This is a genomic window from Ruminococcus sp. AF17-12, from assembly GCF_003479245.1.
GTDB lineage: Bacteria > Bacillota > Clostridia > Lachnospirales > Lachnospiraceae > Blautia_A > Blautia_A fusiformis.
Map to the genome: position 1 here is coordinate 57672 of NZ_QUGY01000003.1, position 81264 is coordinate 138935.

69 protein-coding genes, 7 tRNA genes and 2 riboswitches (1 of these 78 cut by a window edge) are annotated in these 81264 nt (G+C 46.8%); of the genes, 9 read left to right on the forward strand and 67 right to left on the reverse strand.

Features of this window, described 5'->3' with window-relative positions:
• The 42 genes from DWW77_RS03935 to argC all read right to left on the reverse strand — a co-directional run.
• Positions 1 to 328: the 5' end (the start) of a C40 family peptidase gene (locus tag DWW77_RS03935; protein WP_118608081.1), read on the reverse strand. The gene continues 1133 nt to the left of window position 1, outside the view; the window shows 328 of its 1461 coding nt (coding positions 1-328); it begins with the start codon at positions 326 to 328; its stop codon lies off the left edge, out of view.
• Between the two features lie 283 nt (positions 329 to 611).
• Complete coding sequence (locus DWW77_RS03940; RefSeq protein WP_118608082.1) at positions 612 to 2102, reverse strand: N-acetylmuramoyl-L-alanine amidase family protein; 1491 nt, start codon at positions 2100 to 2102, stop codon at positions 612 to 614.
• A gap of 284 nt (positions 2103 to 2386) precedes the next feature.
• The gene (locus DWW77_RS03945; protein WP_015525965.1) at positions 2387 to 3373 is read right to left on the reverse strand and encodes a diaminopimelate dehydrogenase; all 987 of its coding nucleotides are present in this window, start codon (positions 3371 to 3373) and stop codon (positions 2387 to 2389) included.
• Positions 3374 to 3567: 194 nt separating this feature from the next.
• Positions 3568 to 4215: a J domain-containing protein gene (locus tag DWW77_RS03950; RefSeq protein ID WP_021651556.1), complete on the reverse strand. Its 648-nt coding sequence runs from the start codon at positions 4213 to 4215 to the stop codon at positions 3568 to 3570.
• Positions 4209 to 5057, reverse strand: coding sequence for a DUF5685 family protein (locus DWW77_RS03955; RefSeq protein WP_118608083.1), 849 nt, complete (start codon positions 5055 to 5057; stop codon positions 4209 to 4211). The genes DWW77_RS03950 and DWW77_RS03955 overlap by 7 nt, the downstream gene beginning before the upstream one ends.
• A 1-nt stretch (position 5058) precedes the next feature.
• Positions 5059 to 5472, reverse strand: coding sequence for a hypothetical protein (locus tag DWW77_RS03960; RefSeq protein WP_118608084.1), 414 nt, complete (start codon positions 5470 to 5472; stop codon positions 5059 to 5061).
• 72 nt (positions 5473 to 5544) lie between these two features.
• Entirely contained in the window at positions 5545 to 6747 is a 1203-nt protein-coding gene (locus DWW77_RS03965) for a class I SAM-dependent rRNA methyltransferase (protein WP_015525970.1), read from the reverse strand.
• Between the two features lie 231 nt (positions 6748 to 6978).
• A complete protein-coding gene (locus DWW77_RS03970) occupies positions 6979 to 8640 on the reverse strand; it encodes a DUF1002 domain-containing protein (protein WP_118608085.1) in 1662 nt (553 codons plus the stop codon).
• A 245-nt stretch (positions 8641 to 8885) separates the two neighbouring features.
• Positions 8886 to 9989 carry an ABC transporter ATP-binding protein gene (locus tag DWW77_RS03975; RefSeq protein ID WP_059086806.1) on the reverse strand — a complete coding sequence of 368 codons (1104 nt, stop codon included), beginning with the start codon at positions 9987 to 9989 and terminating at the stop codon, positions 8886 to 8888.
• A gap of 3 nt (positions 9990 to 9992) precedes the next feature.
• On the reverse strand, positions 9993 to 11012 hold the full coding sequence (locus DWW77_RS03980) for a FecCD family ABC transporter permease (RefSeq protein WP_118608086.1): 1020 nt from the start codon (positions 11010 to 11012) through the stop codon (positions 9993 to 9995).
• Positions 11013 to 11109: 97 nt separating this feature from the next.
• Positions 11110 to 12255: an ABC transporter substrate-binding protein gene (locus DWW77_RS03985; RefSeq protein WP_118608087.1), complete on the reverse strand. Its 1146-nt coding sequence runs from the start codon at positions 12253 to 12255 to the stop codon at positions 11110 to 11112.
• Complete coding sequence (locus tag DWW77_RS03990) at positions 12252 to 13151, reverse strand: hypothetical protein (RefSeq protein ID WP_118608088.1); 900 nt, start codon at positions 13149 to 13151, stop codon at positions 12252 to 12254. The genes DWW77_RS03985 and DWW77_RS03990 overlap by 4 nt, the downstream gene beginning before the upstream one ends.
• Before the next feature lie 121 nt (positions 13152 to 13272).
• Positions 13273 to 14565, reverse strand: coding sequence for a sirohydrochlorin cobaltochelatase (locus DWW77_RS03995; protein ID WP_118608089.1), 1293 nt, complete (start codon positions 14563 to 14565; stop codon positions 13273 to 13275).
• Positions 14566 to 14727: 162 nt separating this feature from the next.
• Positions 14728 to 14902, reverse strand: a riboswitch (cobalamin riboswitch).
• Positions 14903 to 15221: 319 nt separating this feature from the next.
• On the reverse strand, positions 15222 to 16601 hold the full coding sequence (locus DWW77_RS04000; protein WP_022426410.1) for an NAD(P)/FAD-dependent oxidoreductase: 1380 nt from the start codon (positions 16599 to 16601) through the stop codon (positions 15222 to 15224).
• Positions 16602 to 16690: 89 nt separating this feature from the next.
• Positions 16691 to 18970 (reverse strand): DNA internalization-related competence protein ComEC/Rec2, encoded by a 2280-nt coding sequence (locus DWW77_RS04005; RefSeq protein ID WP_118608090.1) that lies wholly within the window; start codon positions 18968 to 18970, stop codon positions 16691 to 16693.
• Positions 18971 to 19014: 44 nt separating this feature from the next.
• On the reverse strand, positions 19015 to 19962 hold the full coding sequence (locus tag DWW77_RS04010; RefSeq protein ID WP_021651566.1) for a GerMN domain-containing protein: 948 nt from the start codon (positions 19960 to 19962) through the stop codon (positions 19015 to 19017).
• 10 nt (positions 19963 to 19972) lie between these two features.
• Positions 19973 to 21403: a sensor histidine kinase gene (locus tag DWW77_RS04015; protein ID WP_118608091.1), complete on the reverse strand. Its 1431-nt coding sequence runs from the start codon at positions 21401 to 21403 to the stop codon at positions 19973 to 19975.
• A gap of 3 nt (positions 21404 to 21406) precedes the next feature.
• Positions 21407 to 22096 carry a response regulator transcription factor gene (locus DWW77_RS04020; RefSeq protein ID WP_015525979.1) on the reverse strand — a complete coding sequence of 230 codons (690 nt, stop codon included), beginning with the start codon at positions 22094 to 22096 and terminating at the stop codon, positions 21407 to 21409.
• Between the two features lie 10 nt (positions 22097 to 22106).
• Positions 22107 to 22934: a ComEA family DNA-binding protein gene (locus tag DWW77_RS04025; RefSeq protein WP_118608092.1), complete on the reverse strand. Its 828-nt coding sequence runs from the start codon at positions 22932 to 22934 to the stop codon at positions 22107 to 22109.
• A 110-nt stretch (positions 22935 to 23044) separates the two neighbouring features.
• Positions 23045 to 23476 carry a DMT family transporter gene (locus DWW77_RS04030; RefSeq protein WP_118608093.1) on the reverse strand — a complete coding sequence of 144 codons (432 nt, stop codon included), beginning with the start codon at positions 23474 to 23476 and terminating at the stop codon, positions 23045 to 23047.
• 180 nt (positions 23477 to 23656) lie between these two features.
• A complete protein-coding gene (locus DWW77_RS04035) occupies positions 23657 to 24973 on the reverse strand; it encodes a nitrogenase component 1 (RefSeq protein ID WP_118608168.1) in 1317 nt (438 codons plus the stop codon).
• A complete protein-coding gene (locus DWW77_RS04040) occupies positions 24970 to 26313 on the reverse strand; it encodes a nitrogenase component 1 (RefSeq protein WP_118608094.1) in 1344 nt (447 codons plus the stop codon). The genes DWW77_RS04035 and DWW77_RS04040 overlap by 4 nt, the downstream gene beginning before the upstream one ends.
• Positions 26307 to 27074 carry a nucleotide-binding protein gene (locus DWW77_RS04045; protein ID WP_022426403.1) on the reverse strand — a complete coding sequence of 256 codons (768 nt, stop codon included), beginning with the start codon at positions 27072 to 27074 and terminating at the stop codon, positions 26307 to 26309. Before DWW77_RS04045 ends, DWW77_RS04040 begins: the two co-directional genes overlap by 7 nt.
• Entirely contained in the window at positions 27071 to 27340 is a 270-nt protein-coding gene (locus tag DWW77_RS04050) for a TM1266 family iron-only hydrogenase system putative regulator (protein WP_021651574.1), read from the reverse strand. Before DWW77_RS04050 ends, DWW77_RS04045 begins: the two co-directional genes overlap by 4 nt.
• 27 nt (positions 27341 to 27367) lie before the next feature.
• Entirely contained in the window at positions 27368 to 28375 is a 1008-nt protein-coding gene (hypE, locus tag DWW77_RS04055; RefSeq protein ID WP_021651575.1) for a hydrogenase expression/formation protein HypE, read from the reverse strand.
• A gap of 130 nt (positions 28376 to 28505) precedes the next feature.
• Positions 28506 to 29549, reverse strand: a complete 1044-nt coding sequence (gene hypD, locus DWW77_RS04060; RefSeq protein ID WP_021651577.1) for a hydrogenase formation protein HypD — start codon at positions 29547 to 29549, stop codon at positions 28506 to 28508.
• Positions 29549 to 29758, reverse strand: a complete 210-nt coding sequence (locus DWW77_RS04065; protein ID WP_022426401.1) for a HypC/HybG/HupF family hydrogenase formation chaperone — start codon at positions 29756 to 29758, stop codon at positions 29549 to 29551. The genes hypD and DWW77_RS04065 overlap by 1 nt, the downstream gene beginning before the upstream one ends.
• Before the next feature lie 90 nt (positions 29759 to 29848).
• The gene (gene hypF, locus DWW77_RS04070; protein ID WP_118608169.1) at positions 29849 to 32221 is read right to left on the reverse strand and encodes a carbamoyltransferase HypF; all 2373 of its coding nucleotides are present in this window, start codon (positions 32219 to 32221) and stop codon (positions 29849 to 29851) included.
• Between the two features lie 78 nt (positions 32222 to 32299).
• Complete coding sequence (locus tag DWW77_RS04075) at positions 32300 to 33337, reverse strand: nitrogenase component 1 (protein WP_118608095.1); 1038 nt, start codon at positions 33335 to 33337, stop codon at positions 32300 to 32302.
• On the reverse strand, positions 33334 to 34638 hold the full coding sequence (locus DWW77_RS04080) for a nitrogenase component 1 (protein WP_118608096.1): 1305 nt from the start codon (positions 34636 to 34638) through the stop codon (positions 33334 to 33336). The genes DWW77_RS04075 and DWW77_RS04080 overlap by 4 nt, the downstream gene beginning before the upstream one ends.
• Positions 34635 to 35408 carry a nucleotide-binding protein gene (locus tag DWW77_RS04085; protein ID WP_118608097.1) on the reverse strand — a complete coding sequence of 258 codons (774 nt, stop codon included), beginning with the start codon at positions 35406 to 35408 and terminating at the stop codon, positions 34635 to 34637. The genes DWW77_RS04080 and DWW77_RS04085 overlap by 4 nt, the downstream gene beginning before the upstream one ends.
• A 470-nt stretch (positions 35409 to 35878) precedes the next feature.
• Complete coding sequence (locus DWW77_RS04090) at positions 35879 to 36235, reverse strand: heavy-metal-associated domain-containing protein (RefSeq protein WP_021651583.1); 357 nt, start codon at positions 36233 to 36235, stop codon at positions 35879 to 35881.
• A gap of 18 nt (positions 36236 to 36253) precedes the next feature.
• Positions 36254 to 36451, reverse strand: a complete 198-nt coding sequence (locus tag DWW77_RS04095) for a FeoB-associated Cys-rich membrane protein (RefSeq protein WP_118608098.1) — start codon at positions 36449 to 36451, stop codon at positions 36254 to 36256.
• Positions 36452 to 36673: 222 nt separating this feature from the next.
• Positions 36674 to 38857 carry a ferrous iron transport protein B gene (gene feoB, locus DWW77_RS04100; protein WP_118608099.1) on the reverse strand — a complete coding sequence of 728 codons (2184 nt, stop codon included), beginning with the start codon at positions 38855 to 38857 and terminating at the stop codon, positions 36674 to 36676.
• A 58-nt stretch (positions 38858 to 38915) separates the two neighbouring features.
• Entirely contained in the window at positions 38916 to 39134 is a 219-nt protein-coding gene (locus DWW77_RS04105) for a FeoA family protein (RefSeq protein ID WP_015525998.1), read from the reverse strand.
• Between the two features lie 103 nt (positions 39135 to 39237).
• Positions 39238 to 39450, reverse strand: coding sequence for a FeoA family protein (locus tag DWW77_RS04110; protein WP_015525999.1), 213 nt, complete (start codon positions 39448 to 39450; stop codon positions 39238 to 39240).
• A 300-nt stretch (positions 39451 to 39750) separates the two neighbouring features.
• Entirely contained in the window at positions 39751 to 40755 is a 1005-nt protein-coding gene (locus DWW77_RS04115; RefSeq protein ID WP_022426396.1) for a cytidylate kinase-like family protein, read from the reverse strand.
• A 15-nt stretch (positions 40756 to 40770) separates the two neighbouring features.
• The gene (locus DWW77_RS04120) at positions 40771 to 42210 is read right to left on the reverse strand and encodes a sodium:proton antiporter (RefSeq protein WP_118608100.1); all 1440 of its coding nucleotides are present in this window, start codon (positions 42208 to 42210) and stop codon (positions 40771 to 40773) included.
• A gap of 300 nt (positions 42211 to 42510) precedes the next feature.
• Entirely contained in the window at positions 42511 to 43701 is a 1191-nt protein-coding gene (locus tag DWW77_RS04125) for an aspartate aminotransferase family protein (RefSeq protein WP_114002194.1), read from the reverse strand.
• On the reverse strand, positions 43688 to 44584 hold the full coding sequence (argB, locus tag DWW77_RS04130; RefSeq protein ID WP_022426393.1) for an acetylglutamate kinase: 897 nt from the start codon (positions 44582 to 44584) through the stop codon (positions 43688 to 43690). The genes DWW77_RS04125 and argB overlap by 14 nt, the downstream gene beginning before the upstream one ends.
• Before the next feature lie 621 nt (positions 44585 to 45205).
• On the reverse strand, positions 45206 to 46429 hold the full coding sequence (argJ, locus tag DWW77_RS04135; RefSeq protein ID WP_021650304.1) for a bifunctional glutamate N-acetyltransferase/amino-acid acetyltransferase ArgJ: 1224 nt from the start codon (positions 46427 to 46429) through the stop codon (positions 45206 to 45208).
• 101 nt (positions 46430 to 46530) lie between these two features.
• The gene (gene argC / locus DWW77_RS04140; RefSeq protein ID WP_015526006.1) at positions 46531 to 47571 is read right to left on the reverse strand and encodes an N-acetyl-gamma-glutamyl-phosphate reductase; all 1041 of its coding nucleotides are present in this window, start codon (positions 47569 to 47571) and stop codon (positions 46531 to 46533) included.
• 529 nt (positions 47572 to 48100) lie between these two features.
• Here argC and DWW77_RS04145 point away from each other — a divergent pair.
• Complete coding sequence (locus tag DWW77_RS04145) at positions 48101 to 49333, forward strand: argininosuccinate synthase (RefSeq protein WP_015526007.1); 1233 nt, start codon at positions 48101 to 48103, stop codon at positions 49331 to 49333.
• Between the two features lie 124 nt (positions 49334 to 49457).
• Positions 49458 to 50417 carry a DMT family transporter gene (locus DWW77_RS04150; protein ID WP_173761128.1) on the forward strand — a complete coding sequence of 320 codons (960 nt, stop codon included), beginning with the start codon at positions 49458 to 49460 and terminating at the stop codon, positions 50415 to 50417.
• A 54-nt stretch (positions 50418 to 50471) separates the two neighbouring features.
• Here the strand turns inward: DWW77_RS04150 and DWW77_RS04155 are convergent, their stop codons facing one another.
• Complete coding sequence (locus DWW77_RS04155) at positions 50472 to 50861, reverse strand: metal-dependent transcriptional regulator (protein WP_015526009.1); 390 nt, start codon at positions 50859 to 50861, stop codon at positions 50472 to 50474.
• Positions 50862 to 51123: 262 nt separating this feature from the next.
• Between DWW77_RS04155 and DWW77_RS04160 the strand changes: the two genes are divergently transcribed.
• From DWW77_RS04160 to DWW77_RS04170, 3 genes are all read left to right on the forward strand, one after another.
• Positions 51124 to 52875: an ABC transporter ATP-binding protein gene (locus DWW77_RS04160; RefSeq protein WP_118608101.1), complete on the forward strand. Its 1752-nt coding sequence runs from the start codon at positions 51124 to 51126 to the stop codon at positions 52873 to 52875.
• Between the two features lie 11 nt (positions 52876 to 52886).
• Positions 52887 to 54773: an ABC transporter ATP-binding protein gene (locus DWW77_RS04165; RefSeq protein WP_118608171.1), complete on the forward strand. Its 1887-nt coding sequence runs from the start codon at positions 52887 to 52889 to the stop codon at positions 54771 to 54773.
• Positions 54774 to 54920: 147 nt separating this feature from the next.
• Entirely contained in the window at positions 54921 to 55967 is a 1047-nt protein-coding gene (locus DWW77_RS04170; RefSeq protein WP_118608102.1) for a transglutaminase domain-containing protein, read from the forward strand.
• 131 nt (positions 55968 to 56098) lie between these two features.
• Here the strand turns inward: DWW77_RS04170 and DWW77_RS04175 are convergent.
• The 7 genes from DWW77_RS04175 to DWW77_RS04205 form a co-directional block, all read right to left on the reverse strand.
• Positions 56099 to 56178: transfer RNA gene (locus DWW77_RS04175), tRNA-Leu, on the reverse strand.
• Positions 56179 to 56245: 67 nt separating this feature from the next.
• Positions 56246 to 56318: transfer RNA gene (locus DWW77_RS04180), tRNA-Lys, on the reverse strand.
• A gap of 10 nt (positions 56319 to 56328) precedes the next feature.
• Positions 56329 to 56400, reverse strand: a tRNA-Gln gene (locus DWW77_RS04185).
• 10 nt (positions 56401 to 56410) lie between these two features.
• Positions 56411 to 56484: transfer RNA gene (locus DWW77_RS04190), tRNA-His, on the reverse strand.
• A 5-nt stretch (positions 56485 to 56489) separates the two neighbouring features.
• A tRNA-Arg gene (locus DWW77_RS04195) sits at positions 56490 to 56563 on the reverse strand.
• An 18-nt stretch (positions 56564 to 56581) separates the two neighbouring features.
• Positions 56582 to 56652, reverse strand: a tRNA-Gly gene (locus tag DWW77_RS04200).
• Positions 56653 to 56679: 27 nt separating this feature from the next.
• Positions 56680 to 56754: transfer RNA gene (locus DWW77_RS04205), tRNA-Pro, on the reverse strand.
• 262 nt (positions 56755 to 57016) lie between these two features.
• On the opposite strand from DWW77_RS04205, the gene DWW77_RS04210 reads away from it, so the two are divergent.
• On the forward strand, positions 57017 to 57790 hold the full coding sequence (locus DWW77_RS04210; RefSeq protein ID WP_022426526.1) for a hypothetical protein: 774 nt from the start codon (positions 57017 to 57019) through the stop codon (positions 57788 to 57790).
• Between the two features lie 68 nt (positions 57791 to 57858).
• Here the strand turns inward: DWW77_RS04210 and DWW77_RS04215 are convergent, their stop codons facing one another.
• The 11 genes from DWW77_RS04215 to pckA form a co-directional block, all read right to left on the reverse strand.
• On the reverse strand, positions 57859 to 60402 hold the full coding sequence (locus DWW77_RS04215) for a histidine kinase N-terminal 7TM domain-containing diguanylate cyclase/phosphohydrolase (protein ID WP_118608103.1): 2544 nt from the start codon (positions 60400 to 60402) through the stop codon (positions 57859 to 57861).
• Between the two features lie 2 nt (positions 60403 to 60404).
• Positions 60405 to 62036 carry a GH3 family acyl-acid amido synthetase gene (locus tag DWW77_RS04220; protein WP_114002198.1) on the reverse strand — a complete coding sequence of 544 codons (1632 nt, stop codon included), beginning with the start codon at positions 62034 to 62036 and terminating at the stop codon, positions 60405 to 60407.
• Complete coding sequence (locus tag DWW77_RS04225) at positions 62033 to 62614, reverse strand: hypothetical protein (protein WP_118608104.1); 582 nt, start codon at positions 62612 to 62614, stop codon at positions 62033 to 62035. The genes DWW77_RS04220 and DWW77_RS04225 overlap by 4 nt, the downstream gene beginning before the upstream one ends.
• Positions 62615 to 62852: 238 nt before the next feature.
• Complete coding sequence (locus DWW77_RS04230; RefSeq protein ID WP_021650292.1) at positions 62853 to 63332, reverse strand: metallophosphoesterase family protein; 480 nt, start codon at positions 63330 to 63332, stop codon at positions 62853 to 62855.
• Complete coding sequence (locus DWW77_RS04235; RefSeq protein ID WP_118608105.1) at positions 63329 to 63913, reverse strand: XTP/dITP diphosphatase; 585 nt, start codon at positions 63911 to 63913, stop codon at positions 63329 to 63331. The genes DWW77_RS04230 and DWW77_RS04235 overlap by 4 nt, the downstream gene beginning before the upstream one ends.
• Positions 63910 to 65067 (reverse strand): THUMP domain-containing class I SAM-dependent RNA methyltransferase, encoded by a 1158-nt coding sequence (locus DWW77_RS04240; RefSeq protein WP_021650290.1) that lies wholly within the window; start codon positions 65065 to 65067, stop codon positions 63910 to 63912. The genes DWW77_RS04235 and DWW77_RS04240 overlap by 4 nt, the downstream gene beginning before the upstream one ends.
• Positions 65064 to 65606 (reverse strand): phosphodiesterase, encoded by a 543-nt coding sequence (gene yfcE / locus DWW77_RS04245; protein WP_022426532.1) that lies wholly within the window; start codon positions 65604 to 65606, stop codon positions 65064 to 65066. Before yfcE ends, DWW77_RS04240 begins: the two co-directional genes overlap by 4 nt.
• Positions 65607 to 65732: 126 nt before the next feature.
• Entirely contained in the window at positions 65733 to 66065 is a 333-nt protein-coding gene (locus DWW77_RS04250; protein ID WP_022426533.1) for a rhodanese-like domain-containing protein, read from the reverse strand.
• A gap of 112 nt (positions 66066 to 66177) precedes the next feature.
• Positions 66178 to 66381 (reverse strand): hypothetical protein, encoded by a 204-nt coding sequence (locus DWW77_RS04255; protein ID WP_022426534.1) that lies wholly within the window; start codon positions 66379 to 66381, stop codon positions 66178 to 66180.
• A 304-nt stretch (positions 66382 to 66685) separates the two neighbouring features.
• The gene (locus DWW77_RS04260; RefSeq protein WP_059086782.1) at positions 66686 to 67615 is read right to left on the reverse strand and encodes a cation diffusion facilitator family transporter; all 930 of its coding nucleotides are present in this window, start codon (positions 67613 to 67615) and stop codon (positions 66686 to 66688) included.
• A 200-nt stretch (positions 67616 to 67815) separates the two neighbouring features.
• Positions 67816 to 67996, reverse strand: a riboswitch (NiCo riboswitch).
• A gap of 296 nt (positions 67997 to 68292) precedes the next feature.
• Positions 68293 to 69897 (reverse strand): phosphoenolpyruvate carboxykinase (ATP), encoded by a 1605-nt coding sequence (gene pckA, locus DWW77_RS04265; protein ID WP_015526024.1) that lies wholly within the window; start codon positions 69895 to 69897, stop codon positions 68293 to 68295.
• Positions 69898 to 70218: 321 nt separating this feature from the next.
• Here pckA and DWW77_RS04270 point away from each other — a divergent pair, with 321 nt between their 5' ends.
• The gene (locus DWW77_RS04270) at positions 70219 to 71547 is read left to right on the forward strand and encodes a threonine/serine exporter family protein (protein ID WP_059086780.1); all 1329 of its coding nucleotides are present in this window, start codon (positions 70219 to 70221) and stop codon (positions 71545 to 71547) included.
• A 95-nt stretch (positions 71548 to 71642) separates the two neighbouring features.
• Here the strand turns inward: DWW77_RS04270 and DWW77_RS04275 are convergent, their stop codons facing one another.
• Complete coding sequence (locus DWW77_RS04275; protein WP_173739789.1) at positions 71643 to 72398, reverse strand: DUF4866 domain-containing protein; 756 nt, start codon at positions 72396 to 72398, stop codon at positions 71643 to 71645.
• A 15-nt stretch (positions 72399 to 72413) separates the two neighbouring features.
• A complete protein-coding gene (locus DWW77_RS04280; RefSeq protein ID WP_330605164.1) occupies positions 72414 to 73103 on the reverse strand; it encodes a YoaK family protein in 690 nt (229 codons plus the stop codon).
• Between the two features lie 124 nt (positions 73104 to 73227).
• Here DWW77_RS04280 and DWW77_RS04285 point away from each other — a divergent pair, with 124 nt between their 5' ends.
• The gene (locus tag DWW77_RS04285) at positions 73228 to 74106 is read left to right on the forward strand and encodes a LysR family transcriptional regulator (protein ID WP_092070206.1); all 879 of its coding nucleotides are present in this window, start codon (positions 73228 to 73230) and stop codon (positions 74104 to 74106) included.
• A gap of 28 nt (positions 74107 to 74134) precedes the next feature.
• Here the strand turns inward: DWW77_RS04285 and DWW77_RS04290 are convergent, their stop codons facing one another.
• Together DWW77_RS04290 and DWW77_RS04295 are read right to left on the reverse strand one after the other, a co-directional pair.
• Positions 74135 to 75040 (reverse strand): PRD domain-containing protein, encoded by a 906-nt coding sequence (locus DWW77_RS04290; protein ID WP_502696222.1) that lies wholly within the window; start codon positions 75038 to 75040, stop codon positions 74135 to 74137.
• A gap of 161 nt (positions 75041 to 75201) precedes the next feature.
• On the reverse strand, positions 75202 to 77454 hold the full coding sequence (locus DWW77_RS04295) for a PTS sugar transporter subunit IIABC (RefSeq protein WP_118608106.1): 2253 nt from the start codon (positions 77452 to 77454) through the stop codon (positions 75202 to 75204).
• 437 nt (positions 77455 to 77891) lie between these two features.
• On the opposite strand from DWW77_RS04295, the gene DWW77_RS04300 reads away from it, so the two are divergent.
• Positions 77892 to 79613 carry an ABC transporter ATP-binding protein gene (locus tag DWW77_RS04300; protein ID WP_118608107.1) on the forward strand — a complete coding sequence of 574 codons (1722 nt, stop codon included), beginning with the start codon at positions 77892 to 77894 and terminating at the stop codon, positions 79611 to 79613.
• Between the two features lie 148 nt (positions 79614 to 79761).
• Here DWW77_RS04300 and DWW77_RS17930 read toward each other — a convergent pair whose 3' ends face one another.
• Positions 79762 to 80205, reverse strand: coding sequence for a hypothetical protein (locus DWW77_RS17930; RefSeq protein ID WP_021650455.1), 444 nt, complete (start codon positions 80203 to 80205; stop codon positions 79762 to 79764).
• Positions 80192 to 80983, reverse strand: coding sequence for a ParA family protein (locus DWW77_RS04310; protein ID WP_015526030.1), 792 nt, complete (start codon positions 80981 to 80983; stop codon positions 80192 to 80194). The genes DWW77_RS17930 and DWW77_RS04310 overlap by 14 nt, the downstream gene beginning before the upstream one ends.
• Positions 80984 to 81264: the final 281 nt, after the last annotated feature.

Here is an 81264-nt window from a genome sequence, read left to right on the forward strand (position 1 = left end):
ACTGTTTCTGCTTGGCATTTTTGGCCTTCTCAAGGTTGGTCTGTGTAGATGCAATGTCGGCTTCCTTATTGGAGATATCTCCCTCCAGTGTCTGGATCGAAACCATCACGTTTACAAGATTGGCATCAAGAGTTGAAATCTCGCCTTCAATCTGTGACTTCTGTGAGGAAAGCTCATCCAATCTGGAATAAGTCGCATTCAGCTGTTCGTTGGTCGCATCCATCTCCTGCTGAAGTGCTGCCTCATCTTCTCTTGTTGCGCTTACGCTGACTACCTGTGCTCCGCTGATGATGAGCGCCAGTGTCAGACATAATATCCTTTTCTTCATGACTGTTCACCCTCGCAATCTGATTCTAATTTAATACAGCGGATCTGACCATCCGCTTCGTTGGTTTTCTTTGTAATACTTTTGCAATATCTTGTTTCAATCTTTTTATATATTAACACAGTGTTATTTGGATTGCAAGGATTTTCTATTAATTAGTTTAAAACTTTGTAACATTTATTAATGATTTTGACATTAAAAAAGGAGAACCCGGGTTATCTCAGGTTCTCCTCTCACGTTTCTTATTGCTATTTGTTACATACAAATTTCTTTCAGCACATCCTGATCAGAACAGATCTGCAAGGATCTGATTGGCTGTCTTGTTCAGATATCCGTTGGGATCGGAAAGAGTGCTTCTGTTCCATCTGAAGTATGCACCGTTTCGGATATAGTTACCACTGGATTCATGATAGTCATATTTGCTGGCTCCAGGATACCTAGACATATAAGTTTCTGCCAGCTTGATCGCCTGGCTTCCGTAAGTTCCGCTTGGTGTCGGTGTTCCGGAAATCTGTACGCCGGCATTCGGTGTACAGTGGAGGATCACAACACTCTTATCGGAACACTGTCCGAGAACGATCCAAGTATGTCCGCTGTTGTATCCGATATCTCCCGGATAAAGCTTCCAGTTTGAGCTTGCCAGCTGAGACTGGGAAACAACGGTACCCATTCCCTTGCCGGAATACAAAGATCCAAGATTTCCGGAAACATCCGTGTACATAGGTCCACCGGATCTGCTCTGCATGATCTGATATACAGACCATCCTACAAAGCCGGAGCAGTCAAGGCCCTTCTGTTCTGTAGCTTCACTGAGATCCATATAATATCTGTAATTATAGGAGCTGGAATTGCTGTCATACCACTGTTTCCATTTTGGACTGATGCCCTTTCTGGTCGCATCCGACCAGTTGTGGCCGCCGCCCCATACGTAAAGAGTCTTTCCTACCGGAAGCAGTGCATTAGCAAGGAAATTCTTGATGGTCCTGGAGCTTGTAGCTGTAGTAGTGCTTGGGTTGGTATCCAGGACACCATTACTGCCAAATGTATACTTCTTGCCATCGATCGTCTTCGTTCCCGTAGCCATGACACCGGTTGACGGATCGAAATAATATTTATATCCTTTTTTGGAATTTGTGACCCAACCGGTAGCCATCACGCCGCTCTTGCTGTAAAAATAATAGGTATTGCTGCCGATCTTCTTGAAGCCCTTATACATAGCTCCCGTGTTTGGATCAAAATAACGCTTCTGTTGTTTCCTATTCGTTGCCCAGCCCTTTGCCATAAAGCATTTGCTGGTAAAATATCTGGTCACATTCTGCTTGTCTGTAAGGAATACGCTTCTTGCAGCAGCGCCACTGCCGCTGTAGAAATAATATTTCTTATTACTGATCGTGGCCCATTTCGTTGTCATATATCCGCTGGTAGGCTTAAAATAGCGGGTATTGTTCTTGCTGTCTGTAAGCCAGCCTGTTGCCATATAGCCCTTGACACCGTTGACATTATAAAAATATCGTTTACCCTTGGAATCCTTAGCCCAGCCCTTCATCTGTACGCCTGTGGATTTATTAAAAAAATATTTCTTCCCGTTCAGTGTAAGCCAGCCTTTTACCTTCTGGCCATTCTGATAATAATAGGACTTTCCTTTTTCTGTTTTAAAGCCGTTTTTGGTCGCAGCCTGTACATCTGTTGCCGTTGTATGTACAGTTGCTCCAGCTGCAAAGAACATCAGAACAAAAAAAAGTCCCCAGAGTTTCCATTTTCTGCTTAATTTTCGCATACATACCTTCCTTTGATAGATAGATCATTGATATTTACTATTTCTTAAGTCCGGCTGATCGTAAACATTACAATTTTGTTACAATTTTACGTCCATATTATATAACATTCTTTACGGTCCGTCAACTCTTTCCTTTTCTTTCAGAAAAAACATCATCCAGGTATTACCAATGTTGATTTTATGCAGAAAAAAGCCCCGAAACATCAGAAATATTCGCTGATGCTCCGGGGATATGATCCTTTATGCAGTTTTGCTCCTGTCTGTTACAGATCTGTTAGAGATACTTACAGAAATTTTTTGCGAAGCTCTGCTCCGTCAAGGGCACTTAAATATGCAGGTGCAACATCAAATACGGTCTTGCAGCCCTTCTGTCCTTCCTGGTTCATGCGATATGCAGCTCTTGCATAGGCAACGATCACAGAAGATGTGAACTCAGGATTGGAATCCAGCTTCAGGCTGTACTCGATCACATGGCTGTTCTCATTGTTCCAGCCTGTCTTTCCGCTGCGGATCACAAAACCGCCGTGCGGGATACCGCTGTGGTCACGGTCCAGCTCTTCCTGGGAAATGAAATGTACCGTTGTATCATACTCGTCAAAGTAGTTCGGCATGGTCTTGATTTCTTCCTCGATGCGTGCAAGATCAGCACCTTCCTCAGCAACTACAAAGCACTCTCTTGTATGTTTCTGGCGTGTGGTAAGCTCCGGATTTTCTCCGTTTCTTACTGCCTCAAGTGCAGCTTCTACCGGAATGGTGTACTGCTTTGCATCCTTTACGCCTTTGATGCGGCGGACTGCATCAGAATGTCCCTGGCTGACACCCTTGCCCCAGAATGTGTAGTCGTTTCCATTTGTAAGGATCGCATTTGCATACATACGGTTCAGAGAAAACATTCCTGGATCCCAGCCTACGGAAATGATTCCTACATGTCCACTCTCTGCTGCTGCCTTGTCAACATTTGCAAAATGCTCCGGGATTTTCTTATGTGTATCAAAGCTGTCCACAACATTGAAATATTTTACATACTCCGGTGTCTGAACAGGAAGATCTGTAGCACTTCCTCCACAGATGATCAGGACATCGATCTCATCCTTCAGCTTCTCCGCATCTTTTACAGAATAAACCTTTGCGGTCTCTGTAAGGATCTTTACAGTCTCTGGATCACGTCTGGTAAATACTGCAACCAGCTCTGTATCCGGATTATGCTTGATGGCGCACTCCACGCCGCGTCCCAGGTTTCCGTAACCTAAAATACCAATTCTTATACTCATAACGATTTCCTCCTCTTTTTCTCTGCAGTGCAGCATTTCCCGGACAGCATTGTGAATCTCTGTCAGAAAAAGCCTTCTGCGATCTATATCGCAAAACGGATCTGCAGGATCCGCCTTACAAACATATGGATATGCTGCCTTATGATATCCCCGATCTCAGTTTCAGGACATCGATGACAGACCTTTTTCCTGCATCAGCAGCAGAAAAAGCCGCCCGGCCAGCACATGAAACAGGCCATGGTCCTGCAGCAGGCATCACACATATCTCCTCCTGCAGTCGGCATTCCCCCAAAGGGATCCTGCCGCTGCTGATACCAGCCGCCACCGCCTTCCATTCTCTGGAGTAGCATACGGTACTGCATATTATCCGGTTCCTGACGGACTGCTTCACGGATCTGATCCAGAGCTGTTACATTATTTCCCATTCCCATATTTGCCATAGCAGCCAGGTAATACCATTCCCCATTTTTCTGACCAAGAGAATCCAGTACATTCATAGCTTCCTGAAAATGACCGCTCTGCACATAATTGGCGGCCGCCCTTCTGCGCATACTTTCCTCATCCTGATAGGCACTGGAACCGGCATTTCCGTAATTTCCAAAACCACCGTAATTTCCGTAACCGCCATAACCATTCTGGGAACTGCTTCCGTACTCACGCTCTTTCATGATCTGCTCGTAAGCCTGCTGCACTTCTTTGAATTTTTCTTCGGCCTGATCCTTATTCGGATTATTGATATTGGCATCCGGATGATACTTTCGGCTCAGCTTCCGGTATGCCTTTTTTATTTCATCATCAGATGCGTTTCTGGGAACTCCCAGCACGCTGTATGGATCTAACATTTTTTCTCTTTCTCCCGTTCTTCCCTGCGCTTCTGTCCGATCGCCGCAAAGCGGCACCAGACGCCGGAATATAAAATATTTCGAAGGATATCTCCGTATCGGAGGATCGGCAGCTTTTCAAATTCTCTGCAGCATTCTGCAAGCATCATCATAAGAAGCCGACGTACCTCTTCCTCGAACCCTTCTATCTTATATTTTTCAAGGAAAGGATTGTAATTTCCGTTTTCTGCATCTTTTTCCACATCGTCATAAGCATCCAGGATGTAGATAAATTTTCCGAGATAAAATCCCAGACGGCGCAGGGACGATTCCCAGACATCCTTACGGAAGGCCAGAATCTCTTCCATAATACGTCCGGAACACCCGGCTACACGGTCCACATCGGTTTCCCCCTGTTTTTCCAAGGAAGAAAGCTCCTCCAGCGCGTTTCGGATTCTTTGGATCTTCGCCGGATAAGCGGACATATGCATATTTCCGCAATTCTTCAGAATTCCTGCATATGCATAGCGCAGTGGTTTGTGTTCATCCTGCCAGTCATCCATACATTTGTAATAGGTAAGGATCACATTCATATCCGCACAGTACTCAGTTACTGTATTTTTACGTACCGGCTGGGGCTTCAGCGGATGGACCACACACCTGGAGGTTCCCTTCTTCGTTGGCGGCTCATAAAGGCCGCTTAAAAGAAGGACCACAAATGTCATATCATAAGTCAGTGAGATCTGTCCCGGTATCCCGTATCTCTCCCGAAGTTCTCTGCAAAGGCCGCAGTAAAAAGAACGGTACACATCAAAATCCTTGAATTTTATTTCCGGTTTATTAACGGTCACATATCCGAACATGTCAGCTCCTTTTTACGAATTTTGTATGGCATTTCGGACATTCGATCTCGATCTTGCCCTTTCCCTTTGGAATACGTATCTTCTGTCCGCAGCCCGGACAGCTGTAGATGTGATGGGTCTTTCTCTGCTTCATCAGATCCTTTTCTTTATTAAAGCGAAAACGGAACTTTGACGTCATCTGAAGGAATTTCTGATTTTCGGCATAACGCTGCTGGATATTTCTGGAAAAAATACGTATATATGCATATACGATTGCTGCGACCCCGAGAATGTCAAGAGTGCTGCCGGCAGTTCTGCTGAATATATTGGCAAACATTGCCAGAATGATCAGAACCAGTGCAGTTCCCATGGTAAACCTGGAAAGATCATCCACTCCATAACGTCCCTGCATAAATTTATTGAATTTGTCTCTCATATGATCTGCATCTCCTTTTCACTGCCATACGGCACTGCCAAAAAATTTCCGTAAAAAATCCGGAGGCAGTTCCTAACGGTCATTGCATACCTGGAAAATGTAGAATTTCAGATAATAGGATTCGTCAGCTGACCAGAGGATCGGATGATCCGGTGCCTGTGTACGGTACTCTACCTGGCGCAGTCTCTTATGGACATTCTTCGCTGCCTGACCGATGGTCTGTGTAAACAGCTCATATGTCATAAAATGAGAGCAGGAACAGGTTGCCAGAAATCCGCCGTCCTTTACAAGACGCATTGCACGGAGATTGATCTCACGGTATCCCTTGATGGCATTTTTTACAGAGCTTCTGGATTTCGTAAATGCCGGAGGATCCAGTACCACAACATCAAATTTCTCTCCCTTCTCCTCAAGCTCGGGAAGAAGCTCAAAAACATCCTCACAGAGAAATTTCACTGTTCCGTCCAGGCCGTTCAGACTGGCGTTTCGTCTTGCCTGCAGAACTGCAGTTTCCGACGCATCCACACCAAGAACACTCTGTGCCCCTGCAATTCCCGCATTCAGGGCAAAAGAGCCGGTATGTGTAAAGCAGTCCAGAACCTTCGCCCCCTTGCAGAGCTTCTGGATAGCAAGACGGTTATATTTCTGATCCAGGAAAAATCCGGTCTTCTGCCCGTCCCTGATATCTACTTCATATTTCACACCGTTCTCTTCAATCTGAACAAGTGTCGGAAATTCTTCTCCGATAAATCCCTTGGTAAGTTCCATTCCTTCCTGGCGGCGTACCTTTGCATCACTTCGCTCATAGACTCCACGGATCCGGATCCCATCCTCAGCAAGAACTTCCTTCAGTGCATCTATGATCGTTTCTTTAAGACGGTCGATTCCCAGTGCAAGAGACTGTACAACAAGCACATCTGAAAACTTATCCACAACAAGACCCGGAAGAAAGTCTGCTTCTCCGAAGATCACACGGCAGCTTCCGGTATCTACTACCTTCTTACGATACTCCCATGCGTCGCGGACACGTTGTTTCAAAAATTCCGGACTGATCTCTGTACGCTCATCTCTGGTAAGCATACGGACTGTGATCTTGGAATTGGTGTTGATAAATCCTCTTCCCATCGGATATCCGTCAAAGTCCCGGACCAGAACGATATCTCCGTTCACAAAACTTCCCATGATGCTTGCGATCTCATTGTCATATACCCAGAGGCCTCCTGATTTCAGGAATCTGCCTTCGCCTTTTTTTAATGTTACTACTGCCAGGCTCATAAATTCTACCTTTTCCCTTTCTCGTTTCCCTGTCACGGTTTGCGATGTATGAGTCCACAAAACCGATTTACGGTCAATTTTATCACAGAAAAATCCATTTTTCCAGTGCTTACACAAATCCTTGTCGTAAATCACAAAATTTTCATGATATCTTTCCGGCACGACAAAAAATACCGCAGCAGAGGTTGTTTTCTCTGCTGCGGCGTATTCATCTCTTTTTCTGCTGATCTTTTATTCTGCTGCGGATTCCTCAGAAGCGTCCGTATTCTCGCCGTAAAGACCTGCCAGATATTTCATGGTTTCTTTATAAAGTGTCTGCTTATCTTCCTGGGGAACATCTGCAAGAATAGTAGCTGTCACGTCTGTGGCATCTGTGTCCTCCTGGGAACTGTCAATACCGAACAGCTTCTTCAGCTTCTGATCCATCATATTCAGCTCTGTACTCTGATATTTCTCTGTACCATCTGCCTCATAGGATTCTGTACCATCCTTCAGGATATCATAATAATCCTTCTCAACAGTTTCTGCCACACTCTTCGCTGTCTGCTCATCCAGTGTTACCGTTGCCACTGCCTCTGTATCCTCCGTTGCAGCGAGAAGGGAATCTGCATCTCCCTCATACTCGCCTTTTACAAAGAGGACAAATTTGTCATAATTGTTCTTTGCTTCTTCGCTGAGCACAGAAGTATCGTTTTCTGCACTGTCTGCCTGGTCACTTTCTGAAGATTCTGTATCTTCTGTTGCCTCCGGGATTCCTGTCTCATCGGATGCAGCCTCGTCAGATGCACTATCCTCTGTGCTGTTCTCGTCAGAAGCACTTTCGTCTGTACTGCTCTCATCAGAGGTACTTTCGTCTGTGCTGCTTTCGTCCGAGCTTTCCTCATTGCTATAGGTTCCGTCGTCGGTAGCATCCGGGATTCCGGTCTCATTGCTTGTATCCTGAGAATCTGCTCCTGTTTCTTCCTCAAGACCCGGATCCTCTGTGGAGCTCTGGATCACATCGTCACCAAGAATGCTGTCATTTACATTGTTGACGATATCATCAGAAGAATCTGCATCCACATCTACGGTTTCATCACTGCTCTCGCCATCCAGCGTATCATCAGAGGAAGAGGTCTGGCCTGTGGTATTGGCATCTACCTGCTCCAGTGTTTCCTTCACATCATCATAATTGTAATCCTGCTGTGAGATCTGCTTCAGAAGAGACACGATCCTGTCAATATCGTCCTGGCTTACGGAAATATTGTTCTGCTCAGCCACATTGATAACAATATTCTGGATCTCATCTGCATTCTGTACTCCGTTCTGGATCACATCCATCTTGGACTGGTTTACAACTGTTGTCGCCTCATTTTTACCAACCTTATCTGCAAGCTCACCAGTGGTTACGATCTCCTGGTTGGCAAGCTTCGTCTTGGTCTCATCCAGCTTCTCTCCGCTGGCCTTCTCATATGCCATCTGGATACCGGTAAGTGCACCTGTTCCGGATACTTCCATCGGGCAGGCAGCAACTACTTCACAGTTCTTCACACCGGATGTGGAAAGTGTCGTTGCGATCATATTACCTGTCACCCAGTTCAGATTTGCTGTGCGGACCTTGATCCCGCCGGACTGTGTAGGCTTCACATAGGCACAGCTCAAAGTTCTGGAACCGATCTGGGACTGTGGTGCGATATTATCCAGGTGTTTATGCTCATCCTCATTTGTAATGGTCATCACCTGCACCTGATCGGAACTTACATTAAAATATTTCATCATTGTCTGCTTCTGAGCATCCGTAAGATCTGCTCCAAGTGTTACTACCTTCGATGCATCTGCAAATACGGGATTTACACTTCCTGCCACAAGGCATGCACTGCAGAGCAGAGCTGCGATCATGTTTCTTTTTTTCATTGATCTTCCCTCCATATATTTTTTCGGATCGATTGTATCTGCTTAACTTTTGCGGTGTAAAGCGGACATTCCTCTTCGTTACTTACATCTCCACGAATGCGAGCGCTTCACGATCTGTCGTTCTTGTCATATTATAACACAGCTGCTGAAATATTTGTAATTTATATTATATAAAAAACGCTGCCGGAAATTATATCACTCATTTCTGACAGCGTTTTATTGCTTTTCTCATTTTCCCAGAGAACTTATCTGATCTGGTTTAATTTTCCGGTTTCTTTTGCTTTTTTCAACAATTCCCGGTTTTTTTCATTCATGATACCAAAATCCTTCAGCGGACAGTACACTTTTTCACATTTTCCCATGAACTCCAGTGCTTCTTCAAAGGCAGACTCCGAAATGCATTCAAAAGGCTTCTCCGTGATCACTTTTGCAGCCAGTTCTTTTGCCACCTGATAATCTGCATCATTGGTATGGAGAACTCCGGTCACAAAAGGAATCCCCTGTCGCTGCAGCTTCCGATATACCGGAATCCCACTTCCATTTCCTCCGATCACAAACACCTCCGGTTTTCCGGCCGGAGGTTCCATTTCCACGCAGCCGAATTCTGCATTATAGCTTCCACGGGTGATGCCATAAAGCTTCCGAATATAATCGGAAGTAAAGATTTCCTCCGGTGCACCATATTTCTCAATGTGATCTCCATGAACACAGATCACCTGGTCAGAAATCTTCTGGGCAAGATCCAGCTCATGAAGGGACATGATCACCGTCATCTGTTTTTCCAATACCATCTTCTTCAAAATGGCAAGAAGCTCCAGCTTATGCCGGATATCCAGGAAGGAGGTCGGTTCATCCAGGATAATGATCTCCGGTTCCTGGCAGATGGCGCGTGCCAGAAGGATACGCTGTCTCTGTCCGTCACTGATGGCTGTAAAATCCCGATCCTTCAGATCCCAGGCGTGAACCATCTCCATGGCACTTTTAACTTTTTCCTTGTCCTCTGCGGAAAGGATCCCGAGAGTTCCGGTATAGGGATATCGTCCGGTGGATACCACATCCTCACAGGTCATAAGCTCCGGTCGCATGCGTTCGGTAAGTACTACAGCCAGTTTTTTTGACACTTCCCTGTTGGTCATCCGGCTCATCTGTTCCTGTTCCAGATATACCGTTCCGCTGATCAGGGAAAGCTGTCTTGTGATACTCTTCAAAATAGTAGATTTTCCGGCACCGTTGGGACCGATCAGTGTCAGGATCTCTCCTTTATTCAGCTGAATATTGATCTCTTTGATCAGCGGTTTTCCATCATAGCCTACGGTCAGCTGATCTGTATAAAAAAAATATGATTTCATCGTTTATATCCTCTGCTGTCTGTGAATCATGATATAGATAACTACCGGTGCTCCGAAAACTGCTGTCACAGAACTGATGCTCAGCTCCGTCGGTGCAAATACAGTTCTTGCGATCAGATCACAGAACAGGCAGAACACTGCACCGCCCAGAAAACAGGCCGGGATCACAAGCAGCGGTTTGGCAGTCTTCAGGAGACTTTTTGCAATATGAGGCACAGCGATCCCCACGAAGGAGATCGGCCCTGCAAAAGCGGTCACACAGGCAGAAAGAATACTGGAAAGCAGGATCAGAAGTATCCGGAAAGCCTTGATATTAACTCCCATATTCTGCGCGTAAGTCTCCCCCAGCTGATAGGCGCTGATCGGTTTTGACATAAAAAATACGATCACCATAGTAAGAAGTACCACAACAGCCATAGTCTGCACATTTCCCCAGGTCATACCGGAAAAGCTTCCCAATGACCAATTGTGAAGATTAACTATGTTGGAATCATCTGCAAAGGTCACCACAAAGTCTGTGATGGCCGAACAGATATAGCCGATCATAACACCACTGATGACCAGCATGGACATATTGTGGACTTTTTTTGCCACAAGGAGCACAAAGCCCATGGAAATCATTGAGCCTGCAAAAGCAGCCAGGATCATGGCACCGGAACCGATGGACACCGATCTGCTTAAAAAAAAGATCATCAGAAGCGCCACGATCAGCTTGGCACCGGAAGAGATTCCCAGTACAAAGGGTCCCGCGATAGGATTGTTAAAAAAGGTCTGCAGCAAAAATCCGGAAACAGAAAGTGCTCCACCAAGGATGATCACTGCCAGTATCCTGGGAAGACGGATCTCCCAGACGATATTATAAGAAGTTTCATCTCCCTGATGCCGGAATATGATATTCAGGATCTCCTTCACAGAGAGGTGGATACTTCCGGAATTTACATTCCATATAAATAAAAAGATCAAAAGTACCGCAAGGATCACAAAAGAGATCCCGTATCGGACTGCGCGTTTTCTGTCATTCATTTTTTCTGGTACACTCCTCTTCTGTTTTGTTATCCTGTCCTTTCGTTTCCTGCTCACAGGTGGAAACCGGCAAAGGAGTTAAAACGAACACTGGAATTTATTTCAGTTTATGCATATAGGTCAGATCATCCAGAGAATCATCATCTGTAGTCAGCATGGTGTGGATATCCTCGATCATGGTTCCAAGTCCGGTAGTTTCCTGGAAGAGATTTTTGCCTGTGCACCAGACATTTCCGTTCTTCACTGCCTTGAAATCTGCAAGAAGCTTACTTTTGGAAAGAAGCTCATCAATGGTCTTAAGTTCCCCGTCGATCGTACTGTTATAGATGATATAGTCTGCATCCTTCGCCTTGGCATAAAACTCTTCCATCTGCATATTCATGGTGGAAAGAGCATTGTCATTTACTCCCGTATCCTCCGGAACATAATTTCCTCCTGCGAGAGAGATCATTTCTGAAACATAGTCGCCGCTTTTTCTTATATTTACCGCACCTACGGAGTTGATATAAAAGAACGCTACGGTCTTGTCTGTTTTATCTGCTGTGAGAACCTTATCCAGCTTGTCCGTCTGCTCTTTGAAAACCTTTTCTGCTACATCTTCTTTTCCCAGAAGAACTGCGTAAAGCTTCATCCACTCGGTCCTTCCAAGAGGATGACTCTCATAGCTGGAACGCTCTACCATTACAGGGATCCCGAACTGCTCCAGCTTCTCCTGTACCTCCGGATTGTGATGGATCATGGTGGATTCAATGGCAAGGTCACAGCCCTCGTTCAGGATCAGTTCGTAATCCGGAGCATTGTACTTGCCGGCATAGATCATCTTTTTCTGTTCCATGGCGTCCTTTGCTTCCTGGATATACCATCCGTCTTCCTTGGTTCCGGAAAGCTTGATGCTGTCAATCCCGTCGATAGCGCGGAAAAGATCCATGGCCGAGGTTGCTACCAGATAGATATTGTTTATGGGCTGCTGCAGAACCGCAATGTCAGGATCCAGCCCCTCCGGTGCTTTCTTGCCTTCGGGAACTACAAGAAACTGTCCTTCCTGATCAATGGTGAGCAGCGCATAGCCATCGTTGTAGTAATCCACATTAAATTCCTTTGCGTAGGAAAGCTCCATACTGTGGTCAAAGGTAAGGCCTGGAATATCCGCAGGCTTATGTTCTGTCTCTGCTGCCTGCACTGCAAAAGCACATCCCAGGATCAGGGTCAGCGTCAGAAATATGTATGAAATTATTTTTTTCATTTTTCTTCCTTTTTCATGCTTGAAGAATCAAAATTCAGGGTATACTCAATCTCGTGAGGAGTACTCATGGCTACAGTATCTGCAGTCACTTCCATTTCTGCGTCAAAGACTGTGACCGGGATCTCAAATGTGGAGTTTCCGTCTTTGTTCACCGGCTCATATTTTTCGCCGTCCACGATCATGTAATCATAATTCGGACTGCTCCAGATGATGGTTGCCGTAGCTTCTTTGTCCTTGATCTCTACTTTAGCTGGAGATTCTACAGATGCTCTTCCTGTTCCGCCTGTAAGGGTTACATCCGTCTCATAGGTTCCGTCCTCCAGCTTCAGCTCTTCCGGTTTTTTCCCTTCGGATTTTTTGTCGTCAGAGGTTTTTACAGGATTCTTTACGCTGACTTTATGGTCGTACCATTTGCCTTTTTCTCCCAGGATCGCCACGTTAAATTCCTCACCAATGGCCGGTACCGGGATATCAAATCCGTAAACCTCCTCTGTATAACCATCGCTGTACTTCACTGTATCTGTGGTCGGCTCAATGATCTCTGCTCCGTCCTTCTGGGCATCCTCGGCAGTTCCCGCAAACAGGTTAACGATCTTCTTGGAAACCAGACTTACGTGGATGGTCATTTTACCATCTTTGACCGTGAGCTCTCCTTTTTTGTCATTGGCCTCATTTACATGAAACATGCTACTGTCTGTCTCAAACTCTGCTGTATAAACGCCATCTTCCAGGGTATCTGCTTTGGCTGCATCTGTATCCTTTTCTTCGGAAGCTTCTGCTTCCTCACCGGACTCTGTTTTTGTTTCATCTGTTTTTGCCATCGCAGGCACAGAGCCCAGCACCAGGACTGATGCACTTGCCATTGCAAGAATTAAGTTTACATAGCGTTTTTTCATGATAATCTTCTCCCTTCCATAGATACAGCAATCTGCCCGGAAAACAGTCTTCCTGATCTTTCCGGGCAGTTACATTGATTTCTTATAGGTATCTGAACTCACTCAGATATTTTTATATTTATTATTCTGCGGACTCCTCAGCAGAATCAGCCTCTGTATCTGCTGCTGCATCAGAATCTGCGGACTCCTCAGTGCTTCCCAGAGAATCGATGGCTGCCTTTGTATGCTCTACATAAAGCTTCTCAACTGCTTCGATTCTTCCAAGACCCTCGATCTGGCAGTCAACCTTATCGAAGTTTCCGGATGCTACAAACTGGCTCTTCCAGGAATCCTCATCATCACCGGCCATATCGTTATTTGCATGGTCTCCGGCAACAACCATCAGCGGACGAAGAACAACGTTCTTGTATCCTGCTTCTTTTACTTTCTCGATAACCTTGTCGCAGGCTGTATCTTCCGGCTTACCCTCTACAGTACCGATGAATGCGTTCTTCAATCCAAGATTTTCCATCTGTGTCTGCATCTGATCGTATGTAATATTAGCTGTATGGGATGTTCCATGTCCCATGAATACGAATGCTGTGCCAGCCTCAGCTGCTGCATCCATGCTGTCAAATCCGGCCTCTTTGCAAGCCGTATCTGTGATCGCCTGAGCAACGGCTTTCTTGTCATCATTGATCACAGTTGCATCGTCTCCAACCTCACCGAGCATTGGCTCTGCGATAGCTACAGACTCGAATTTATCTTTATAGCCATTGATCGCTTCTGTCATCTCATCGTACTCAGCACCATGCATCAGATGGGTAGGCTGTACAACCAGATTCTTAACACCATTCTCTACTGCACGGTCAAGAGCCTGCTGCATGTTATCGATCACTTCATCATCTCTTGCCTCTACATGGTTGATGATGATCTGTGCTGTAAATGCTCTTCTTACAGACCAGTCCGGATAAGCTTCTGCAAGAGCATCCTCGATTCCCTTGACATCCTCTGCACGGCTGTCATTGAAGGAAGTACCAAAGCTTACAACAAGAAGTTCATTCTCACCGATCTCATCCTGGTTACGCGGATCGTCCTTGGAAGCATCTCCTGTGTCACGTCCGAAATAATCCGGATCTGCATTCTCACCCTCTACCAGTTCTTTCTGAGCATCTGTCAGAGCATCCCATGCTTCTTTGGCTGCCTTGCAGTCCTCATCTGTTGTGTCGTTTCTTTCCTGTACATAGATCTTGTCGATCAGAGCTGCTACATTATCTGCTGCTTCCTGATCTGCATCAGAAGCCTCTGTGGTATCAGCTGCCTCAGCGTTCTCTTCTGTAGCAGAATCCTCTGCTGCCATTGCTGTTGTAGCCGCACCCATAGAGCATGTCATGGAAACTGCGAGCATCAGAGCTAACATTGTTTTTCTTTTCATTTCTCATTGTCCTCTTTTCATGTATTTCCAGAATACTGATATGTACAAAAAAGCAGCAGCTCTCTGCGGCCGCCTGCTCACACATGATTCTCTGCGCAATACAAATACATAAAAAGAAGTTCTGTATTGTTATGGAGAATACCGATTCGTAAACCGCGAATCCCTGGATCTCACAATAAGGCAGTTCTCCTGACTTGGTTCCACGCTGCTTTCCCTTCCCGGTCTCCCAGTGGTTATAAAAGCAGCTCCCCTTTCACAGTGACGGTATCGTTCCGGATTCTCACCGGATTCTCTTTTGCACATCCGACTGGATGCAACCTTATCATTATAACATTTGCACATATTTTCTTTTACCTGGTTATCTAACTTTTACCACAAACTCATAAATTTGTCAAGATTGATGTCAGACGATTCACGGTTTTCTGTGATCTTCACTCACAAAAAATATCTCGCGAATTATTACCAGTGAACAGTAACCGGTTTTCTCCCTGTATCTGTCAGTTATTATCAGAATACTTTCTCCAATATTCATGCACATCCTGCATAAAAAACAGCCCCTTTCTGTCATCACCCTGATATCAGAAAAGGACTGTCTTACATCAGATATTCGCAATCCGCTTTGCTACTTGCTCATAACAGATAAACTGCTCTGCAGTTTATCTGTTAAAATACTCCTGCTCCAGGTATCTGGCTACGTAGATTCCGCTGGCAGATGCATGGGAAAGAGAGTGTGTCACGCCGCTGCAGTCTCCGATAACAAAGAGACCCTTGTGGCAGGTTTCCAGATTTTCGTCGATCTCGACCTCCATGTTGTAGAATTTAACCTCAACGCCATAAAGCAAAGTATCATCATCTGCGGTTCCCGGTGCGATCTTATCCAGAGCATAGATCATCTCGATGATGCCATCCAGGATACGTTTCGGCATAACAAGACTTAAATCTCCCGGTGTCGCAGAAAGTGTAGGTGTTACGAAACTTTCCTCAATACGGGCTTTTGTGCTTCGTCTTCCGCGGATCAGATCTCCAAACCGCTGTACCATAACACCACCGCCAAGCATATTGGAAAGTCTTGCAATGCTCTCACCGTATCCGTTGCTGTCATGGAACGGCTCTGAGAAATGCTTGGATACCAGAAGGGCAAAGTTTGTATTGTTGGTATGCTTTGCCGGATCTTCGTAGCTGTGACCGTTTACTGTGATGATACCGTTGGTATTTTCATTCACGACAACACCTCGCGGGTTCATGCAGAAGGTACGGACCATATCCTCAAACTTCTCAGTTCTGTAAACGATCTTGCTCTCATAAAGCTCATCTGTCAGACGGCTGAAAACCTCTGCCGGAAGCTCCACACGGACTCCGATGTCCACACGGTTGGAAAGAGTCGGGATCTTAAGCTCTGTACATACCGTCTCCATCCATTTACTTCCGCTTCGTCCTGCGGAGATGATACAGTAAGTTCCCTCGTAACGCTCATCTCCTACAAAAACTGCATAACCGTCTTCAGTTTTTTCTACTTTATCAACAGATGCGTCAAAATAGAAGTCCACATGGTCTTTCATTTTTTCATAGAGGTTCTGAAGCACCACATAGTTGATATCTGTTCCCAGATGACGGACTGATGCATCCAAAAGATGCAGGCCGTTCTGAAGGCAGAGCTTACGGATCTCGCTGTTTGTGGTAGAATAAAGCCTGGTTCCTTCACCACCATGCATCAGGTTCAGTTTATCTACATATTCCATCAGCTCTGTGGCTGTATCCTTGCCGATATGCTGGTACAGAGTTCCGCCAAACTGATTGGTGATATTATATTTTCCGTCGGAGAAAGCGCCTGCACCGCCAAATCCCTTCATGATCGCACAGGTTTTGCAGTGGATACAGGATTTTACTTTCTTTCCGTCGATGGGACATTTTCTTTTTTCCAGAGGATGACCGGCTTCAAAAACCGCGATCTTTTTCTCCGGATCATTATTCATCAGTTCATAGGCCGCAAAGATTCCACCGGGACCTGCTCCTACGATCAGTACATCATATTTCATAAATAAAAACTCCTTATCTTGTATTGCACATTTTCAGTATTTTGTTTTTGCACAAACCCTGTCTATTCTACAACAAGTGTGTTCAAAAGTCACCTGTTTTTTCGGAACCTTCCGATCTTAAGCTTCTTTCCATCTGTTTCCACGGTAATAGCACCGTTTTTCATGGTGTATTCCACCTGACTTCCGGCCGCTTTAAGCCGCTCTACGGTTTCCGGTGACGGATGTCCGTAGGTGTTGGTGGAAGAACAGGAAATGATCGCCACTTCCGGCTTTATTTTCTCAAGAAATGCTTCTGTGGTAGAATAACGGGAACCGTGATGTCCCACCTTCAGACAGTCAACATCCTCAAGCCCCCCGGCTGCCAGAAGCTTTTTCTCCGTATCTGCACCGATATCTCCGGTAAAAAGCATCTGAAAATCTCCAAAAGACAGCTCCATCACCATAGCTTCCTCATTCACATCTTTTCCTGTGGCATTTTTCTCCGGCCACAGAACAGAAAAAGATACTTTGCCGCAAGGCAATTCATCCCCTTTTCCTGCTGTCACGACCTTAACTCCGGCTGTTTTTGCTGCCTCTGCAAGCTCCCTCCATGCATCTGGTCTTTCCGCCCAGGCAGGCAGGATCAGATATCCGGCCCGGATGGTTGTAAGACCTTTTCCCATATATTCCAGAAGCTCCTTCACACCGTTGATATGATCCTGATCTGTATGGGAAATAAAAATCCCATCCAGCCAGGAAATCCCCTGACTTTTCAATGCCGGCAAAAGGCAGTATCTTCCAAGATCCGACTGGCTACTGCTTCCTCCGTCGATCAGAAAATGGTGATCCTCCGGGGTCTCCACAAGAATACCGTCCCCCTGTCCTACATCCAGGCAGATCACCTTCAGACTTCCTGCTGGATGATATCCCAGTATCAGGATTCCGACTGCCAGAAAAATACCGGCTGTTATCCGGATAGCATATAGCTTCCGGCAACCTGCTTCCGCCCGCTCCTCTGCTAGCTCCGTTTCCTCACAGACTGCTTTTTTCTTCCGGAGCTGTTCTTTTATATACTGCCCCATAAACAGAACTGTGATCAAAAAGCCATAATATACCAGGATCTGCCATATTTCCGGCTCTCCTCCGATCCAGGTACTCCATCCTGACCTTCCTGCCAGACTGCAGAGATGTTCATAAAAAAGCAGCAGTACCCTTGCCGGCAGGAGCACCAGTTTTGCCGCAGGAATACTGAGAATTCCCAGCAGCAGCGCCGCCATTCCTCCAGTCAGCACTACCCCCACACTTGGAAGCACCAACAGATTCAGGATAAATCCGGCAATAGAGACTTCTCCGAAAAACTTCAGCATCACCGGCAGAGTCACAAGCTGAAGAGCTATAGGACTTATCAGTGCCTTTGTCCATTTTTTCTCCGCTCCTGCAAGAGCACAGATCTTTTCCGCAGCGAGCCCCATTCCCAAAACACAGCCAAAGGACAGAAGAAATCCGCTGTCCAGGAGATAGGCCGGAGATTCCACAAGGATCATCATGGCAGTTACGGAAAGAGCACTCATCATATCATAGATCCGTCCGGTGATCCTGGCTCCCATGGCGATCAGAAACATAGTTACTGCACGCATGGTGGAAACACTCCCTCCGGTCATGATCCCATACTGCAGCATCACTCCCAGAGAAAAAATCCCGGCAGGCCAGATTCCCAGTCCCATCTTCTTTAGAAGGTTGTAAAGCCCCATTCCCAGAATACTGATATGAAGTCCGCTGATGGCAAGGATATGTATGATTCCGGCCAGCTGATAGCGCATCTGTGTTTCCGGATCCAGTTCCTGTTTGTCTCCAAGCGTCATGGCACAAAAAACAGGCGCATCTTTTCCTGCAGCTTCCTTCAGGATCTGTCTGCAGCTTTCTTTTATCTCCAAAAGGAGCTGCCTGTAGCCGGAATACACTGCTGTTTTCTTTTGGAGCACAGCGTTCTTCATAAAATAATAAATATGACGACAGGCATAAAAGTGTTGGCTGTCAAAGCCCCCCGGATTCGCAGGACCTTCCACTCTTTTCAACGTTCCCTTGACCAGGATCCGCATTCCCGGTTTCAGATTTTCTTCTTTTTTGAGAAATATTCTTACATTTTCAATTGGAAATTTTTTTGACTGATGGATAAGATATGTTTTTTTCAGATAAACAGACTGGGAAAATTCTGTGTTTTCATACTGTTCCACCTCCCCGCAGATTATGGAACCAGGGTGCGCTTCGATCTGCTCCTGCACATTTAACGGAAGGGGATTCCCCCTGATCAGAGGAATCCCCATAAGCTCCAGTGCGCCAAGACTCAGCACCATAAGAAAACACAAAAGACACATCGGCCTTTTCGCCATAAATGTTCTCCCGTTTTCTGATATTTTGAAATGTTTTATTTTTTCTATTCTTTTTTAGCCTTTGTGTGTGCCAGCAGGCTGTCGTTCCATTCATAGAACTTATAAAGCTGCATATTCTGGCCAAAGGTCACTTCCTTGTTTCCTTCGATGGAAATCTCAACTTTGTCCACATCCGTTGCCGCGATCAGCGTATTTACCACCGAATACACGGCAATCTGTTCCGAAACATCCAGCGCATAATCCTGAAATACGGAATTATAATCCACATAGCAGATTCCGTTTGCTCTCGTCAGGGAAAGTACCTCTGAATTCTCCGGTATTGTAGGATAATGTCCTTTTTCCAGCGGACCTCTTGCAAGCTGCTCCAGAACCACCGTAGCCTTCGGAAGATTTCGTCTGTAGCGGACACTTCTCTGTTCCGCTACCAGTTTATCTCCGTTTTTATTTGTGAAATACAAAGTAAAGGTGTCATAGCTGTACACATCCCCATCGGACCCGGAAAACTCCACAAAGGTGTCGTTGTTCATGGCTCCCACTTCTTCCCCCCTGGTATCTGTCAGCGGCTTTTTACCCACATAGATCTCCACAGAATCTACTCCTGGAACCTGTAAAAAGATCTTCACTATACCTGCCCGCACCAGAAGTTCCCTGGTACGTGACATTTTATCATAGGCCTCATTGAATTCTACGTTCAGGACTCCATCCTGTATGGAATAAGAAGAAATCTTTACCCCATCCGGAAAAAGTGAGATTCCGTCTTCCCGGGTCTCACGGTTATTCAGACTCTCGGAAAAATTGCGCAGCATCACTTCTGTTGTTTCCTTCTCCGGAGTATATTTTTCTTCTTTCAGTCTCGTTTCATCGCTATTGATATAATAAAATCTATACTGCTGTTCTTCGTTTTTATTTCTTCCCGACAAACCTATGAAAGCAACCAGACCAAAAAGGATGCAGGCAGCGGCCACACAGATGATCAAAATCGTTTTTTTCATGCTGTACCTCCTAGGACGGGATATAGGACAGCGGGATCTTCACGGTAAATGTGGTTCCCTCGCCCTCTTTGCTGGATACCTTGATGATCCCATGATGCATGGCTATAGAACTTCTTGTAATAGCAAGTCCAAGACCGGTTCCGCCGATCTCTCTGGAATGGGATTTATCCACACGATAAAAACGCTCAAAGATCCGTTCAATGGAATCTTCCGGTATTCCCAGGCCGGAATCTGCAACCGTCACATAGAAATCCTTATGATCCGCATCCAGTGTTACGCGGACCCATCCCTCATCTACATTGTATTTGATACCATTTTCAACCAGGTTACTGATGGCAAGGGTAAATTTCACCTCATCCACATCTGCGGTTACCGGTCGGAAGGAATCCAGGATCAGGTCGATCTTTCTCTGATCTGCAATGGGACGGAGACGCTTCAGGATATTCTCCAGCAGCTCATTGATATTCATATTACGGATATTCATATCTGCTGCTTTTTTGTCCATTTTTACTAGGGAGAGCAGATCGGTGATGATCTTGTTCTCTCTGTCAATCTCTTCTGTGATATCAGAAAGAAATTCCTGATACAGTTCCTCCGGAACCCCCTGCTGTCCTACCAGCGAATCCGCCAGAACCTTCATTGAAGTCATAGGTGTCTTCAGCTCATGAGACACATTGGATACAAACTCCTGTCTGGATTCATCCAACGTCTTCATTCTGGAAAGCATCTTGTTAAATGCATCTGTGATCAAAGCTGTCTCTGTATAATCCGGTACCGAGATCTCCTCATTCTGATATCCGTCTGTAAGGTCCTCGATTGCTTTCGTTACCCTGGCAAATGGCTTCACCAGGATCGTGGAAAGAATATACCCCAGAAAAATGGCCAGCACTACAATGATACCGATGATCAGAATCCCTTTCTGCTCCAGTTCATGGATGGTTGCTGTCACCTCACTGGAAGATGCCATGATCATCATGGCACCCTGCACCTGTTTTACATCCGGACTTTTTACCGGAACTGCCAGGATCAGCTTCTGGCTGTCAGAGTCATATTGGTAGGCATCTTCTCCTTTAAAACAGTTCAATACTTTCTGGGAAACCAGAGTCCTGCCCTCATCCACGCCATAGGTATCCTTGATGATCCTGAAATCCCTGTCTACAATGAGAATCCTGCCACCATAGCTGTTGGACAGTAATTCCAGCTTGCTGTTCACCGTCTGAGAGCTGGTGTCATTCAGATAATTCTCCTTGATCAGCAGGTCGCACATGATGTCACAGATGTTCTCCATGCTCTGCACACGGTTGGCAATGGCACGATCTTCATAGTTGGCAATGACCATTTCCGTTACGATGACACTCGGTACGATTCCCAGTATGATCAGGATGATCAGAATACGAAAGCGGAGACTTTTGAAAAATTTGCCGTTCTTTTTGAACTTCACAGGTTATGCCTGGAAATAGTAGCCCACACCCCATTTGGTGTGTACATATTTCGGCTCACTGGGATTGGCCTCGATCTTTTCTCTCAGGCGGCGGATATGTACATCTACGGTACGGACATCTCCCGGATATTCATAGCCCCATACGATATTCAGAAGATTTTCTCTGCTGTATACCTTGTTCGGATTGAATACCAGCAGTTCCAGCACATCAAATTCCTTGGCTGTGAGGTTAATCTCTTTTCCGGAGATAAATACGCGGCGTCCTTCGCAGTCCAGCTTCAGTTCTCCGACTTCCACAGTCTTGGCCTTCTCCTGCTTGTCCTGTTTGCTGCCTGCACGGCGGATGATCGCCTTGATGCGGGCTTTGACTTCCAGGATATTGAAAGGCTTGGTGACATAATCATCAGCTCCGTATTCCAGACCCAGGATCTTATCCATATCTTCTCCTTTTGCTGTAAGCATGATGATCGGAACATTGGAAAATTCACGGATCTGCTGGCATACCTCAAGACCGTCCATTTTTGGAAGCATCAGGTCAAGAAGAATGATATCGTACTCTCCTGCTTTTGCTTTTTCCAGTGCTTCCTCTCCGTCATAGGCACAGTCCACTTCCATTCCGTCCTGCTCCAGACTGAAGCGAAGTCCCTTGACAATCAGTTTCTCATCATCTACTACCAATACTTTCCTGCTCATTTAGCGCTCCTTACTTTATTGCTATTTTATCCTTTATCTTCTCATAGGTTCCTTCTTTGATGCCTGGTACATTCATGATATCCTCTGCTGAAGTAAAGGGACCGTTCTCTTCCCTGTAAGCGATGATCGCCAGGGCCTTGGACTCCCCTACACCTGTGAGAGTAGTAAGCTGGGATACATCAGCGGTGTTCAGATTGATCTTCTGCTCTGTGGAAGATGCAGTCTCAGCTTCACCGGAATCCTCTCCGGCGGATTTCTGTCTGCTCGCCGTTTCGGTACTGTTTTCTGCTGTGACTTCCGATCCATCCTGGGTAGCTGCGATCCGCTGGCTGTCCACCTCCGCCTGGGTAGGCACATAAACCTGCTGTCCATCGGAAAGTCCCTTAGCACGGTTGAGATAGCTTGCCGCAGCTTCCGGAAGATATCCTCCGGCCTGCTCGATAGCCTGAAAAACACGGCTGCCATATGGAAGCTCATAGACTCCCGGGCTGGTCACTGCTCCACATATATCTACATAAATGGTCTGAGGGGTGTCTGAGATCTCCGGCAGCTGTTTTTCAACCTCCGGAGCCGGTTCCTCCGCAGACTCATTCTGTTTCTTCTGTGATATATCTGCCGCAGCCCCTGCGGATGCCTTCCCGGATACTTCACTTTCCGTATCCTTCGGTTCTTCCTGCTCTGCATCCATTCCGGATGCTTCCGTACTTTCTTCCTGCACCAGTTCTTTCTCCAGTAATTCTGTTCCGTCATCCTTACAGCCTGTCAGCCCTGCCAGGATCTGTAACAAAAATATGGAAAAAACAAACCGAACACTTCTGATATGTGATCTTATTTTCATAGGTAGGCGGTTCACTCCTTTCCGCCGATGTGGCGGCAGGTGCCCCGTTACTCATGCAAAACCATACCTTATTTTAACGAAGTATTACAAATATTACAATACTTTTATTTCTATTTCCATTTGAAAATAACCACACCTGCAATACAGATCAGCATTCCCAACAGCTTTCTCCACTGAAAATCTGCTCTTTCCACACCGAAAATCCCCAACAATTCTATAAGATAAGCCACCGTAAGCTGAGAAATGACAATAAGCATAACCGCCCGCGCAGGCCCCAGACTTCCCATACTCCGGATCACTGTGATAGTGATAAATGCACCGATCACTCCTCCGAGTAAATTATATTTAGCCTCTACCTGCCACAGCATGCCGATACTTTCTCTGCCTGTAAAAAACCATGCTGCCACACAGACCAGAAATGCAGAAAACTGTACCCAGCCGGTTGAAACCCACAGACTGGTCTGTTTTGTTACATTTGTGTTAAATACCCCTTGAATACTCATCAGTGCACCTGAGATCAGTGCTGACAAAAATCCCCACATAAAAATCCCTCCATATATACTCCATTTCCGGTATTACTGCCGGAAAAAGGCGCTGCATATTTCTGCAACGCCTTTACGGTTTCTTATAATTTAGTTTATGTGATTTTCCTGCAATTATACACACTGCTGCCCTGTTTTCTCATCCGCATAATATTTATATACATGATCACGAAACGCTCTTTATTCCGAAAAATATTTTCTGAGATATATCCTTCCGGAAAACGCAATATGCGGCATCTCATAAAAAATGGCTGTTTTCGGACAGATCGGACGATAGAGTGGGTCTGCCACAACGATCCTGGCTGTTTTCAGCTTTTCTTCCATGGCTTCCTCGCCACAGATGGCTTCATCTCCCTTGCGCAAAAGTCCCTCTGTGATCTCCAGCGGACAGAGCAGCTGAACCTTTTTTCCGTATTTCTGCTCTATGACTGCTGCCAAGGATCCCATGGTAACCGGTTCTCCGATGATGGTAATGTCCGGTACGGAAAAAAATACCTCATCTTTGTCGGGCATTTCCCTGCTTTCTCCTGAATGGTCAGATACTGCTGACAGACTGTTCCTTCCCTGAAAATAGATTACCTGCTCCGGAGTTACTTTCCACAGTTCCTCCTGTTTCCCTAAGATCTGCCCTCCGCTTTCCTCTGCGTAGTCATCCTTCTTATTTACCCACTCTCCACAGGATCTATCCGCGATCCGCTCAAGTGCATCTGAAATCTGCCCCTCATAGCCTTCCACAGGAGTCCCCACGAGAAATGGCGTACCGAATTTTTCTTTCAGCACATTGGCTGCCGGAATTCCCACAGAGGATACCACAAGGTTTACCGCTGCTTCACCGGCACGGGACAAAGCTTCCAGCGTATCCCCCATAGCCCAGGTGGAAAGTATCTCCCAGCCATAGTTTTTCAGACGTTTTTTCATGGCATCTACTGCAGACTGCGGGCCAAGATCAAGGGGTGTTGCTCCAAGAAGATTTAATTTTCTGCTTCTCTTCTCTGTAGATCTTTCCGCAGATCCCGTCGGTACTTCTGAACACCTTCCTGTTTTCTCTGCTGCTCCTGTGAAATGTCCTGCGATTTCCGCCAGTGCCAGCCCTGCTCCGTATACATAGTCGTGCATGCCGCTGGTCGGAACCGAAAATACCGGAATTTCGGTCCTTGCTGTAAGTGCACGGGCCAGTCCCTGAAAATCTGTTCCATTCATAAAGGGGATCGGTGAACTTGCAAGTGCAATAAATTTCGGTTTCAGCTCCTTTGCCGCCTCTTCGATATCTTGAAGAAATTTCTCATCATTTCCCATAATGGCATCGATATCCGTAAGACCTGAGATAAAGATCAGACTGTCCTGGTCGTACCACCGGATCTCATCATGGGTATTATAGGTAGAATTACAGCCGGAGGGATCATGCATCACTGTCATTCCTCCAAGCTCATACAACGCAGAGCAGACACCAGACACGTCTGCCGTGTAGATTGGTATGATCCGATATGCCTGTCTCATATGCAGCTTTCGCACCCCCATCCCTTTCGAACGATCAGATCCTCCGGAGCTTTTTCCTCATTAAATGCCTCCAGCATCAGCTGTGCAGTACGTCTGATCCCGTCAAAGCCCCAAAGCCCGCCACCCTGTACCATATTGACAAAATTCCGGCTTCCGGTAAACCAGGCTGCTTTTTGTCCGACGGCAAGGATTTTTCCGGAATGCTGCCGTGGCCGCACTCTCATCTCCGGACGGACAGTCGAAATCAACATGAGTTCCGGGTAATTCTCCTTCAGCCAGAAAAATACTTCTTTTTCTTCCGGGCTGATACTGTCCAGAAAAACGGACTGTACCTGAAATCCATGCGTAAGGAGAAGCTTTGCAAGTCCCAGAGGTCTTGGATGAAAAAGATAATCCACAGCTACGGGAGTGTCACCGATGATCTGGTGTGCATGGAAAAGAGCTTCCTCGCATTTTCGGATCTCCGTTTCGATATCCAGGCCATTTTTACCGCAGCTATGCTGATCCAGCAGCTCCAGCAAATGCTTTTCCTGCGTCTCTATCTCCTCATAGTCAAAGCTTCCGGGCAGGTATAAAAACGGCCTTCCAAGTCTCTCCGCCTGCTGCTGTACTCCGAATTTTCCTGCCGGATAACAGTTAAGGATCAGGCTTCCCTCTCCCAGGCTCTGATAATCCTCCCAGGTCTTACAGGCCGGTGCTTCCCGGAGACGGATTCCGTTCTTTTTCAGGATCCGGCAGATATCTGCACTCTCATCCAACACAAAATCACTGCCCAGGACTGTGACACATTCCGGATCAGCTTTCCTCTCCGGTACTGCATCATACATGGCACGGCGCAGCTTCTGATCCGGAGTCGGACCTGTTTTCTGCATGACAGGATCCATAAAGCATCGCATAAAAAAGATCTCCGGAAATCTTTCTTCCAGTTCTCCGTAGATGCGGTCCAGATCACTTCCCAGAAAATGATGAAGACACACGGTAAAAAGCAATACTGCCTTTGGCTTCTCATCCAGCCGGTTCAGAATGTCCGTCACGCCTTCAATGGTCACATCCTCCAGATTTCCGCCCAGAAGATCCTTTTCCTCCACGATCACAAAGGAAAAACGGTCTGCCGCATTCATCTCTGCGGCAGTCAGCACAACGCCACGCATGCAGTTATCCGCACAGACGTAGATCTGCCTTGCTTCCGGAACCAGCATTCCCGTATGTACGATATTCCAGTTTCCATGGACCGGTGAATTAAATTCCAGCCCCGGCTGAAAGGGAACCGGAAAAGAGGCTTCCTTTATAAATATTTCTGTTTTTCCCGAAAGCTCTCTGTTACCAACTCTTTTTAACATGAGCCTTCCTCCCTGCATGCACTCAGGATCTGCTCGGCCAGTGTCCGGTACTCCTCTGCCATCTCACAATCCGGATAAGCTTCCAGAAGAGTTTTTCCTCGATTCTCTGCTTCCAGGACCAGTTCACTTCTGGAAAGCGTTCCCACTACCCGCGTATGAAAATCCTCTGCCAGCTCCCGGACTTTTTCTTCCTCTCCCGGCACGTTCCGCCGGTTCAGGATCACGCCGCCAAGAGATGCATATCCTCTGTTTCTGAAATTATCCACTGCCATGGCAATATTTGCCCCTGCATGGATGGCCATGTTTTCTCCGGAGGTGATGATAAATACCTTATCTGCATACCCCTTTCGCATGGGCATGGAAAATCCACCGCAGACAACATCTCCCAGTACGTCATAAAAAACAATGTCCGGTTTATAGGTCTCATAGGCTCCGTTTTCCTTAAGCTTCTCGAGAGCAGTAATGATACCTCTTCCCGCACATCCAAGCCCCGGTGCAGGACCGCCGGCTTCCACACAGACTACACCCCCATATCCGATCTGCACCATATCCGTAAGCTTCAGCTCCTGGCGTTTTTCGTTATACAGCTCCAGCACAGTGGGAACCTTTTTTCCATGCCTGAGAAGGATCGTGGAATCTGCCTTGGGATCACAGCCGATCTGCATCACTTTCATTCCCTTTTCCGCAAGGGCAGCTGCCACATTGGAAACCGTAGTAGATTTTCCGATGCCGCCCTTTCCGTATACCGCAACTTTTATCATTTTCTGTCCTCCGCTTTTGTAATCACATTGGAATATGCCGTTTTGGCGGAAACTCCACTGAGGTGGCCGATCTTTCCGGATAAGGAGCTGATCACATCCTGTGGTGCGTCAATGGCAATACTGATGATATTGATGCCTTTTTCCCGGTAAGGGATCCCCATTCTCCCGATAATATATTTTCCCGCTTCATGAAGAAAACGGTTGATATCATCGATCACGTCATTGTTTTCCACAATGATCGAGATCAATGCCACTCTTGTCTCCATAAGATCTGACTCTCCTTTCCGATATTATCAGCAGATCCTCGGCAGAAGCTCTCCTCCCGGCTGCGGAAGAAGTGCCTGCGTTCCGATCTCCGTAGTCATGACAACCTTTCCTGGCTGGTCTTCCGTAACTTCACCGATAATGGCTGCGTCCCTGGAATAAGGACATTTACGCAGTGCTTCCACGATCCTTCCTGCCTCTTCCTTTGGCGCCATGATCACCATTCGTCCCTCACAGGCCAGATAAAGCGGCTCCAGGCCAAGCATGCCGCAGACACCCTTTACCTCCGGAGCTACCGGAACAGCTGCTGCATCCAGGCGGATCCCTACGTTACTCTGTCCTGCGATCTCGTAAAGAACCGTTCCGACACCACCTCTTGTGGCATCACGGATCACATGAATGTTATGGGTGGCATCCAGTACATCTTTTACAGCTCCCCACAGCGGTGCGCAGTCACTTGTCACATCTGCGTCAATGCCGAAATCCTCTCTTGCCAGAAGGATGGTGCATCCATGTCTTCCCACATCACCGGTTACAATAATGGCATCTCCCGGTTTTGCCAGCTCACCGCCTACCTGAACGCCCTCCTGGATTTCACCCATTCCGGTTGTTGTGATAAACACACCGTCAACCTGACCTTTTCCTGCCACCTTAGTATCTCCGGAAACAATACGCACTCCGGCTTCTTTTGCTGTTTTTTCCATGGCTGCGGCGATCTCCTCCAGCTTCTCCATGGGAAAACCCTCCTCAATGACAAAAGCGCAGGTAAGATACATCGGTTTTGCTCCCATACAGGCAAGGTCATTAACGGTTCCGCAGATGGAAAGCTTACCGATATTTCCCCCCGGAAAAAATGCTGGAGAAACAATAAATCCATCGGTGGATACTGCCATTTTTCCTGCAGGCGGAACCAGCACGGCCGCATCATCGGCTGTGAGATCCGGGTTTGCAAAATGCGCTTTGAATACTTCATCGATCAGTTCTGAGGTCTGACGGCCTCCGGCACCGTGTGCCATGGTCACTGTTTTATTTTCCATAATATTATCTTCTTTCTATGCTGGGTCAAAGGAATTTCATATCGGTTTCATCCTGTCAGATCTTCCGGATACGATCCTTCGTTTGTACTATATGTAATGTATCATGTTTCGCAGTCCATTAAAGCGGACATCAGTTTCCATACATAAAATATGCGGAACATGCTCCTTCATTGGATACCATACAGGCACCTACCGGATGCTGCGGGGTACAGACCTTTCCGAATACCTTACAATCTGATGGCCTGCATTTTCCCTGAAGCACATCCCCACAGCGACAGGCCGGATTTGGCCTGCCCTGGATCGGCGGCACTGCATATTTTTTTCTGGCATCAAAGGCTTCCCACTCCCTCCGGAGCACCAGCCCGGACCCCGGGATTACACCCAGACCGCGCCATTCAGAATCGCAGGGCTCCATCAGTTCATCGATCAGCTTCTGTGCCTCCGGGCTTCCCTCACTTTTTACCACACGGGGATAGCAATTCACAAAGAACGGTTTTCCTTCCTGAAAACGTACCAGTGCAACAGCCAGTGCCGTAAGCAGCTCCTTCGCTGTAAAGCCTGCCACCACACCACTGATGCCTTCCTCTGCCAGATGCTCGCAGAGCGCAGTTCCTGTGATCGCATTGACATGTCCAGGATAAAGGAACACATCCGCACTGCCCTTTAATGCCTGATAAGCCTGGGGCATGGTCTTGTTTGCCACAAGGAGCGAATAATTGGAAAGTCCGTCCTCTCCGGCCTTTTTCACGGAAAGACAGCCGGCAGGCGTGGTGGTCTCAAAGCCAACGGAAAGAAATACCACCTGCTCTTTTGGATGCTCTTTCGCATATTTTTCTGCATCTGCCGGTGAATAGACGATCCGTATCCTGGCCCCTTCTGCCCTGGCATCTGCAAGGCTTTTCTTTGTTCCCGGTACGCGGACAAGATCACCGAATGTGCAGATCGTCACCTGTTTTTCCAGAGCAAGATAAACGGCCTCGTCAATAAACCCTACCGGTGTTACACAGACCGGACATCCCGGTCCTGAGATCAGCTCCACCTGCGGCGGCAGAAGCTTGCGGATTCCCAGACGGAAGATCTCGTGGGTATGTGTTCCGCAGACCTCCATGATCCGCACCGGCGGTCCCTGATATCCTTCTATAATCTCTCTTGCTGTTTTTTTCCTCTCTTCCATCACAGCAGTTCCTCCATCAGCTGGTCTGTCTCTTCCTCGTCATCATCGGTGATCTTTGCAATGGCAACACCTGCATGCACCATCACATAATCCCCCGGCTCCAGGTCTCCCAGGAGCTGGGCGGAAACCTCTCTCTTTGCGCCGCCTGCATCCACCACTGCTGTTCCGTCACTGATCTTTACTACTTTTGCTGATAATCCTACACACATATCTGTGCCTCCCATCCTGCATTTCTGCTGTATGCTCCATGCGTTATCATAAAACATTTTTAATCCGTATCTGCATGATCTCGTCTATATTTATCTGTGCCGCTGCACATAAGCCATCCCATACACCGCCTGTCCCAGTGCGATCCCTCCGTCATTCGGCGGGATCAGGCTGTGCTTCAGAACTTTAAACCCCATTTCCGTAAGGCCGTCATCTACCAGCTCCAGAAGCAGCCGGTTCTGAAAGACACCGCCACTTAATGCCACTTTCCGGATTCCGGTCTGCCGCTCTGCTTCCTCACAGGCTGCAAGGATCTCATCTGCCAGTGCCCGGTGAAATCCATAAGCCAGCTTCCCGGGATCCTCTCCTGCAAGCCTTGCCCGGACCAGATATGCAACGATCTCACCTGTATTTAAAATAAATTTTCGTTCATCTTCAGACGCTTCTGAGATGCCTATGCTTTCCGGAATGTCTTCCTTTTCTGACATCCGTATCTTCAGATTTTCTTCCGGATTTTTCTTCTGCATCTCCCGTTGCTTTCTCCAGGCCTCCGCCGCAAATTCCAGTGCTGTGGACGCTTCTCCCTCAAAGGTGGACGCTCTCCGGATCCCCAGGATCGCACTGACTCCGTCAAAAAGTCTTCCTGCACTGGTGGAAGTCACGGCATTGATCTTCCGCTGTGCCATAGTCACCAGTACCTTTGCTTCCTGATCTGTACAAAGTCCCAATTTACGGACAGTATCCAGGGTTTTTTCCAGATTTCCCGTATTCTGCCAGATCAGGGAAACGGCGATCCGCCAGCCTTCTTTTGCGGAAATATCTCCGCCAACCTGGACAAAGGGTTCTATACTTCCAAGCCTTGTAAATCCCTGACAGTCTGCAACCAGGAGCTCTCCGCCCCAGATGGTTCCATCGGTTCCATATCCTGTTCCGTCAAAGGAAACCCCTATCACCTTTTCTTCGCAGTCATTTTCTGCCATGCAGGATAAAATGTGTGCATAATGATGCTGCACCCTCAGAACCGGAAGCCCTAGCTCCTCTGCCACCACTGTGGAATTATATTTAGGGTGAAGATCACAGACCACTACCTCCGGCTGCACCTCCAGAAGTGTTTCCAGCCGCCCGATCGTTTCCTTCAGGGCTTTTACCGTTCGAAGATCCTCCAGATCTCCCACATAAGGGGAAGGATAAAAACGGTTATCCACACCAATGCAGAAGGTGTTCTTAAGTTCTCCACCTGCTGCGATCACCTGGCCCTTCCAGGGTGTGGAGACCATAAACGGCAGCGGCGCATACCCGCGGGAACGGCGGATCATATAGGGTTCACCCTTATAGAAATCCATCACCGAATCGTCGGCCCGGATACGTATCTTCCTGTTGTGGGAAAGAATGCAGTCACAGAGATGGGAAAGCTCCTCTGCCGCCTCCTCATCATCTCTGCAGATCGGCGCCCCAGAAGTATTTCCGCTGGTCATTACCAGAAGCCCGGGCATCCGGATCCCATCATCGTAATGAAAAAGAAGCAGCTGAACCGGTGCATAGGGAAGCATGACACCCACCTTGGGATTCCCGGGTGCAATGCTCTCACAAAGCCCCGTTTCTCCCGGCAGCTTATCCAACAGCAGGATCGGCTTCTGATGACCGGTAAGGATCTTCTCCTGTTCCTCGCTGACCTTACAGATCTTCTTCACAGCTTCCATATCCTGTGCCATCACTGCAAAAGGCTTCACCGGACGCCGTTTCCGCTGCCGTAGCCGCTGTACAGCCTCCTCACTGGTAGCATCACAGCAAAGGTGAAAACCACCAATCCCTTTGATGGCCACGATCCCGCCGGAAGCAATGATCTTCCTTGTATAAGTGATAGCCTCCCGTCCCCGTTCCTCTCTTCCCGCCAGGTATACCTCAGGGCCGCAGTCATTACAGCACACCGGCTGGGCATCATAACGTCTGGTATCCGGATTATGGTACTCATCCGCACAGGAGGGACACATGGGAAATTCCTTCATACTGGTCCGTTCACGGTCATAAGGAAGCGAATCCAGGATCGTCAGTCTCGGACCGCAGCAGGTACAGTTGATAAAGGGATGCAGATACCGCCTGTTTTCCAGATCAAACATCTCCGCCTTACATTCATCGCAGATCGCGATATCCGGGGAGACAAAGATCTCCCCCTTTGTCTTCTCACTTTCGATGATATCAAACTGTGTAAATTTCTCCGGCTCCTCCACCGGTTCTTCAAGAAGCTTCAGGATAGCGGCACGCTTCGGTGGCTTATTCCCGATATCTGCGATAAAGGCATCCACATCCTGCTGCTTACCCTGAGCAAAAATCTCCACATAGGGTCCTTTATTGGACACACTGCCACGGATTCCTCTTGCCATAGCATGACGACTCACCGTAGGGCGAAATCCCACTCCCTGTACGATCCCGTAAACACGGATCATTTTCGTAATTTCCCGCTCCATATGTTTCTCCATTCCCTGCAGCTGTTTCCACTGATCCAGCTGCAGCATGCATGTAACTTTATGTCCTGCCCTTATGGTCTACCTGCATTTTCCGGATACTGCAAAATGCACTGTATCCACAAACACTCCTGAAAAAGCCTTTGTCATCCGCTTCATACATGGATCTGCAAAGATCACGTCATATCCGCCCTTCTCTGCCAGTTCCATGTAATCTTCCTCATCCCTTAATGACACATCGCCCTCCTCCAGGAGATCTTTTTCCATGGAAAACCAGCTTGCCACGGTGATCTCTCCGTCCGCACCACGTTTCCGTAGCTCCTCTCTTATGGAACCGGCCATCACCTGCTGCTGCACGATGAGAATCTTTTTTCCTGTATAATCCATATCAGGAATCAGCTCTTCCGCCAGAGGATATCCCATCTCATAAGGTGTTCCGAAGGTTTTCTCCAGATATCTGGCACATTCCAGTGCCGCAGGAGAAACCACGATATTTTTTTCCGCAGAGGAGGCTTTTTTTACCTCATCAAGCCCGTCTCCCATTCCGTAGCAGACTGCTCTCTGTCCTCTGACACGGAATTTTTCACGGATCTTGTCTGCTGCTTTCAGGTCACTGACATCCTGAGGTGTCATTCCGAGAACTCCTGCCCTACCAGCCTCCACAGGCATCTTTTCCCGGGCAAAGGCTTTAAAAAGCTCCAGATAAGCCTTCCGCTCTCCCGCATCATAAAGCTCCATTCCGTTGGTATTTACTGCAAGCACCGGAAGATCTGTTTTCTTCTCGCACATCCGCCGCAGTGCCTGATGATCCGTTCCGATCACAGCAGGTACCGGTGTTCCGACAATGGTTGCAAAGCCTGCCTCCACCTTTTCTGCTGCATCCACAAGCTTGGCAACCAGGCGGTCATCCCGTCCCAGGATGGCATCCATATCCCGAAGTCCTGCACTGAATACCGCACTTTTCTGTTCAAACCATCTCGGTTCATCAAAGCCGCAGACATTTCCCGCACATCCTCCTGCATCACAGATTACGATGATACCGCCAAGCTCATACAGCACTGACACAGCTCCGGACTGATCCGGTGCAAAGGGTGTCAGATATTTCCGAAGTCCTCTCATACCTTTTCTCCCTTCTGCAAAACTTTCTCTGTCAGTGTTTCAAACAGCCTGCGTACCCCCGCATAGCCATAGGGCTGCCGGTCCTGATTCCACACGGCATTTGGCTGATCCCGGTGATAATATCCTGCATCCTTTCCTATGGTAAGGTTCACTCCGCTCCCGGACGGATCGTAATACAGCATGGTGGGTTCCATATTGGAAAAAAACTTTGTATCCGGACTCAATTCCGCAAGATGCCGTATGTATACAAAATTCTCGGCTGTGATAGTTCCGTAGATCTCCGGCACCCGGAAACCATACCGCACCAGGGCAAGGGCCAGCTCAAAGGAATCTCCGTTCATGCACTCCCCTACTGCAAAGGACGCATCCGGACAGACCTCCCGGAATCGCTCCACAGCCTCTTCTGCTGCTTTTTTATACACTTCCTGATCAAAAGAGACTCCAAGGACCTGTCCCAAGGCACGATACTGATTTTCGATCTTATCTGTCTGGTAGAGCCTCCGAAGCTCAATAAAAGGAATCTTCAGCCGGTCATGAAAATCCTCCGCTGCAAACCTTGCTTCCGGATGAAGCACCAGATTAAAATTGGCCTGTGACATGGTCTGATATTCTTCATAATCCTTACATCTTGAGATTTCATGGATGGTCTTTACGCCTGCCTGCTGCAGCAGCTCATACATCTCGCAGTCATCAACCAGCGGCGAAAAAAATCCCAGAAGATTGACCACATTTCCCTTTTTTTTCTGTGGCTCAAGGAGGGAGTATAAGGACTGGCGCACATGGACCATAGGCGGCTTTCTGCCCTCACGTGTCAGTGCGTACATGTAACAGGGTCGCACCGGAATATCCACCTTTTCCTCTGCCTTCCGGCAGACACGTTCCATATCCGTTCCCAGAAGTGCATCCACACAGGTGATACAGATCATCACCACAGACGGCTTCTTCTCACAGCAGTCGCAGATCTCTTTTACCGCTTTCGGGATCTTTTTCAGGTGACGGCCTGTAACAATATCCGTCTCGTCCATCATCAGATAAAAAAATCGATCATTGTACTCCGGCATGGAGCTGATAAGAGAAGTATTTCTTCCGCAGCATCCCGGTGCCACGATCAGCATAATGGAATCCGGCACTGCAAGCCCGGCTCTTTTTACGCCAAAGCCCTCCGCTCCCGGAGAGTTAAATGCCAGAGTTGCCGGAGAGCTATAGATCAGATGCTTCCCGGAGATCATCTGCGGAGGGATCGTTTCCAGCCCGCCCCGGGCCAGCTCTTCTGCAGTTGCAAAATATGCTTCCTTTTTCATATATCCTCCTTCTCCGTTTCTTCACTTTCCAATAGCTTCCTGGCCAGTGCAAAAAATTTCTCACTGATCTCAGAATTTTCATCTCCCTCGATCACCGTTTTGCCCTGATCCTCCCATCGGATGATCTCGTCACTTCTCGGGATCTCACCCACGACCGGGATATTACTTTTTTCTGCAAAAGCATTTACTTTTTCTGTTTCATTCTCCACATTCCTGTGATTCAGCACGATCCCGAAGATTCTCGCATAGCTTCGATCCTCAAAATTCCGCACAGCACTGGAAATATTATTGGCTGCATAGAGTGCCATTTTCTCTCCGGATGTGACAATGAGTACTTTTTCCGCATAGCCCTCCCGAATCGGTGCCGCAAAACCGCCGCATACTACATCTCCAAGAACATCGTAAAGCACTACATCCGGCTTCCAGGTCTCAAAAAGCTTCAGATCCTCCAGAAGCTGAAAGGTTGCGATGATACCTCTGCCTGCACAGCCAAGTCCCGGCGTGGGGCCGCCGGTCTCAATGCAGAGGACTCCACCAAAACCCTCCTTTGAAATATCCTCCAGCTTTTCCGGCTCCTCATCCTCTTCCCGCATATAATTCATTACCGGCCGCAGAGGTTCTCCCCCAAGAAGATTGATGGTGGAATCCGCCTTGGGATCACAACCGATCTGGATCACTCTTTTCCCCATGGCTGCAAAAGCCGCCGCCAAGTTGGACGTCACTGTAGACTTTCCGATACCGCCCTTTCCGTATACTGCTACCTTCAGCATAAAATCCTCCCTAATTCATTCTGTCCGCTCCCGCAGATATTTTTCATAAAAAAAGCTCTTTCACGCACAAGGTGAAAGAGTCCCGTATTCCGCTCACAAAACAAAGTCAAGCGGATATTCGCGATCCGCATTTGCTGCTTGTTCATAACCGAATAACTGCTTCGCAGCTGATTCGGTTAAGCTGTGCCGGATGAACAACGATTCCTGCTCGGATATTCCTTGCCGTCAAAGTCTGTTTCCTGCTGTATTTTGTTTTAATGCCTCATCCGGATAGAAAGAAAATATTTCGTTCCGTCTGAATTTTTCTATTTTTATTATACAATGGTGTACATTAGTGAGTCAATTGCAACTCTGACTTTTTATACAAAAAAAGACCCCAAGGCGAAATATTTTTAAGCATTTCGCCGAGAAGTCTTTTCTCTGATCTGCCGGCTCAGAAGCCGCGGCAAAGTTATTCTTATGATAAAGCTTTACTGGATAGAAACTACGTGATATCCTCTGTCTTCCACTACCTTCTTAAGCTCTTCGTTGGAGATCTCTCTGTCGTAGGAAACCACTGCCTCACCTTTTTTCAGGCTTACTTTTGCTGCCGCACCGTCAATGCGGTTGATCGCTCTTGTGACGCTGGCCACACAGTTCTCACAGTGCATGCCTGTGATCTTCATGGTTTTCTCACCCAGCTTGGTTCCATCCAGCTTCTTCTTCGGGATCTCCGGCTTGCTGCCGCCTCCGCAGCAGGCGCCTTCGCCCTTCAGATGTTTATATGCGCCTTTTCCGGCAAACAGCATAATGATGATAACAACGATGACAACAATTGCATTTGCCATGATTTCTTTTCCTCCTGGTTACTTATGCATTCCACTGCAGCCGGAGCAGCCGGAACAATGACCGGAGCAGCTGCCGCCACAGCCACCTGTACGTGTGTTACCGGCACAGCCGACACAGCTGAGCCCCTGTTTCTTTCTTGAATAGAGATAACTGACCACAAATACGCCATATGCGATCACCAGTGCCAGTACAATAATATCCGCTATCATACTCATATCTGTCACCCTTTCTTTCGCTGTACAGCCTGAGAATTGCTGTCAGCCTCTGATGAATACTTTTGTAAAAAAACTTCCATATTTCTTCAAGCTTATTATAGCACAGAAGACCAGGTATTTACATCCCCGGTCTCCTGCATTTCTTATCATTTCAGCTGTTCTTACAGCATCATTTCAAAGCTATCATATGTACCGGATCGTTACTGTATGACCGGTTTTCAATTACTCTGCTGCCTGTACAGATCTCTTTGTAACATCGTTCTGGTTCTTGTACGGATCTGGTCTGAACAGAAGGAAGAGCAGGATCGCTGCAAGGATCAGTGCTACGATCGTTCCAATTCCGAAGGAACCGGCACCTGTGACAACAAGACCGATCTGGTATACACAAAGTGTTACAACATAAGCAAAAATGTTCTGGAAGAGAATTGCAAACCAGAACCATTTTCTGGACTGCATCTCATGTGCCATTGTAGAAATAGCTGCAAGACACGGAGAGTCAAGCAGGTTGAACAGCAGGAAAGAAAATGCTGCTACTGCTGTCGGGAACCATGCTTTGATCGCTGCACCAACGATCATGGTATCCTCTGCATCATCACCAGCTACGTTTGCAAGAACACCCATTGTACTAACGATGGACTCTTTTGCGGAGAATCCGGAGATGGATGCCGCAACCGGCTGCCATTTACCGAATCCAAGAGGAGCAAAGATCGGAGCAAGGATACCACCAAGGATAGCCATGATACTGTCGTTGCTGTCCTCAACAAATCCGATTCCGCTTCCTGTATTTCCGATACTGGAAAGGATCCACATGATAACGGTTGCAAGGAAAAGAATGGTACCGGCTTTGATGATGAAGCCTTTCAGTCTCTCCCAAACATGAAGCAGAACTGTCTTTACAGACGGAATGTGATACTGCGGAAGCTCCATTACGAACGGAGCAGGTTTACCGGAGAACGGTTTTGTTTTCTTCAGGATGATCGCAGATACAAGAACTGCTACAACACCGATGAAGTACATCAGTGGTGTGATGAAACCAGCAGCTACGTAGTCACCGGTTGCATAAGCGGTCATGATACCACCCATAAGGGCGATAACCGGAAGCTTGGCACCACATGGGATAAATGTCGCTGTCATGATCGTCAGACGACGGTCATTATCTGCCTCGATCGTTTTGGAAGCCATGATTCCAGGGATTCCACAGCCGGAGGAGATAAGAAGCGGGATAAAGCTCTTTCCGGAAAGTCCGAAATGACGGAATACACGGTCCATGACGAACGCGATACGAACCATGTAACCGCAATCCTCAAGGATGGAAAGGAACAGGAACAGGATCGCCATCTGCGGAACGAATCCAAGCACTGCACCAAGACCACCGATGATACCATCTGATACAAGGCTCACCAGCCAGTCAGCAACACCGGCATTGCCGAGTCCATCCGACACAACACTCTGGATGGTTCCCACAAAGCTGTCGTTTGTCCAGTCTGTTACCATGGTACCAACTGTTGTTACCGATACATAATAAACGATGAACATGGTAAGGATAAAGATCGGAAGACCGAGAACACGGTTTGTTACGATACGGTCGATCTTATCGGAAACTGTCATCTTATTTCCGCTTCTCTTAACGTTTGCAGAAACAACCTTCTGGATGTACTGATATCTTCCATCCGTTACGATACTCTCTGTATCATCATCCTCTGCCTTCTCAAGGCCAGAAGCAATCTCCTCGATCCTGGACTGTGCAGAAGCCGGAAGGTTCAGACCTTCTTTTACCTTGCTGTCTCTCTCAAGAAGCTTTACTGCATACCATCTCTTGTTCTCCTCAGCGATGTTTGCAGGAACAAATCCCTCGATCTCATTTACAGCTTTTTCTACTGCTTTCGGAAATTCCATCTGCTTAGATGGTACTCTGTGCTGGTTCGCACATTTGATTGCCTCATCAACAACCTCTTTAAGGCCTGTTCCTTTAAGAGCAGAGGTCTCAACGATCGGGCATCCAAGCGCGGAGCTTAAGCCTTTTACATTGATATGAATGTTGTTCTTTTTCAGAAGATCCACCATATTAAGAGCGATAACAACCGGGATACCGATTTCAAGAAGCTGGGTTGCAAGATACAGGTTTCTCTCGATGTTTGTTGCATCCACAAGATCGATGATCACATCCGGTTTCTCTTTCAGAAGGTAATCACGGCTGACAACCTCCTCAAGTGTATACGGGGAAAGTGAATAGATACCCGGAAGGTCTGTTACCGTTACATCCTTCTGGTTTTTCAGCTTGCCCTCTTTTTTCTCTACAGTAACACCTGGCCAGTTACCAACGTACTGGTTTGCGCCTGTAAGAGCATTGAACATTGTAGTCTTACCACAGTTCGGGTTTCCGGCAAGAGCTATTGTTACAGACATTTTGTATCCTCCTTTTTTCAGGTCAGAGCCTGACGCTCTGTCATTTTTCGAAGCGTATTTACTTTACTTCCACACATGCTGCGTCATGCTTACGCAGGGAAAGCTCATAACCTCTGATGGTGATCTCAACCGGATCTCCAAGAGGAGCTACCTTTCGGATATAAACCTCGCTGCCTTTTGTGATTCCCATATCCATGATACGACGCTTGTAAGCCGGGTCGCCGGTGATCTTGGAAACAACTACTGTAGAACCTACTGCTGCATCACGTAAAGTCATTTCTCTTTTCCTCCCTGTTCATATTCCAATTCCTAATCTATCCTCAACTGCGCCTTCCGCAGTTTGGGGCAAATCCACTACCGGTCACTGCCGCACAGTCCGGTCACACCATAATGTGTCTGGCCATTTCCTTATTGACTGCTACTCTGGAATCCTTGACATTTACGATCAGATTGCCGTCAAACTGAGAAATAACTGTCACTTCCGCATTCTCAACAAAACCAAGGCCTGCAAGAAATCTTCTTGTATCCTCCGCTCCGGAAATACGCTTGATCGTGCCAGTATCACCTGACTGTAAAAATAAAATCGGCTGCATGGAATCCCTCCGTTTCTTTCTATTAATTAACTCAGTCTAATTAGTCAGCCCTAACTCATAGGTTAGTTTATACTAAGTTTTTTCGAATGTCAATCCCCTAAATGAAAAAAGTTAATCAAGATTAAGTTTTTATAAACAACATATAAAAAAGTTCCTGCATTCTGAGGTATTTCTGTCTGGCAGAAGGTTACCTCAGAATGCAGGAACTCTGTTCTGATTCTTTTTCTGTTTGCAGCCTGTTAAGCTAAAAACCCCTTCCGGAACTTTTTCTTTCTTCCGTGCTGCTCATATTTTTATCTCTTAGTGGATCTGATCATTCAAAAGCTTCAGGATCAGATTCTCCGTTTCATTGATTCCGTAGCTTGCACTGTTGATACAAAGATCGTAGTTATCCGGCTTGCCCCACTGAGCTCCGCCGTAAAAATTGTAATACCGTCTGTGCTGGCTGTCCATCTTCTTCAGGAAACGGACTGCCTGCTTCATATTCATCTTCCGTACATCCATAACATGCTGCACACGGATAGCAAAAGGAGCTGTGATAAACAGACTGATATGCGGAATGTGGTTGTTCTTGAGGATCGCATCCGCACACCTTCCCATAATGATGCAGTCCTCTTTTGAGGCCAGATCGCAGATCAGGTCACTCATGTTAAAGAATACCGCATCCTGTTTCGGAAGACCATGGTAACGGTTGAATTCCCGGAACCAGCCCTTGGGATCAAATTTATGCTTCTTCTCATATTTATTGAAATCCGCAAAATATTCCGCATCGTTGACCGCGCCCTTTTCCGCCTCAAGGCGCCTTAATACCTGATCAAAGATCTCCACATCATAATAGTTGATCCGAAGCTTGTCTGCCAGTCCGAAACCGATATCATTACCGGCACTTCCCTGTGTACGGCTGATGCAGATGACCAGATGGTCATTCTCAGAGATTTTTTCCCTGCGCTTGATCATATGATTCAGCGCCACACGTTCCTTATCCATGATATCCGTAGCAACAAAAGTCTCCGGCAGCGTCAGGATCTCCTGAAAGATCTCATCATATTTCTTCATGAGACGGCTTTTTTCTTCTTTATCCTTGATGGTCCTGGCCATGTTGCTGATCAGTGCCATCTCGCTTCGAAGAAGATGTCCGTCCGGTTTGGTATACATCAGAGCACTTAAGTTCCGGATAGTGCCTTCTCTGTCACCGGTGAAGGTACGTCCAAGGGAAGATCCTACGCTTTCATAAACCTCGCCATCCAGTTCATAAAGTCTGGTGGCAAGCTCTCTGCATTTCTCTCGAATGTTATTATCCTGCATATTGATCCTCCTCCCTTATAAAAAGAATACCAGCATATCGATGATGAACACCGGTACCAGGAAACAAATGGACCATGCCATGTATCCGAAGAAGGACGGCATGTTGATACCATTTTCGTCAGAAAGTGTCTTGACCATAAAGTTCGGAGCATTGCCGATATATGTATTGGCGCCCATAAATACAGCACCGCAGGAAATCGCAGAAAGAAGCTTTACAGGAACCGTTCCCAGCGTTGTTGCGATTCCGTTTGTAAATCCGAGAGTTCCCGCTGTTGTCAGAAATACCAGATAGGTCGGTGTATTATCCAGGAAGCTGGACAAAGCTCCGGTCGCCCAGAACATCTGGTACGGCTCGGTGATACCAAGATTCGGTCCTACTGCTTTCAGAAGCATCAGGGCCGGCTGCATGGTGATAAAAATACCGATGAAAAGTACTGCAACCTCCTTGATCGCACCCCAGGTAAAATGGTTCCGCACACGGATCCTTTTATCTGTTGTTTTAAAGGACAGAAATGCAGCTGCCAGGATCAGGACGATCTCAATGATCGACGGGAGGCTTAAAGTAACCTCACCAAAAATATGAAGGCCCTTTACATTTCCGGCCGCATCCTGAAATGCAGGCATACCGGGAAGCATTCCGCTTAAGATAACACCCACAACGATCATCACAAGGAAGATGATATTATGAAGACCCTCGATCTTAAACTCGGTACCCGGTTTGCTGATATCCGGTTTACGTCCCTCTGAGATATCCTTCTTGTAAGAGCGCATATCCAGATGATAGAACACAAACAGAAGGATTACCATATTAAAGATCAGTACCGGAAAAAGATGAAGGCTCCAGAAAAACGGAACTCCTCGCATGAAGCCCATCAGAAGCGGCGGATCACCGATCGGTGTCAGGCAGCCACCCATGTTGGATACCATAAAGATGAAAAAGATCATGATATGACCCTTTCTCTTTCTCCAGGAATTCATTTTGATCACCGGACGGACCATCAGCATGCTGGCTCCGGTAGTTCCGATACAGCTGGAAAGCAGGGTTCCCAGTGCAAGAAGTCCTACATTTACTCTTGGCGAACCCGCAAAATCACCCTCAACTGTAATGTTACCGGATACACAGAACAGTCCGAATAACAGGATGATAAATGTAAGATAGTCATTGATCACGCACTCAAGTACTGTTTCCGCAGTTTTTCCGGCACCGTAAACAACTGCAAACGGAATGATCATAAGAACGATCCAGAATGCAACCACAACGGGCTGATGTGACTCCCACCACTCACCCTTTACCAGCGGCATCACTGCAACACACAGAAGAAGGCCCGCAAAAGGAATACAAAGCCACACCGGCACACCAGATCCTGTCCCACCGTTTCCGGCTGCCCATACACCCACAGGACATGCCAGAAATACTGTCAGAAAAGTACACATGACGGTTAATAATTTTTTCAAAATTCTCACCCCTCACATAAATTTTTTTACCAGTGAAATTATAACATATGGCGTTCTAAAATCAACTGTGTAGATGTGCAATTTATACTCGAACCCTCTCTCTTTTTTGTGCATTTTGTCGGTGTGTCATGGCATTTTTTGTTTGTTTTCAAACACACGACCAGATTTTCGGATACTGTTTTCTATATCTGTTATATAATTTATATACATTTTCTCTCTGACAAAAAAGCAGCCGTATTCTCCATCGGCACACTAACCTTTCCGGAAAATACTGCTGCTTTTGTATCTGTTATTTTTTTATTATTCCATACACTCGTCAAGAATCTCTGCCATCTTGTCGATATCCTCTTTTGTGATCACAAGAGGAGGAACAAGGCGGAGAACATCACTTCCTGCTGAGATCACCAGAAGACCCTTTGCAAGAGCTTTTTTCACCACGTCTCCTACCGGACGTCCCTTGATCACGATACCCTGCATGAAGCCTTTGCCTCTTCTTGTTTCCGCACAGTCATGCTTTGCAACCAGTTCGTCCAGCTTCTCCTCAAAATACGGAGTAAGTCCCTGCACATGGGAAAGGATCTGATCTTTTTCAAAAATGTCAAATACCTTGCTGACTGCTGCACATACGAAGGGATTTCCACCGTAAGTGGTTCCGTGGTCGCCTGGCTTCAGGGAAGCTGCAGCTGCTTTTTTGTTCAGCACAAAAGCACCTACCGGAACTCCACAGCCAAGTGCTTTGGCACAGGTCATGATATCCGGCTGTACTCCATATGCCTGCCATGCAAAATAATGTCCGGTGCGTCCCATACCGCACTGGATCTCGTCCAGGATCAGGATGATATCCTTCTCATCACAAAGCTTACGTAAGCCTTCCAGGAACTCTTTTGTAGCCGGATAAATACCTCCTTCTCCCTGTACGGTCTCGGTGATGATGGCACAGGTCTTATCTGTGATCTGAGCCTTTACACTCTCAAGATCATTGAAATCTGCAAATTTCACCCCACCCATCAGAGGCTCAAAGGGTTCTCTGTAATGTGCATTGCCTGTCACGGAAAGAGCGCCGATGCTGCGGCCGTGGAAGGAATGGTTCATGGCAATGATCTCATGGTCTGCATGGCCATCTCTTTCGTAGGCATATTTCTTGGCAGCCTTCAGAGCACCCTCAATGGCCTCTGTACCACTGTTTGTGAAGAAGGCCTTTTCCATATGGCTTGCCTGTACAAGTTTGGCACCCGCCTCAATGATCGGCTCATTGTAGTACAGGTTGGAAATATGCATCAGCTTGTCGATCTGGGATTTCAGTGCTTCGTCATAGCCCGGATAATGATAGCCCAGGGCATTTACTGCGATACCTGCCGCAAAATCCAGATATTCCTTTCCTTCGGAATCATAGAGGTAACAACCATCGCCTTTTTCAAAAACTACCGGAAAACGGTTATATGTATGAAGAATACTGGCTTCAGATTCTTCCATCTGTTCATTCATGCTCATTGTAATATTTCTCCCCATCATCTTTTAAAATTGCAGTACCAATACCTTTGTTTGTAAAGATCTCAAGCAGTAAGCTGTGCGGGATCCTTCCATCCAGGATATGAACTCTGTTTACACCATGCTCGATAGCGTCGATACAGTTTTTCAGCTTCGGGATCATACCGCCGCCCACAGTACCATCTGAGATCAGATTCTCAGCCTCATCTACACGAAGCTCGGAGATCAGAGTGGAGGGATCATCTGCATCCCTGTAAACGCCCTCAATGTCGGACAAGAAGGCAAGCTTCTCTGCCTCAACTGCCTCTGCAATGGCACAGGCTGCATCATCCGCATTGATATTGTAGGAATCAAAATTTTCGTCAAAGCCGATCGGGAATACGATTGGAAGGAAATCTCTTTCCAGAAGATCATGAAGGATCTTCGGATTAACCTTTGTAACTTCACCTACGTAGCCGATGTCTTCGCCTTTGGAAAGCTTCTTTTTGCACTGGAGAAGACCGCCGTCCTTACCGCTGACACCTACAGCCTGTACGCCGAGAGATTCTACCAGAGTAACAAGCTCCTTGTTTACTTTTGCAAGAACCATCTCTGCGATCTCCATAGTGTCTTTGTCCGTTACACGGAGACCGTTTACAAAATGCGGCTCCATGCCGACTTTACCGACCCAGCGACTGATTTCCTTGCCGCCGCCGTGAACAATGATCGGTTTGAAACCGACTAATTTCAGAAGGACTGCGTCCTTGATGACGTTACGCTTTAATTCTTCATCAAGCATGGCGCTTCCGCCGTATTTGATGACTACGATCTTGCGGTTGAACCGCTGGATGTATGGCAGGGCTTCTATGAGAACCTCTGCTTTGTCAAGATATTTCTGATTTACCATGTGGGTGTCTCCTTTTTTTGAAAAATGATATGGATTGAAAAAGGTTTTGTTGTTGTATGTTGGAGGGATTTCTTTTTTATTATAATTTTGTCTCAGCTGACAGCTGTGGGATTTGCGAGGAGGGGAGGCACTCGGAGTTCCGAAGGCCGTTTCCCCTCCTCGCGCTCCTCCCCTCCGGCCACGGGGAACGGGCTGTTGCCCGCGTTGCGGGCAAAGCGCCTGCTGCGGACAGGCTGCTGTAGGCAGCCGCTTTCGACGCGCTTTCGCCGAAGGCGAACAGCTCGTCAGTATGCCTTCGGCGACTGACGTTTAACACGACATAACTTCCGGGCTCCCGCTCTGAGGTTCCTCACGTTCGTCACTCAGTTTTCATCGACTGAAGTTCAACACGCCTCAACTTCCGGGCTCCCGCACTGCGGGTTCTCACGTTCGTCACTCAGTCTTCGTCGACTGAAGTTCTACATGCCACAGCCAAGCGTGCCCAACGGAGGGGGTTCTTAGGGGGAGCGTGCGGGCTTCGCAACTTTGAGCTCGCTCCCCCTAAGGGTTTTCTCAGCTTACAAACTGAAACAAAACTACAACTAAAATCCACCATAAAAACCATTCTACAAAGCTCTTACATCAAGAACGATAATCCGCATTGATCTTTATGTAATCATAGGTGAGGTCGCATCCCCACGCAGTTGCGGATGCATCTCCCATCTTCATATCCGCGATGGCTGTCACTGCCTCTTCTGAGAGGATCTTAGTTGCTTCCTCTTCGCTGTAGCCTGTAGAAACTCCATTTTCAATGATCTTGATCTTTCCTGCTTTGCTCTCAAAGTAGAGATCTACCTTTTCCGGATCGAACTGGACGCCGGAGTAGCCGAGGGCACAGAGGATTCTTCCCCAGTTTGCGTCGTGGCCGTAGATGGCTGCCTTTGTTAAGGAAGAGGTTACTACGGATTTACTTAAGGTTACGGCTTCTGCCTTGGTGGCTGCGCCGATGACCTTGACCTCGAAGAGTGCAGTTGCGCCTTCTCCGTCACCTGCGATCTTTTTGGCAAGGGTTGTGTTTACGTAGTTAAGAGCTTTTTTGAACTCTTCATAATCTGCGTTTTTCTCTGTGATCTTCGGATTGCCGGCCTGGCCGTTTGCAAGGAGGAGGACGGTATCGTTTGTGGAGGTATCTCCGTCAACGGATACCATGTTGTAGGTGTCCTTGATATCCTCGCTGAGTGCTTCCTGAAGAAGCTCCTTGGAGATATCCACATCACTGGTGATAAATCCAAGCATTGTGCACATGTTGGGGTGGATCATTCCGGAGCCCTTGCACATACCGCCTACCGTTACGGTTTTTCCACCGATCTCGATTTCTACCGCTGCCTCTTTCTTCTCGGTATCTGTTGTCATGATGGCTTTTGCTGCCTCAAGGCCTGCCTCGCGGCTTCCCTCAAGCTTCGGTGCCATAGCTTTTACTCCGTTTGCGATACGGTCGATCGGAAGCTGCATTCCAATGACACCGGTGGATGCTACCAGTACGCTGTCTTCCGGGATCCCAAGGCTTTCGGATGCTGCCTTGGCGGTTTCCCTGCAATAGCCGAATCCTTCCTCACCGGTACATGCGTTGGCGATTCCGCTGTTGCAGATCACAGCTCTTGCACCCGGGTGATTGTATACAATGTCCTGATCCCATCTTACAGGAGCTGCTTTTACCACATTGGTCGTGAAGGTTCCTGCAGCCACACAGGGAACCTCACTGAATACCATGGCCATATCGGTACGGCCTTTATATTTGATCTCTGCTGCAGTTGACGCTGCCTTAAAACCTTTTGCGGCTGTAACGCCGCCGTCGATAATCTTCATATTATATATCTCCTCTCAATGGTGATGCCAGATCGAATATCGCAGTTCATTCGTTTAAAGTCCTTCGGCATCCCCCATATTTTATTTGTGATCTGCCTGTTTTACGGGCACATCGGGATCTGTTTCAGTCCTTCGTTCTCGTCAAATCCAAACATCAGGTTCATGTTCTGAACAGCCTGTCCTGCTGCACCCTTTACCAGGTTGTCGATAGCGCCCATCATGATGACTCTCTTTGTTCTCGGATCGATCTTGAAGTTCACGTCCACAAAATTGCTGCCTTCTACATTTCTTGTCTGCGGGCATACATCCTTGTTCAGGACACGTACAAAGAACTCGTCTTTATAATATTTGTCATAGGCTGCTTTTACTTCCTCGTAGGTAACATCCTTGGTCAGGGAGGCATATGCTGTTACCAGGATTCCACGGTTCATCGGAACAAGATGCGGGGTAAAGTTGATCATCACTTCCTGTCCGCATGCATATCCAAGCTGATCCTCGATCTCCGGTGTATGTCTGTGTGTGGCAACACCGTAAGCTTTGATGCTCTCGTTTACCTCACAGTAGAGATTCGGAACCTTGGCTCCTCTTCCTGCTCCGGAGGTTCCGGACTTGGCATCAATGATAATGGTATTCGGATCAATGAGGCCTTCCTTTAACAGCGGATAAATAGACAGTGTGGAGCATGTCGGATAGCATCCCGGGTTGGCGATCAGCCTTGCATTCTTAATATCCTCACGGTTGATCTCGCAGAGGCCATAAACAGCTTCCTCGATAAACTGCGGAGCCTTATGCTCGATCCCGTACCACTTCTCATATTTTTTCACATCTTTAATACGGAAATCTGCGCTTAAGTCGATCACCTTACATTTGGAAAGGATTTCTTCATTAATAAGGGATGCACAAAGGCCCTGTGGTGTTGCGGTAAAGATCACATCCACCTCATCTGCAAGTGCAGCCATGTTGTCATCCATACATTTGGCATCCACCAGCCTGAAAAAATTCTGATAAATATCTGCATACTGCTGATCTATGTAGCTTCGGGAGCCGAACCATTTGATTTCAACGTCCTTGTGTCCAAGAAGAAGTCTTACGATCTCATTTCCTGCGTATCCTGTCGCACCGATAATTCCTGCTTTAATCATCTTTCACATTCCTCCTCTGCCGTTTTTTCTACGGCTTAATACACCCTGCAGAAGCGCTTGCTATTCTTATTTATGCCTCTTTTTTATGTCTTCTGATATCTGAATCTTCTGCACAGGTCAGACGGACATCTTAAACCTGTCTGTACTGCCAGCTCATATGTCCATCTTATCAATGGATAGATTATACATCTTCTCTGCATATTATGCAATAGTCATTTTCTTTGATTTTTCACGGTCTTTTCTGTTTTTCCTGTATTTTATTATAATATCGCCTACTTTTAGATGTATTTTTATGCAAAATTTTTTTCATATTTTTCAAATTATCTCTTGCATATTTATAAAATCTGGTGTATATTAAGCCATGTCGACAGGACAGCCGAAAATTTTGTTTTGTTGTACATGAATATTTATTCACTCTGGTAAAGTTATAAAACAGCATAATTTTTTTCCAGATAACGTAAAAAAATTCACCGTCCCGGAAATGTCCGGAGCGATACAAAATCAAAAAAATCCCAGGAGGACATATATTATGAAAGAAAAAGTTGTTTTAGCGTATTCCGGTGGTCTTGATACCACAGCCCTGATCCCGTGGCTGAAAGAAACCTTTGATTATGACGTTGTCTGCTGCTGTGTAAACTGCGGACAGGGAAACGAGCTGGACGGTCTTGAAGAGAGAGCAAAAATGTCCGGTGCTTCCAAATTATATATCGAGGATATCGTCGATGAGTTCTGCGATGACTTCATCATGCCGTGTGTAGAGGCTGGTGCTGTATACGAGCATTCCTATCTTCTCGGAACTTCCATGGCTCGTCCGGTCATTGCCAAGAAGCTGGTTGAGATCGCACGTAAAGAGGGTGCCGTTGCTATCTGCCACGGTGCTACCGGTAAAGGAAATGACCAGATCCGTTTCGAACTTGGCATCAAGGCTCTCGCTCCGGACATCAAGATCATTGCTCCATGGCGTATGACAGATCTGTGGACCATGCAGTCCCGTGAAGATGAGATTGAGTTCTGTAAGGCTCATGGCATCACTCTTCCATTTGATGCAAGCCACAGCTACAGCCGTGACAGAAACCTCTGGCACATCAGCCATGAGGGACTTGAGCTTGAGGATCCATCCCAGGCTCCGAACTATGATGACATGCTTGTATTAAGTGTAACACCTGAGAAGGCTCCGGATAAAGAAACTGAGATCACCATGACATTCGAGCAGGGTGTTCCGAAAACACTCAACGGAAAAGCAATGAAGGTTTCCGAGATCATCACAGAGCTGAACAAGCTTGGCGGTGAGAACGGCATCGGTATTGTTGATATTGTTGAGAACCGTGTTGTTGGTATGAAATCCCGTGGCGTTTATGAAACTCCTGGCGGAACGATCCTGATGGCAGCACATGACCAGCTTGAGGAGCTGATCCTTGACCGTGAGACAATGGAAGCCAAGAAAAAGCTTGGCAGCCAGTTTGCACAGGTTGTTTACGAAGGAAAATGGTACACACCTCTCCGTGAGGCTATCCAGGCATTTGTTGAGTCCACTCAGAAATATGTTACCGGTGAGGTTAAATTCAAGCTTTACAAAGGAAACATCATCAAGAATGGTACAACCTCTCCGTACAGCCTTTACAATGAGTCTCTTGCTTCCTTCACAACCGGTGATATGTATGATCATCATGATGCAGACGGATTCATCACTCTGTTCGGTCTGCCGCTGAAGGTTCGTGCCATGAAGCTTGCAGAAGTTAAGAATAACCAGAATCAGAACTAATTTTGTTGGACATTGTTCCGACAGATCATAAGAATGCCCCGGGAAGCTATATAAGTTCCCCGGGGTCTTTTGTTATATACTGCTTTGATCACATAATACCTAATAAACGAAAGGATTTTTTATCATGAACTCACAGAAAATGCCTCTGAAAAATTCTCTCTGCCTGCTTCTGGCCGCAACGATCTGGGGAATCGCCTTTGTTGCCCAGAGTGTGGGCATGGAATATGTCGGCCCCTTCACCTTCAACGGCGTCCGTTCCCTGATCGGCGCCGCTGTCCTGGTTCCGGTGCTCTTTATCCTGAACCGTTCCGGAAATAAATCCTCTGCTGCCACAGACTCCGCAATACCGGAATCCTCGTCAACACCTTCAGAAAAAGCTGTATCCCCCACGCCATATAACAGCCGTGACCTGTGGCTGGGCGGCATTGCCTGCGGATTTGCTCTTTTTGCTGCCAGCAGCTTCCAGCAGTTTGGTATCCAGTACACAACAGTAGGAAAAGCCGGCTTCATCACCGCCTGTTACATTGTCATCGTCCCGATCATCGGAATTTTCCTGAAAAAGAAATGCAGTCCCTTTATATGGACAGCCGTTGTCATGGCACTGGTCGGACTTTATCTTCTCTGCATCACAGACGGATTTTCCATTGGCCTCGGAGATATTCTGGTGCTGGTATGTGCTTTTCTCTTTTCCCTGCACATTCTGGTGATTGACTATTTTTCCCCGAAGGCAGACGGTGTAAAGCTTTCCTGTATCCAGTTTCTGGTCTGCGGGATCCTGTCCATGATCCCGGCACTTATTCTGGAACATCCGCAGATTTCTTCCATTCTTACTGCCTGGCTGCCGATCCTGTATGCCGGTGTGATGTCCTGCGGTGTTGCCTACACCCTGCAGGTCGTAGGCCAGAAAAATGTGAATCCCACCGTTGCTTCTCTGATCCTTTCTCTTGAATCCTGCATCTCCGTGCTTGCAGGCTGGGTGCTCCTGAATCAGAAGCTTTCCATAAAAGAGCTCCTTGGATGTGTCATCATGTTTGCAGCCATCATCCTGGCACAGCTGCCGGAAAAAGAAAAAGATAATAAATAAAAAACAGGCAGCCGGTTTGGTATTTTACCTTCCGGCTGCCTGTCTGCATGTTTCTTATTCTGCTGCTTCTTCTTTCTTAATGAAGTTATTATAATGTGCCTTGATCTTCTCAAAGCTCTCCTGACTGATGTCGTGCTCCATCTTGCAGGCATCCTCCATTGCGATCTCTGCCGGAACCCCAAGTCCCTCCAGCATCCTGGCAAGAACAATGTGACGCTCATAAATCTGATTGGCGATCTCCGCCCCCTTCTCCAGAAGTGTCACGGTACCGTAACGGTCCATGGCAATATAACCATCCTCACGAAGAAGCTTCATTGCGTGACTGACGCTTGGCTTGGAAACACCAAGTCTGGTCGCAATATCAATAGAACGAACTCCTCCGCCTTTTTTGGATAAAACCAGAATTGACTCAAGATAATCCTCCGCTGACTGTCTGATTTCCATATAAAATCCTCCCTGCAAAAATTTAACTCTATATAGACCCTCTAAAGGGATCTGAATCCCATTCCTTCCCTGTTCTACAGGCGAATATTAACTTTTAATATACCGCTTAAAGGATGTTGTGTCAAGCATTTCGCACATGTTTATCTTGACATTAAAAATAATTTCCCCGATAATAGTAGCTGAACAATATATCTGTTCTATAGCAGCCCGGAATCCTTTCCAGTAGTGCTGTCTTTTGAACAGTAAAGAAAGGAGATTTTTTATGCTCAAAACCCTTCTGGCCCAGGTCAGGGAGTTTAAAAAGGCATCGTTTCTCACGCCTTTTTTCATGATCCTGGAAGTTCTCTTTGAGACTCTGATCCCCCTGGCCATGGCTTCCATCATTGATAAAGGTGTGGAAGCCGGAAATATCGGCCATATCTATCGGATGGGTGCAGTTATGGTAGTTCTTGCCCTGTGCGGACTCTGGTCCGGCGTCATGGGAGGAAAATACGGAGCACTGGCCTCCACAGGCTTTGCCAGAAACCTCCGAAAAGCCATGTACACCAACATCCAGACCTTTTCTTTTTCCAACATCGACAAATACAGCACTGCCGGCCTGATCACCCGTCTTACCACAGATGTGACCAACCTGCAGAACGCCTATCAGATGATCCTTCGTATGTGTACCCGTGCACCGGCCAGTCTGATCTGTGCCATGGTCATGGCATTTCTTATCAATGCAAAGCTTGCAAGCATCTATCTTGTCGCTGTTATCTTCCTCGGAGGCTGTCTGATCTTTATCATGCAGAAGGCCACTGTATACTTCCAGGCCGTATTCCGTAAATACGACGATCTGAACGCAAGTGTCCAGGAAAACATCGGCGCTGTGCGTGTGGTCAAGGCCTATGTCCGCGAAGACTACGAGATCAGTAAATTCCAGAAAGCCTGCAACAAAGTATACGAAATGTTCTTAAGTGCTGAGAAGATCGTTGTCATGAACATGCCCCTGATGCAGTTTACCGTTTATGCCTGTATCCTGGGGATCAGCTGGCTCGGTGCCAAAATGATCGTAGGCAGCTCCCTTACTACCGGTGAGCTTATGAGCCTTCTCACCTACTGCATGAACATTCTCATGAGCCTTATGATGCTTTCCATGGTTTTTGTTATGGTAACAATGAGTATTGCCAGCGCAGAACGTGTTACGGAAGTCATCAATGATACTGCTGACATCACAGATCCGGAGGATCCGGTAACAGATGTCCCGGACGGAAGTATCGTCTTCGATCATGTGAATTTCAGCTATAAGAAAGACAGTCAGGAACCCGTTCTGAAGGATATCAATCTCTCGATCCGCTCCGGCGAGACCATAGGGATCATCGGCGGTACCGGAAGTGCAAAATCCAGCCTTGTCAACCTGATCAGCCGTCTTTATGACGTAACGGATGGTTCTGTTTCCGTAGGAGGCATCGATGTCCGTAAATACCATCTGGAATCTCTCAGAAATCAGGTTTCCGTTGTTCTTCAGAAGAATGTACTCTTCTCAGGAACCATTCTGGAAAATCTCCGCTGGGGTGACAAAAATGCCACAGAGGAGGAATGCCGCCGCGCATGCCAGCTTGCCTGTGCCGATGATTTCATCGAAAAAATGCCGGACAAATACAATACCTTCATTGAACAGGGCGGCTCCAATGTTTCCGGAGGCCAGAAGCAGCGTCTCTGTATTGCCCGCGCTCTTCTGAAGAAGCCGAAGATACTGATCCTGGATGACTCCACCAGTGCAGTAGATACTGCCACAGATGCAAGGATCCGCCGTGCCTTTGCCGAGGAGATCCCGGATACCACCAAGCTGATCATCGCACAGCGTGTTTCCAGCATCCAGAACGCGGACCGGATCATCGTTATGGATAACGGTGAGATCAACGGTTTTGGTACCCACGAGGAGCTTCTTAGGACCAACGCCATTTATCAGGAAGTATTTCATTCACAAACCGTCGGCGCCGGTGATTTTGACGAGGGAGGTGAGCTGGCTTGAAAAAACAGAACATGAAAGGCCCGGGCGGTCCTGGCCCAAGGGGTATGGGAACACCGGAGCAGCCGGGAAAGCTTCTGGGACGCCTTGCCCGTTATATCTTTAAAAACTACAGTATCCATATCGTGATCGTGGTGATCTGCATTTTTGTCAGTGTTCTTGCCAATGTACAGGGAACCATGTTCATGAAAACCCTGATCGACCAGTATATCACACCGCTTCTCTCAGCAGATACACCGGATTTCGGGCCTCTGGCTGCAGCCATCGCACGTGTGGCATGCTTTTACGCCATTGGTGTTATTGCCACCTATACTTATAACCGTATCATGATCAATGTTTCCCAGGGAACCTTACGTAACCTCCGAAACGATATGTTTGCAACGATGGAAACGCTTCCCATCAAATATTTCGACACTCACGCACACGGCGATATCATGTCCATCTACACCAACGACATTGATACCCTGCGCCAGATGATCAGCCAGAGCTTTCCGCAGCTGCTTTCCAGTGTGATCACCATCGTCAGCGTTCTTGTAAGTATGCTGATCCTGAATGTTCCGCTTACTGTAGTTACCCTGCTTATGGTTGCCATTATGATGACTGCCAGCCGGAAGCTTGCAGGCCTGAGCGGAAAATATTTCCTGGAGCAGCAGACCAACCTTGGTATTGTCAATGGTTATATCGAAGAGATGATGGAGGGTCAGAAGGTGGTCAAGGTCTTCTGCCATGAGGACGAAAGCATCCGGAAATTCGATGAACTGAACGACCAGCTTTTCACCAGCGCAGACAATGCAAACCGTTTCGCCAACATCCTGATGCCGGTAGTCGCACAGCTTGGAAATGTCAGCTATGTGATCTGCGCCATGGTGGGCGGTATCCTTGCCATCAACGGCATCGGCAGCTTCACACTTGGCGGGCTTGCCAGCTTCCTGACCTTCAATAAGAGTTTCAACATGCCTATCAACCAGGTCAGCCAGCAGTTCAACAGTATTGTTATGGCTCTTGCAGGTGCAAAACGTATCTTTGATCTTCTGGATGAAAAGCCGGAAGTGGATGAAGGCTACGTTACTCTCGTCAATGCAAAAGAGGAAAATGGTGTTCTTACCGAATCCAGCAAACGTACCGGCCGCTGGGCATGGAAGCATTTCCACAAAGCTGAGGGTACCACTGATTATATCGAGCTGAAGGGTGATATGGTCCTGGAGGATGTAGACTTTGGTTATAATTCCAACAAAATCGTTCTCCATGACATCAACATGTATGCACAGCCAGGCCAGAAGATCGCTTTTGTAGGCTCTACCGGCGCCGGAAAAACCACCATCACCAATCTTCTGAACCGTTTTTACGACATTCAGAAGGGTAAGATCCGTTATGACGGTATCAACATCACCAAAATCAAAAAAGATGATCTCAGACGCTCCATGGGCATCGTTCTTCAGGATACCAACCTGTTCACAGCAACCGTTATGGAAAATATCCGCTACGGAAATCTGGATGCCACAGATGAGGAGGTTATCGCAGCAGCAAAGCTTGCCAACGCCGACGGTTTCATCCGCAGGCTTCCGCAGGGTTATAATACCCTTCTTCGCGGAAACGGTGCAAACTTAAGTCAGGGCCAGAGGCAGCTTCTCTCCATTGCCCGTGCAGCCGTTGCAGACCCGCCCGTCCTGATCCTGGACGAGGCCACCAGCTCCATTGATACCCGTACCGAAAAGCTTGTACAGGATGGTATGGATAAGCTGATGGAAGGCAGGACGACCTTTGTGATCGCCCACAGACTTTCCACAGTACGCAACAGTGACTGCATCATGGTCCTGGAGCAGGGACGCATCATCGAGCGTGGTTCCCACGAGGAACTGCTTGCACAGAAGGGCCGGTATTATCAGCTGTATAACGGCTGATCCAGGCTCACAGTTATTTTCGATCTAAAATATTCAATACCAAAAACATGCAGGGTGTATCTTTTCTGATAGTCCTGCATGTTTTTTTATGCTATAATCCTTGATTGAAATCTATTTTTCCGGAAAGGAGTCTCCGTATTTTTATATATGAAACAGACTGAAGAATATTACTACGGCAGAATGCCGAAAGATAAACAAAACGTGTACCGTGCAATGCTTCACGGGCTTATGGAGCTTTCTGATGAGTTCCTGATCCCTCAGGTACCAACCACCGATGGAAACTGGCTCTATGATGTATTTTTCCAGCTTCGTCTTGATCACCCGGAGATTTTCTGGGCTGTGGGGTTTAAATACCGTTATTACAAGGACTCGCCAAATCTGATACTGATCCCTGAATACATCTTCGACAAAAATAAAATCCGGGAGCATCAGAAAGCCATGGGCGCGCGCGTAGACAAGCTCGTGCGCCCCGCCATGAAGTTTTCCGAGTGGGATAAGGAAAAATATGTCCATGACTTCATCTGCGAAAATATCCGCTACGACAAGCTGAAAAAGCCATATTCCCACGAGATCATCGGGCCTCTGGGCCATGGTGTCGGTGTCTGCGAGGGAATCGCCAAATCCGTAAAGGTTCTCTGTGATGCCCTTGGTGTATGGTGTATTATCGCCATCTGTGGGAACAATCCGGAAAAAGGGATCAAATACCGTCATACCTGGAACATCGTCCGGATCAACGGACAGTACTATCATCTGGATGCCACCTTCGATAATACTCTGGGCAAAAACGAAGACGGCTCAACCAGTATCCGTTACGATTATTTTAATCTGGATGACAAAAACATCTTTCGTGACCATGAACCACTGATCGCTCCGGCACCTCCCTGCCCGGATGGAAACCACTTTTATTACCGTGAGAAAAAGCTATCCTTCACCAAATTGGAAGACGTATACAAACGTGCCCTCCAGGCCGCAAAAAAAGGCCGCGAATTCACCTTCCACTGGCGAGGCGGATATCTCACCCGTGAAGTCCTCGCAGACCTTGTAGATCAGATCCAGGCCGCAGGAAAGACACGGGACAAAAAAGCCATCATCACACTCAACTGGCCTCAGGCTGTACTGCGATTTCATTTTGCGGAACAGCAGGCGGAAGGGAAGGTGTTTATTGAGGAAGTGAATGAAGGGGAGAAACTGTAACGTCATTTAAGAAATTCGATAGAGTCAAAATGCCACATATCATTATGCATATGTGGCATTTTTCTGTGAATATAATTCTAAAAATTAAAAGACTTTCCATAAATCAGATTTATAGAAAGCCTCTTAAGCACTGCGGATAACAGGACTTGAACCTGCACGGTTGCCCACTGGTACCTAAAACCAGCGCGTCTGCCAATTCCGCCATATCCGCATATTCAATTATATTTTCATCCTGTCTGATGATAAAAAAATAACGGAAAGCAAATGCTTTCCGCTAATGAGGCATCGGGGATTCGAACCCCGGACAACTTGATTAAAAGTCAAGTGCTCTACCGACTGAGCTAATACCCCATAAAAAGGACTGGGCTAGCTGGATTCGAACCAGCGAATGCAGCAGTCAAAGTGCTGTGCCTTACCGCTTGGCGATAGCCCAATGGGCGAAGGGTGGATACAGGGATTCGAACCCTGGGCCTCCAGAGCCACAATCTGGCGCGCTAACCAACTGCGCTATACCCACCACAACGTGCCTGAAGGGATTCGAACCCCCGACCCACGGCTTAGAAGGCCGTTGCTCTATCCAGCTGAGCTACAGACACATACTCTCTTCTCAGAGAAGCGGGTGATGGGAATCGAACCCACGTATCCAGCTTGGAAGGCTGGTGTTCTACCATTGAACTACACCCGCATGCTTGCGGTAATAAGTTTACAGCAGTCGGGGTGACAGGATTCGAACCTGCGGCCTCCTGGTCCCAAACCAGGCGCTCTAGCCAAGCTGAGCCACACCCCGATGTACCATTTACTTATGGTTTTTATTAAGTTGTTGTCGTCTTCGTTTGTGTTTCGTTTTCGTTTCCTGCCTGACGACAAGTGATATTATATTATAGCAATCTACAAATGTCAACACCTTTTTTGAATTTTTTTAAAAAAACTTTTTTTCACGTTTTTTCCGCCTATTTAAAGGTTTTCTTGTCATTTGCGACTGGCTTATGGTATCATGAAACCATAATTAAAGTCAAGAAAAAAAGCAAATAATAAGGAGATGTTTTTACATGGATATAAAATTATTTCAGCAGAAGCTTAATGACATCTGTGCCATCGCTGAGGAAAACAATAAGCAGCTCTCCCAGCAGCAGATCCGTGACCATTTCGATGAATCGGATCTGAGCACTTCACAGCTTGTAAAGATCCTGCAGTATCTCAAATTAAAAGGGATCACCATCGAAGGCGCCGATGAAGGCACCGGTGCTGCCAGAGCAGATGCTGTTTCATCCGAATCCAGCGACAAAGAAGAGCTTCCGGGTACCCGTGCTGCTCTTACTGCCGAGGAACAGGCTTATCTCAGTGACTATATGGAAAGCTTTTCCCCGGAAGGACTTGATCCGGATGATCTTGCGTCCCTCTTTCAGGCCTTTGCAAAGGGTGACACTGCTGCTGAAGGTGCACTGACACAGTTCTACATGGCTCAGGCAGCCCAGATGGCCGCTGAACTGAACTGTGAGGAAATCCACCTGGCCGATCTCATTCAGGAGGCAAATCTGGCCCTTCTGGCGTCTCTCAAAGAGACTGACCCACAGGAGAAAAACGATGCCTGGATGCGTGGTCGTATCCGCAGTGGGATCCTTCATGCCATTGAGGAACAGACACAACAGAAATTCCGTGACGACTATCTGGTATCCAAGGTAGAAAACCTGGAGGCTGCGGTTAAAGAACTCACAGACGATGATGACGCCACCAAATTCACCATTGATGAGCTTGCCGTGATCCTGGATATGAATGTGGATGAGATCCGGGATGTACTTCGCCTTACTGGAGATGATAAATAAAGTTTTCTTCATATTCTTCACAAAAACGGGTCTGACATAGCTTGTCAGACCCGTAATCTTAATATTCTTTATGCTTTTTCTTCCCGTTTCAGCTCCGCCGGTTCTGCCAGATGGATCTTTCCTTCCCGAAATATGTGGATAAATACCTCCGCCATATCCGGATCGAACTGTTTTCCTTCCTCTTCTCTTATGATCCGAAGAGCTTTTTCCACTGGCATCAGTTCCTTATAACAACGTTTGGATGTCATGGCATCAAAGGAATCTGCGATGCAGAGGATCCTTGCAGATGCCGGGATATCTTCTCCCGCGATCCTCCTTGGATAGCCGTTTCCGTCATAACGTTCGTGATGACCGATAACCGCAGGGATAACATAATCCAGCGACGGAAGGTGACGGATGATCCCGATGGACGCCTCCACATGACCTTTCATGATCTCATACTCTTCATCCGTAAGCTTGCCTTCCTTGTTCAGGATATGCTCCGGGATCCCGATCTTTCCAACATCATGAAGAAGCGCCGCCTGACGGATGATCTCCACCATTTCCGTTGTATAGTTCAGCGCCTTCGCAAGACTTGTTGCGTAATAAGCCACATTGTTGGAATGTCCGAAGGTATAATGATCTTTGGTATCAATGGCTGCAGTCAGCGCATAGATCGTGGATTCATAGGACTGATAAATATGTTCATGATCGGATTTCTTACCCGCATTTTCTTCATCCAGGCTTTCCTTCAGCATGGTGTCAAAAATCTCGATGCCATTTTTACCGCTGCGCTTTACATGATATACTGCCAGGTCCGCATTATCCAAGAGCTCCTTTGCTGAGCGTGCCGCATAAGGCGCCGCACTGATCCCCACGCTTACCGTAAGGATCTTCAGCTTGTAGTCTGCAGAATCGTTGCGCATATGCAGGATCTGCTTCTGTATGGATTCTGCCAGATTTCTGGCGGAAAAAATATCGTAATTTGGCATCAGGACCGCAAATTCCTTGGCACTGTGACGTGCCACATATCCCTGTTCTCCCACACTTGCCTGGATGATATCTGCCACCTTTCGAAGTGCAACATCTCCCTGCTGATTTCCGTACAGCTGATTGTACAGCTTGAAATCATCAATATTGAACAGGATCAGTGCAAGCGAACCCTCTTTATTTTTTTCGTATTCCTCATCCAGAATCTCATAAAAATATTTCCGGTTCAGAAGGCCCGTCAGTTCATCAGTCCTTGCCTCAGTCCATGCCGCCTCATAAAGTCTGGCATTTTTGATGGCAATGGAAGCTACTGAGCTGACCGAAGACAGCATGGCAAGGTCATTATGGTTCAGATTCCTGTGTCCGTCACCGGAAATCGCAATGATCCCGGCCAGATCATCATTTTGTCGAAGACCTGCACAGTATTCGATGCCCAGCTCTGAAAACATATGTTTCTCCGACTCCCACATGGATTTGTAGGCTGTGGAAGAACGAAAATCCCGGATCACCACACAGTCCTCATTTCTGGTAAGCCAGGTGACCACCGGATTATCCGCTTTCAGCGAAAAGGTCAGATCGTTCAACGGACGGTTGCTGTAAACAGCCTGATATTCCCCTGATTTTTTGTCTCTCAGACAAATATAGATCCGTCCTGCATTGGTAGTTTCCTTCAGCACATTTACCGTATTGCGCAGAATCTCTCCTACCCGGAGTGTCCTGGATACTGACTGGCTGAAATCTTTCAGCTCCTGAGACTGCTGGATCTCTTTTTTGATAAAAACATTGTTCATCAGACATTTCCACAGCACTGTGACCAGCCATGCAGATATAAGAAAAACGAAAGAAAAGATCAGCACATGATACTCACTGGCTGCAGGGAGCAACATTCGGATATAACTCATCAGGTACGGTGAAAGATTGATAAACAGTACTACCGTCAGGACCACGCCCACACCAAAGCAAACCCCATCTGACGCAAGACGGCGCATCTGGAACAGCCGTCTTCTGGTCAGTGCATAAAGCATCAGGACAGCATTGATCAGACCGCTGACAATATCGATGGGGAATCCGGAAAATGCCGGCACTGCCAGCGCAAGGTTTCCCACAAAAATGATCAGTATCCCCACAAGGATCGGTTCGATCTGTTTGCGGTATCCGGGATGTCTCCGACATCCGCGGTACATGGTAATAAAAATCTGGATAATGGTGATCCCTGATACCACAAAGAACAGAAGGAACCAGGGTGTGATCTTATAAACAAAATGCGCACCACCGTTTTTACGGATCAGATCTGGCCAGCGCAGGATGATCCCGCCCGGGATGTTGATCACAAAAAGCAGCATCATCAAAAGCAATGGGATCTTGCTTTTTCTGCCCATACGCACTCCCATGAATTCGCTGATGAACACATAGTAAAAATATGGCAGAAACAGGATTCCTGCCAGAGACACATAATACCACAGGATGTAAGAGGGGCCTGCTTCCATACGCATCAGAAAAGAGCCCAGCGTCCAGCAGAGCATTCCTCCCAGCACACACATGAAACTGTTGATGATCCGGCTGCGCTTACCAGCCAGAAGAGTCAGTATCATAAATGTATAGAAAAAAACTGAAATGATTGAAAATGATATATAGCTTTCCATAGTTACTTCCTCATATTCCCGAATCCGATCTCATCCTGCAGTCTCAAAAGTTCCGCCACCTCATAATAAGGAGTGCTCATATGCCGTGGTTTCCGTCCTTTTCTGGACTCATACAGATGAAAGGTACCACAGCGCAGGATGGTCACCACAAGGGGATCCATTCCCAGGATTTTCTTCAGATCCCGGTAATCCTGATCGATATATTTGAAATACGTGGTCAGAAGTTCTTTCAGAATATCCGTGCTCATAGCCTGATACATCAGCGCTTCTTTTTTTACTTCTATATAAAGATGCAGATATGGGCGTTTTTTCTCATTATATTCTTTCACTGCGATCCAATCCGTAACCGGCTGCCCGGACAGCTGGATCACACTTTTGATACCATTTTCCGAAATCCTGGTAAAGCCTGCGATATCAATGATCCACGGAACACGGTCTATGTACTCAAATCTTGGGATCTGTGTCCGATCCTCCTGGTTGGTAAGACCCACGCATCGATACATATCTCCCACACGGTACCTGGCAAAGGCTCCGCCCTTCAACACAGTGATCACAAGCTCATATTTCTCCCCGGGAACAACCTCATCCATAAGATAGGTCGGAGGAGTGAACGTGGGATCCTCATAATTATGGAGCATATCCTTTTCGGTGATAAATTCATAAAAGCAGGTATCCGGGAAAAAGTACATTCCGTTCCTGGTCCAGGTCTCGGTTCCTATAATGGAAGGTTCCGTTCCTGCAAAAAGCTCCATGGGCCGAACTCCCCACATTTCCTCCAGATCATCCTTATAGCACTGGTTGTCGGTTCCTGCCACCATAAATCCCTTCAGGTGAAAAAGGTCTTTCGGAAGAAGCTCCCGTTTCTCCTTCTTACAGATCTTTTTGGCATTCAGGATCCTTTTCAGCATCTTTGGTTTATACTGCAGAAGTTCCGAAAAGGAGGTTTTGCTTTTTCCTGATGATACGCTTCCGGTGAGGCTCTGGCTTACTGCATAGGCCACACTTCCAAGTCCGAAGAAAAATTCCACGTCCTGTTTCATGGCCATCTTGAAGCCCTCTTTGTTCCGCTCACCAAAGCTCATATTTACCGCATCTTCCACTTCCGGAAGAAAACGGATGTCGATATCTTCTTTCAGCGCCAGTGGAAAAAGGCCGGTAGCAAAAGGCAACGGTGCCAGTCCGTAAAGGATCTTGTCCGTTTCCTCCACATCAAATTTGCCCTTTTCACGGCTTGTAGCTAATATGAGGCAGGCAACTACATTGTTCCTGTAGGTATCCAGCATACTTCTTGTGTATGGTGCTACCTTTATCGGATGGCGTCCGCCTTCCCAGGTCGTCTGTATCCAGATGATCGGATTCCCCGGAAGAGTTTCACTTCTCTTCTGGAGGAGCATATCCGCATAATCCTCATAAGTGGTAAGAGGTACCAGCCGACGGAACTCGTCGATCCCGGACGGTCTCCTGCCCTTCAGAATGCTTTTGCCCAGTTCACAGTCTGACCAGAGCTGGATCTGCTCTTCCATCAGACGATTCTGGATCTTCATGTAATCCTGCATTGTCAGATCAAGAAATCCGCAATATTCTTTCCAGATAGCATCATACTGCTGTTTTCGAAGCTTTTCGCCAAGACTCACCGCCTTTTCCCCCCTTTTCGCCATGTTTTTATGCAGGCAGCTGTACTGTTTCGGTCTGGGATCAGAAAGGGAGTTGTCTGCTGATACGCTCCGTAATTACTGAATGTTTCCGGAAACACGATCCTGTCCTGGTAAAAAATGTACAATATGTTCCACACAATAAGGACCCCAAAAGCCCCCATTGCCTTCCCGGATCCCAGAAATCCGGCCAGGCAAAAATAAAATCCGGCGAACCACAGAACGCCAGGATGTCGGCAGAGTGCATAAACACCCTCTGTATAGGCCAGCCTTTCATGATTTTCTTTGACATATGTCTCATCAAAGGGCAGCGCAAAAAACAATGTATAGATCAACAGTCCCAGAAACAGGATCGCTGCTGTCAGAAAAACAGCAGAAATAAAAAAAGAACTTCCCCGCCGCGGCCAGCAGCTCCGGATCACCAGACCTGTTGACACTGCGATCAGGAAACATCCTATGCTAAAAAACGGATGAAGAAAGCTTTTTTTCAATCGGATACTGTTATGATCATACAGGAAGCAGCATAAAAAGCCGATACTCCCTATAATAACCGCAGTCATCTGTATTTTCCCCCTTCATTTATGTAAAGCGGACCTTCTCATTCCGCTCTGCTGCATTCTCAGGAACGAGACCCATTCATGGTCAGTACCCTAAAGAATGCTCTATATTACTAGAAAACAACTACTTGTTCATTATATAGCACATAGCTGACTTTCGCAATCGTTTTTGACTAATATATGCTGAATATTGGCACAAATTTTATCAATTATGACAGTTTATTTGTTTTTTCTGCCGGAATCAGAGGTAACGGATCTCTACGTGCATTTCGCCCTTTCCATCTGTCTCCATTACTGCATAGCTTGGACGGCGTCCCCGTTGTCTGGGATAAGCCAGACTTCCGGGATTTACCAGAAGCACACCTGCTTCCTTTTCAACAACCGGTACGTGGATATGTCCGAAAAAAGCCGCATTGCATCCCCTTGAGCGGGCAGCTTCTGCCAGCTGATCAAAGGCCATGGATACACCGTAGTAATGACCGTGAGTTACCAGGATCTTATTTCCCTCGACCTCGATCACATCTTCTCTCGGAAGATCCGAGAAAAAATCATTATTTCCGGACACAATACTGCAGGGACATTCTGCAAGGGCTTCGATATAAAATTCTCTGCCTTCCACATCTCCACAATGTACCAGCATGTCAAAAGGAGCCTCCCGATTTATCGCGATCTCCAGGTTTTCATCTCTTCCGTGAGTATCGCTTACGATCAGCACCTTCATACAAGCTCTTCCTTTATAAGGCAAAGAGCTTTTCCACGATGGCTGATCCTGTTCTTTTCTTCCATGGAAAGCTCTGCGGAAGTACAGCCATATTCCGGAAGATAAAAGATCGGGTCATAGCCAAAGCCATTCTCCCCTTTTTCCTCGTAGCCGATGCGGCCTTCCATGGCAGCACGGACTGTCTTTCTTCTGCCATCCGGGAAAGCTACCGCAATAGCACATACAAAACGTGCAGTACGTTTCTCATCGGGTACACCTTCCAGACGCTGGATCAGGTTTGCGTTTTTAATATGATAAGAAGTATCCTCACCCATATAGCGTGCGGAATAGATTCCCGGCTCTTTGTTCAGATAGTCGATCTCCAGACCGGAATCATCTGCCAGAACGATCTCGCCAGTCATTTTACTGATTGCTTCTGCCTTGATCATGGCATTTTCTTCAAAGCTTTTTCCATTTTCATCAATATCCGCATGGATCCCGGCATCCTTCAGGGAAAGGATCTCCAGAGAAGGATCCGCAAGTATCCTTCGGATCTCCTTCATTTTATCCTCATTTCCGGTAGCAAAAATGATCTTTTTCATTCTTTAATACTTCCTTTCTTCGGCGGACGTGGTCCAAGAAACTGGTAATAGTAGGTTTTCATCATTCCGTTATAGATCTTACGGTTTTTATCTGCCTTTCGGCCGATGTCATTCTCTGCCTTGTCATAGGCAGTGATCAGATACATGGACCAGCGATCCAGCCCCTTATAGCTTTCACCGATCTCACGGTACAGTGCAGGGAGATTGGATTTTTCTTCGATCCTCTCACCATATGGCGGATTTGTCACGATAAAACCAAAGGGTTTGGAATGGCGGAGTTCACTGACCGGGCGCTGCTGGAAATGGATCAGTCTGTCCACTCCTGCCATTTTTGCGTTGGCGCGTGCTGCCTTGATGGCAGCTGCATCGATATCAAAGCCCTGGATATCGGTTTCAATATCAAGATTTACACGTTCTCTGGCTTCTTCTCTTGCATCCTCCCAGCATTCCTTCGGGATCAGATGCTCCCAGCTCTCGGCCAGAAAATGACGGTTCAGTCCCGGCGCCATATCCGCTGCCATCATTGCCGCCTCAATAGGAAAGGTGCCGCTTCCGCAGAACGGATCGACAAGAATACGGTCCTTTTTCCATGGAGTGAGCATCAAAAGAGCGCTGGCAAGAGTCTCGGTGATAGGTGCCTTGACAGTCATCTGGCGATACCCTCTCTTATGGAGGGATACTCCTGAAGTGTCGATTCCGATCAGAGCTACGTCTTTCATAAAGGCCACACGGATAGGAAATTCCGGACCGTCTTCCGGAAACCAGGAAATCCCGTAGATGCCTTTGAGACGCTCTACAATGGCTTTTTTCATAATGGACTGGATATCAGATGGACTGAAAAGCTTACTTTTGATGGAGTTTGCCTTGGCTACCCAGAATTTACCGTTTTTCGGTATGTAATTCTCCCATGGGAGAGCCTTGGTCTTTTCAAAAAGCTCATCAAAAGTCTCGGCCTTTACTTCGCCTACTTTCAGAAGCACACGTTCTGTGGTACGAAGGAACAGATTGGCGTCTGCCACACCCTGGGCATCAGCCTCAAAGGTTACTCTTCCGTCTTCCACCCTGGTCACTTCATAGCCAAGATCCAGTATTTCACGCTTCAGCACCGCCTCTGTTCCAAAATGACAGGGCGCCGTTAATTCCCACAGATTCATAAAGTGATCTCCCGTACTGTATTTCCTTCAAAATCTTTAATGGTAAAAATTCCGTTCTCAAGGATTGCATAGGTCGGCGGGTTACCTTCCTTTGGAATGGATACGGAACCTGGGTTCAGAAGGATATAATTCCCCATATTTTCTGCCTTCAGCACATGTGTATGACCGTGGATCAGAATGTCTCCGTCCATCATCGGCGGAAGATTATCCTTATTATAGATATGACCATGTGTGGCGTACATCGTTTTTCCTTCGATGGCAAGGATACAGTAATCTGCCATAACCGGGAAGTCCAGGACCATCTGATCCACCTCTGCCTCACAGTTTCCGCGTACTGCATAGATCTGGTTTTTTCTCTCATTTAAAAGGCGGATGACTTCCTTTGGTGCGTATTCCTTCGGAAGGTCATTTCTTGGTCCGTGATAAAGCAGATCTCCCAGAAGCACCAGTCTCTCCGCCTTCTCCTTGTCATATGCTTCCAGCATTTTCCGGCAGTAATATGCCGAACCATGTACATCGGACGCAAACATATATTTCATAAGCTTTTCTCCTTGTAATTTGTGTTGGTTTTTATCTCTGTTCTTTACATTATCATGATTTCCTTTAAAATACAAGATTTGTTACAGATATGCATTCGCAATCTATTTTGATATCGTCCGCTTTTTTTATCCGCGCACAAGATTTCTCCCTCTGTAGGCTGCAAATCCACCGATCACGGACCTGGTACGACAGCCCTGTCTTGCCAGGCTCCGGGCAGCCTGCATGCTGGCGCCGCCGCGGTCGCAGTAAAATATCAGCAGCTTATCTTTGGGAAAACGATATTTCTGATCCTGTTTTTTCTCAAGATATTCCTCCAACTCTCTGTATGGAATATTTACCGCGTTCCGGACATGTCCCCTTCTGTAGGCGGCAGGATCCCGGAGATCTATGATAACAGCGTCGCTGCGCTCCACATAATAATCCAGCATTTTTGCAGAGATAGTTTCGATCTGAAACATGGAAAAAATCTCCTCTTTTTGGTATATTATATGGAAGCTTCCGGGTGAATGTTCCCTTATATGTATTTAAGCGGGAAAAGCCATCTCTGACTTTTCCCGCTTTTCTTATCCTTTAATATCTGTCAGAGCCTCTGTCCTTCTCAGAATCATATTCATCGGAAATTTTGTTTCCGTAGCTGCTTTTGGAACTGTTTCTGGAAGAATTTCCCGAACTGTTCTTAGAGCTGTTTTTTCCGCAGTTTCTGGAAGCACTTTCCCCGTGATTTTTTCCTGCATAATTAGACTCATTTCTGTCTGTTTCGTAATTTTTCGCCATTTGAATTACCTCCTGATGAAGTTGATTTTACGGCTTTCCGAAGCTTTCTGCCGCTTTTTATTACAGGAAATAGTATCCCAAAAAGTTTGGAGATTATTCGCCAAAATCATATTGCTTTTTTTTCCAGTTTATATTATAATCATTCTTGTAAAAAGAATTTACCCTTCAAAAATTTTTTTTACATAACCCCTTATTTAATTATTTATACTCCCCTCGAAACACCCGGTAGCTCCCCTACCGGGTGTTTCTCTATACAAAAACAAGCCGCCGGATGACGATCACAGTCGCTCCGGCAGCTTGTTTTTTATCCGTTGATCGGATTTACATGCACCATACAGTGCTTTACATCTTTGAATTTATTCTCGATCGTATGATGTACATTTTCCGCAATATCATGTGCATCAAAAAGGGAAATATTTCCATCTGCTGCGATCTCGATATCCACATACATCTTGGATCCGAAAAGACGGGTTTTAAGAAGGTCTACTCTTCTGACGCCCGGTACCTTGAGTATCTCTCTCTTCATGGATTCCTCCGTTTTTGCATCACAGGAATGATCTACCATCTTGTCAATGGCATCCCTGAAAATGTCGATCGATGCCTTGGCGATCATAACACAGATCACGATACTGGCGATCGGGTCCAGGATCGGGTATCCCAGTCTTGCTCCTAAAATACCGACAAAAGCTCCGATAGAGGAAAGTGCATCTGAACGATGGTGCCATGCATCTGCCATCAGGGCTCCTGAATTGATCTTCTTTGCAGCACCTCTTGTATACCAGAACATCCACTCTTTTACCACAATGGATACCACTGCTGCAATCAGTGCAAGTGTTCCCGGAATGGCAATGGTTCCGCCGGATGTGCTTTTTACGATATCACGGGCACCGGTAATTCCGATCCCAAGACCAGTGACAAGCAGCATTCCTGCAAGGACAATGGAAGAGACACACTCCATTCTTTCATGTCCGTACTGGTGCTCTTTGTCTGATTTCTTTGTAGAAAGACGGACACCGATGATTACGATGAAGGTGCTTCCCACATCTGATGCAGAATGAATGGCATCCGAGATCATCGCTCCTGAATGTGCCACAATACCTGCGATCAGTTTAAATACTGATAATAAAAGGTTTACCAGAATACTGATCCCGGATACCTTCATTGCTGTCTGCTGTTCCCATGAAGCTGTTTTTTCTGTATCATGTATAATTGTTTTGTTTTCTGTGTGTTCCATAAACAGAATCTCCTTTTAAATATATGATCAGGTTCTTCTTATGGCACAACATTTTCCGTGAAAAAACCGGCGGTTCCTTCACTACTCGCTGCAGTGCGATTTTCCGCCGGTGTTCTTTCTTTTCTGTATAGGGATATCCCAGCTTCTACCTTCTGTTCCATCCATATTTTGCAGTAAAAAAGACATACCTGCGAAACATACACTGTCCCGCAGATATGTCTGAAAGCAAAGTCACATTCTGCTTCACCTCATATTCCGTGAATGCAGGTTCTTTGCAATTACGTTTAAATCCATATCCGCTGCCGCTTCCTGCGGCCCGGCCCCATGCCTTCGATAAATATTTTCGATTCCGAAAAGCATCGCCTGCTCAGTTTGTACTGTTGATCTCGCATCCTGTTCGAATGTAATGCAGTGCAAAGAGAATTTTTACAGTCTTACGGGTCTCCCGCTTAACTTCTCAGAAAGGATACACCATATGTCCTCTGTTAGTCAAGCCAAAGTTTTTTATTTTACAGGTAGATATCTTCAACTTTCTGTTTATTCCATGTCTGGAAACATGCTTCGCACTGCACAGTTCTATATCAAATAATAGATCTTCAGTTGTTTGTCAAAAAACCGGGAGCGGATAAATCCGCTCCCGGTTAAGTCTACGATCTGTATTCAGTTGGAATGACTGATTATGCCTGCGGGCCGGCTGCAACGAGTGCTTTACCAGCTGCATTTCCTTCATATTTAGCAAAGTTCTTAACGAATCTTGCAGCAAGATCTTTAGCCTTTGTCTCCCACTCTGCAGCATCTGCATATGTGTCACGTGGGTCAAGGATTGCAGGATCTACGCCCGGAAGCTCTGTCGGAACCTCGAAGTTGAAGAATGGGATCTTCTTTGTCGGAGCTTTAAGGATAGATCCGTCAAGGATAGCATCGATGATACCACGAGTATCTTTGATGGAGATACGTTTTCCAGTTCCATTCCATCCTGTGTTAACGAGGTATGCTTTCGCACCGCTCTTCTCCATTCTCTTAACGAGCTCCTCAGCATATTTTGTCGGATGAAGCTCAAGGAATGCCTGTCCGAAGCATGCGGAGAATGTAGGAGTAGGCTCTGTGATTCCACGCTCTGTACCAGCAAGTTTAGCTGTGAATCCGGAAAGGAAGTAGTACTGTGTCTGCTCCGGTGTCAGGATAGATACTGGAGGAAGTACGCCGAATGCATCTGCGGACAGGAAGATAACCTCTTTCGCTGCCGGTGCAGAAGATACAGGGCGAACAATGTTCTCGATGTGGTTGATCGGGTAAGAAACACGTGTGTTCTCTGTTACGCTCTTGTCAGCGAAGTCGATCTTGCCCTCAGCATCAAGTGTTACGTTCTCAAGAAGAGCGTTTCTCTTGATCGCATTGTAGATGTCCGGCTCAGACTCTTTGTCAAGGTTGATAACCTTAGCGTAGCATCCACCCTCGAAGTTGAATACTCCGTTGTCATCCCAGCCATGCTCGTCATCACCGATCAGAAGACGCTTAGGATCTGTGGAAAGTGTTGTCTTACCTGTTCCGGAAAGACCGAAGAAGATTGCTGTGTTCTCTCCGTTAAGGTCTGTGTTTGCAGAGCAGTGCATGGAAGCGATGCCCTTAAGCGGCAGATAGTAGTTCATCATGGAGAACATACCTTTCTTCATCTCTCCGCCGTACCATGTATTAACGATAACCTGCTCACGGCTTGTAATGTTGAACATTACAGCTGTCTCAGAGTTCAGTCCTAATTCTTTGTAGTTCTCAACTTTAGCCTTGGATGCGTTGTAAACAACGAAATCCGGCTCAAAGTTCTCAAGCTCCTCAGCTGTCGGCTGAATGAACATGTTTGTTACGAAGTGTGCCTGCCATGCAACCTCAACGATGAAACGGATAGCCATACGTGTGTCTTTGTTAGCTCCGCAGAATGCATCTACTACGAAAAGTTTCTTGTTGGAAAGCTCCTTCTTGGCAAGATCTTTAACTGCATTCCATGCTTCCTGAGTTGCCGGATGGTTATCGTTCTTGTACTCATCGGATGTCCACCAAACTGTGTCCTTGGAGTTCTCATCCATAACGATATATTTGTCTTTAGGGGAACGTCCTGTGTAGATACCTGTCATTACATTGACAGCACCAAGCTCACTGACCTGACCCTTCTCAAATCCTTCAAGCTCCGGTTTGGTCTCTTCCTCAAATAATGTCTCGTAGGAAGGATTGTACACGATCTCAGTTGTTCCGGTAATACCATACTTTGTTAAATCGATTTTTGCCATCTTAACATTTACCTCTCTTCTTTAATAGTAATTATGATAGCCACCTACTGCTGCAGGTTTTTGTCATCCTGCCATAGGAATTGGTCATTCCAACATCCCTATCCACAATTATACATAAATTGTACGTAAAAGCAACCAAAAAAATTCATTTTCCGCAAAAAAATGATAAATCTTTAACAGTGACGTTTTGGTACTGTCAGATTTTACTCCATCTATACTTGACTTTTTCAGAATAATGGCTACAATATATCTGATTATAGTTATTATATATATTTATAATAGTAACTATATGATTTTAATATATAGAAAGAAGTGATTTCTATGTCAGATATTCTGATCAAACGTAATCATATGGAAATCCCTTGGCACAACTACGTAAGTACCAGGAACAGCCAGCCCATTACCGAAGCTTCTCTTTCCGAAAAAGCTTCCCTGATCGGCCGTACAGGCATGATGCTTCTCTCCTGTGGGACCGGTGCCTGGCGGGTACGGAGTTCCATGAATACATTGTCAGAAGCACTTGGTATCACCTGTTCCGCAGATATCGGACTGATGTCTATAAGCTACACCTGCTTTGACGGTGAGAGCAGTTTTTCCCATGCACTTAGTCTGACTACCACCGGCGTAAATACTTCCAGACTGAACAGGCTGGAACATTTTGTCAGTGATTTTCCTGCGGAGGGTATCCATATGAGCGGTGAAGCACTGCACAGTCAGTTAGATGAGATCGAGCGGATCCACGGGCTTTATTCCCCTGCAGCCCTGGGACTGGCTTCTGCACTGGCCTGTGGTGCATTTACTTTTCTTCTGGGCGGTGGCCCGCTGGAAATGATCCTGGCTTTTGCAGGCGCAGGCATCGGAAACGCCATCCGCTGCAAGCTTGGCAAGCATCATTTTACTCTGTTTATGTGCATTGCAGTTTCTGTTTCCTCCGCCTGTCTTGTATATGCAGGCTTCCTGAAGCTGGCAGAGCTTCTGTTCCACATTTCCGTCCAGCATGAGGCCGGGTACATCTGTTCCATGCTGTTTATTATTCCGGGCTTTCCGTTTATCACAAGCGGGATCGACCTTGCCAAGCTGGATATGCGTTCCGGTCTGGAACGACTGGCCTACGCCATTATTGTTGTAATGGTGGCTGCTGTCTCTGCCTGGCTGATGGCACTGCTTCTTCATCTGAAGCCTGTGGATTTCCTGCCTCTGGAGCTTTCGGCAGCTCAGAGGATCCTGTTCCGGCTTCTGGCAAGCTTCTGCGGGGTATTCGGCTTTTCGGTCATGTTCAACAGCCCTGTCCGTCTAGCCGCAGCTGCCGCATTCATCGGCGCACTGTCCAACACTTTACGTCTGGAGCTTGTTGATCTTGCCGGTTTCCCACCTGCTGCCGCGGCTTTTTTCGGAGCACTGACAGCCGGACTTCTGGCCTCCCTCATTAAAACCAAAGTGGGATATCCCAGGATTTCCATTACCGTACCATCCATTGTGATCATGGTTCCCGGACTTTATCTCTACCGGGCAATCTACAATCTGGGAATCATGTCCCTGAATGTTTCCGCCTCCTGGTTTGCAGCTGCGATTCTGATCATCGTTGCTCTTCCCCTGGGCCTTATTTTCGCCAGGATCCTTACGGACAAAATGTTCCGCTACTGCACCTAATTGGCATACAAAAAGGACTGCTTTCTGTAGCTTCCGGTCATCAGCTATCCTTCTGATAACCGGAGCAATACAAAAGCAGTCCTTTTTTGTACATTCTATTTCATTACGATCTCATCCGCGATCCCGATCATTTTTTCCAAGCGGTCCGCAAATTTATGGATGGGGAGAAAAACGCCCAGTCCGTCATAACGTTTTCCACCATCCTCCACAGAATCCTGCCCATAATATACAAAGGCTCTTGGAAGCTTCTTCTGAATTGCCATCATGATATCCCATACAGCCGCATAGGCCTGTGCCTCCGTTTCCTTTTCCCTTACGCTGTCCGGAAGCTCATACACCAGCAGCACACCGATATGTTCGCCCATTTTGTACTCTTCTACTTCCATGGTATCTTCATCATAGGCATGGCGCTTCCGGTAGCCATACGCCAGATACATCTTTACGCCCTGCTTCTCCCTGTATATCCTGCGGAACCGGTCGTAATCCCTATCACTTACATGAATTCCCTTTTCCCGCAGAAAATTTCCTTTTTCATCTGTGAGAAACACCGGATTCTCCTGTCCATCTGCATTGAACCTGAACGGTGCCAGAAAAGAATTTCGCAGAAGATCAAACATACTGTTCTGGCAGATCGCCATAAGGAGAGCTGTCAGATCACGGTTTTTATATGCGTCCAGCAATGCATAGGCGAATTTTTCCGGAGGAAGATATCCGCATTCTATGTCTGTATCCGCATCCATGGATTCATAGAAGGTCTCCGTCAGCCGTCTGCACGCCTCCGGATCCTTCAGGATCTTTTCAAATAAAAGCTCCGCCTTTTCCTCTCTTGGGAATAATGTGCTGTTTTCCACAATTCCTCACCCTTTCTAATCTCTATGTTTACTGGAAAACATCAGAATAAAGCTGATCAGAAGCAAAACATCCGATACCCAGATTGCCGGGATCCCCAGCCTCATGGACAGATTTCCTCCGCCACCGGCTCCAATGGCAAAAAAGAAAATTATTCCGAAATAATAAAGAGCCTGCTTCAGCTGTTCCGGACGTTTTTCACGACAATACACGGACAACGCCGCCGTGCCGCTTCGTAAATTTCCGATGCACATGGTGCTTGCATAGGAATAACCGCCCACCTTCCGGAAGGTCTGTACCTGCATGGCGCAGGAAAAGGATACCAGTACGGTTGCCAGCATATCCAATTCTCCCGGCATAAATCCCACCACAAAAAGGATCAGGATCTCGATCAGCAGGATCATCTGCCTCCAGTGAAGTTTTTTTGCATATTTAAAGGTACTCTGGATCCGCTCCGCCGCTACAACCCCAATGGCAAAGGCTAAAACAGGAAACAGATACCTTAAACCGTCTCCCCACTGTCCTGTCATAAAATTTTGGCTCATCAGAACCACGTTGCCTGTCTGGGCGTTGGAAAACACCTCATCTCTTGTAAAGTATGTGTAGGCATCCTGAAATCCGCCGGACATTGCCAGAAATACACTTGTGATAAAAGCTTCTGACATCTGCCGGTCTGCGCTCTGCAGCTTTCTGCCTCCTGAAACCACTCTAAATCACTCCTGTCATTGATTTTTTTCCTCGGGTGTATTATAGTTTGCTCAGAAGCAAATGTAAAAAGTATTATTAATATCGTAAACATATTAAAATCATATCACAGGATGGAGACAATACATGATCACTTACGACTACTACCGGATCTTTTATTATGTAGCCCAGTATAAGAGCTTTACCAAGGCAGCAAGAGCTCTTCACAACAACCAGCCAAATATCACCCGCTGTATGAACAACCTGGAGCAGGAGCTGAAATGTACGCTCTTTCTCCGCTCCAACAAGGGAATCGCACTTACACCGGAAGGCCGCCAGCTTTATGAACACGTTGCCCTGGCTTTTGAGCAGCTGTCCATCGGCGAGGAGGAAATCCGCCAGAACGGAGAGCTGGAGCATGGTCTGGTTTCCATCGGCGCCAGCGAAAATGCCCTGCGTCTGATCCTTCTGGAAAAGCTGGAGCTGTTCCGCGAGCAATATCCCCATGTTCGCCTGCGCCTCTTTAACCATTCTACTCCTCAGGCAGTACAGGCACTGAAAAATTATGCGGTGGATTTCGCTATTGTCACCACTCCGATCTCCATCCGCAAGCCCTTACAGAAAAAAAGTCTCCTGCGTTACCGGGAGATCCTTGTATGCGGAAGCAAATATAAGGATCTGACCACTGCCCCTATCAGCATCCATGAGCTTCAGGATCTGCCCTTTGTAGGTCTTGCGGAAGGGACCAGCACCAGAGAAATGTATATGAATTACTTTATGGAAAACCGTGTTTCTTTTCATCCTGACATCGAGGCAGCAACTACAGACCAGGTCCTTCCCATGATCGTCCACAATCTGGGAATCGGCTTTTACCCCGAGCCCCTTGCCCGGGAAGTGATCAATGACGGGAAGATTTTTGCCCTTCAGCTTAAAGAGCCGCTCCCCCAGAGGGAAGTCTGCTTAGTCACAAACAGCAGTACTACCATGAGTACTGCTGTCAAAAAAGCCATTGAATTTATTGTGTAAATCTCTGAGACTGATCAGCCATTTATGCTTATTGTTCCACTGTCCGCTCAATATGCATGGCAAGATAACCAATTTCAATAGGATCCAGCTCTTTACCCAGGCTTTTGCCCAGGCTCTCGCAGACATCCTCTGCGATCCTGTAGGATTCCGGATATTTTTCTTCTATATATTCATTCATATCCAGCTTCAGTGTCTCCCCTGTGGAGACACGGGCTACCATATATTTGATATGGTTCATCATACGGTTGTAGGACAGGGAGATCACATCGATCTTTCTTCCTGTGGCCATCTCGATCATGGCGATACATTCCCGTACCGTTCTTGCTGTCTGCATGGCAATAGACACCTTTTCATCTCCAAGTGCTGAGTGAATATGAAGTGCCACATATCCCACCTCATGCTCGTCGATCTCAATATCCATCCGCTCCTTCAGGATCTTCTTCAATACCTCCGCCACCTTGAATTCGCTGTAAAAAAGCACCTTGATATCCTCAGTCAGGGGATTGCTGATCTGCTCATGATTCCGGATACGTCCCACTGCAAAGGAAATATGATCGGCAAGGGGAAACAGGATCCTTCTGTCTATGGTATCCCCAAAGGTCTTCTCAGCTTCTCTCAATATCTCATCTGCGATCTCCAGAAATTCCGGTGCTACGCTCTTTGCCAGTTCTTTTGCTGAGCCACGTTCTGTCTCCTGAGCCAGCCTGTAAATGGTACAGTCTGCCGGAGCCTCAAAACGCTGGCTGACCTTCTTTCCAAATCCCACACCTTTTCCCAGAAGTACATATTCCTGGTTTTCTTCCATATTTATGGCAATGATGCCGTTATTGTTCAATACCTTGCTCACTCTGTACATCTTTTTCCCCACCATTTTTATATATCCTGCTGCTTTTCCACATTCCACCACTGTCTGCCCCGGATTTTCAGTCGACATTTTTGTCTGCAGCTGTTGATTTTCTTTATCGTAACAGAATCTTTCTTTTGTGTAAAGCCCTTCTGATAGACAGTTATTTTCTTTGCCACAGGAAAAGCGCGCCCGGGCATTAGGCGCGCTTTTCACAAAACCAATCCTCTATATTATTGCTGAAAAATTTCCTATTCTTCCACAGTCTCTACTGCGAACAGCGGCTCTCCTGCCTTGATCTCTCCATTGGCAAGAAGGCGTACTCTCTGATTATCCTCGATCTCTGTGCAAAGGATCGGAGAACATAAGGACGGAGCGTTTTCTGTAAGATACGGGATGTCAATCTTCATCAACGGCTCGCCTTTTTTTACATGCTGTCCCTGCTCTACCAGGATCTCGAAGCCTTTTCCTTCCAGCTTTACAGTGTCAATGCCGATATGGAGGAGCATAGGAAGATCTGTATCTGTCTGGAATCCGATGGCATGCTTTGTGTCAAAAATAAACTCTACCTCGCCATCTTCCGGAGCACAGATCACCGGGTCCTTCGGTGTGACTACAGCACCCTCTCCCATCATTCCTTCCGCAAAGCCTTCATCCGGCGCTGTGGAAAGATCTGCGGCGATACCGGTTACCGGGCTGTAGACAATCGCTGTTCTGAGAATCTTTTTCTCCGGCTGCGTGTTGGCTTCGGATGTCGGAGCTGTGTTCTGAGCAGCCTCACCTGTACTTTCTGCTGTACGCTCTGTATCAGACTGAGCCTGATTTTCCGCATTGTCTGTTTCTTTCTCATTTGCACCTTCAAAATATTCATTCGGCGCTGTCTCCAGATAATCCTCCAGCTTGGATTTGATCACAGTTACCTGCGGACCGTAGATGATCTGCACGCCCTGGCCCTTTTTCACGATTCCTCTGGATCCTGTTGTTTTCAGAATGTCGTCGTTGACTCTTGCAGCATCATGGACAGTGATACGAAGTCTTGTTGCACAGCAGTCCACATCACTGATGTTTTTCTTTCCGCCAAGGCCGGCTGTGATGGCTTCGCTTACCGGATCTGCGGATGTGCTTCCTGCTGCTTCACCGGATTTACCGGCTTCTTTTCTTGCGTTTACATCTGCTTTTGTATAAAGCTTTGTTTCTGTGTCGTCATCCTCACGTCCCGGAGTCTTAAAGTCAAACTTTTTGATCAGGAAAGTAAAGATCACATAGTAGAGAATAAAGTAAATAATACCAACCGGGATAATTCTGAGCCAGCTTGTCTTTTCATTTCCCTGAAGGATTCCGAACAGGAACAGATCAAGAAAACCGCCTGAAAACGTAAGTCCTACCGCAATGTTCAGCATATGTGCAATCATATAAGCCGCACCTGCAAGAACAACCTGTACTGCAAACAGTGCAGGGGCTACAAACAGGAAGGAGAACTCCAGTGGCTCTGTGATTCCTGTAAGCATACATGCAAGAGCTGCGGAAAGAAGAAGTCCACCTGCTGCTTTTTTCTTCTCAGGCTTTGCACAGCGATACATGGCAAGAGCTGCTCCCGGAAGGCCGAAGATCATGAAAATGAACTCTCCGGAAAAATATCTTGTTGCATCTGCGCTGAAATGTGCTACATTTGCGGAATCCGCAAGCTGGGCGAAAAAGATGTTCTGTCCACCCTGTACCATCTGGCCTGCAACCTCCATAGTTCCGCCAACGGCAGTCTGCCAGAATGGCATATAAAATACGTGATGAAGTCCGAAGGGGATCAGCGCACGTTTGATAATACCAAAGATCAGAGTTCCAATATAGCCGCTGCCTGTTACAAGACCGCCCAGAGCATAAATACCGTTCTGAACTGCCGGCCATACGAAATACATCAGGATTCCCACAAACATATATACAATGGTGGAAATGATGGGCACAAATCTGGAACCGCCGAAGAAGGAAAGTGCGTTTGGAAGCACGATCTTATGAAAACGGTTGTGCAAAGCTGCAACACCAAGGCCGACGATGATACCGCCAAACACCCCCATCTGTAAGGACTGGATGCCGCAGACAGAGGTTACAGTACCTTCCAGAACGCTTTTTGCGATCTGTCCGTCTGCTGTGATCTTACCATTTACTACCAGCATACCATTGATGGCTACATTCATAACGAAGTAAGCGATCAGTGCAGAAAGAGCTGCTACCTCTTTCTCTTTTTTTGCCATACCGATGGCCACACCTACTGCAAAGATCAGCGGCAGGTTATCAAATACCGCGCTTCCGACTTTGTTCATAATGATCAGGAGTGCATGTAAAATTGTTCCGTCTCCCAGAATCTTCTGAAGTCCGTAGGTTGCAATGGTTGTTTCATTTGTGAAGGAACTGCCGAATCCAAGAAGCAGGCCTGCCACAGGAAGGATTGCTATGGGAAGCATAAAGGAACGTCCCACTCGCTGCAAAACTCCGAAAATCTTGTCTTTCATGTTTTCTCTCCTTTTCTTTCGACGTTTTGGAGCGGGAGTCTTTTAAGTGGGCAACAAAAAAAGACACCAACCCCCATAAACGTCAAATAATAACATTTATGACTGGTTAATGCCTGCTTATCAGTTACACACCAAATCTGAAATACACTATACGGGTTTTGTTCTTCTGTGTCAAGGAGTAATTTGATTTTTTCCCAAAAAGATATCTCCTCATATCACTATCCGCTCCGTTGCCAGCAATCCCTCGCGGAATATTACCTGTGAACAGCAGCCATATAGCTTCTATTCTCAGAAAGTATGCAGAAACGAAACAGACTGGAAATTCACTTATCTTGACTTTATTCTTACTTATGATAAGATGAACATAGAATGTCAAGCAGCAATGTTTTTTGCCCAGACAACACTATACATTTCATAAAAACGGAGGTACTTTTCCGATGAATACCATCAAGAAATTCATCCACTACTACGGCCCGTACAAAACGGTCTTTTTTATTGACCTGATCTGTGCAGCCGTTATCAGTCTGGTAGATCTTGCTTATCCCCAGATTCTTCGTACTATGACAAAAACTCTCTTTACACAGGATAAGGATATTATTCTTCATGCCCTCCCTGTGATTGCAGCTTCTCTTTTTGTTATGTACATTGTGCAGAGTCTCTGCAAATATTATGTAACCTATCAGGGACATATGATGGGTGCAAAGATGGAACGTGATATGCGCCGGGAGCTTTTTGACCATTACCAGGAGCTGTCTTTTTCCTATTACAGTAGGAATAATTCCGGTCAGATGATGAGCAAGCTGGTCAGTGACCTTTTTGACATTTCCGAGTTTGCACATCATGGTCCTGAGAATCTTTTTATCTCTCTGGTAAAGATCGTCGGTGCTTTTATCTTCTTGGTCTTTATCAACAAGAAGCTTGCACTGCCGCTGATCCTCCTGGTGATCGTAATGTTTGTGTTTTCCTTCCGCCAGAATGCAAAAATGCAGGAAACCTTCATGGAAAACCGTCGTAAGATCGGAGATGTAAATGCCAGTCTTCAGGATACGCTTTCCGGAATCCGCGTGGTGCAGTCCTTCGCAAACGAGGACATCGAACGTGCCAAATTTAAGAAAAGCAATGAAGCGTTCCTTGTTTCCAAAAGAGATAATTATCACTGCATGGGAAGCTTCATGAGTTCCAATCTTTTCTTCCAGGGCATGATGTACCTGGTAACTCTTGTTTACGGCGGTTATCTGATCGCTCAGGGTGAAATGCAGACTGCAGATCTTGCCATGTATGCCCTGTATATCGGAATCTTTATCAGCCCCATTCAGATCCTGGTGGAACTTGTGGAAATGATGCAGAAGGGTCTTTCCGGTTTCCGCCGTTTCCTGGATGTGATGGAAACAGAATCCGAGATCCAGGATGCAGACAACGCTGCGGAGCTTACGGACGTGAAAGGACATGTGCGTTACGACCATGTTTCTTTTCATTACAGCGATGATGAAACTCCTGTGCTTTCCGATATCTCTATTGATATCCCGGCTGGAAAATCCATTGCCCTGGTGGGACCTTCCGGAAGCGGAAAAACCACGATCTGCTCTCTCCTGCCCAGATTTTATGATGTGACCGGCGGTTCCATTACTGTAGACGGAAAGGATATCCGCGGGCTGACTCTTAAGAGCCTTCGAAGCCAGATCGGTATGGTACAGCAGGATGTCTATCTTTTTGATGGAACCATCAAGGATAATATTGCCTACGGAAAGCCCGGAGCTTCCGATGAAGAGATCATCAAAGCCGCCAAATGTGCGAGTATCCATGACTTTATCATGGAGCTTCCGGATAAATACGGCACTTATGTCGGAGAACGTGGCACACGCCTTTCCGGCGGACAGAAGCAGCGGATCTCCATTGCACGTGTATTCCTTAAGAATCCTCCGATCCTGATCCTGGATGAGGCCACCAGCGCTCTGGATAACGAAAGCGAACGTTGGATTCAGAAGAGTCTGGAGGAACTTTCAAAAAATCGTACTACCATTACGATCGCGCACCGGCTTTCTACGATCCGTGATGCGGATGAGATCATTGTGATCACGGAGGAGGGTATCGCCGAAAGAGGCACTCATGCTGAACTGCTTGAGAAGAATGGATTGTATGCTGCATATTACAATATGTAGAAAGATACGAGGGAGGCGCTTCGCTGTCCCACTGAGATTTTTATAGGGCAAAATAAAAGGCTGCTGTATACCTTATCAATAGTGATATAGATATATAGCAGTCTTTTTATTTGTCAATTACTATCTTTTCAAAAAATTCAATCAAAGATTACAGCAGATAAACCGGAAGCTCGTCTTTAATTCCTACTGGCTGGTTGTTGTCCGGCTCATCTTTCTTTGGGGTGAGGAATTTGGCCTGGAGTTCGTCGGCGTTTCCTCCGCTGATCACGTTCTGGGCTACAGTTCCTGTTGTTTCTGCTGCAGCTGTTTTCTTTGCTGCGGTTTTACGTGCTGTTGTTTTTCTGGTAGTGGTTTTCTTTGCTGTTGTTTTTGTTGCGGCTGCTTTCTTTGCTGTGGTCTTCTTTGCAGGAGCTTTGGCTGCTGTTTTCTTTGCTGTAGTTTTTTCTGCCGCTTTTTCAGCTGTTTCAGCTTTTACCTCTGACGGCTTCTCTGCTGCTTTAACCTCAGCCTCTTTTACCTCTGTTTTTGTTTCTGTTTTGGATGCTTTTTCTGCATTTACTGCTCTTGCGATGCTTGCTTTACCTACTGACACGATTCATTACCTCCTCTGCCAATGCTATGTACTCTTTTGCGCTGCGGCTGCTTTTTTTGAACTCCACAACTGGTTCACTGCTGTCCTGGGACCATTCGATGGAGCTGTCTACACGGATAAAAGATTCGAAAAGATAGATTCCTTCCATTTCTTTCAGTGTTTCCATAGTCTGTTTGAAATAATTCTTTCTGGCATCTGCCTTGGTTACTACGATTCCCAAAACCTTTAAATCCGGAGCGATCTCCCTGACTTCATTGAGGAAATCAAACATATTTGCAAGACCAAACATACCCCACGGACTTGCCTCTACCGGAACAAGAACATAATCGGATGCACATAAAATATTCATCACCCAGCCGCCAAGAGTAGGCGGTGCATCAATGAGAATGTAATCGTACACTCCGGAATCTTTAACCTTCTGCAGACATTTCCGCAGGATAAACTCTCTCTGCCATTTTGTAAAAAGCTCATATTCCACGGAGCTCATCAGCGTAGACGACGGAACCAGATCCAGATTCTCATACTTCGTATGCACGATAAAATCGCTGAGATCCGACTGATGACCGATAGCATAGTAGAGATTCTTTTCCCCTGCTGCCATCTCAAGCACTTCTTCCTCCGAAAAAAAAGAAAGGGAAAGATTCAGCTGCATATCACCGTCTACCATCAGTACCTTCTTACCCATGCCGGCCAGTGCCGCTCCCACATTGGAACAGCTGGTGGACTTTCCGCTGCCGCCCTTATTATTTGCAAAACAGATCGTTACTGTATTTCCCATTACAGCCTCCCGACAACATAATTTCGTATTTTCTGTCACTTGCCCTTATTATAATATAACGTTCTCCTAAAAACAAGCACATCCCCCATAAAACCACGAAAACCGACAAAATAACCTCACATAAAACAACAGTATATACACCCAAAAACAGCAGGTTCCGGATCACTCCGAAAACCTGCTGTCCTGATTCGCTGACTATTATTATTTTACGATAAAAGATTTTCTCTTGCTGACAACATCGAAGATAACCGCTGCCAGAAGAACCATACCTTTAACAACCT

Coding starts and splice junctions, on each gene's coding strand:
- DWW77_RS03940 (WP_118608082.1), bottom strand. CDS start 2,102: ATGCGAAAATTAAGCAGAAAATGGAAACTCTGGGGACTTTTTTTTGTT.
- DWW77_RS03945 (WP_015525965.1), bottom strand. CDS start 3,373: ATGAGTATAAGAATTGGTATTTTAGGTTACGGAAACCTGGGACGCGGC.
- DWW77_RS03950 (WP_021651556.1), bottom strand. CDS start 4,215: ATGTTAGATCCATACAGCGTGCTGGGAGTTCCCAGAAACGCATCTGAT.
- DWW77_RS03955 (WP_118608083.1), bottom strand. CDS start 5,057: ATGTTCGGATATGTGACCGTTAATAAACCGGAAATAAAATTCAAGGAT.
- DWW77_RS03960 (WP_118608084.1), bottom strand. CDS start 5,472: ATGAGAGACAAATTCAATAAATTTATGCAGGGACGTTATGGAGTGGAT.
- DWW77_RS03965 (WP_015525970.1), bottom strand. CDS start 6,747: ATGAGCCTGGCAGTAGTAACATTAAAAAAAGGCGAAGGCAGATTCCTG.
- DWW77_RS03970 (WP_118608085.1), bottom strand. CDS start 8,640: ATGAAAAAAAGAAACATGATCGCAGCTCTGCTCTGCAGTGCATGCCTT.
- DWW77_RS03975 (WP_059086806.1), bottom strand. CDS start 9,989: ATGAAATCATATTTTTTTTATACAGATCAGCTGACCGTAGGCTATGAT.
- DWW77_RS03980 (WP_118608086.1), bottom strand. CDS start 11,012: ATGAATGACAGAAAACGCGCAGTCCGATACGGGATCTCTTTTGTGATC.
- DWW77_RS03985 (WP_118608087.1), bottom strand. CDS start 12,255: ATGAAAAAAATAATTTCATACATATTTCTGACGCTGACCCTGATCCTG.
- DWW77_RS03990 (WP_118608088.1), bottom strand. CDS start 13,151: ATGAAAAAACGCTATGTAAACTTAATTCTTGCAATGGCAAGTGCATCA.
- DWW77_RS03995 (WP_118608089.1), bottom strand. CDS start 14,565: ATGAAAAGAAAAACAATGTTAGCTCTGATGCTCGCAGTTTCCATGACA.
- DWW77_RS04000 (WP_022426410.1), bottom strand. CDS start 16,601: ATGAAATATGATGTACTGATCGTAGGAGCAGGTCCCGGTGGAATCTTT.
- DWW77_RS04005 (WP_118608090.1), bottom strand. CDS start 18,970: ATGGCGAAAAGGCCGATGTGTCTTTTGTGTTTTCTTATGGTGCTGAGT.
- DWW77_RS04010 (WP_021651566.1), bottom strand. CDS start 19,962: ATGAAAAAAACGATTTTGATCATCTGTGTGGCCGCTGCCTGCATCCTT.
- DWW77_RS04020 (WP_015525979.1), bottom strand. CDS start 22,096: ATGAGCAGGAAAGTATTGGTAGTAGATGATGAGAAACTGATTGTCAAG.
- DWW77_RS04025 (WP_118608092.1), bottom strand. CDS start 22,934: ATGAAAATAAGATCACATATCAGAAGTGTTCGGTTTGTTTTTTCCATA.
- DWW77_RS04030 (WP_118608093.1), bottom strand. CDS start 23,476: ATGTGGGGATTTTTGTCAGCACTGATCTCAGGTGCACTGATGAGTATT.
- DWW77_RS04035 (WP_118608168.1), bottom strand. CDS start 24,973: ATGAGACAGGCATATCGGATCATACCAATCTACACGGCAGACGTGTCT.
- DWW77_RS04040 (WP_118608094.1), bottom strand. CDS start 26,313: ATGTTAAAAAGAGTTGGTAACAGAGAGCTTTCGGGAAAAACAGAAATA.
- DWW77_RS04045 (WP_022426403.1), bottom strand. CDS start 27,074: ATGATAAAAGTTGCGGTATACGGAAAGGGCGGCATCGGAAAATCTACT.
- DWW77_RS04050 (WP_021651574.1), bottom strand. CDS start 27,340: ATGGAGACAAGAGTGGCATTGATCTCGATCATTGTGGAAAACAATGAC.
- hypE (WP_021651575.1), bottom strand. CDS start 28,375: ATGGAAAATAAAACAGTGACCATGGCACACGGTGCCGGAGGCCGTCAG.
- hypD (WP_021651577.1), bottom strand. CDS start 29,549: ATGGAAGAGAGGAAAAAAACAGCAAGAGAGATTATAGAAGGATATCAG.
- DWW77_RS04065 (WP_022426401.1), bottom strand. CDS start 29,758: ATGTGTGTAGGATTATCAGCAAAAGTAGTAAAGATCAGTGACGGAACA.
- hypF (WP_118608169.1), bottom strand. CDS start 32,221: ATGGAGCGGGAAATTACGAAAATGATCCGTGTTTACGGGATCGTACAG.
- DWW77_RS04075 (WP_118608095.1), bottom strand. CDS start 33,337: ATGAGAGGACTTCGGAAATATCTGACACCCTTTGCACCGGATCAGTCC.
- DWW77_RS04080 (WP_118608096.1), bottom strand. CDS start 34,638: ATGAAAAAGGAAGCATATTTTGCAACTGCAGAAGAGCTGGCCCGGGGC.
- DWW77_RS04085 (WP_118608097.1), bottom strand. CDS start 35,408: ATGCTGAAGGTAGCAGTATACGGAAAGGGCGGTATCGGAAAGTCTACA.
- DWW77_RS04090 (WP_021651583.1), bottom strand. CDS start 36,235: ATGGCAAATGCAATTGTTGTCATCGTTGTTATCATCATTATGCTGTTT.
- DWW77_RS04095 (WP_118608098.1), bottom strand. CDS start 36,451: ATGAGTATGATAGCGGATATTATTGTACTGGCACTGGTGATCGCATAT.
- feoB (WP_118608099.1), bottom strand. CDS start 38,857: ATGTCTGTAACAATAGCTCTTGCCGGAAACCCGAACTGTGGTAAGACT.
- DWW77_RS04105 (WP_015525998.1), bottom strand. CDS start 39,134: ATGACTTTACGTGATGCAGCAGTAGGTTCTACAGTAGTTGTTTCCAAG.
- DWW77_RS04110 (WP_015525999.1), bottom strand. CDS start 39,450: ATGCAGCCGATTTTATTTTTACAGTCAGGTGATACTGGCACGATCAAG.
- DWW77_RS04115 (WP_022426396.1), bottom strand. CDS start 40,755: ATGCAGGATAATAACATTCGAGAGAAATGCAGAGAGCTTGCCACCAGA.
- DWW77_RS04125 (WP_114002194.1), bottom strand. CDS start 43,701: ATGAGCATGAATGAACAGATGGAAGAATCTGAAGCCAGTATTCTTCAT.
- argB (WP_022426393.1), bottom strand. CDS start 44,584: ATGGTAAATCAGAAATATCTTGACAAAGCAGAGGTTCTCATAGAAGCC.
- argJ (WP_021650304.1), bottom strand. CDS start 46,429: ATGAAGATTATCGACGGCGGCGTTACAGCCGCAAAAGGTTTTAAGGCA.
- argC (WP_015526006.1), bottom strand. CDS start 47,571: ATGATTAAAGCAGGAATTATCGGTGCGACAGGATACGCAGGAAATGAG.
- DWW77_RS04145 (WP_015526007.1), top strand. CDS start 48,101: ATGAAAGAAAAAGTTGTTTTAGCGTATTCCGGTGGTCTTGATACCACA.
- DWW77_RS04150 (WP_173761128.1), top strand. CDS start 49,458: ATGAACTCACAGAAAATGCCTCTGAAAAATTCTCTCTGCCTGCTTCTG.
- DWW77_RS04155 (WP_015526009.1), bottom strand. CDS start 50,861: ATGGAAATCAGACAGTCAGCGGAGGATTATCTTGAGTCAATTCTGGTT.
- DWW77_RS04160 (WP_118608101.1), top strand. CDS start 51,124: ATGCTCAAAACCCTTCTGGCCCAGGTCAGGGAGTTTAAAAAGGCATCG.
- DWW77_RS04165 (WP_118608171.1), top strand. CDS start 52,887: ATGAAAGGCCCGGGCGGTCCTGGCCCAAGGGGTATGGGAACACCGGAG.
- DWW77_RS04170 (WP_118608102.1), top strand. CDS start 54,921: ATGAAACAGACTGAAGAATATTACTACGGCAGAATGCCGAAAGATAAA.
- DWW77_RS04210 (WP_022426526.1), top strand. CDS start 57,017: ATGGATATAAAATTATTTCAGCAGAAGCTTAATGACATCTGTGCCATC.
- DWW77_RS04215 (WP_118608103.1), bottom strand. CDS start 60,402: ATGGAAAGCTATATATCATTTTCAATCATTTCAGTTTTTTTCTATACA.
- DWW77_RS04225 (WP_118608104.1), bottom strand. CDS start 62,614: ATGACTGCGGTTATTATAGGGAGTATCGGCTTTTTATGCTGCTTCCTG.
- DWW77_RS04230 (WP_021650292.1), bottom strand. CDS start 63,332: ATGAAGGTGCTGATCGTAAGCGATACTCACGGAAGAGATGAAAACCTG.
- DWW77_RS04235 (WP_118608105.1), bottom strand. CDS start 63,913: ATGAAAAAGATCATTTTTGCTACCGGAAATGAGGATAAAATGAAGGAG.
- DWW77_RS04240 (WP_021650290.1), bottom strand. CDS start 65,067: ATGAATCTGTGGGAATTAACGGCGCCCTGTCATTTTGGAACAGAGGCG.
- yfcE (WP_022426532.1), bottom strand. CDS start 65,606: ATGAAATATATGTTTGCGTCCGATGTACATGGTTCGGCATATTACTGC.
- DWW77_RS04250 (WP_022426533.1), bottom strand. CDS start 66,065: ATGTTTCAGATCGAAACTATCTCTGCAAAAATGCTGGATTATTATGTG.
- DWW77_RS04255 (WP_022426534.1), bottom strand. CDS start 66,381: ATGGCGAAAAATTACGAAACAGACAGAAATGAGTCTAATTATGCAGGA.
- DWW77_RS04260 (WP_059086782.1), bottom strand. CDS start 67,615: ATGGAACACACAGAAAACAAAACAATTATACATGATACAGAAAAAACA.
- pckA (WP_015526024.1), bottom strand. CDS start 69,897: ATGGCAAAAATCGATTTAACAAAGTATGGTATTACCGGAACAACTGAG.
- DWW77_RS04270 (WP_059086780.1), top strand. CDS start 70,219: ATGTCAGATATTCTGATCAAACGTAATCATATGGAAATCCCTTGGCAC.
- DWW77_RS04285 (WP_092070206.1), top strand. CDS start 73,228: ATGATCACTTACGACTACTACCGGATCTTTTATTATGTAGCCCAGTAT.
- DWW77_RS04290 (WP_502696222.1), bottom strand. CDS start 75,040: ATGTCGACTGAAAATCCGGGGCAGACAGTGGTGGAATGTGGAAAAGCA.
- DWW77_RS04295 (WP_118608106.1), bottom strand. CDS start 77,454: ATGAAAGACAAGATTTTCGGAGTTTTGCAGCGAGTGGGACGTTCCTTT.
- DWW77_RS04300 (WP_118608107.1), top strand. CDS start 77,892: ATGAATACCATCAAGAAATTCATCCACTACTACGGCCCGTACAAAACG.
- DWW77_RS04310 (WP_015526030.1), bottom strand. CDS start 80,983: ATGGGAAATACAGTAACGATCTGTTTTGCAAATAATAAGGGCGGCAGC.